The 96,092-nt window shown below is 64.1% G+C and carries 92 protein-coding genes and 5 pseudogenes (1 of these 97 cut by a window edge); 56 read left to right on the forward strand and 41 right to left on the reverse strand.

The window, feature by feature from the left end:
- The 3 genes and pseudogenes from IVB31_RS04560 to IVB31_RS04570 form a co-directional block, all read right to left on the reverse strand.
- Positions 1 to 660 carry the start of a TRAP transporter permease gene (locus tag IVB31_RS04560; RefSeq protein WP_247319029.1) on the reverse strand. The gene continues 1,416 nt to the left of window position 1, outside the view, so only the first 660 of its 2,076 coding nucleotides appear in the window; its start codon is at positions 658 to 660; its stop codon lies off the left edge, out of view.
- A gap of 145 nt (positions 661 to 805) precedes the next feature.
- Entirely contained in the window at positions 806 to 1,972 is a 1,167-nt protein-coding gene (locus IVB31_RS04565; RefSeq protein WP_247319032.1) for a TAXI family TRAP transporter solute-binding subunit, read from the reverse strand.
- A 171-nt stretch (positions 1,973 to 2,143) separates the two neighbouring features.
- Positions 2,144 to 2,366, reverse strand: a pseudogene (locus IVB31_RS04570) (acetyl-CoA carboxylase biotin carboxyl carrier protein subunit).
- Positions 2,367 to 2,459: 93 nt separating this feature from the next.
- Here IVB31_RS04570 and IVB31_RS04575 point away from each other — a divergent pair.
- From IVB31_RS04575 to IVB31_RS04600, 6 genes are all read left to right on the forward strand, one after another.
- Positions 2,460 to 3,434 carry a helix-turn-helix domain-containing protein gene (locus IVB31_RS04575; RefSeq protein WP_247319035.1) on the forward strand — a complete coding sequence of 325 codons (975 nt, stop codon included), beginning with the start codon at positions 2,460 to 2,462 and terminating at the stop codon, positions 3,432 to 3,434.
- A complete protein-coding gene (locus IVB31_RS04580; RefSeq protein ID WP_247319037.1) occupies positions 3,364 to 4,923 on the forward strand; it encodes a carboxyl transferase domain-containing protein in 1,560 nt (519 codons plus the stop codon). Before IVB31_RS04575 ends, IVB31_RS04580 begins: the two co-directional genes overlap by 71 nt.
- A 424-nt stretch (positions 4,924 to 5,347) precedes the next feature.
- Positions 5,348 to 7,045, forward strand: coding sequence for a GMC oxidoreductase (locus IVB31_RS04585; protein WP_247319040.1), 1,698 nt, complete (start codon positions 5,348 to 5,350; stop codon positions 7,043 to 7,045).
- Positions 7,046 to 7,284: 239 nt separating this feature from the next.
- Positions 7,285 to 8,799 (forward strand): ATPase domain-containing protein, encoded by a 1,515-nt coding sequence (locus IVB31_RS04590; RefSeq protein ID WP_247319042.1) that lies wholly within the window; start codon positions 7,285 to 7,287, stop codon positions 8,797 to 8,799.
- Positions 8,796 to 10,571, forward strand: a complete 1,776-nt coding sequence (locus tag IVB31_RS04595; protein WP_247319044.1) for a response regulator — start codon at positions 8,796 to 8,798, stop codon at positions 10,569 to 10,571. Before IVB31_RS04590 ends, IVB31_RS04595 begins: the two co-directional genes overlap by 4 nt.
- 133 nt (positions 10,572 to 10,704) lie before the next feature.
- On the forward strand, positions 10,705 to 11,802 hold the full coding sequence (locus IVB31_RS04600; protein WP_247319047.1) for an alpha/beta fold hydrolase: 1,098 nt from the start codon (positions 10,705 to 10,707) through the stop codon (positions 11,800 to 11,802).
- Positions 11,803 to 12,030: 228 nt separating this feature from the next.
- Here the strand turns inward: IVB31_RS04600 and IVB31_RS04605 are convergent, their stop codons facing one another.
- Positions 12,031 to 13,206 (reverse strand): patatin-like phospholipase family protein, encoded by a 1,176-nt coding sequence (locus tag IVB31_RS04605; protein ID WP_247319049.1) that lies wholly within the window; start codon positions 13,204 to 13,206, stop codon positions 12,031 to 12,033.
- Positions 13,207 to 13,452: 246 nt separating this feature from the next.
- Here IVB31_RS04605 and IVB31_RS04610 point away from each other — a divergent pair, with 246 nt between their 5' ends.
- The 3 genes from IVB31_RS04610 (at position 13,453) to IVB31_RS04620 (ending at position 16,791) form a co-directional block, all read left to right on the forward strand.
- Positions 13,453 to 14,235 carry an acetoacetate decarboxylase gene (locus tag IVB31_RS04610; RefSeq protein ID WP_247319053.1) on the forward strand — a complete coding sequence of 261 codons (783 nt, stop codon included), beginning with the start codon at positions 13,453 to 13,455 and terminating at the stop codon, positions 14,233 to 14,235.
- A 111-nt stretch (positions 14,236 to 14,346) separates the two neighbouring features.
- Positions 14,347 to 15,363: a transporter gene (locus IVB31_RS04615; RefSeq protein WP_247319058.1), complete on the forward strand. Its 1,017-nt coding sequence runs from the start codon at positions 14,347 to 14,349 to the stop codon at positions 15,361 to 15,363.
- 24 nt (positions 15,364 to 15,387) lie between these two features.
- A complete protein-coding gene (locus tag IVB31_RS04620) occupies positions 15,388 to 16,791 on the forward strand; it encodes a carbohydrate porin (protein WP_346730850.1) in 1,404 nt (467 codons plus the stop codon).
- On the opposite strand, the gene IVB31_RS04625 is transcribed toward IVB31_RS04620, so the two are convergent.
- The 3 genes from IVB31_RS04625 to IVB31_RS04635 form a co-directional block, all read right to left on the reverse strand.
- Entirely contained in the window at positions 16,788 to 18,083 is a 1,296-nt protein-coding gene (locus tag IVB31_RS04625; protein ID WP_247319064.1) for an MFS transporter, read from the reverse strand. The genes IVB31_RS04620 and IVB31_RS04625 overlap by 4 nt on opposite strands.
- 111 nt (positions 18,084 to 18,194) lie before the next feature.
- The gene (locus IVB31_RS04630; protein ID WP_247319067.1) at positions 18,195 to 19,391 is read right to left on the reverse strand and encodes an acetyl-CoA C-acyltransferase; all 1,197 of its coding nucleotides are present in this window, start codon (positions 19,389 to 19,391) and stop codon (positions 18,195 to 18,197) included.
- Positions 19,392 to 19,715: 324 nt separating this feature from the next.
- Positions 19,716 to 20,486 carry an enoyl-CoA hydratase gene (locus tag IVB31_RS04635; RefSeq protein ID WP_247319424.1) on the reverse strand — a complete coding sequence of 257 codons (771 nt, stop codon included), beginning with the start codon at positions 20,484 to 20,486 and terminating at the stop codon, positions 19,716 to 19,718.
- A 154-nt stretch (positions 20,487 to 20,640) separates the two neighbouring features.
- On the opposite strand from IVB31_RS04635, the gene IVB31_RS04640 reads away from it, so the two are divergent.
- Both IVB31_RS04640 and IVB31_RS04645 read left to right on the forward strand, forming a co-directional pair.
- A complete protein-coding gene (locus tag IVB31_RS04640) occupies positions 20,641 to 21,174 on the forward strand; it encodes a PaaI family thioesterase (protein WP_247319068.1) in 534 nt (177 codons plus the stop codon).
- Positions 21,175 to 21,238: 64 nt separating this feature from the next.
- Entirely contained in the window at positions 21,239 to 21,856 is a 618-nt protein-coding gene (locus IVB31_RS04645; protein ID WP_247319071.1) for a TetR/AcrR family transcriptional regulator, read from the forward strand.
- 95 nt (positions 21,857 to 21,951) lie between these two features.
- On the opposite strand, the gene IVB31_RS04650 is transcribed toward IVB31_RS04645, so the two are convergent.
- Positions 21,952 to 22,875 (reverse strand): LysR family transcriptional regulator, encoded by a 924-nt coding sequence (locus IVB31_RS04650; protein ID WP_247319073.1) that lies wholly within the window; start codon positions 22,873 to 22,875, stop codon positions 21,952 to 21,954.
- Between the two features lie 98 nt (positions 22,876 to 22,973).
- Here IVB31_RS04650 and IVB31_RS04655 point away from each other — a divergent pair, with 98 nt between their 5' ends.
- From IVB31_RS04655 to IVB31_RS04690, 8 genes and pseudogenes are all read left to right on the forward strand, one after another.
- Positions 22,974 to 24,470, forward strand: a complete 1,497-nt coding sequence (locus IVB31_RS04655) for a CoA-acylating methylmalonate-semialdehyde dehydrogenase (RefSeq protein ID WP_094896561.1) — start codon at positions 22,974 to 22,976, stop codon at positions 24,468 to 24,470.
- Between the two features lie 115 nt (positions 24,471 to 24,585).
- Positions 24,586 to 25,731: an isobutyryl-CoA dehydrogenase gene (locus IVB31_RS04660; RefSeq protein ID WP_247319076.1), complete on the forward strand. Its 1,146-nt coding sequence runs from the start codon at positions 24,586 to 24,588 to the stop codon at positions 25,729 to 25,731.
- Positions 25,728 to 26,795 carry an enoyl-CoA hydratase/isomerase family protein gene (locus IVB31_RS04665; protein ID WP_247319078.1) on the forward strand — a complete coding sequence of 356 codons (1,068 nt, stop codon included), beginning with the start codon at positions 25,728 to 25,730 and terminating at the stop codon, positions 26,793 to 26,795. The genes IVB31_RS04660 and IVB31_RS04665 overlap by 4 nt, the downstream gene beginning before the upstream one ends.
- 13 nt (positions 26,796 to 26,808) lie before the next feature.
- Positions 26,809 to 27,714, forward strand: a pseudogene (gene mmsB, locus IVB31_RS04670) (3-hydroxyisobutyrate dehydrogenase); the annotation flags it as partial.
- Entirely contained in the window at positions 27,714 to 29,444 is a 1,731-nt protein-coding gene (locus tag IVB31_RS04675; protein ID WP_247319081.1) for an AMP-binding protein, read from the forward strand. The pseudogene mmsB and the gene IVB31_RS04675, both read left to right, overlap by 1 nt.
- Positions 29,445 to 29,924, forward strand: a complete 480-nt coding sequence (locus IVB31_RS04680) for a MaoC family dehydratase (RefSeq protein ID WP_247319082.1) — start codon at positions 29,445 to 29,447, stop codon at positions 29,922 to 29,924.
- Between the two features lie 151 nt (positions 29,925 to 30,075).
- The gene (locus IVB31_RS04685) at positions 30,076 to 30,993 is read left to right on the forward strand and encodes an SDR family NAD(P)-dependent oxidoreductase (protein WP_247319085.1); all 918 of its coding nucleotides are present in this window, start codon (positions 30,076 to 30,078) and stop codon (positions 30,991 to 30,993) included.
- Complete coding sequence (locus IVB31_RS04690; protein ID WP_256464288.1) at positions 30,990 to 32,216, forward strand: TIGR03862 family flavoprotein; 1,227 nt, start codon at positions 30,990 to 30,992, stop codon at positions 32,214 to 32,216. The genes IVB31_RS04685 and IVB31_RS04690 overlap by 4 nt, the downstream gene beginning before the upstream one ends.
- Positions 32,217 to 32,224: 8 nt before the next feature.
- Here the strand turns inward: IVB31_RS04690 and IVB31_RS04695 are convergent, their stop codons facing one another.
- Positions 32,225 to 33,442, reverse strand: a complete 1,218-nt coding sequence (locus IVB31_RS04695; RefSeq protein WP_247319089.1) for an MFS transporter — start codon at positions 33,440 to 33,442, stop codon at positions 32,225 to 32,227.
- 91 nt (positions 33,443 to 33,533) lie between these two features.
- On the opposite strand from IVB31_RS04695, the gene IVB31_RS04700 reads away from it, so the two are divergent.
- Complete coding sequence (locus IVB31_RS04700; protein ID WP_247319091.1) at positions 33,534 to 34,436, forward strand: LysR family transcriptional regulator; 903 nt, start codon at positions 33,534 to 33,536, stop codon at positions 34,434 to 34,436.
- Here IVB31_RS04700 and IVB31_RS04705 read toward each other — a convergent pair whose 3' ends face one another.
- From IVB31_RS04705 to IVB31_RS04715, 3 genes are read right to left on the reverse strand one after another with little or no spacing between them, the layout of a single operon-like run.
- Positions 34,437 to 35,516, reverse strand: a complete 1,080-nt coding sequence (locus IVB31_RS04705) for a D-TA family PLP-dependent enzyme (RefSeq protein WP_247319093.1) — start codon at positions 35,514 to 35,516, stop codon at positions 34,437 to 34,439.
- A 2-nt stretch (positions 35,517 to 35,518) separates the two neighbouring features.
- On the reverse strand, positions 35,519 to 37,324 hold the full coding sequence (locus IVB31_RS04710; RefSeq protein ID WP_247319095.1) for an ATP-binding cassette domain-containing protein: 1,806 nt from the start codon (positions 37,322 to 37,324) through the stop codon (positions 35,519 to 35,521).
- Positions 37,325 to 37,333: 9 nt separating this feature from the next.
- Complete coding sequence (locus IVB31_RS04715; protein ID WP_247319097.1) at positions 37,334 to 37,825, reverse strand: YaiI/YqxD family protein; 492 nt, start codon at positions 37,823 to 37,825, stop codon at positions 37,334 to 37,336.
- A 105-nt stretch (positions 37,826 to 37,930) separates the two neighbouring features.
- On the opposite strand from IVB31_RS04715, the gene IVB31_RS04720 reads away from it, so the two are divergent.
- A complete protein-coding gene (locus IVB31_RS04720) occupies positions 37,931 to 38,731 on the forward strand; it encodes a hypothetical protein (protein WP_247319098.1) in 801 nt (266 codons plus the stop codon).
- A gap of 170 nt (positions 38,732 to 38,901) precedes the next feature.
- Here IVB31_RS04720 and IVB31_RS04725 read toward each other — a convergent pair whose 3' ends face one another.
- Positions 38,902 to 41,274 (reverse strand): xanthine dehydrogenase family protein molybdopterin-binding subunit, encoded by a 2,373-nt coding sequence (locus IVB31_RS04725; protein WP_247319100.1) that lies wholly within the window; start codon positions 41,272 to 41,274, stop codon positions 38,902 to 38,904.
- A gap of 209 nt (positions 41,275 to 41,483) precedes the next feature.
- On the opposite strand from IVB31_RS04725, the gene IVB31_RS04730 reads away from it, so the two are divergent.
- On the forward strand, positions 41,484 to 42,554 hold the full coding sequence (locus IVB31_RS04730; protein WP_247319102.1) for a Ppx/GppA phosphatase family protein: 1,071 nt from the start codon (positions 41,484 to 41,486) through the stop codon (positions 42,552 to 42,554).
- Position 42,555: 1 nt separating this feature from the next.
- Positions 42,556 to 43,254, forward strand: coding sequence for an RlmE family RNA methyltransferase (locus IVB31_RS04735; RefSeq protein WP_247319105.1), 699 nt, complete (start codon positions 42,556 to 42,558; stop codon positions 43,252 to 43,254).
- Between the two features lie 100 nt (positions 43,255 to 43,354).
- Here the strand turns inward: IVB31_RS04735 and IVB31_RS04740 are convergent, their stop codons facing one another.
- A complete protein-coding gene (locus IVB31_RS04740) occupies positions 43,355 to 44,845 on the reverse strand; it encodes an MFS transporter (protein WP_247319108.1) in 1,491 nt (496 codons plus the stop codon).
- A 460-nt stretch (positions 44,846 to 45,305) separates the two neighbouring features.
- On the opposite strand from IVB31_RS04740, the gene guaB reads away from it, so the two are divergent.
- Positions 45,306 to 46,799, forward strand: coding sequence for an IMP dehydrogenase (guaB, locus tag IVB31_RS04745; RefSeq protein WP_247319111.1), 1,494 nt, complete (start codon positions 45,306 to 45,308; stop codon positions 46,797 to 46,799).
- A 17-nt stretch (positions 46,800 to 46,816) separates the two neighbouring features.
- Here the strand turns inward: guaB and IVB31_RS04750 are convergent, their stop codons facing one another.
- Positions 46,817 to 47,353 (reverse strand): hypothetical protein, encoded by a 537-nt coding sequence (locus IVB31_RS04750; RefSeq protein ID WP_247319115.1) that lies wholly within the window; start codon positions 47,351 to 47,353, stop codon positions 46,817 to 46,819.
- A gap of 393 nt (positions 47,354 to 47,746) precedes the next feature.
- Between IVB31_RS04750 and IVB31_RS04755 the strand changes: the two genes are divergently transcribed.
- Entirely contained in the window at positions 47,747 to 48,769 is a 1,023-nt protein-coding gene (locus IVB31_RS04755) for an NADP-dependent oxidoreductase (protein ID WP_247319132.1), read from the forward strand.
- Between the two features lie 159 nt (positions 48,770 to 48,928).
- Positions 48,929 to 49,225, forward strand: coding sequence for a hypothetical protein (locus tag IVB31_RS04760; RefSeq protein ID WP_247319135.1), 297 nt, complete (start codon positions 48,929 to 48,931; stop codon positions 49,223 to 49,225).
- Between the two features lie 15 nt (positions 49,226 to 49,240).
- Here IVB31_RS04760 and IVB31_RS04765 read toward each other — a convergent pair whose 3' ends face one another.
- Positions 49,241 to 50,083 (reverse strand): metallophosphoesterase, encoded by an 843-nt coding sequence (locus tag IVB31_RS04765; RefSeq protein ID WP_247319137.1) that lies wholly within the window; start codon positions 50,081 to 50,083, stop codon positions 49,241 to 49,243.
- 70 nt (positions 50,084 to 50,153) lie between these two features.
- A complete protein-coding gene (locus IVB31_RS04770) occupies positions 50,154 to 50,789 on the reverse strand; it encodes an acriflavin resistance protein (RefSeq protein ID WP_247319142.1) in 636 nt (211 codons plus the stop codon).
- Positions 50,790 to 50,985: 196 nt separating this feature from the next.
- Here IVB31_RS04770 and IVB31_RS04775 point away from each other — a divergent pair, with 196 nt between their 5' ends.
- Together IVB31_RS04775 and IVB31_RS04780 are read left to right on the forward strand one after the other, a co-directional pair.
- A complete protein-coding gene (locus IVB31_RS04775) occupies positions 50,986 to 51,408 on the forward strand; it encodes an MAPEG family protein (protein WP_247319151.1) in 423 nt (140 codons plus the stop codon).
- Between the two features lie 46 nt (positions 51,409 to 51,454).
- Positions 51,455 to 52,756 carry an RsmB/NOP family class I SAM-dependent RNA methyltransferase gene (locus tag IVB31_RS04780; RefSeq protein WP_247319153.1) on the forward strand — a complete coding sequence of 434 codons (1,302 nt, stop codon included), beginning with the start codon at positions 51,455 to 51,457 and terminating at the stop codon, positions 52,754 to 52,756.
- Between the two features lie 214 nt (positions 52,757 to 52,970).
- On the opposite strand, the gene IVB31_RS04785 is transcribed toward IVB31_RS04780, so the two are convergent.
- The 3 genes from IVB31_RS04785 to IVB31_RS04795 form a co-directional block, all read right to left on the reverse strand.
- Positions 52,971 to 53,180: a cold-shock protein gene (locus IVB31_RS04785; protein WP_007592195.1), complete on the reverse strand. Its 210-nt coding sequence runs from the start codon at positions 53,178 to 53,180 to the stop codon at positions 52,971 to 52,973.
- A 257-nt stretch (positions 53,181 to 53,437) separates the two neighbouring features.
- Entirely contained in the window at positions 53,438 to 53,770 is a 333-nt protein-coding gene (locus IVB31_RS04790; protein WP_247319176.1) for a DHCW motif cupin fold protein, read from the reverse strand.
- A 320-nt stretch (positions 53,771 to 54,090) separates the two neighbouring features.
- Positions 54,091 to 54,462, reverse strand: coding sequence for a nuclear transport factor 2 family protein (locus IVB31_RS04795; protein WP_247319178.1), 372 nt, complete (start codon positions 54,460 to 54,462; stop codon positions 54,091 to 54,093).
- A gap of 148 nt (positions 54,463 to 54,610) precedes the next feature.
- Here IVB31_RS04795 and guaA point away from each other — a divergent pair, with 148 nt between their 5' ends.
- The 3 genes and pseudogenes from guaA to IVB31_RS33640 form a co-directional block, all read left to right on the forward strand.
- Positions 54,611 to 56,209, forward strand: a complete 1,599-nt coding sequence (guaA, locus tag IVB31_RS04800) for a glutamine-hydrolyzing GMP synthase (protein WP_247319180.1) — start codon at positions 54,611 to 54,613, stop codon at positions 56,207 to 56,209.
- A gap of 137 nt (positions 56,210 to 56,346) precedes the next feature.
- The gene (locus IVB31_RS04805) at positions 56,347 to 57,003 is read left to right on the forward strand and encodes a glutathione S-transferase family protein (RefSeq protein ID WP_247319183.1); all 657 of its coding nucleotides are present in this window, start codon (positions 56,347 to 56,349) and stop codon (positions 57,001 to 57,003) included.
- A 456-nt stretch (positions 57,004 to 57,459) separates the two neighbouring features.
- Positions 57,460 to 57,576, forward strand: a pseudogene (locus tag IVB31_RS33640) (integrase arm-type DNA-binding domain-containing protein); the annotation flags it as partial.
- Positions 57,577 to 57,694: 118 nt separating this feature from the next.
- On the opposite strand, the gene IVB31_RS04815 reads toward IVB31_RS33640, so the two are convergent.
- On the reverse strand, positions 57,695 to 58,588 hold the full coding sequence (locus IVB31_RS04815) for a LysR family transcriptional regulator (RefSeq protein WP_247319188.1): 894 nt from the start codon (positions 58,586 to 58,588) through the stop codon (positions 57,695 to 57,697).
- 104 nt (positions 58,589 to 58,692) lie between these two features.
- Here IVB31_RS04815 and IVB31_RS04820 point away from each other — a divergent pair, with 104 nt between their 5' ends.
- The 4 genes and pseudogenes from IVB31_RS04820 to IVB31_RS04835 all read left to right on the forward strand — a co-directional run bounded on the left by IVB31_RS04820 (position 58,693) and on the right by IVB31_RS04835 (position 61,013).
- Positions 58,693 to 59,331 (forward strand): NAD(P)-binding domain-containing protein, encoded by a 639-nt coding sequence (locus IVB31_RS04820; RefSeq protein WP_247319189.1) that lies wholly within the window; start codon positions 58,693 to 58,695, stop codon positions 59,329 to 59,331.
- Positions 59,332 to 59,461: 130 nt separating this feature from the next.
- On the forward strand, positions 59,462 to 60,235 hold the full coding sequence (locus IVB31_RS04825) for an SDR family oxidoreductase (RefSeq protein WP_247319190.1): 774 nt from the start codon (positions 59,462 to 59,464) through the stop codon (positions 60,233 to 60,235).
- A 242-nt stretch (positions 60,236 to 60,477) separates the two neighbouring features.
- A pseudogene (locus IVB31_RS04830) lies at positions 60,478 to 60,570 on the forward strand (integrase); the annotation flags it as partial.
- Positions 60,571 to 60,629: 59 nt separating this feature from the next.
- Positions 60,630 to 61,013 (forward strand): hypothetical protein, encoded by a 384-nt coding sequence (locus tag IVB31_RS04835; RefSeq protein ID WP_247319192.1) that lies wholly within the window; start codon positions 60,630 to 60,632, stop codon positions 61,011 to 61,013.
- A gap of 83 nt (positions 61,014 to 61,096) precedes the next feature.
- Here IVB31_RS04835 and IVB31_RS04840 read toward each other — a convergent pair whose 3' ends face one another.
- Both IVB31_RS04840 and IVB31_RS04845 read right to left on the reverse strand, forming a co-directional pair.
- Positions 61,097 to 61,795 (reverse strand): substrate binding domain-containing protein, encoded by a 699-nt coding sequence (locus tag IVB31_RS04840; RefSeq protein ID WP_346730852.1) that lies wholly within the window; start codon positions 61,793 to 61,795, stop codon positions 61,097 to 61,099.
- 24 nt (positions 61,796 to 61,819) lie between these two features.
- Positions 61,820 to 62,011, reverse strand: a complete 192-nt coding sequence (locus IVB31_RS04845) for a LysR family transcriptional regulator (protein ID WP_247319196.1) — start codon at positions 62,009 to 62,011, stop codon at positions 61,820 to 61,822.
- 154 nt (positions 62,012 to 62,165) lie between these two features.
- Between IVB31_RS04845 and IVB31_RS04850 the strand changes: the two genes are divergently transcribed.
- Positions 62,166 to 62,837, forward strand: coding sequence for a glutathione S-transferase family protein (locus IVB31_RS04850; protein ID WP_247319204.1), 672 nt, complete (start codon positions 62,166 to 62,168; stop codon positions 62,835 to 62,837).
- Between the two features lie 48 nt (positions 62,838 to 62,885).
- Here the strand turns inward: IVB31_RS04850 and IVB31_RS04855 are convergent, their stop codons facing one another.
- The 5 genes from IVB31_RS04855 to IVB31_RS04875 all read right to left on the reverse strand — a co-directional run bounded on the left by IVB31_RS04855 (position 62,886) and on the right by IVB31_RS04875 (position 66,389).
- Positions 62,886 to 63,518: a class I SAM-dependent methyltransferase gene (locus IVB31_RS04855; RefSeq protein WP_247319209.1), complete on the reverse strand. Its 633-nt coding sequence runs from the start codon at positions 63,516 to 63,518 to the stop codon at positions 62,886 to 62,888.
- An 11-nt stretch (positions 63,519 to 63,529) separates the two neighbouring features.
- Complete coding sequence (locus tag IVB31_RS04860) at positions 63,530 to 63,940, reverse strand: nuclear transport factor 2 family protein (protein WP_247319213.1); 411 nt, start codon at positions 63,938 to 63,940, stop codon at positions 63,530 to 63,532.
- Between the two features lie 274 nt (positions 63,941 to 64,214).
- Entirely contained in the window at positions 64,215 to 64,820 is a 606-nt protein-coding gene (locus IVB31_RS04865) for an NAD(P)-binding domain-containing protein (protein WP_247319216.1), read from the reverse strand.
- 30 nt (positions 64,821 to 64,850) lie between these two features.
- Entirely contained in the window at positions 64,851 to 65,603 is a 753-nt protein-coding gene (locus IVB31_RS04870) for a glucose 1-dehydrogenase (protein ID WP_247319219.1), read from the reverse strand.
- Between the two features lie 51 nt (positions 65,604 to 65,654).
- Entirely contained in the window at positions 65,655 to 66,389 is a 735-nt protein-coding gene (locus IVB31_RS04875) for an SDR family oxidoreductase (RefSeq protein ID WP_247319220.1), read from the reverse strand.
- A gap of 267 nt (positions 66,390 to 66,656) precedes the next feature.
- Here IVB31_RS04875 and IVB31_RS04880 point away from each other — a divergent pair, with 267 nt between their 5' ends.
- Together IVB31_RS04880 and IVB31_RS04885 are read left to right on the forward strand one after the other, a co-directional pair.
- Entirely contained in the window at positions 66,657 to 67,553 is an 897-nt protein-coding gene (locus IVB31_RS04880; RefSeq protein ID WP_247319222.1) for a LysR family transcriptional regulator, read from the forward strand.
- Between the two features lie 148 nt (positions 67,554 to 67,701).
- Positions 67,702 to 68,604 (forward strand): HNH endonuclease, encoded by a 903-nt coding sequence (locus IVB31_RS04885; protein ID WP_247319224.1) that lies wholly within the window; start codon positions 67,702 to 67,704, stop codon positions 68,602 to 68,604.
- 15 nt (positions 68,605 to 68,619) lie between these two features.
- Here the strand turns inward: IVB31_RS04885 and IVB31_RS04890 are convergent, their stop codons facing one another.
- On the reverse strand, positions 68,620 to 69,519 hold the full coding sequence (locus IVB31_RS04890) for a LysR family transcriptional regulator (protein ID WP_247319225.1): 900 nt from the start codon (positions 69,517 to 69,519) through the stop codon (positions 68,620 to 68,622).
- Between the two features lie 108 nt (positions 69,520 to 69,627).
- Here IVB31_RS04890 and IVB31_RS04895 point away from each other — a divergent pair, with 108 nt between their 5' ends.
- The 3 genes from IVB31_RS04895 (at position 69,628) to IVB31_RS04905 (ending at position 71,647) form a co-directional block, all read left to right on the forward strand.
- Positions 69,628 to 70,272 carry a DsbA family protein gene (locus tag IVB31_RS04895; RefSeq protein WP_247319226.1) on the forward strand — a complete coding sequence of 215 codons (645 nt, stop codon included), beginning with the start codon at positions 69,628 to 69,630 and terminating at the stop codon, positions 70,270 to 70,272.
- Positions 70,273 to 70,344: 72 nt separating this feature from the next.
- Positions 70,345 to 71,241 (forward strand): MBL fold metallo-hydrolase, encoded by an 897-nt coding sequence (locus tag IVB31_RS04900; protein ID WP_247319227.1) that lies wholly within the window; start codon positions 70,345 to 70,347, stop codon positions 71,239 to 71,241.
- A 1-nt stretch (position 71,242) separates the two neighbouring features.
- Complete coding sequence (locus tag IVB31_RS04905; RefSeq protein ID WP_247319228.1) at positions 71,243 to 71,647, forward strand: nuclear transport factor 2 family protein; 405 nt, start codon at positions 71,243 to 71,245, stop codon at positions 71,645 to 71,647.
- 76 nt (positions 71,648 to 71,723) lie between these two features.
- Here the strand turns inward: IVB31_RS04905 and IVB31_RS04910 are convergent, their stop codons facing one another.
- The gene (locus tag IVB31_RS04910; protein WP_247319229.1) at positions 71,724 to 72,368 is read right to left on the reverse strand and encodes an NADPH-dependent F420 reductase; all 645 of its coding nucleotides are present in this window, start codon (positions 72,366 to 72,368) and stop codon (positions 71,724 to 71,726) included.
- A 140-nt stretch (positions 72,369 to 72,508) separates the two neighbouring features.
- Positions 72,509 to 72,955 (reverse strand): Rrf2 family transcriptional regulator, encoded by a 447-nt coding sequence (locus IVB31_RS04915; RefSeq protein ID WP_247319230.1) that lies wholly within the window; start codon positions 72,953 to 72,955, stop codon positions 72,509 to 72,511.
- Between the two features lie 365 nt (positions 72,956 to 73,320).
- On the opposite strand from IVB31_RS04915, the gene IVB31_RS04920 reads away from it, so the two are divergent.
- The 3 genes from IVB31_RS04920 to IVB31_RS04930 all read left to right on the forward strand — a co-directional run bounded on the left by IVB31_RS04920 (position 73,321) and on the right by IVB31_RS04930 (position 77,063).
- Positions 73,321 to 73,617 carry a hypothetical protein gene (locus tag IVB31_RS04920; RefSeq protein WP_247319233.1) on the forward strand — a complete coding sequence of 99 codons (297 nt, stop codon included), beginning with the start codon at positions 73,321 to 73,323 and terminating at the stop codon, positions 73,615 to 73,617.
- Positions 73,618 to 73,718: 101 nt separating this feature from the next.
- Entirely contained in the window at positions 73,719 to 75,995 is a 2,277-nt protein-coding gene (locus tag IVB31_RS04925) for a hypothetical protein (protein WP_247319236.1), read from the forward strand.
- Positions 75,996 to 76,181: 186 nt separating this feature from the next.
- Positions 76,182 to 77,063: an AraC family transcriptional regulator gene (locus tag IVB31_RS04930; RefSeq protein WP_247319238.1), complete on the forward strand. Its 882-nt coding sequence runs from the start codon at positions 76,182 to 76,184 to the stop codon at positions 77,061 to 77,063.
- A gap of 127 nt (positions 77,064 to 77,190) precedes the next feature.
- Here the strand turns inward: IVB31_RS04930 and IVB31_RS04935 are convergent, their stop codons facing one another.
- Positions 77,191 to 78,735, reverse strand: a complete 1,545-nt coding sequence (locus tag IVB31_RS04935) for a carboxylesterase family protein (protein ID WP_247319240.1) — start codon at positions 78,733 to 78,735, stop codon at positions 77,191 to 77,193.
- A gap of 125 nt (positions 78,736 to 78,860) precedes the next feature.
- On the opposite strand from IVB31_RS04935, the gene IVB31_RS04940 reads away from it, so the two are divergent.
- From IVB31_RS04940 to IVB31_RS04950, 3 genes are all read left to right on the forward strand, one after another.
- A complete protein-coding gene (locus IVB31_RS04940; protein WP_247319245.1) occupies positions 78,861 to 79,652 on the forward strand; it encodes a helix-turn-helix transcriptional regulator in 792 nt (263 codons plus the stop codon).
- A 62-nt stretch (positions 79,653 to 79,714) separates the two neighbouring features.
- Positions 79,715 to 80,377, forward strand: coding sequence for an SRPBCC family protein (locus IVB31_RS04945; protein WP_247319248.1), 663 nt, complete (start codon positions 79,715 to 79,717; stop codon positions 80,375 to 80,377).
- Complete coding sequence (locus IVB31_RS04950) at positions 80,377 to 80,739, forward strand: metalloregulator ArsR/SmtB family transcription factor (RefSeq protein WP_247319249.1); 363 nt, start codon at positions 80,377 to 80,379, stop codon at positions 80,737 to 80,739. Before IVB31_RS04945 ends, IVB31_RS04950 begins: the two co-directional genes overlap by 1 nt.
- A 38-nt stretch (positions 80,740 to 80,777) precedes the next feature.
- Here the strand turns inward: IVB31_RS04950 and IVB31_RS04955 are convergent, their stop codons facing one another.
- The 3 genes from IVB31_RS04955 to IVB31_RS04965 all read right to left on the reverse strand — a co-directional run bounded on the left by IVB31_RS04955 (position 80,778) and on the right by IVB31_RS04965 (position 82,228).
- Positions 80,778 to 81,182, reverse strand: coding sequence for an MAPEG family protein (locus IVB31_RS04955; RefSeq protein ID WP_247319252.1), 405 nt, complete (start codon positions 81,180 to 81,182; stop codon positions 80,778 to 80,780).
- 24 nt (positions 81,183 to 81,206) lie between these two features.
- Positions 81,207 to 81,620 carry a GFA family protein gene (locus IVB31_RS04960; RefSeq protein ID WP_247319255.1) on the reverse strand — a complete coding sequence of 138 codons (414 nt, stop codon included), beginning with the start codon at positions 81,618 to 81,620 and terminating at the stop codon, positions 81,207 to 81,209.
- 110 nt (positions 81,621 to 81,730) lie between these two features.
- Complete coding sequence (locus IVB31_RS04965; RefSeq protein WP_247319258.1) at positions 81,731 to 82,228, reverse strand: peptide deformylase; 498 nt, start codon at positions 82,226 to 82,228, stop codon at positions 81,731 to 81,733.
- A 78-nt stretch (positions 82,229 to 82,306) separates the two neighbouring features.
- Between IVB31_RS04965 and IVB31_RS04970 the strand changes: the two genes are divergently transcribed.
- The 7 genes from IVB31_RS04970 (at position 82,307) to IVB31_RS05000 (ending at position 91,476) form a co-directional block, all read left to right on the forward strand.
- Complete coding sequence (locus IVB31_RS04970; protein WP_247319260.1) at positions 82,307 to 82,891, forward strand: TetR/AcrR family transcriptional regulator; 585 nt, start codon at positions 82,307 to 82,309, stop codon at positions 82,889 to 82,891.
- Positions 82,892 to 82,987: 96 nt separating this feature from the next.
- Positions 82,988 to 83,578: a DUF308 domain-containing protein gene (locus tag IVB31_RS04975; RefSeq protein ID WP_247319263.1), complete on the forward strand. Its 591-nt coding sequence runs from the start codon at positions 82,988 to 82,990 to the stop codon at positions 83,576 to 83,578.
- 116 nt (positions 83,579 to 83,694) lie between these two features.
- Complete coding sequence (locus tag IVB31_RS04980; protein ID WP_247319266.1) at positions 83,695 to 84,711, forward strand: esterase; 1,017 nt, start codon at positions 83,695 to 83,697, stop codon at positions 84,709 to 84,711.
- A gap of 78 nt (positions 84,712 to 84,789) precedes the next feature.
- Positions 84,790 to 85,041 carry a hypothetical protein gene (locus IVB31_RS04985; RefSeq protein WP_247319269.1) on the forward strand — a complete coding sequence of 84 codons (252 nt, stop codon included), beginning with the start codon at positions 84,790 to 84,792 and terminating at the stop codon, positions 85,039 to 85,041.
- 195 nt (positions 85,042 to 85,236) lie between these two features.
- Positions 85,237 to 86,457 (forward strand): MFS transporter, encoded by a 1,221-nt coding sequence (locus IVB31_RS04990; protein ID WP_247319272.1) that lies wholly within the window; start codon positions 85,237 to 85,239, stop codon positions 86,455 to 86,457.
- Positions 86,458 to 86,664: 207 nt separating this feature from the next.
- Positions 86,665 to 89,952: a CHAT domain-containing protein gene (locus tag IVB31_RS04995; RefSeq protein WP_247319274.1), complete on the forward strand. Its 3,288-nt coding sequence runs from the start codon at positions 86,665 to 86,667 to the stop codon at positions 89,950 to 89,952.
- Positions 89,953 to 89,991: 39 nt separating this feature from the next.
- Complete coding sequence (locus tag IVB31_RS05000) at positions 89,992 to 91,476, forward strand: alpha/beta hydrolase (protein ID WP_247319277.1); 1,485 nt, start codon at positions 89,992 to 89,994, stop codon at positions 91,474 to 91,476.
- Between the two features lie 42 nt (positions 91,477 to 91,518).
- Here IVB31_RS05000 and IVB31_RS05005 read toward each other — a convergent pair whose 3' ends face one another.
- The 3 genes and pseudogenes from IVB31_RS05005 to IVB31_RS05015 all read right to left on the reverse strand — a co-directional run.
- Complete coding sequence (locus tag IVB31_RS05005) at positions 91,519 to 91,905, reverse strand: ester cyclase (protein ID WP_247319280.1); 387 nt, start codon at positions 91,903 to 91,905, stop codon at positions 91,519 to 91,521.
- A 55-nt stretch (positions 91,906 to 91,960) separates the two neighbouring features.
- A complete protein-coding gene (locus tag IVB31_RS05010) occupies positions 91,961 to 92,833 on the reverse strand; it encodes a helix-turn-helix domain-containing GNAT family N-acetyltransferase (RefSeq protein WP_247319282.1) in 873 nt (290 codons plus the stop codon).
- Positions 92,834 to 92,884: 51 nt separating this feature from the next.
- Positions 92,885 to 93,007: pseudogene (locus IVB31_RS05015) on the reverse strand (cupin domain-containing protein); the annotation flags it as partial.
- Positions 93,008 to 93,017: 10 nt separating this feature from the next.
- Between IVB31_RS05015 and IVB31_RS05020 the strand changes: the two are divergent.
- Positions 93,018 to 93,482, forward strand: coding sequence for a MarR family transcriptional regulator (locus IVB31_RS05020; RefSeq protein WP_247319285.1), 465 nt, complete (start codon positions 93,018 to 93,020; stop codon positions 93,480 to 93,482).
- 21 nt (positions 93,483 to 93,503) lie between these two features.
- On the opposite strand, the gene IVB31_RS05025 is transcribed toward IVB31_RS05020, so the two are convergent.
- From IVB31_RS05025 to IVB31_RS05035, 3 genes are read right to left on the reverse strand one after another with little or no spacing between them, the layout of a single operon-like run.
- Entirely contained in the window at positions 93,504 to 93,857 is a 354-nt protein-coding gene (locus IVB31_RS05025) for an MmcQ/YjbR family DNA-binding protein (RefSeq protein WP_247319289.1), read from the reverse strand.
- A gap of 48 nt (positions 93,858 to 93,905) precedes the next feature.
- Positions 93,906 to 94,142 (reverse strand): 4-oxalocrotonate tautomerase family protein, encoded by a 237-nt coding sequence (locus IVB31_RS05030; RefSeq protein ID WP_247319292.1) that lies wholly within the window; start codon positions 94,140 to 94,142, stop codon positions 93,906 to 93,908.
- A gap of 33 nt (positions 94,143 to 94,175) precedes the next feature.
- Entirely contained in the window at positions 94,176 to 94,916 is a 741-nt protein-coding gene (locus IVB31_RS05035; RefSeq protein ID WP_247319296.1) for an SDR family oxidoreductase, read from the reverse strand.
- A gap of 102 nt (positions 94,917 to 95,018) precedes the next feature.
- Between IVB31_RS05035 and IVB31_RS05040 the strand changes: the two genes are divergently transcribed.
- The gene (locus IVB31_RS05040; protein ID WP_247319299.1) at positions 95,019 to 95,912 is read left to right on the forward strand and encodes a LysR family transcriptional regulator; all 894 of its coding nucleotides are present in this window, start codon (positions 95,019 to 95,021) and stop codon (positions 95,910 to 95,912) included.
- Positions 95,913 to 96,092: the final 180 nt, after the last annotated feature.

Raw genomic sequence — 96,092 nt, forward strand, 5'->3', positions numbered from 1 at the left:
GGCAAAGGCCTGGATGGGAATGCCGAGCAGGCTTTCGCCCGACAGCACGTGATAGGCGGTCGCCTGCTCCAGCGTCGATTGCGTGCCGCGGAACGGACCTAACCAGCCGGATTCCGCGAACAGCGGATAGACGGTGAAGGGGAAGACGCTGAGCAGCAGGCTCCAGCCCCCGGTGCGGCGCAGCGCCTCCATCAGCATCACCCACATCACGATGCCCGCGGCGATCACATTGTTGGGGGCGCCGCCGAATTCCCAGCCGGCCTCCGCGGCCTTGCGCACGTTCGACATCAACAGCAGCGCCGCTGCGAACGTTACGACGAAGAACGCGAGATCATACCAGGGAACGCGGTCGAGCGGCGCGCGCTGCGTGCCCGGAAAGATCAGGAACGTAAACGGCAGCATCAGCGCGATCAGAAGGTAGAAGTACTCCGTGTTGAGCTGGGTGTAACCGACGAAGAAGCGCAGCGAGAATTGCTGGTTGATGCAGAGCAGGATGGTGGCCGCAGTCGCGACCACCAGCGTCCAGCGCCAACCGCCGCGCAAGCTGCGGACGCGCGTGACCTCGGCTTCCTGCATATTGCCGGCGGCGCCGTGCGGATCGTCGAACACGATCCGCTTGGCCTCGACTTGCGGGGCAGTGGAGGTTGAAGCAGACGACATGATCGACCCCGCGCGTGGGCTGTAAAGTGTCAGCGAATATGGATGGCCGTTGTTTGAATCGATCGGGCCGCGGACTCTTCAACCTCTCCCGCTTGCGGGAGAGGGGGCGCACCTCATGCGTGGCGACGAACGAGCCCATTCCGTTCTAGTCCTCGAATCCGTTCGCCATGTCGGCCTTGGCGAGCGCCGCCGCGCGCGCCTTCATCCAGCCGTCGAGGAAGGCCTTGTCATCCGCAGGCGGATTGGATTTGCCGTAATCCGTCCACGCCGCGCCGAGCACCTCCTGCCGCTTGATCAGTCTGTTGTTGTGGGCATCCTGCGCGTCGCTCCATTGCCCGGCTTCCTTCAGCGCCTTGGCCGCGCCGGGATGGACCGGCACCACCCAGTTCTTGGTCTGCCGCTCCGCCGCAAGGCCGCCGGCGCCGGGCGCGGAATCCTTGTAGGCATCGTAGTTCACGATCATCGCCTTGGTGATCGCGTAGATCTGGTCGGCCGGTTGCGCGGCATAGGCGACGAAGATCGGGTAGGGGTAATTGCCGAGCTCGATTGGTTTCTCAGGCGAGATGCCCGCGCCGCAGGTCGCGACCTGCGGGAAGAAGAATGAGCCGACCTTCTGCATCCGCGCCCAGCCCTCCTTGTCCTTGGCGGGCAGCGGTGGCCAGATCAGGCCGCGCGGCGAGGTCTCGGCTTCCTTGGCGGGGCCGGTGATGGTGGTGCCGAAGGCGGCATCCGTGTCGTTGTTGATCAGGCCCTTCCACATCGCGCCGTAGCTTGCGAATTCGACGATCTTGACGTCCTTCTGCGTCAGGCCGGCGAAGGCGAGCACCGCGAGCGAGTTCTGGTTCAGTGCCGGCGAACCGACGACGAAGCCGACACGCTTGCCCTTGAGGTCCTTCAGTTCCTTCACGCCGGTGTCGGCGGCAACACCGAGCGTGCCGCAATTGCAGTCGACGGACGAGAGCAGGATCTGAAGCGGCTGCGGACCCCATTCCCTGGCGCCGAACTCGAACACGCCTTCCTGCGCGAAATAGGAGCCCGATCCCATCGCAGATGACGCCGCGCGCTTGGCGCGCAGCGGCGCGAGACGCGCGACGTCGTTACCTGCGGGGAGCACGCGCACATCGGTGCCGTATTTGTCCTTCATCATCTTGCCGACGCCGACCGCGATGTTGAAGCCGGCAGTGCCGGTGTCATAGGCGGTGAACGTCAATGTCGGCGGCAGCTTGATGTCTTCGGCAAATGCATAGCGTGTAGACGCAAAAGAAATGCTTGCCACCAAGGCAGGCGCAAGCATGATCAGCCCGCGAAACATGTTTTCCCTCCCATCGTCCCCGCGTTTGCCGCGAAGATTTTCTTTCTTTGTTTGAAACAGAATTTGTTTTGAAACGGATCATGTCACCGCGATCAAGCGATGGCAACGCCGTCTCGCCAGTGCAGGAATGAGTCTGACAGATTGTCGCGGAAACGGCGGACAATGCGGTCGTCAGTTCGCGACGATCGCGATAGCTTGTCGCTCGGCAACGACGTCGTCGAACTTCACCGGAAGCGACATGATCGTGCCGCTCGCGGGCGCCGGCACAGGTATCTCCATCCTCACCGCTTCGACCACCACAATCTCGTCGCCATCTGCAACGGTTCTTCCAACTTGCACGGGAGTTGCGGAAGATGCGTCCCGCGGCCTCGGCGACGATCTTAATTTCTGGCATGCCATCCGTTTCTGTTGTCGTTGCAAAACGCCTGAGGTAGCGTCATCTGCAAGTGGAATTTAATTCCGCACAGCGGAACAAGCGGTAGGGAACATGGGACGACGTTCAGAGCGGTTGAGTAGGCAAGGTGCGCTCGCTGGCGATGCCGGTGAGGGTGATGTCATCCAGGTGGTGTCGCGCGCGTTCGACGTGTTGCGATGCTTCGAGGGCCACGAGGCCAGGCTCGGCAATCTCGAGATTTCAAATCGCTGCGGCCTGCCGCGCTCGACGGTGTCGCGGCTCACGCACACGCTGACGCGCATGGGACAGCTCGTCTATCTGCCGCGCGACCAGAAGTATCGCATCGGGCCGAGCGCCGTGGCGATGAGTGCCTCGATGATGAAGGGCGCTCAGCTGCGCAGCATGATCCGCCAGCGGCTCCAGGAAGTGGCCGAGCAGCTTCCGGGCACGGTCGGCTTCGTGGTGCCCGATCGCTTCCATCTGGTCTATCTCCAGTTCGCGCGCTCGGCGACGGCGCTCGGCCTGCACGAGGGCACCGGCAGCCGCATCTCGATGGCCTCGACCGCCGCGGGCGCGGCCTACACCGCGGCGCTGGCGCCGGAGGTCGGCGATGCCTTCATTGCGGACATGGAGCGGGAAGCCCCCGAGGCTGTGAAAATCCTGAAGCCCCGCATCGAGGCCAACCGGCAGTCGCTGCGCGAGCGCGGCTATGTCGTGGCCTGCGGCCTGTGGAGCCCGCACATCAACGGGCTCGCGGTGCCGATCTGGTCGCCGCAATACCAGACCTTCGTCGTCATCACGATCGGGCTTCTGTCCGCGATGTATGACGAACAGCGTCTGCACGCCGAAGTCGCGCCGCTGATGGTCGCGCTCGGCCGCTCGCTCGGCAGCCTGATCGAAGGCGCGGACGGCGACGTCTTCAACAACCGCATCTCGCGCAAACCGGTCGCAATGGCCGTGCATAACAATAACAAGCCGATCAATTCGGAGGGAGTGGATGAACTGGAAGCCGGAACTCGACGAGCTCGCCCGGCGCGAAGCCTTCGCGCGGGAGATGGGCGGCGTTGACAAGGTCAAGCGTCAGCATGACCAGGGCCGACTGACTGTTCGGGAGCGTATCGACGGACTGACCGACAAGGGCAGCTTTCACGAGATCGGTGCCGTCTCCGGCATCGGCGAATACGATTCCAGCGGCGAGCTGCAGAAGCTGACGCCCGCGAACTGCGTGTTCGGCCGCGCGCGCATCGATGGCCGCACCGTCGTCGTGGTCGGCGACGATTTCACGGTGCGCGGCGGCTCGGCGGATGCATCCATCTCGGCAAAACCGTTGATGGCGGAGGAGATGGCGCATGATTTCCGTCTGCCCATCGTCCGCATCATCGAGGGATCCGGCGGCGGCGGCTCGGTCAAGACCATCGAGACCAAGGGCGCGGCGAATTTGCCCGGCGGGATCGGCGGCACGCGCTGGTATCGCTTCACGACGGAGAATTTGTCACGCGTGCCCGTGGTCGCGCTCGGCCTCGGCTCGGTCGCAGGGCTCGGCGCCGCGCGTCTTGCCGCCAGCCACTATTCCATCATGACCCGGAAGTCCGCGATGTTCGTCGCGGGGCCACCGGTGGTGAAGGCGCTGGGGCAGGACCTCTCGAAGGAAGAGCTCGGCGGCGCGGACATCCAGACCCGCGCGGGCGCGGTCGATCATGCGGTCGACACGGAACAAGAAGCATTCGCCTGCGCGCGGCGTTTTCTCTCTTACCTGCCGTCATCGGTTGACGGGCTGCCGCCGACCTTGCCCTGCACAGACAATCCGGAGCGCAGCGAAGAGGCGCTGATGAACGCGGTGCCGCGCAACCGCAAGCAGGTCTACAAGATACGGCCGATCATCGAACAGGTCGTCGACAAGGGCTCGTTCTTCGAGGTCGCCAGGAATTTCGGCAAGCCTGTGATCGTCGGCCTCGCGCGGCTCGAGGGCAGGGCGGTGCTGCTGCTTGCCAGCGACAGCTTTCACTATGGCGGCTCCTGGACCGCGGATGCCTGCCAGAAGGTGGTGCGCTGGGTCGACTTCGCGGAAACCTTCCATCTGCCGATCGTCTATCTCATGGACTGCCCCGGCTTCATGATCGGCCTCGATGCCGAGAAGGCGGGCACCATCCGCCACGGCGTCCGCGCCATGGCCGCGGTCAACCAGACAACGGTGCCCTGGTGCACCGTGATCCTGCGCAACGCCTTCGGCGTCGCCGGCGTGGTGCATCAGCCCGCCGACCGCTTCTCGATCCGCTACGCCTGGCCGTCGGCCTATTGGGGGTCGCTCCCGCTCGAAGGCGGCATCGAAGCCGCCTACCGCGCCGACATCGATGCGGCCGAGGACAAGGCGGAGAAGCTGAACGAGATCCAGGAGCGGCTGAACAAGCTGCGCTCGCCGTTTCGCTCGGCCGAAAAGTTCTGGGTCGAGGAGATCATCGATCCCCGCAAGACGAGGTCGCTGCTGTGCGAGTTCGCGCGACTGGCGGAGCCGCTGCGAAAGCCGGGGTCACCGGAAAATTTTTCGATCAGGCCGTAGCTTCAGCTGTCACTGCGGGCAGCTGTTGCCGACCTCAGCCCAATTGCGATTTGGCAAAATTGATCTATCGCAACGCCACGCCTCCCATTTTCTGCAAGCGTCTCGTTCGAAACGAGGGAGAGACGTCATGACAAATGCGGGTAACGCGCTGCTTTGGACAGCCATATTTTTCTGTCTGTCGTTCGCTGCAATTTTTGTCGTCTGGTTTGCCGAACGGTTGCGCGCGGGCCTCGTGAGGAAGCCGTAAAGCCTCCAGGGTTCGCTCCCTTTGTCACCTGCTGGCCAGGCGGCAGATGCCTGCCGCCAGGCGGTGCCTTCGGCGTCGCCGGCATCTGTGCTCGCGCTTTGCCGCAGCAGCGATGAGGTGACCTCAAAACAATAACGCGCTACGCTTCCCGGGCAAGAACAAGAGGAAGCGCCAATCGTGTATGACTTCATTATCGTGGGCGGCGGCTCGGCGGGGTCCGTGCTGGCCCACCGGCTCTCTGCCAGGAGCGCCAACAAGGTCCTGCTCTGCGAAGCCGGACAGGACACGCCGCCCGGCAACGAGCCGGCCGAGATCAGGGACAGTTATCCGGGCACGGCCTATTTCGATCCGCGCTTCCACTGGACCGAGCTCAAGGTCACGACCCAGATCGTCAGCCACAACAATCCGGACGTAGGGCGTCCGCCTTTGCGCAAATACGAGCAGGCGCGCGTGCTCGGCGGCGGCTCGTCCATCAACGGCCAGATGGCCAACCGCGGCGCGCCGACCGACTATGACGAATGGGACGCGCGCGGCGCTGCGGGGTGGAGCTGGAACGAGGTGCTGCCCTTCTTCAAGAAAGTCGAGCGCGACCTCGATTTCGACGGGCCGTACCACGGCAAGGACGGCAGGATCCCGGTCCGCCGCATTCCGCGGGAGCACTGGACACGGCATTCGGAGGCGTTCGCGCAAGGCTTCCAACAGGCCGGTCATCAATTCGTGGCCGACCAGAACGGCGAGTTCGTTGACGGGTTTTTCCCGGTGACGCACTCCAACCAGGCCGAGCAGCGCGTCTCGGCTGCCATGGGCTATCTCGATCGCGACACGCGCAAGCGCGCCAACCTCACCATCTCCACCAACACGCAGGTGAGGGAACTGCTGTTCGAAGGCACGCAATGCGTCGGCGTCAAGGCCGTGGTCGACGGACAGGAACAGCAATTCCTGGGACGCGAGATCATTCTCTCCAGCGGCGCCATCCATTCGCCGGCGCATCTGTTGCGCGCCGGCATCGGCCCGGTCGGGCACCTCAAGGATATGGGCATTCCGGTTCTGATGGGGCTGCAAGGCGTCGGTCAGCGCCTGATGGATCATCCCTCGATCTCGCTGTCGTCCTTTGTCCGCCGCGGCGCGCGCATGAACGAGCACACCAGGCGGCACATGCAGCTTGGCTTGCGTTATTCGTCCGGTCTCGAAGGCGTGCCGAAGGGCGACATGTTCGTCGTCCTGCTCAGCAAATCGGCCTGGCACGCCGTCGGCGAGCAGATCGGATCGCTGCTGACCTTCGTCAACAAGACCTATTCGGAGACCGGACAGGTCAAGCTCGCCTCGCGCGATCCGGCGGCCGAGCCGATCGTCGAGTTCAACCTGTTGTCCGACCGGCGCGACCTCGATCGCTTGATGAGCGGTTTCCGCAAGATGGCGGCCGTGCAGATGAGCGACGTCGTCAGGGCCGTGACGGACAAGCCGTTCCCGGCCTCCTATACCGACCGCGTGCGCAAGATCGGCGTGGTCAACACCAAAAACCGGATACTGACAAAAATCGCAGCCGCCCTGATGGACGGGCCGACGGCGCTGCGCCACTACATGATCGACAATTTCGTGGTCGAGGGTTTTACCTTCGACGACGTCATCAACGACGACGAGGCGCTGGAGGCCTTCGTGCGCAAGGCGACGATCGGCGTGTGGCACGCCTCCTGCTCATGCCGCATGGGCCGGGCCGACGATCCGATGGCGGTGGTCGATGAAGAGTGCCGCGTCAGGGGCGTGCAGGGACTGCGCGTGGTCGACGCCTCGATCTTCCCGGTGGTGCCCTGCGCCAACACCAATTTTCCGGTCCTGATGTCGGCGGAAAAGATCGCGGCCGCAATGATGCAGTGAGTCGGTGCCTCTATGCATTGGCCGCCGCGAATCAGGCCATTGAAGCGGACATCATGCAGCACAGATGTCAGAACTGTTCCCCAAAAGCAGGGTCTGGGGGTATGCGTCCTCCTGCGGAACCGGGAACCGGCCTTGGGCGTTTCCTTGCCGAATTCGCATTGGTTTGAACCAGGCCGCTAGCCTGCGCGCCTTGTGTCGAGACCGGAATGCGTCTTAGCAACGGAACTTCAGGGGGTTCAATGATTGGTTCTTCCAGCGGAGCCCAAACCAGCAACTCCGAAGATTTGCCGAGGATTTCGACCGGCAGTCAGGGTCTCGACGACATCCTCTATGGCGGGCTCGATCCCAATCGCATGTACCTCTACGAGGGGCGGCCCGGCTCGGGCAAGACCACGATGGCGCTTCAATTCCTCCTTGAGGGCGCCCGCTGCGGTGAACGCGTGCTCTATATCTCCTTGTCGGAAACCAAGCGTGAGCTGACGCTGGTCGCACAGCGGCACGGCTGGTCGCTGCAAAGCGTCGATATCTTCGAACTTGTACCGCCTGAGACGACGCTCGATCCGGAGCGCGAGCTCACCGTCTTCCACCCCGCCGAAATGGAGCTGAGCGAAACCACGGGTCTGATATTCAAGGAGGTCGAACGGATCAATCCCGCGCGCGTGGTGCTGGACAGCCTGTCCGAGCTGCGCCTCCTTGCGCAGAACCCGCTGCGGTACCGGCGCCAAGTTCTGGCCCTGAAGCACTTTTTCACCAACCGCAATTGCACGGTGATCCTTCTCGACGACCTCTCGTCCTCCCAGGACGATTTGCAACTGCATTCGATCGCGCATGGCGTTGTGATGCTCGAACAGCTCGCCATCGATTATGGAGCAGAGCGTCGGCGCCTTCGCGTGATCAAGATGCGCGGCATTCGATTTCGCGGCGGCTTCCACGATTTTACGATTGAATCGGGAGGTCTGCGGATATATCCCCGTCTTGTGGCAGCGGAACATCACGCCTCGTTTGTCGGCGAGGTCACGCCCAGCGGCAATGCAGAACTCGACCAGCTCCTGGGAGGCGGGCTCGAGCGCGGCACCAACGCGCTGCTCTTGGGCGCCGCCGGTGTCGGTAAATCCTCTCTCGCGCTGACCTATGCGATCGCGGCGGCAGGGCGCGGTGAGCATGCCGTGTTCTTTGCCTTCGATGAGGGGCGCGGTACTGTGGAAGCGCGGGCTCGAACGCTTGGACTCCCTCTTGAGAAACATCTTCAATCGGGGCTCATTCGGTTTCAACAGGTCGATCCTGCCGAGCTGTCTCCCGGCGAATTCGCCGCCAATGTGCGTAACAGCGTGGAAAAGGGTAACGCGAAGATCGTTATCATCGACAGTCTGAACGGTTACCTGAACGCGATGCCGGACGAGCGATTCCTCATCCTGCAGATGCACGAGCTTCTGACTTATCTCGGGCAACAAGGCGTGCTGACCGTCCTGATCCTCGCTCAGCATGGGCTAGTGGGTCCGATGGAAACGGCTCTCGATATCAGCTATTTGAGCGATGCCGTGCTCATGCTGCGCTATTTCGAGGTCGGGGGAACGGTGCGGCGTGCCTTGTCCGTCGTGAAAAAACGCAGCGGCGATCATGAACATTCCATTCGCGAGTTTCGTCTCGGTCGTGCCGGCATTAAGGTAGGTCCTCCGCTGACCGGGTTCAGCGGCATCTTTTCCGGGAATCCGCGTTACTCAGACACGGAAATGTCGGAAGGGCTGTCGGAATGAGCGCCGACCGCGATCATTGCGTCCTCGTGTTCGCTCCGATCGGCCGCGATGGACCGGCATCGGTCGAGCTTTTCCGCAATTCGAATCTCGTCGCAATCAATTGTCGAGGTCTACCTGAACTGGTCAGCGAGATGTCGGCGGGCGTGGGCGCGGTTCTTCTCGCCGAGGAGGGGTTGTTCGGGAAGGATATCAATCCGTTGGCACATTGGATCGAGCGGCAGCCGCCCTGGTCGGACCTGCCCTTCGTCATCCTCACCAGCCATCGCGAGCGGCCGACGGTGGTTGCCTGGCGCCGTAGCATCGTGGAAGCTCTCCGTAACGTCTCGCTGCTCGAGCGGCCGGTTCAGCCGATCACGCTGACCAGCGCCATTCAGTCGGCAATGCGGGCACGCCGGCGGCAATATGAAATTCGGACCCTGCTGCAGGCGCGCGAGCGGACGGCCCAGGAGCTAGAGAAGCTCGTGGTCGAGCGCACCCACGCGCTTGAGGAGGCCAACAAGCATCTGCGGGCCGAAATGGAAGAGCGCGCCCGCATCGAGGAAACCCTTCGCCAGGCCCAGAAGATCGAGGCCATCGGCCAGTTGACCGGCGGCGTGGCTCACGACTTCAACAATCTGCTGATGGTGATCTCCGGCGGTCTGGATATGCTCGACCGGCAGGCAGACCCTGATCGTCGTCGCCGTCTCATGGAAGGAATGGTCCAGGCGGCGCAGCGCGGTGCCGGCCTGACCAGGCAGCTCCTGGCATTCTCGCGACGGCAGAAGCTCCGGCCGGAGGCCGTGGACATCGCATCGCAATTCGGCGGCATGCGCGAATTGCTCGATCGGAGCCTGAGAGGCGACGTTCACGTGGAGTTTGATTTTCCCGATGGTCTTTGGCCGGTGGAAGTCGACGCGGGAGAACTCGAACTGGTCATTCTCAACCTGGCGGTCAACGCCCGGGATGCCATGCCGAACGGCGGCACGATCGTTGTCCGTGGCGAGAACCTGACGGGTCTGAACGAGGGGCAGATCGCCGGCGATTTCGTCCGTCTCTCCGTGGTCGATACCGGTGTTGGCATGAGCCCTGAGATCCTGTCGCGGGTCTTCGAGCCGTTCTTCACCACCAAGGATGTCGGGAAGGGCTCGGGGCTGGGGCTTGCTCAGGTCCACGGATTTGCAACGCAGTCACGCGGAATGGTTCGGATCAAATCGACGGTTGGCGAGGGGACCAGCATCGAGCTCTATTTGCCGCGATCCAGGAATATCCCTTCGGGTGAGCGGCATCTCATCGACCTGAACAGGGCTCGACCCAAGAAGGCCAATCATGGCCGTGTTCTCCTCGTCGAAGACGACGAGGAGGTCGCTGCGCTGGTTAGCGAAATGCTTGCGCAGCTCGGTTATCAGGTTACTCACGCGGCCAGCGCTTCGGCTGCCCTCGGCGCCTTGGCGGACGGCCGCTCTGTCGATCTCGTATTTTCCGACATCATGATGCCGGGCGGCATGAACGGTGTCGAACTCGCGCGTGAGATCAAGCGAAGGCGAAGCGACATCCCGGTCCTGCTGACGAGCGGATACGCCGAAGCCGCGGTTCGCGACGCCGAAAGGGCCGGCGTCCAGATCCTGCCGAAACCCTACCACATCGACGAGCTCGCCGCAGCGCTCGGCGCCGCCAAGTCGGACTTTCGGATTGACGCGGAAGCAAGCGCTCCGGAGCGTCGTGACCCGGCGGGAAAGATCGCCGAAGCCGGTCGAAACCTGCGAACGAGACGGCCGGTCGCCCCGGATCATTGATCTGGATCAATCGGTATTTTACCCAGCTTACTTTGGTGCTGCATGCACCCGCTGGCGCCCGAGCCAAGCCGGCAAGATCTAGTCCGATACCAGACTGCTCCGGACGGTGGGTGCGCGCCGGGGGGAGAACTGGATGCATCCACAGGGCCGTGCCACCGCTTCTCTGCACGTTGCAACTGCCGTGCTGACGGTCCTGGCTTGCGCGTCCTGCACGACGCGTCCTCTGCAAGGTGTGCTTGTTCCGAGCAGCGAGGCCGTTGAAGCCGTCTCGCGAGTCCCGATCCTCATCGGAACGACGCGCACGCGATCGAGCGGTGACCCCGGCGAGATGTTCAGCCGGGAGCCGTCCGGCGAGATGGCTTTCGCTCAGGTCACGGTCTCCATTCCGCCGGACGCTTCACGCACAGTCGGTGCAATCCAGTGGCCGGTGTCTCCGCCCGGCGACCCGCGCACGGATTTCGTCACGACGTCCGCGGACTATCTGGACCGCTCCGGATTTGGCGCTGCTATCACCACCGCGGCCAAGGCACAGCATCGCAACAAGGCGATGGTTTTCGTTCATGGATTCAACAACCGCTTCGACGACGCGGTGTACCGCTACGCGCAGTTCGTGCACGACGGCCGGCTTCCCGTCATTCCCGTGCTGTTTTCGTGGCCATCGCAGGGGGCGGGAAACCTTGGCTCATATCAGCACGATCGCAAGGTCGCGACGCAATCGGGCGCGGCGCTGGCCGAGTTCCTGGATGCCGTGAACGCCAATCCAGGCATCAAGGAGATCACGCTTGTCTGCCATTCCATGGGCTGCCTGGTCACGCTCGAAGCGCTGCGCGCGAGAGCGGTACGCGGCGGAACGGTGTCGAAGCTGAAGAACGTGGCGCTTGTCGCGCCCGACGTCGCGTTTGACGAGTTCATGGGCGAGGTCAGGGAGATGGGGCCCCGGCGCCCACGCATCGGTTTGTTTCTGTCCCAGGATGATGTCGCCCTCAAGATCTCGAAATCCCTTGCGGGAGGGACGAACCGCCTCGGCGACATCAATCCGGAGGAAGAGCCGTACAAGAGCGCGCTCGCGCAGCAGAAGATCCTGGTGTTTGACCTCACGCACGTGGGAGGGGATGACTCGCACTCCAGAGCCTTTGACTCGGTGAGCACTGTCATGGGGATGCTGGAGCGGAGGCTCGCACAGGGCCAGCAACTCAGCGAGGATGCGTCACGAACGGCCCCTGCGAGGTGAAGATTTTAGAGGAGCGTGACCGCCGATCATGCATGGGCCTCTCGGGCGCCAAGGCTGAGAGGCAAGGACGTTGTCGAAATTTGCAATGTTAACAGGATGCTCCTGTTTTGCCCGACGTGTCAAACCTCCTTGCCGACACGCTAAGTCATTGATCCGACTTGCCCCGGCTACTGTGCATGGGGTTGTTTTCGCGCTTTTATGGTTGAAGCACCTGGCGAGGCGCCGGCCTCACGCGCTCTCCGTCTCCCGGTGCACGTCGTGCACCACGAGACCCATGCCTTCGTCGGGCATCTTGATCCAGTCGCGGCGCTTCAGGGTGCGCTTGGTGTCTTCGTAGCCGCTTGTCCAGTGCTCGCGCATCGAGGTGCCCGAGAATTCGTGGTCCTTGGCGTCGCCCTCATAGGCCTTCTGCTGGTAGATCAGATGCAGGATCGCGATCTCCGGCATGTGGCGCAGGCTCGACTTGAGCTCGCGGTCCTCGTCGGACAATTGGTCGTCCGGGACCTTCGCCAGCGCCTTGTACAGCAGGACCTTGAGATTGTGCGTGCGGCGGTAGACGTCGGTGTTGTGGCGCGTGCGCGAGGAATACATGATGTCCTTCTGGCGGGCCAGCACGTCCTGCATCGAACGGGGCAACACGCCGCGGGCGCTGAACAGGTCGACCTGGAACACCAGCGAATTGAGCGCGTCCTCCTGGTCGAGCAGATGCTGAAGCGGGGTGTTGGAGACGATGCCGCCGTCCCAGAAATGATCGGTGCCGATCCGCACCATCGGCAATGCCGGGGGCAGGGCGCCGGAGGCCATGATGTGCTCCGGCTCGATCACGTCGTGGGAATTGTCGAAATAGATGAAATTGCCGGAAAGCACGTTCACCGCCCCGACCGCGAAGCGGACCTTCTTCTCGTTGATGAGATCGAAGTCGACGAGCTCCAGCAGGCTCTCCTTGAGCGGCATCGTGTCGTAATAGCTGGTGGCCGTGCGGGCGCCGACCGGGCTGAACCAGGGATTGACCTGATGCGGGCTGAAGAAGCCCGGCTGGCCCATCGCCGACGTCATCCACGCGCTGGTGAGATTGCGCCACTGGCGGAAGATGTCGCCGTCAGGCGTGTAGTGCCAGATCTTGCGGTTGGTGATGCGCTCCCAGAAGATGCGCAGCGCCTCCAGCCGCTTCTCCGGCTTGTTGCCGGCGATGATGGCAGAGTTGATGGCTCCGATGGAGACGCCGCAGACCCAGTCGGGCTCGATGCCGGCCTCGTGCAGCGCCTGGTAGACGCCGGCCTGGTAGGCGCCCAGCGCGCCGCCGCCTTGCAGCACCAGCGCGACCCGGTCGCAGCGCTCGGGCCGCCAGCCCGTGGAGGGAGGCTGATGGGTCTGATGAGCCGGTTGCGACGTTCGGGCGTCCATGGTGTGTCTCCCTGCGTGAAACAAAACGATTGCGTCCCGCGGTGACGGCGTGATGACAATTTTGGCGCCGGTGCATCGCTTGCATGCACAATGGCCGCGTTGGGAATGGCCGCGCCGGCTTGGGTATGGCTGCAGTCGTGCGCCTGACGGAAATCCTTCACATCGCAGTCAATGACGGCGGCTAGCAATTTGCATCTCATCAGATGCTGCCGGGCAGGCGTCACGGACATCACAAGGAGACCAGCGATGCGCAGGGAAGATTTGCTGAGGCTTCCGTCCATGCCGGCGGCCGGACCGAGCTATCCGGCCGGGCCCTATCGCTTCGTCAATCGCGAATTCCTCGTCATCACCTACGAGACTGATCCGGACCTGATCCGCACCGGCCTGCCCGAGCCGCTGGAGCCGATCGACCAGCCGATCGTGCATTACGAATGGATCAAGATGCCGGACTCGTCCGGCTTCGGAAGCTACACCGAATCCGGCCTCGTCATCCCCGCGCGCCTGCACGGCGAGGAGGTCAATTTCGTCTCGCAGATGTATCTGGACGACGATCCGCCGATCGCCGCCGGCCGCGAGATCTGGGGCTTCCCCAAGAAATACGCCCATCCCAAGCTCGAGATCGTCAAGGACACGCTGACGGGCACGCTGGAATATGCGGGCCAACTCGTCGCCATGGGCACGATGGGCTACAAGCACGAGAGCATGGCCGGCAACGGCGATCTGACCCGCGCGACGCTGTCGAAGACGCAGGTCAATCTGAAGATGATCCCCGGCGTCGACGGCCATCTCGAGATCTGCCAGCTCGTGGCGATCAACCTCATCGACATCGTGCCGAAGGGCTCCTGGATGGGGCCCGGCCGGCTGCATCTGGTGCCGCATGTCAACGCGCCCGTCGCCGATTTCCCGGTCCGCCGCTGCCTCGGCGCGCATCATTACATCGCCGATCTGACGCTGCCGTTCGGCCGCGTCGTGCACGACTACATCAGGGAAGCCGAGGCTGCGGTCGCGACCGGGCTGGCAGCGGAGTAGGACGCCATCATCAAACTGTAACAATGCCGTAATTGAGTACCCTGTGGATCCGGAAGATGCCGTCAGCCATCTTCCGGACCGGGGGCATTCGTTGACGGTTGGGGTTGGGTCATGGCTGAGCCGGCAAAGCTTGTCAGCGCGATAACGGAGTCCGTGTCTGCCATTCCCGGCCTGGTCTGGGCGTTCCGCCTCCACGGCGACGGCAGTGCCGAGCCGCTGCCGATCGACCAGCCGATCGAGTTCAGCCATGACGGCCGGCTCTGGCTGCATTTCAACCTCACGGACACGCGCGCACGGCCGTGGATCGCCGCGTCCCAGCTGCCGCCGCTCGCGCGCGAGCTGTTGCTGTCCAACGACACCTTCCAGCAGCTTCACGTCATCGACCACTGCGTCTACGGCGTGTTCTCCGACCTCGTGCGCGACATCGATAGCGCGACGGAGGACACCGCTTTCCTGCGCTTCGCCATGACCGAGCGGCTCCTGATCAGCGGCCGCCACCAGGCGCTGTGCTCGGCGGACGCGACGCGCCGGGTGCTCGAAGGCGGCTACCGGGTCGACAACGTCGCGCACCTCCTCGAGAAGATCGTCGACGAGGTCGCCGACACGCTTGACAGGATGGCAGACAAGCTCGGCCAGGAGATCGACGACATCGAGGAGCGGATTTTGGCCGACGACGTCAAGCCGGAGATGCGCCGCAATCTCGGCCGGCTGCGCCGGACCTGCGTCAGGCTGCACCGCCAGCTCACCGGGCTGCGCGCGCTGTTCCATCGCCTCGACCAGAAGAACACCGACCACTTGGCGCCGGGGCTGCGGATTCAGGCAGGCAAGCTGGCACAGCGGCTCGACGGGCTCGACCACGATATCGTCGAGCTGCGCGAACGCAGCCGCCTGCTCGAGGAAGAGCTGCGTTTCAAGAACGAGGAGGAGAGCAACCAGCACCTCCACACGCTGTCGATCGTGACGACGCTGCTCTTGCCGCCGACGCTGATCACCGGCATCTTCGGCATGAACACCAAGGGCCTGCCGCTGACCGATGTCGAGACTGGATTCCTCTGGGCCGCCGGCCTGATGGCCTCGTCGATCGGTGCGGCCTATCTCTTCATGCGGCGCACGGGCATATTCAAATAGAGTGTGCCATCAGGTTTATCAGCCGTGAGCGGGACTGCCCATAGATCTCCGTTGCGAAGCGCGGTCGCCATTGCGGCAGCGTGCACCTTGGCGAGCACCAGCGCCATCGCCGGTGCCAAGGACGAGAGCGCGGCCGAATGGCTGGCGCCGAAATGGTTCAATGAATGGCATGACGGGCTCGCCAACAAGGGCCTGAACTTTGGCGCCACCTATATCGCCGACAACATCGGCAATGTGTCGGGCGGCGTTAAGCGCGGCGCCATCCATTTCGGCCGCCTCGATCTGTCGGTCGATGCTGATCTCGACAAGCTGGTCGGCTGGACCGGCGGCCGCATCTACGCCAATGCCTTCATCATTTATGGTCGCGGCCTCTCCCGCAACAACGTCATGAACCTCGCCACCATCAGCGAGATCGAGGCGCTGCCGGACCAGCGGCTCTACAACGCCTATTTCGAGCAGAGCTTCTTCAACGACAGGCTGAACATCAGGGCGGGCCAGCAGGCCGCCGATGTCGAGTTCTTCGACAGCGAGACCGACGACCTCTTCATCAACGGCACGTTCGGCTGGCCGGCGATCAAGGCGTCCAACCTTCCGGCCGGCGGCCCGGCGCCGCCGATCGCGGTCCCCGGCATTCGCATCAAGGCCGCGCTGACGGACCAGATCACCGCCTTCGCCGCGGTGTTCAACGGCGATCCGTCAGGACCGGGCGATGCCGATCCGCAGCTGCGCGACCATCATGGTCTTGCCTTCCGCGTCAACGATCCGCCGTGGGTGATCGGGCAGGTCCGCTTCAACTACGACCTTGATATCGGCGGCCGTCCGCTCGCCGGCAATTTCACGCCGGGTGCCTGGAAGCATTATGGCTCGTTCGACAGCCAGCGCTTCACGATCGAGAGACAGTCGATCGCCGATCCAGGGGGAAGCGGCATTCCGGCAAAGCTCCGCGGCAATTACGGTATCTTTGCCGTCATCGAGCAGGTGCTCTACCGTCCGCCCGAGGTCAAGGACAACACCACGTCGGCCTCGATCCCCGGCGTCACCGCGTTCGGCCGCATCGCCTACAGCCCGCCCGACCGCAATCTGATCGATCTCTATCTGGACGGCGGCATCGGCTTCGTCGGCTTCGTACCCGGTCGACCGCTCGACCGCTTCGGCGTGGCGGCGGCCTACATGCGCATCTCGAACACCGCGCGTAACCTCGATGTCGACACCCAGTTCTACACCGGCGTCCAGAGCCCCGTGCGCAGCAACGAGAGCCTGATCGAGATGATTTACGAGGCGCATATCAAGCCGGGCTGGCTGATCGCGCCTTACTTCCAATACGTATTCCGCCCCTCCGGCGGCATCCCGAATCCCGCCGATCCGACCGGGATATCGCGGATCGGTGACGCCGCGGTGTTCGGCGTCACCACCACACTCAGGTATTAGGCCATCGCCGCTTGCGGCTTTGGCTTCGGTTGTCGCGACAACGTCAGCACGATCAGTGAGGCGAACACGCAGAGCGCGCCGGCGATGAAGAAGGCGGGCAGGTAGCTCTGATAGACCGTCCGTGAGAAACCGGCGCCGAAGGCGGCGGTGCCGGCGCCGAGCTGATGGCCGGCGAAGATCCAGCCGAACACCAGATTGGCGCGCTCGGGTCCGAATTTCTGCGCGGTGAGGCGCACCGTCGGCGGCACGGTGGCGATCCAGTCGAGCCCATAGAACATCGCGAAGATCGAGAGCCCATAGAACGAGAAATCGCTGAAGGGGAGGAAGATCAGCGAGAGCCCGCGCAGGCCGTAGTACCAGAACAGCAAAAAGCGGTTGTCGTAGCGGTCCGACAGCCAGCCCGACATGATGGTGCCGAAGAAGTCGAAGATGCCCATCGCAGCCAGCAGGCCCGCTGCCTGCACCTGCGGGATGCCGAAATCGAGACACATCGGGATCAGATGCACCTGCACGAGGCCATTGGTGGATGCGCCGCAGACGAAGAATGTCGCAAACAGGACCCAGAACGCGCTCGACTTCGAGGCGTCGCGCAGCGTGCCGAGCGCAACGCCGGTGATCGAGCCATGGCTGACGGGCGGCACGGGCAGGGATGTGGTGCCTTCGTCGCCGAACGGGCGCAGGCCGACATCGCTCGGACGGTCGCGCATCGCGAGCAGGACGGCGAGGGCGGAAACACAGAGCGCGATGCAGACGAAGCCGAGCGCAAGCCGCCAGCCGAAACGTTCGGTCAGGCTTGCGAGCAGCGGCAGGAACACGAGCTGGCCGGTGGCGACGCTCGCGGTCATGATGCCGATGACGAGGCCGCGTCTTGCCGCGAACCACCGTGTCGCGATGGTGGCGCCCAGCACCAGCGCGGTCATGCCGGTGCCGATCCCGATCACCACGCCCCACAGCGCGACGAGCTGCCAGACCTCGGTCATGCCGAGGGAGAGCACCAGCGCGGAGACGACGATGAGCTGCGCGGTGAGCGTGACGTTGCGCAGGCCGTAGCGGTTGAGCAGGGCGGCCGCGAACGGCGCCATCAGCCCGAACAGGATGAAGCGGATCGACAGCGCGGATGAGATCTCCGCCGTGCTCCAGCCGAACTCCTTCTGAAGCGGAATGATGAACACGCCGGGCGCGCCGACCGTGCCGGCGCTGATCAGCGCGGTGAGGAAGGTCACGCCGACCATCACCCAGCCGTAGTGGATATTGCGGCGGCCGAGTGTTGCCGCGAGCCAGTTCGAGATCATTGAGCCTCAATCTTGGTGGGCAGGTTTGAAAAACACCTGCGCGAGTTTGCAGAATGGCACGAAACCCGTTTGTCGGAAACGACAGAGTTCCCTCATTTCCGGACTTTTACCTCAGTGGGTCAAGCGCTCCACCGCAATCGCAGTGGCTTCGCCGCCGCCGATGCACAGCGCCGCAACGCCGCGCTTGAGGTTCTGCGCCTCCAACGCATGCAGCAGCGTCACGATCAGCCGTGCGCCGGTGGCGCCGATGGGGTGGCCGAGCGCGCAGGCGCCGCCGTTGATGTTGAGCTTCTCGCGGGGAATGCCGAGATCGCGCTGCGCCGCCATCGCCACCACGGCGAAGGCCTCGTTGATCTCGAACAGATCGACGTCGCCGGCACTCCAGCCGACCTTGTCCAGGAGCTTGCGGATCGCCGGGATCGGCGCAGTGGTGAACCATTGCGGCTCCTGGCTGTGGGTGGCGTGGCCCTTGATCTCGGCGATTGCAGGCAGACCGCCCCGATCTGCGAGCGAGCGCCTCGTCAGCACGAGCGCCGCGGCGCCGTCGGCGTTCGCAGAGGAGGCCGCCGGGGTGATCGTGCCGTTGGCGCGGAACGCGGGCTTCAGTCCGGGGATCTTTGCGGGGTCGACCTTCAGCGGATGTTCGTCATTGGCGATGATGCGCGGGCCTGCCTTCTCGGTGAGCGTGATCGGCGCGATCTCGGCCTTGAACGCACCGTCCTCGACCGCCTTGCGGGCGCGGCTCAGCGTTTCCATCGCATAGGCGTCCTGGTCCTTGCGGGTGAACTGGTAGGCTTCGGCGGTGGCCTCGCCGAAATCGCCCATGGAGCGGCCGGTCTCGTAGGCGTCCTCCAGTCCGTCCATCATCATGTGATCGATGATGCGGTCGTGGCCGGCGCGATAGCCGCCGCGCGCCTTAGCCAGCAGATAGGGGGCGTTGCTCATGCTCTCCATGCCGCCGGAGACGACGTACTCGGCCGAGCCGGCGCGAATGATGTCGTGCGCAAGCATGGTCGCTTTCATGCCGGAGCCGCAAACCTTGTTCACGGTGGTGGCGCCCGTGGCATCGGGGAGGCCGGCTGCACGCGCGGCCTGACGCGCCGGTGCCTGGCCCTGTCCCGCCGGCAGCACGCAGCCCATGAAGACCTCGTCGACCTTTTCGGGCGCAAGCTGCGCACGCTCGAGTGCGGCGCCGATCGCGTGGGATCCGAGCTTGTGTGCGGGGAGCGGCGACAACTCGCCCATGAAGCGACCGAGCGGGGTGCGGACGGCGGAGACGATGACGACGGGATTGGCGGCTGCGGCCATGATGGGACTCCCTGTGACGACAGTCAATAAGATTATACCCATCATATGATGCGGCGCAAAAAAATGCAACCGCGTCCGGCATGAGAAATTGTCGTGGTTCGGATGAGAATTGGTCGTTCGATCGGAGGAGGGTGTGATTGTCGCGGGCCTATGGCGTGGTGGCCGCTCCGCATGACGCTGTCATCGCCCGACTTGATCGGGCGATCCAGTACTCCGAGACGGCTGTGATGAATCGAGAATCTGCGGCGTACCGGATACCCCGGTCAAGCCGGGGCATGACACCTCCAGCTTGGAGAGAGCCTCTTCAGCACTGCGGTCGCGGCCCTACCGCTTCCTGTTCACGAACGCCTGCATCAGCCGCGTCGGCTCGTCCGTCAGGAACGACTCGCCGAACACCTTGATGCTCAGGTTTACCGACTCCGTCAGCGGCAATTCCTCCCACTGCCGCAACAGCGCCTTCTGCGACCGCAGCGCCTCGGGGCCGCATGCGAGCAGCGCGTTGACGAGATGTTCGACCTCGGCATCCAGCTCGCCCGCCAGTGCGACCTTGTCGACCAGCCCCCACGCCAGCGCCGTCGGCGCGTCGATGTTTTCCGCGGTCATTACCAGCCAGCGCGCGCGGGCCCAGCCGATCAGGCGCGGCAGCAGCGCGGCATGGATCACCGAGGGAATGCCGACGCGCACCTCCGGCATGCCGAAATGCGCATCATGCGCGGCGATCCGGAAATCACAGGCTGCCGCGACCTCGAGCCCGCCGCCGAGGCACCAGCCGGGCATGCGTGCGATCACGGGGGCCGGGAAGGTGCGCACGGCCTCGCAGAGATCGCGCAGGCGGCTGATGAAGGCTTCGGCCGATCTCTGGTCGAGCTTGGCCATCTCTTTTATATCGGCGCCACCGATCATGCTCTTCTCGCTCTGGCCGCGCAGCACCACGACGCGGATGCCGCGATCGGAGCTGAGCTGCTGGAGGCCTTCGCGGACCGCGTCGGTCACGGGCGAGCCCAAAATATTCAGCGAGCCGGCGTTGCAGATCGCGACATGAACGACGCCGCGCGCGTCGCGCGTCACGCCGCAATGGTGGTTGAGCATTTCCATGATGGGATCTCTGAGTTTCGTGGACTTGCGCAAGGATACGCCGGTCGGGATCACTTCCGAGCCGAAACGCATGTGTTGTCAAGCCGCGAGGAGGCGAGATTGCCAGCGCGAAGTCCGCGATATAGTATGATGGATGTCATACAAAGAGGTGGCCATGTCCTGTAACGATCAACTCGACCTGTTCTCCCCGGCGCAACGGCGCGAGCGCCTGGTGGATTGGCAGGTGCCGGCGCCGGTGGCGAAGGCGGCTATGGGACTTTCCGGCATGGACGCCATGCTGGGCATCCGCGACGGCCGCCTGCCGCCGCCGCCGTTCGCCAAACTGATTGGCTTCGTGATGGCCGTGGTCGAGCCGGGCCGGATTGTGATGGAACTGGAGCCGCGCGAGGACCTCGAAAATACCATCGGCCTCCTGCACGGGGCGACCGCCGCGGCGCTGATCGACACCGCCATGGGCTGTGCGATCTCGACCCGGCTGGAAGCGGGGCAGAGCTCGGTGACTCTCGACCTGAAAATGACCTTCCTGCGTCCGCTCTCGGTCCGTTCAGGGCCGATCTCGGCCGAAGGTAAAGTGATCAAGCTGGGACGCCAGAGCAGCTACACGGAGGGTTTCGTGCGCGACGGCAAGGGTGCGCTCGCGGTCCATGCAACTGCAACCTTTTCGATGATCGGCAATGCCTTACCATGAATTAATGCACCGCCTGGTCTGTTTCTGTGTTATGAGATGATCTCCGACATTCAATGAGACCCGCATGCGCTATTCCCGGGAACACAAGCAGGAAACTCACGACCGTATCGTGAAGAAGGCCTCGGTGCGGCTGCGCGAAAAGGGCGCCCACGGCATCGGCGTCGCCGACCTCATGAAGGAGGCGGGCCTGACCCATGGTGGCTTCTATGCCCATTTCGATTCCCGCGAGGCGCTGGTGATCGAGGCGTTTGGCTATGCGATGGACCGCGGGATGGAGCACTGGCGCAAGCGGTCCGATCAGGTTGCGCCCGAGAAACAGCTCAGCCAGATGGTCGAGACCTATCTCTCCGCGCTGCACCGCGACGATCCCGGCCATGGCTGCTCGATTCCAGCGCTCGGCGCCGAGATCGCCCGCGAGAGCCCGAAGACGCGCAAGGCCTTTGCCGGCAAGCTCGACGAGATGATCGAGATGATAACCGACTTCATCCCAAATCTGCCGCGCAAGGCCGCGCGCAAGCAGGCGATCGCGACGCTGGCGACCATGGCCGGCACCATGCTGCTGGCGCGCATTGCCGGCTCCAGCGAGCTGTCGGATGAGGTTCTGAAGTCCGGCAAGGACAGCGCGCTCGATGGCGCGCGCCGTGAGCCGAAGGCGGCGGCGAAGAAGCCTAAGCAGAATTAGGTGCCGTAGGGTGGACTAAGGCGCCGTCCTTATGCCGCGCCCACTATCTCTCCGGGCACTTGATTGGCACGGTGGGACGCGTCGCTTTGCCCTCCCTAGGAGAGCAGTGCCAGCCTTCCAGCAAACAGCGCCCGCTCGCGCTCCACGATCTCGCTGATGTAATCCGCCACAGCCCTGATCCGCGCGAGGTCCTTGCTGTCGGCGTGCATCAGCATCCAGAAGGTGCGGGTGATCGAGATCTCTTCCGCCAGCACCGACACGAGCTGCGGATAGTCGCTTGCCATGAAGTGCGGCAGGACCGCGATGCCGAAGCCGGCAAGCGTCGCATTGAGCTGCGCGATCAAATTGGCGCTGCGCAAGCGCGCGGAAATCTTCGGCGACACCTGCGGAAGATAGTCGAGCTCGGGCGTGAACAGTAGCTCCTCGATATAGCCGACGAAGCGGTGCTGCGGCAGCATTTCGGGCGAGGTGATCGCCGGGAAGCGGTCGAGATAGCCAGCCGAGGCGTAGAGCCCGAGGCGATAGTCGAGCAGCTTGCGGCCGACGATGCGGCCCTCCTTCGGCATGGTCAGGCTGATGGCGATGTCGGCCTCGCGCTTGGAGAGACTGAACAGCCGGGCGGTTGCCACAAGTTGCAGATCGAGATCGGGGTACCGGTCCGCGAATGGTGCGAGGCGGGGCGCGAGGAAAGCCGTGCCGAACCCGTCGGGTGCGCCGATCCGTACCGTGCCGGTCAGCCGCGCCACGGAGCCGCCGACCTGTTCCTGGTTGGCGACGATGGTCGATTCCATCGCTTCCGCGCTGTCGGCGACGCGCTGGCCAGCCTCGGTGAGCAGGTAGCCGGTCTTGCGGCGGTCAAACAGTTTCGCCGAAAGGTGCTTCTCCAGCCGGTCGACCCGCCGGATCACCGTGGCATGATCCACCCCGAGCTGCTTTGCCGCAGCCGAAACCGAGCCGCCTCGCACGATGGCCAGCACGAAGCGAAAGTCGTCCCAATCGATAGCGCCTTGATCCAGCATTCTCGCACATCTAAGGTGCATTATCTCAGACTTGAATCCTATAAAATGCAGGTCGATAGGATTTGTCAAAGCGGATCAGGCCTGAAGGAGATCATTCCATGCGTTCAGTCGGACATTTCATCGGTGGCAAGGAGGTGAAGGGCACCTCGGGCCGCACCGCCGACGTTTTCGAGCCGATGACGGGTGACGTCCAGGCCAAGGTGGCACTGGCGTCCAAGGCCGAGGTCCGCGCCGCCGTGGAGAACGCCCGCGCCGCGCAGCCGGAATGGGCCGCGACCAATCCGCAGCGCCGCGCCCGCGTGATGATGAAGTTCGTCGAGCTGGTGCAGCGCGATTACGACAAGCTCGCCGAGCTGCTCGCCCGCGAGCACGGCAAGACCGTTCCCGACGCCAAGGGCGACATCCAGCGCGGCCTCGAAGTCGCGGAATTCGCCTGCGGCATCCCGCATCTGATGAAGGGCGAGTACACCGAAGGCGCTGGCCCCGGCATCGACATCTACTCCATGCGGCAGGCGCTCGGCGTCGTCGCCGGCATCACACCGTTCAACTTCCCGGCGATGATCCCGATGTGGAAGTTCGCGCCAGCGATCGCCTGCGGCAACGCCTTCATCCTCAAGCCCTCGGAGCGCGATCCCGGCGTGCCGATGATGCTTGCCGAGCTGATGATCGAGGCGGGCCTGCCGGCCGGCATCCTCAATGTCGTCAACGGCGACAAGGAAGCGGTCGACGCCATCCTCGACGACCCCGATATCAAGGCCGTCGGCTTCGTCGGCTCCACCCCGATCGCGCAATACATCTACGAGCGCGCCGCCCAGACCGGCAAGCGCTGCCAGTGCTTTGGCGGTGCCAAGAACCACGCCATCATCATGCCTGATGCCGACATGGATCAGGCGGTCGACGCGCTGATCGGCGCGGGTTATGGCTCGGCCGGCGAACGCTGTATGGCCGTCTCGGTCGCCGTCCCCGTCGGCAAGTCCACCGCCGACCGGCTGATGGAAAAGCTGATCCCGCGCGTCGAGAGCCTCAAGATCGGTACCTCGATCGATCCGTCCGCCGATTACGGTCCGCTGGTGACGCGCGAGGCGGTCGAGAAGGTCAAGGGCTATATCGACATCGGCATCAAGGAAGGCGCGACCCTCGCCGTCGACGGCCGCGGCTTCAAGATGCAGGGCTACGAGAACGGCTTCTATCTCGGCGGCTCGCTGTTCGACAACGTCACCAAGGACATGCGGATCTACAAGGAAGAAATCTTCGGCCCCGTCCTCTCGGTCGTGCGCGCGCATGACTACAAGGAAGCACTCGCCCTGCCGTCCGAGCATGATTACGGCAACGGTGTCGCCATCTTCACCCGCGACGGTGACGCCGCGCGCGACTTCGCGGCCAAGGTCAATGTCGGCATGGTCGGCATCAACGTGCCGATCCCGGTGCCGATCGCCTATTACACCTTCGGCGGCTGGAAGAAGTCGGGCTTCGGCGATCTCAACCAGCACGGGCCGGACTCGGTCCGCTTCTACACCAAGACCAAGACGGTGACCTCGCGCTGGCCGTCCGGTGTCAAGGAAGGCGCGGAATTCTCGATCCCGCTGATGAAGTAATCCTCCCGCCGTCATTGCGAGGAGCGTAGCGACGAAGCAATCCAGGGTCTTTCCGCGGAGACAGTCTGGATTGCTTCGCTTCGCTCGCAATGACGAGAAAAATGAGCAGCCCGGCATGCAGTTCGCTCTGAACGAGGATCAGATCGCGGTTCGCGACATGGCGTTGGCGTTTGCGGCAGAGAAGATCGCGCCGCACGCGCTGCGCTGGGACGAGGAGAAGCAATTTCCCGTCGATGTGATGCGCGAGGCCGCAACACTCGGCATGGGCGGCATCTACATCCGCGAAGATGTCGGCGGCTCTGCGATGACGCGGTTCGACGCGGCGCTGATTTTCGAGGCGCTGGCGACGGGCTGTCCGACCACCTCTGCCTTCATCTCCATCCACAACATGGCGTCCTGGATGATCGATGCCTATGGCAGCGACACTCAGCGCCACACATGGCTGCCCAAGCTCTGCACCATGGAGCTGATCGCGAGCTACTGCCTGACCGAGCCCGGCGCAGGCTCGGACGCGGCAGCACTGCGCACCCGCGCCGTGCGCGACGGCGACACTTACGTCCTCAACGGCCAGAAGCAGTTCATCTCGGGCGCGGGCGGCACCGATCTGCTGGTCACGATGGTGCGCACCGGCAGTGATGGCCCCGGCGGCATTTCGACCCTCGTCATTGACGGCAAGACGCCGGGCGTCTCCTTCGGCGCCAACGAGCGCAAGATGGGCTGGAACGCGCAGCCGACCCGCGCCGTGATCTTCGAGAACGCGCGCGTGCCGGTGGCTAATCGCCTCGGTGAAGAGGGTATCGGCTTCAAGATCGCGATGGCCGGCCTCGATGGCGGACGTCTCAACATCACCGCGTGCTCGCTCGGCGGCGCGCAGACCGCGCTCGACAAGGCGCGCGCCTACATGAAGGAGCGCAAGGCTTTTGGAAAGCGCCTCGACGAATTCCAGGCGCTGCAGTTCCGCCTTGCCGACATGGCGATCGAGCTCGAGGCCGCGCGCACCTTCCTGTGGCGCGCAGCAGCAGCACTCGATCGCAAGGACCCCGACGCCACCATGCTCTGCGCCATGGCCAAACGGTTCGGCACCGATGCCGGTTTCGAGGTCGCCAACCAGGCGCTCCAGCTCCATGGCGGCTACGGCTACCTCAGCGAATACGGCATCGAGAAGATCGTGCGCGATTTGCGCGTGCACCAGATCCTCGAAGGCACCAATGAAATCATGCGGCTGATCGTGGCGCGCAAGCTGATCGAGGGCGCGCGATGAGTGCCATGGAAGAGGGTGATGTGGTCGCACGGGTCGAGGGCTCGGCCGGTGTTATCAGGCTCAACCGCCCGAAGGCCATCAACGCCGTGACGCTGGAGATGTTTCGCGACATCGACAAGGCGCTCGACCGCTTCGAGGCTGATCCCGCGGTCGCCGTCATCCTGCTGGAAGGTGCGGGCGAGCGCGGCCTGTGTGCCGGCGGCGACATCCGTACCCTCTGGGAAAGCTCGAAGGTCTATGGCGATCTCGGCAAGATCTTGTGGCGCGAAGAGTACATTCTCAACGCCCGCATCAAGAAATTCCCGAAGCCGTATGTCGCGTTCATGGACGGCATCGTGATGGGTGGCGGCGTCGGGCTCTCGGCACATGCGAGCCATCGCGTCGTCACGGACCGCACCAAGCTCGCGATGCCCGAAGTCGGGCTCGGATTCTTCCCGGATGTCGGCGGTACCTTTCTGTTGTCACGCTCGCCGGGCGAGATCGGCACCTACTTTGGTTTGACCGGCCAGACCATGAACGGCCCCGATGCGGTCCACGCGAAATTCGCCGATGCCGTGGTCCCGGCGGCCAAATGGCCGGAGCTGCGCGAGGCGCTGACCAAGGTTAGCCAAGGCACGACCGCAGCCGATGTCAGCAAGCTCATCAACGGTTTTGCAACCGGCGATGCCGCAGGACCGGTCGCCACGAAGCAGGCGATGATTGACGCGTTATTCGGCCACGACCGCATGGAGGACATCGTTGCGGCGCTGAAGCGCGATGGCTCCGAGTTCGCTCAAGCCACTCTGAAAACGCTGAGCGAGAAATCGCCGCGCGGCATGGTGGTGACACTGAAGCTGCTGCGGCTCGCGCGCACGGCGTCGAGCCTGGAGGAGTGCCTGGTGCGCGAATATCGCGCCGCGTGCGAAGTCTTCCGCAGCGACGATTTTCGCGAAGGCGTGCGCGCTGCCGTGATCGACAAGGATCGCAATCCGACCTGGTCGCCGCCACGGATCGAGGATGTGACGCCCGAGATGCTTGCGCCGTATCTCGCCGAGATCGGTGCCAACGAACTGAAGTTTAGCTAACAACAACGTTCAAGCGGAGGAAACGAAGATGGCCACGATCGCATTCATCGGTCTCGGCAACATGGGCGGCCCGATGGCCGCGAATCTGGTCAAGGCCGGCCACAAGGTCGTCGCGTACGACCTCGCTGAGGCGTCCCGCAATCAGGCCAAGGCCGACGGCGCCGGCATCGCCGAGAGCGCGGCGGGGGCGGTGAAAGGCGCCGATGTGGTCGTCACCATGCTGCCGGCCGGCAAGCATGTGCTCGGCGTCTGGACCGAAATCGTGCCCGCGATGGCCAAGGGCGCGCTGATCATCGACAGCTCCACCATCGACGTCGAAAGCGCGCGTCAGGCGCATGCACTGGCCGCCAGGAACGGCGTGCTCTCGGTCGACGCGCCGGTCTCCGGCGGCACCGGCGGCGCCAAGGGTGCGACGCTGACCTTCATGTGCGGCGGCGAGGAGAACGCGTTTGCCGCGGCAAAGCCCGTGCTGGAGAATATGGGCAAGAAGATCGTGCATTGCGGCGGCCCCGGCGCCGGCCAGGCGGCAAAGATCTGCAACAACATGATCCTCGGCATCTCCATGATCGCGGTGAGCGAAGCTTTTGCGCTGGCTGAGAAGCTCGGGCTCTCGCATCAGGCGCTGTTCGACGTCGCCTCGACCTCGTCGGGCCAGTGCTGGTCGCTCACGACCTATTGCCCGGTGCCTGGCCCGGTGCCGACCTCGCCCGCAAACAACGATTACAAGCCGGGGTTCGCCTCGGCGCTGATGGTGAAGGACCTGACGCTGGCGCAGGACGCCGCAAAGGCCGCGGGCGCGGCGACGCCGCTCGGGCAGCATGCGCAGGAGATTTACCAGGCCTTCGATAGAGGCGGCCAAGGCGGGGTGGATTTTTCCGGAATTATCAAGCACGTTAGGGGGCTGGCCGGGAAAGCTTGATGACGACATTTCAGGACGCGCGGGCGTTTCTTCTCGCTCACCGCACGGATTACGAAACGGCGGTCAAGGACTTCCGCTGGCCGGATCCTGTTCCCTTCAACTGGGCGCTCGACTGGTTCGACGAACTGGCGAAGGATGTGGAAGCCAAGGACCGGCCCGCGCTCTGGATTGTCGACGCCGCGCAGGACAAGCAGACAAAACTGTCCTTCGCGGCGCTCTCGAAGCGCTCCAGCCAGGTCGCCAACTTCCTGCGCGCGCAGGGCCTGAAGCGCGGCGATCATCTCCTGCTGCTGCTCGGCAATGTGGTGCCGCTGTGGGAGACGATGCTGGCTGCGATGAAGCTCGGAATCGTCGTGATTCCCGCGACCACGCTGCTCACCGCTGAGGAACTGCGCGACCGGCTCGATCGTGGCAGGGCGAAGGCGGTGGTAGCCGCCGAGGATCAGGTCGCGAAGTTCGCGAGCCTTGAATTCACAAGCCTTGGTGCGGAGAACATCGTCCGCATCGTGGTCGGCGCGGCCTCCGATGGCTGGCTTGCCTATGGCGAAGCGGCGAAAGCCTCGGACACGTTCACGCCCGATGGCCCGACCAACGCCGACGACCCGATGCTGCTCTATTTCACCTCGGGGACGACGGCAAAACCAAAGCTGGTCCTGCATAGCCAGCGCAGCTATCCCGTCGGCCATCTCTCGACCATGTACTGGATCGGGCTGAAGCCTGGCGACGTCCATCTCAACATCTCATCGCCCGGCTGGGCCAAGCACGCCTGGAGCTGTTTCTTCGCGCCGTGGAATGCGGGCGCGACCGTGTTCGTGGTCAACCAGCCGCGCTTCGATGCCAAGGGCCTGCTCGCCACCATCGGCCGCTGCGGCGTGACGACATTGTGCGCGCCGCCGACGGTGTGGCGGCTGTTCATCCAGGAGAACCTTGCTGCGTTCAAGGTGAGCTTGCGCGAGGTCTGCGGCGCGGGCGAGCCGCTCAATCCTGAAGTGATCGACCAGGTGCAGGCCGCCTGGGGCCTCACCATCCGCGACGGCTACGGCCAGACCGAAACGACGGCGCTCGCCGGCAATTCGCCGGGGCAAAAGATCAAGGTCGGCTCGATGGGCCGGCCGCTGCCGGGCTATCGCGTGCAGGTCAGCGACGCCGACGGCCATCGCTCGAAGGAAGGCGAAGTGACGCTGCTGCTGGGTCCAGATCGCCCCGCCGGCCTGATGCAGGGCTATCAGGCCGACGACGGCGGGTTGTCCGGCGCGGAGGGCGAGCTCTATCGCAGCGGCGACGTGGTGTTCGAGGACGACGATGGCTATCTCACCTTCGTGGGCCGGTCCGACGACGTCTTCAAATCCTCCGACTATCGCATCAGCCCGTTCGAGCTCGAGAGCGTGTTGCTCGAGCACGAACTCGTCGCGGAAGCCGCCGTGGTGCCGAGCCCGGATCCGATCCGGCTGGCGATCCCCAAGGCGTTTGTGCTGCTGACATCCGGCGCGGAACGCTCGCCGGAAACCGCGCTCTCGATCTTCAAGCATCTGCACACGCGCCTTGCGCCGTTCAAGCGCATCCGGCGCCTCGAGATCGTCACCGAGCTGCCGAAGACGATCTCGGGAAAAATCCGCCGCGTTCAGCTTCGACGGCTGGAGCGCGACGACGACCGCAACGATCCCCTGCGCGGCCGGGAATTCCGCGAAGAGGATTTCCCGGAGCTGCCGAAAACACGGAGTGAGACCTAAGTGAACGAAGTCTGGAAGAAGCCGCCGATTACGCTGGAGGCCTATCAGGCCCTGGTCGGCAAGGAGATCGGCGTATCCTCGTGGCACCTGGTCGACCAGCCCCGGATCGACACCTATGCCGACGTCATCGAGGATCACCAGTTCATCCACGTCGATCCGGAGCGTGCGAAGAAGGAGACGGCGTTCGGCACCACCATCGCCCACGGATTCCTGACGATGTCGCTGCTGTCGATCATGTCCTACGAGGTGATGCCCGTCATCGCGGGCACAACGATGGGCGTCAATTACGGTTTCGACAAGCTGCGCTTCATCTCGCCGGTGCGCTCGGGCAAGCGCGTGCGCGGCCGTTTCGTGCTGGCGGAAGCCAAGCTGCGCAAGCCGAATGAATTGCAGTCGCGCACCAACGTCACCGTGGAAATCGAAGGCGAGGACAAGCCGGCGCTGGTCGCGGAGTGGCTGGGGTTGATCTATTTCGCATAGGGCGGGCCGGGCTTGACCCGGCCATCCATCGCTGCTCAAAAAGCGAACCAATCTCGCGCGTAACGTTCCCACCCCGTCCCCCTGTGGGAGAGGGTGGCTTCGCGCCACCTTCTCCCACAGGGGAGAGGGGAAGAAGACAGGAGGCACACTCATGGCAATCAGGTTTGACGGACGCGTCGCCATCGTCACCGGCGCGGGTAATGGTCTGGGGCGCGCGCATGCGCTGGGATTGGCAAGCCGCGGCGCGAAAGTCGTGGTCAACGATTTCGGCGGCGCACGTGACGGCAGCGGCGGCTCGCTCTCGCCGGCCGAAACCGTGGTCGAGGAGATCCGCAAGGCCGGCGGCACCGCGATGGCCGACGGCGCCGACGTCTCGAATTTCGAGCAGGTCACCGCGATGGTCGAGCGCGCCACCAAGGAGTGGGGCAGCGTGGACCTATTGTGCGCCAATGCCGGCATTTTGCGGGACAAGTCGTTCGGCAAGATGGAAGCGGCCGATTTCCAGAAGGTGCTCGACGTGCACCTTGTCGGCACCTTCTATTGCTGCAAGGCGGCTTGGGCCGGCATGCGCGACCGCAATTACGGCCGCATCGTGCTGACGACGTCGTCCTCCGGCCTCTACGGCAATTTCGGCCAGGCCAATTATGGTGCGGCCAAGTCCGGCATGGTCGGCCTGATGAACGTGCTGGCCGAGGAAGGCCGCAAGACCGACATCCGCGTCAACATCATCTCGCCGACGGCCGCGACCCGCATGACGGAAGAGCTGCTGCCGCCGCAGGCGCTGCAATTGATGAAGCCGAATGCGATCACGCCGGCGGTCGAGTACATGCTGAGCGAGGACGCGCCGACGCGTACCATCATGGGCGCCGGCGCCGGCTCGTTCGCGGTGATCAAGATCGTCGAAAGCGAAGGCATCAATTTGCCGGAATCCGAGTGGACCCCAGACGCGATTGCGGCGCATTTCGCCGAGATCAGCGACATGTCAAAGGCGAGGGCGCTGACGGGGGCGTTCGAGCAGACGCAGAAATACGTGGCGCAGGCCGCTGCACGCGCCGGGGTAAAACTCTGACGGCGGTCGCCGTCATCGGCGCCGGCCCGGCCGGTCTGATGGCGGCCGAAGTGCTCGTGCAGGGTGGTGCTCGCGTCACCGTCTACGATTCGATGCCGTCCGCTGGCCGCAAATTCTTGATGGCCGGCCGCGGCGGACTCAATCTCACCCACAGCGAACCGCTGCCGCAGTTCATGGCGCGCTACCGCGAGGCCGCACAGAGGCTGCACACCGCGATCGACGCGTTTCCGCCTGATGCGCTACGCGCCTGGAGCGAGGCGCTGGGTGAGCCGACTTTTGTCGGCTCCAGCGGGCGGGTATTTCCAAAGGCGTTCAAGGCGTCGCCCTTGCTGCGCGCCTGGCTGCGACGCCTCGATGCCGCCGGCGTGCGCTTTGTTTTTCGTCATCGGTGGACGGGCTGGGACGGGGACGGACGACTGGTCTTTGATCCACCCGGCGGCGCAGATGCCGTCGCCGCAGACGCCACTGTGCTGGCACTCGGTGGCGCAAGCTGGCCGCGACTGGGCTCCGATGGCAGCTGGACTGCGATCCTGGCCGACAGGGGCGTCGCGATCGCGCCGCTGCGGCCGGCGAACTCCGGCTTCACTATCGACTGGTCCGACATTTTCCGCACGCGCTTCGAGGGCCAGCCGCTCAAGGGCATCACGCTGTCCTTCGGCCAACACCGCGCGCGCGGCGAGGCCATGATCACGAGCGGCGGGATTGAGGGCGGGGCGGTCTATGCGTTGTCGGCCGAGCTGCGCGAGGCGATCGCAGCGAACGGCGAAGCGGTCCTGCACGTCGCGTTGCGGCCGGATGTCCATCATGGCGAGCTCGTCAAGCGCCTGTCCGCCCCGCGCGGCAAGCAATCGGTCTCCAACTTCCTGCGCAAGGCCGCACAGCTGTCTCCGGTCGCGGTCGGGTTGTTGCAGGAAGCCACCATCGGTGCTGGCCTGTCGTTGTCGGCAATGTCGGCTGAACGGCTGGCGGAGCTCATCAACGCCGTGCCGGTCAAGCTCATGGGCGTCGCGCCGATCGCGCGCGCGATCTCCAGCGCCGGCGGGATTTTCTTCGATGAACTCGACCCGGACTTCATGATCCGCAAGCTGCCGGGCGTGTTTGCAGCCGGCGAGATGCTGGACTGGGAGGCACCGACGGGTGGCTATTTGCTGCAGGCCTCGTTCGCGACGGGGGCCGCGGCGGGACGGGGGGTGTTGCGACGGCTTGGACAATTGTCGTCCTGACCGTCCCATCATGACGTCCCGGTTCGGGTTGCGAGATCAGTGAGCAGGCCGAGCACGCCGAAGCTTGCCGCCACCGCGCAGACCATCGTCCAGCCGCCGTAGCTCCAGGCCAGGGATGCCGCCGCGGCGCCGACACCACCGCCAATGAAGAACAGCGCGACGAACAGGCCGTTCAGGCGACCGCGTGCCTCGGGGCGCAAGAGGTTGATCGCGCGGCGGCCCAGCGTCTGGTCGGTGGTGATGCCGACGTCGAGCAGGATCGTGCCGAGGCTCAATACCAGCAGACCGGCGATCTGGGATTCCAGCGCGCCGGCCCAGGCACAGAGGGCGAGTGAGCCGATGATAAGCAGATGGGCCGCAAGGAGCATCGGCCGCGCCCGGCCCTTGTCGCCCCAGCGGCCGGCCATCGGTGTCGCCGCGGCGCCTGCGACGCCAATCAGTGCGAAAGCCGCAACTCCCTTGGCGTCGAGGTCGAACGGCGCCTCCGGCAGCCGCAGCGCAACCGCCGACCAGAACGCCGTGAAGGAGGCCATGACAAGCGACGCGGTCCAGGCCCGCACACGCAGCACCGGCTCCTCGCGCAGCAGTCTTGGAAAGGACAGCAGTAATTCGGCGTAACTCGCGCGTCCCGTCGGTTGAAGGGTCGGAAGGTAACGGGCGAGCGCGCCGGCAAGCACGGCCATCAGAGCGGCCGAAACGACATAGTAGGCGCGCCAGCTCCAGAGGTCGGCGATCAGGCTCGCCGCAGGTCGTGACAACAGGATCCCGATCATCAATCCGCCCATCACCTCGCCGATGGCCTGGCCGCGGCGATCCGGCGCCACCATGGACGCGACCAGCGGAACCATCATCTGGATCGCCGCGCAGCAGATGCCGAGGATGAAAGTGGCGAGCAGCAGGAGCGCAGGCGTCGGCGCGAGCGCCGTCGCGAGGGCGGCGAGGATCGCGCAGCCGAGCGTGCGGAGGATGACAAGCCGGTTCTCAACCAGATCGACCAGAGGCACGAGCAGCAGCAGGCCGAGTGCGTAGCCGAGCAGGGTCAGCGTGCTGATCAGGCCCGCCTGCCACGCGGGCATCGACATTGACCGGCCGATCAGGCCGAGCAGGATCTGCGGCGCGAACAAATTGGTGACGACGACGCCGGCGGTGATCGCGCCGAGCCAAATCAGGGGCCGCTCGGCGAGCCGGTTCTGGGACGCGGGCTTGGCGGCTTCGGAGATAGTCATGGGACCTCGCAGCTGTGGCGCGAGCCCCTTTAAGCGGAGCGATCATTATGCTACAATTCAAATAAGCCTATAAAGAATATGCAGGTTTGTTATGAACACCCATGACCTTGTCGCTTTCGTCGCCGTGGTCGAGACCGGATCGATTGTTGCGGCTTCGGCGCGTCTCAATCTCACCCAGCCCGGCGTGACCCGGCGGATCCAGAATCTCGAGGAGATGCTGGGGGCGCAGCTTCTGGATCGGCTCTCGAAGCCGCTGAAGCCGACGGCAGCGGGCCATGAGGCCTATGAGCAGGGCAGGCGCCTGCTCAGGATGCTGGACGACCTCAAGTCGGGCGTCGCCAACGACGGAATGGTTCGCGGCGAGTTCAGGCTCGGTCTGACGCCGTTTCTCTCGGAGGCGGGCTTGATCGCGCCACTCGATGCGGTGCGCGCCGAATTTCCAGCGCTGGCCGTGCGGGTCGTCTCCGGTTGGTCGCCGAACCAGCTCGAGCGCGTCTGCCGCAACGAGCTCGATGCAGCCGCGATCTGTCTACCCGACGGCGCGGTGCCGCCGGCCGATCTCGCAGCCGACGATCTCGGCGCGCAGCCTGTCGTCTTCGTCGTCGCGCGCGACATGAAGATCCCGCGCACCGTCGACCTGGAACGGCTGTCCCAACTGTCGTGGGTGATCAACCAGGATGGCTGCGGATTTCGCGATACGCTGAAGCGAAAATTCGACGCCTCGCATCTGCCCTTCAACATCGCGGTCGAGGCGCTGGACAGTGAGCTTCGCCTGTCCCTGGTGTCGCGCGGCCTCGGCGTGGGGCTGGTCACCCCCATCGCCCTGAAGCGCAGCGCATTTCGCGACAAGCTCAAGCCGGTCGCTGCGCGCGACTTCAAACCCGCCGTGCGCGCATGGGTGGTGCATCGCGCCCCCGCCGGTCGGCTGGAGCGGCCGATCAAGCTCTTCCGCGATGGGCTGGTCCGGGAACTCCAGGCGCTGACCGGGGACTAACTACCGCAGCTTCCCCCGCGCTGCCACCGGCAGCGTGCCGATGATCTCCTCGCCGCGCACCATCACGACCTCGTCCATCATGTTGACGACGACGCAGACGTGGTTGGGCACGATACGGACGACGTCGCCGACATTCGGCCGCGTGTTGCTGCGGGAAAGGTCGAGGAAGCCGTGCTCCTCGGCGAAGCGCGCGATCTTCGCTTCGGGGTGCTCGAGGATCAGGCCGTGACCGTCGAGGCCGCCGGTGTCGGTCGTCAGCGTCTTTGACCCGGCGTCCAGAATGCCGCGCTCGGGCGCGGCGCGGCTCACGACCGTCGAATAGATGTGCAGCGCGCAGTCGTCCCAGGTGGCGGAGCCGGCGGCGACCTGCATGCGGTCGTTGTAGATATAGGTGCCGAAGCGATGCTCGGTGCCGCCCTTGAGCTTGCCGATATTCTTCAGGTTCGGGGTACCACCGGTCGAGACGATTTTTGCATCCAGCCCGTGCGCGCGCACGCCGGCCAGCGCTTCGTCATAGAATTTTTGCGCGTCGGCCCAGCCGGTCTCGGTCGGGTAGAGCATGAAGCCGGCGAATTGCAATCCGTTGGACGCCGCGATCTCGCGCGCCAGCGCAATCGCCTCGGCCGGCGTCTCGACGCCGGCACGCTTGCGGCCCGTGTCGCACTCGACCACGACGGAGAGGGGGCGGCCCGAGGCCGCGGCGGCCTTGGGCAGACCGGACACCACGGTCGAGTTGTCGGCGGCGACCGTCATGTTGGCCTTCGCCTGCAGCGCACCCAGCCGCGCCATCTTCTCTTCGCCGAGCAGATTGTAGCTGATCAGGATGTCGTCGATGCCTGCATTGGCCATGATCTCGGCTTCGCCGAGTTTTTGGCAGGTGATGCCCTTGGCACCGGCTGCGACCTGCATCTTCGCGATCGTCGGGTTCTTGTGCGTCTTGATGTGGGGACGGTTGGCGACCCCGGCGTCGTCGCAGGCCTTCTGGATGCGCGCGATGTTGCGCTCGACCTTGTCCATGTCGATGACGGCGCAGGGCGTGCCGTATTCGCGGGCGATTTTTGCGGCGAGGGGAGTGGTCATGGTCAAGCTTTCTCGATTTCTTCGCGCCGAACTTCCAGCTCCAGCCATTTGTCCTCGGCCTCGGCCAGTTCGTTTTGTGCTTTGGTCAATGCGTCGGAGGCTTGGTCGAAACGCTTGCGATCCTTGCGGTAGAGATCGGGGTCGTCAAGGAAGCGCTGCTGCTTGGCGATCTCGGCTTGCAGCTTGGCGATGGACTTGGGCAGCGTCTCCAGCGCGTGTTGCTCGTTGAAGGTCAACCGTCGCTTCGTGCCGCCGGAAGGCGCGACCGACCGCGTCTCCCTTTTTTCTTCGGCGGCCTTCGCCGTCGCGCGCTTCAGGTCGGCGCCACGCTGGGCCAGCATGTCGGTGTAGCCGCCGGCATATTCGACCCATTTGCCATTGCCCTCGGGCACGATCACCGATGTCACCACGCGGTCGAGAAAATCGCGATCATGGCTGATCAGGATCACGGTACCCTCGTAGTCGCCGAGCATTTCCTCGAGGACGTCGAGGGTCTCGAGGTCGAGGTCGTTGGTCGGCTCGTCCAGCACCAGGAGGTTGGAGGGCTTTGCCAGCGCGCGTGCCAGCATCAGCCGGCCGCGCTCGCCCCCGGACAGCACCTCCAGTGGCGTGCGCATCTGTTCCTGGCCGAACAGGAAGTCCTTCATGTAGCTGACGACATGCTTCGGCTTGCCGCCGACCATCACGTGGTCGCCGCGGCCGCCGGTCAGCGCCTCGGCCAGCGTCGATTTGGGATCGAGACTTTCGCGGTGCTGGTCGAGCGTCGCCATCTCGATGTTGGCGCCGAGCCGTAAGGTACCGCTGTCCGGTGCGCTGCCGCCGGTCAGCATCTCGATCAGCGTGGTCTTGCCGGCGCCGTTCGGGCCGACGATGCCGATGCGATCGCCGCGCTGGACGCGGATCGAGAAGCCGTCGACGATCTTTCGATCGCCATAGGAACGGCTGATGTTCTTGGCCTCGATGACGAGCTTGCCGGATTTGTCGGCTTCGGCAGCCGCGAGGGTGGCGTTGCCCGTAGCCCCGCGATGCGTGCGGCGCTGGTCGCGCAGCGCGTGCAAATTACCGAGCCGCTTGACGTTGCGCTTGCGGCGGCCCGAGACGCCGTAGCGCAACCAGTGCTCCTCGTTGACGATCTTGCGGTCGAGCTTGTGCTGGTCGCGCTCTTCCTCCGCGAGCACCTCGTCGCGCCAGGCCTCGAAGGCACTGAAGCCGCGGTCGATCTGGCGGATCTGGCCGCGGTCGAGCCAGGCGGTGCTGCGCGAGAGATTGCTGAGGAAGCGCCGATCGTGGCTGATAATCACCAGCGCGCAGCGCCGGCTCTCCAGTTCGCCCTCCAGCCATTCGATGGTCGTCAGATCCAGATGGTTGGTCGGCTCGTCCAGCAGCAGGATGTCGGGCGAGGGCGCCAGCACGCGCGCCAGCGCGGCGCGGCGCGCTTCGCCGCCGGAGACATGCGCCGGATCCTCTTCGCCGCTGAGACCAAGCTGCTCGACCAGATAGCGCGCCTGATAGTGATCGTCGCCGGCATTGAGGCCGGCCTCGACATAGGCCAGCGTGGTCGAGAAACCGGAAAAATCCGGCTCCTGCGGCAGATAGCGGATGGTGGCGCCGGGCTGCACGAAGCGGCTGCCGCCATCGGGTTCGACCAGGCCGGCGGCAATCTTGAGCAGGGTCGATTTGCCGGAGCCGTTGCGGCCGATCAGGCAGACGCGCTCGCCGGTCGAAACCGAGAGTTCGACATTCGCCAGGAGCGGCGTGCCGCCGAAGGTCAGCTTGATGTCGCGCAGTTGAATCAGCGGTGGCGCCATACGAATGTCTCAGTCCTGTCTTGATGCGGGCTCGGCGGCACGCTGGCGCTGGATGCGGCGGATTGTCTGGTCGAGGGTGGAGAGGAACGTCGAGCGGTCGCGCGGTGCGAACGAGCGCGGTCCGCCTGTGACTTCTCCCGCCGAGCGCAAATCCGTCATCAAATTGCGAACCGCGAGCGTCATCCCGATTGATTCCTCGGTGAACGGCTTGCCGTTCGGCGCGAGCACCTCGGCGCCGGCTTTGACGCAGCGGCTCGCCAGCGGGATGTCCGAAGTGATGACAATGTCGCCTTTGCCGGCGCGCTCCGCGATCCAGTCGTCGGCCGCGTCCATGCCGGCGCCGGCGGCGATGCGCTCGATCAGCGGGTCCTGCGGCACGCGGATGAAATTGCCGGCGACCACGCTCACGGGCAGGCCATGCCGGGTCGCGACGCGATAGATCTCCTCCTTCACGGGACAGGCGTCGGCGTCGACATAGATGCGGGTGGGGGTATCAGTCATTCGCCGCGTGGTACCTCATTCGGGGCCCAAAGGCGAGGGGATTGACCGGTGTTCCCTAGGGCCTACCATCGGCCCCGAAACAGCAGGAATTCAGGGAAAGCCTCCATGCCGAACCGGCTCGAAACCCACCGCGTCGAGGCCTACAACACCGCCAAACAATCCGAAAACAAGATGCATGACGACGCGGTGGCGCGCCGCTTCGGCTTTTCCGGTGGGCTTGTCCCCGGCGTCGATGTCTTCGCCTACATGATGCACGTGCCGGTCGCCCGCTGGGGCCGCGATTTCCTGTCACGCGGGCTGGTCGAGGCGCGCTTCATCAAGCCGGTCTATGACGGCGAGACCGCTGATGTCGATGCGACCGAACACAACGGCCTGCTCACGATCGAAGTGTTCAGTCGTACCGAGCTGTGCGCGACCGGGACGGCCTCACTGCCGACCGCGGCGCCTGCAGTCTCGCTGAACGACTATATTGCGGTGCCTGTGGTGGCCGAGCGCAAGCTGGTCAGCCCGGCAACGTTCGAGACAGGCAAATGGATGAGCACGGCGCCCCGCCGCTGGGCCGGGCAGGACGCCGCCGGCTATCTCGCGGACATCAGGGAGGCCGATCCGATCTTCGCGCGCGAGGGGCTCGGCCATCCCGGCCTGATCCAGCGCGTGATGAATCGCGTGCTGGTCGACAACACGATTTTGGGCCCGTGGATCCATGTCGGCAGCCGCATGCAGCTCTTGTCGGCCGCGCGCGTCGGTGACGAGATCACCGCGCGGGCAAAAGTCACCGCGAATTACGAGAAGAAGGGCCACCGCTTCGTCGAGCTCGACGCGCTCGTGGTCGCCAACGGCACCACGCCGCTCGCTTATTGCCAGCACACCGCGATCTACCAGCCGCGCGAGCAGACGGCGGCGTAAGTGTCTGCTGGGCTATAGGCTCTCGCCTCAAGCACGGTGTCATGCTCCGCGAAAGCGGGGCATCCAGTACGCCGCGGCCTCACGGTTCTAGCCGCGGCGTCTCTGGAATACTGGATCGCCCGCTTTCGCGGGCGATGACAGCGGAGTTTGTGGCGAGGACGGAACGAGCCTTACGCCGCCTTATTCTTCGCGTCCTGGATCGCCCGCCACACCCGCTCCGGGGTGAGCGGCATGTCGATGTGCTTGATGCCGTAGTCGGAGAGCGCATCGACCACCGCGTTCACCACCGTCGACAGGCTGCCGGCGCAGCCGGCTTCGCCGCAGCCTTTGCTGCCGAGCGGATTGGTCGTGGCGGGCACGGGGTGATCGCCGACGGTCATGAAGGGCACGTCCTCGGCGCGGGGCAGGGCGTAGTCCATCAGCGAGCCCGTGATTGGCTGGCCGCTCTCGTCGTAGCGGACATGCTCCATCAGCGCCTGGCCGATGCCCTGGACGACGCCGCCATGGAGCTGGCCCGCGACCAGCAGCGGGTTGATCACCGTGCCGAAATCGTTGACGGCGCTGTACTGGACGACCTGCACCACGCCGGTGTCAGGATCGATCTCGACCTCGGCGACGTGGCAGCCGTTCGGGAAGGCCGAGGGCACCGGCTCGCTGGTGTGGTCGACGTCGAGGCTGTCAGGCACGCCGTCCGGCACCTTGCCGTCATGTAGCTTCTTGGCCAGCTCCATGATGTCGATGCTGCGATCGGTGCCGGCGATCGTAAAGCTGCCGCCCTCGAATTCAATGTCGGCTTCGGATGCCTCCAGCATGTGCGCCGCGGCGCGTTTGCCCTTTTCGATCACGAGCTTAGCGGCGCCCACGATCGCCATGCCGGTCGCGGTGATCGAGCGCGAGCCGCCGGTGCCGTTGCCGGTGTGGACGATATCGCTGTCGCCCTGCACCAGCTTGACGCTCTCGAAGGGGACGCCGAGCTGCTCGCACAGCACCTGCGCGAACGGCGTGGCGTGGCCCTGGCCGTAGTCGAGCGTGCCGGTGATGAGCTGCACCGAGCCATCGGGATCGAAGACGATCTTGCCGAGCTCGACGCCGGGAGGTGCGGTCACCTCCAGATAGGAGCCGACGGCGATGCCGCGCAGCTTGCCGGACTTCTTGCTCTCCTTCTTGCGTTTGGCAAAGTTCTCGTGGTCGGAGATTTCGAGCGCCTTGTTGAAGACAGCCTGGAAGTCGCCGCTGTCATAAGTGACGCCGGAGGACGCGGCGAATGGCATCTGGTTCTGCTTGATGAAGTTGCGCTTGCGCAAGGTCAGCCGGTTGATGCCCATCTCGTCGGCGGCGCGGTCGATCAGTCGCTCCATGTAGTAGTTGGCCTCGGGCCGGCCGGCGCCGCGATAGGCGCCCATCAGCGTGGTGTTGGTCAGCACCGTCTTGATGTCGACCGCCATCAGCGGCGTACGGTAGACGCTGGAAAAATTCTTGCTGGTGTTGAGCGAGAGCGGGCTGGGCGCAACGCCGGTGATGTAGGCGCCGAGATTGCCGTAGCCGGAAAGTTTTGCCGCGAGGAAATGCCCCTCGGCATCGAGCGCCAGCTCGGCATGGATTTTTTGCGCGCGGCCATGGCTGTCGGAGAGGAAGCTGGTCGATCGTTCGTCGAGCCACTTCACCGGGCGACCGAGCACCTTGGCCGCATAGAGGATGCACATGTATTCGGGATAGTTGATGTTCTTCATGCCGAAGGAGCCACCGACATTGGCGGTGAGGATGCGCACCTTCTCGTTCGGCACTTTCAGGTTCTTGGCGAGGTTGGCGCGGTTGCCGGCGACGCCCTGCGTCGGCACCTGAATGGTGTAGCGCTCGGTCTTCTTGTCGTAGGAGGCAAGGCCGACGCGCGGCTCCATCGACACCACGGCGACGCGGGTGTTCTCGATGTCGAGCTTGGTCACGTGAGCGGCACTGGCGAAGGCGGCGTTGACCTTCTCCGTGTCGCCATAGTGGTAGTCGAGCGCGACATTGTTCGGGATGTGGTCATAGAGGAGCGGCGCGCCGGGTTTTGCGGCGTCTTCGGGATCGGTCACCGCGGCCAGCGGCTCGATATCGAGCTCGACCGCCTCGGCCGCGTCGCGCGCCTGCGCCAGCGTATCTGCGACCACGAAGGCGACGGGATCGCCGACGAAGCGGACCTTATCGGTCGCCAGCGGCTGCCGGTTGGTCTGGAGCAGGGGCGAGCCGTCACGGCTCTTTAGCGGCAGGCCGCAGGTGAAGGGGCCGTAGCCGGCGGCGTCGAGTTCCTTGCCGGTCCAGACCCCCAGCACGCCCGGCATCGCCCGGGCGGCGTCGATGTTGACGCCGCGAATGATGCCGTGGGCGTGGGTCGAGCGGACGATCACGGCATGGGCCTGGCCGGGCAGGTTGAAATCGTCGGTGTAGCGGCCCTTGCCGCGCACCAGCGTGTCGTCCTCCTTGCGGCGGACGGGCTGCCCGACGCCATATTTTTGCAGTGCAATAGCGTTTTCGAGCGCGGACGATTTGGTGTGTTCTTGCATGGAAATGACCTGAAAAGCCGGCATTTGCGCGCTTTGTGGCGCCTGGGAGGACCGGATCCCTTCAAATAACCCACCGGCCTGTTCACGACAACGCACGAATGGACATGGTCCCATGTGATGCGTTGTTGCGCAGGGCTGACGCGCTGCTAATGTTTCAGGCGAAAAAGCAATTCCAGCTCGGCCCAACCGGCCGCGGAAAGACAATTTGTATGAATGACCACACGCGGCTCCGCGACGGCCTTGCGCCGCACGGTGAGCTGGGGTCGATGGCGGCGGTGGCATTGGCCCCCGAACCGGCCGTCGGCGCGCAAGCGCCGGGAACCGGCGTCTATGCGGCGCTGGACCTCGGCACCAACAATTGCAGGCTCCTGATCGCCTGTCCGACCCACGACGGCTTTCGCGTCGTCGATTCCTTCTCGCGCATCATCCGGCTCGGCGAGGGCGTCTCGGCTACGGGGTGCATCAGCGAGGCCGCGATCGAGCGTGCGATCACCGCGCTCAGCATCTGCCGCGACAAGATCAATCTGCGCAAAGCGCGCCGGTTGCGGTTGATCGCGACCGAGGCCTGCCGCGCGGCCTCGAATGCGGAGGGTTTTCGCAGCCGCGTCGCGGCCGAGACCGGCATCGAGCTCGAGGTGATCGACCGCGAGACCGAGGCTGCGCTCGCCGTGCTCGGCTGCTCGCCGCTGGTCGATCCCGGGGGGCGCGGCGCGATCCTGTTCGATATCGGCGGCGGCTCGACCGAGCTGGTGCGGATCGAGCGGGATCCCCAGAATCCGGAGCCGCGCATCAAAGCCTGGATGTCGATCCCGTTCGGTGTGGTCACGCTTGCCGAGCAGTTCGGCGGGCGCGACGTGACGCCGGAGATCTACGCCGCGATGGAGCGCGAGGTCGCCCATCACATCGCGCCGTTCGCCGAACAGCATGGCGGCGATCTCGCCGATATGCATCTGCTCGGCACGTCAGGCACGGTGACGACGCTCGCCGGCATCCATCTCAACCTCGTGCGCTACGACCGCCGCCGCATCGACAGCATCTGGATGAACGATTCCGACCTTACCGCGACCATCACCAAGCTGCTCGGCATGAGCTATGAGGAGCGTGCCGGCAACAGCTGCATCAGCGTCGAGCGCGCCGATCTCGTGCTGGCCGGCTGCGCCATCCTCGATGCGATCCGCCGTGCCTTTCCGCTGCCGCGCCTGCGCGTCGCCGACCGGGGGCTGCGCGAGGGCATGCTGGTCGAGATGATGCGCGAAGACGGCGCGCTCGGGAGCTGGTGAGATGGCCAAGGACACCACCGGCCGCTTGCACGTCCAGGTCAAGACCAAGGTCAAGTCCGGCGGCAAGCGCAAACTCTCGTCGAAGCTCTGGCTGGAGCGGCAGCTCAACGATCCCTATGTCGTCAAGGCGAAGGCGCTGGGCTATCGCTCGCGCGCCGCGTTCAAGCTGCTCGAGATCGACGACAAATATCGCCTGCTGAAATCAGGCATGGCCGTGGTCGACCTTGGCGCTGCGCCAGGCGGCTGGAGCCAGATCGCTGCCAAGCGTGTCGGCTCCGTCGACGGCAAGGGCAAGGTGATCGCGATCGATCTGTTGGAAATCCCCGAGATTGCCGGCGTCGACTTCGCGCAGCTCGATTTCATGGACAATGACGCGCCGGACAAGCTCAAGGCCATGCTCGACGGCGGCGCGGACGTCGTGATGTCCGACATGGCCGCCAACACCACCGGCCACCGCAAGACCGACCAGCTCCGCATCGTCGGCCTGATCGAGACCGCCGCCGCCTTCGCCTGCGACGTGCTGAAGCCTGGCGGCACTTTTTTGGCAAAAGCGTTCCAGAGCGGCGCCGACGCCGATCTGCTCGCCCAGCTCAAGCGCGATTTTGCCACGGTGCGTCACGTCAAGCCGGCCGCGAGCCGTGCGGATTCCTCGGAGCGCTACGTGCTGGCGACGGGGTTTCGGGGCGGGGCGACGGAATAGCAACAAACTCCGTCATTGCGAGCGCGGCGAAGCAATCCCGAATAGGTCCGCGGCGACAGTCTGGATTGCTTCGCTGCGCTCGCGATGATGAAAAGAGAGACTACCCCAGCCGCTGATCCCGCACGTCCTGCGTATCCTCGGTCGCCGCCTTGACGGCCGCCTTGGCCGCGCCCTTGCCGGCACCCTTGCGGCTCGCGATCTCCACGGCGTTGCGGCCGGAGACTTCGTCCCCGGCATCAGGGGGCATCTGCCAGAAGAACCAGCTCGACGCCGCCGAGGTCAGGGCGATGATGACGAAGGCCGGCGCAAACACGGTGGCGTCGAGCTCGCTGACGTGGCTGAACCACATCGTCGTCTCCACACAAGCTGCGCCGACGGCGACGCCGGCGGAGACTGCAAGCTGCTGGTTGACGCTGACGAGCGTGGTGGCGCGGCTCATCTGCGCGTGCTCCACCTCGGCATAGGCTACCGTGTTGATCGCGGTGAACTCGAGCGAGCGGAAGAAGCCGCCGACCACCAGGATGATCATGATGATCAGCAGCGGCGTCGTCACGGTGAAGAGCGCACAGGCGGCGAGGAAAACTGCACTGATGATCGCGTTTGCCGTCATCAGGTTGCGGAAGCCGAAGGCGCGGATGATGCGTGCGGCCAGCGCCTTCATGCCCATGGCGCCGAGCGAGGAGCCAAACGTGACGAGGCCCGACTTGAACGGCGAGAGGCCGAAGCCGATCTGCATCAGCAGCGGCAGCAGGAACGGCAACGCGCCGATGCCGAGCCGGAACATGAATCCGCCGAGAATGGCCGCGCGCAGCGTCGGCAGCTTCAGCAGCGTAAAGTCCAGCACCGGCGACCCCGTTCGCCGCGCGTGAAGGACATACAGCGTCATCGAGATCGATCCGCCGACGACCAGGGCGGCAACCGTGCTCCACGGCAGCAGATTGAGTCCGGCAACCGACAGGCCGAACGCGATGCCGGCGAGCCCGAGGCCCGCAAGCACCATGCCGTAGAGGTCGAACGGCTCGCGTTCCTCGCTCTTGATGGGATCGATGAAGCGCAAGGCCATGAAGATGCCGAGCAACCCGATCGGGATGTTGATCAGGAAGATCCAGTGCCAGGACGCGTAAGTCGTAATGAAGCCGCCGAGCGGTGGCCCGATCACGGGGCCGATCAGGGCAGGGACCGTCACCCACGCCATGGCATTGACCAGCGCGCTCTTGTCGACCGAGCGCAGCAGCACGAGGCGCCCGACCGGCGTCATCATTGCCCCGCCCATGCCTTGCAGGATGCGCGCGAACACGAAGTCGGTGACCGATGTCGAGAGCGCGCAGCCGACCGAGCCGACCATGAAGACACCGACCGCGATCGCAAACACCATGCGCGCGCCAAAACGGTCGGCGGTCCAGCCGCTCGCCGGGATGAACACCGCAAGCGACAGCAGATAGGATGTGATCGCGAGCTTGAGCGTCAGTGGGCTCGTGCCAATGTCGGCCGCGATCGCCGGCAGCGAGGTGGCGATCACCGTCGAGTCCATGTTCTCCATGAAGAGAGCAGTGGCCACGATCAGCGGAATGATGCGTTGCTTGTCGACCATGGCGGATTGATAATGGAAATCGGAGGACGGATGAAGTTGCGGCTTATCACTGCGACTCGGCCGCGACCATTGCGGATCAACGCATAGCACCAAAATCCTGCGTAACGACGGTTTGACCCGCGCGTCCCGCAGTTCATCATTCCGGGGGTACCCACGGCGCGAGCCCGGAATCCATTGGGCTGCAGGGACTACTGCGGATGGATTCCGGGCTCGCGACTTGGTCGCGCCCCGGCATGACGGCGGAGATGCCCGCCGCCCGGCTATCAACGCTGAATTTACGTAAAATGCCTGTGCATGGCTGGCCAGCGGTCCGATTTGCTTTGATTCGTCACCCACCCGTGCTATCGACCCGCGTCAACCCCACCGATGGGCTCCGATTCTCCGGCGATGCCGCAAGGTACGCCGAGGCCGGCGCTCATCCATAGCTATTTGCGGCACGGCCGCAGGAAGGAGTTGGCAAATGGCCACGGTGCAACTTCAAGGCATTCGCGAAGCCCTTACGTTCGACGACGTGCTGTTGAAGCCGGGCCTGTCGGACGTCATGCCGGGCGAGGTCGACATCCGCTCCCGCGTCACGCGCGCCATTCCGCTCAACATCCCGATCATGGCCTCTGCCATGGACACGGTCACCGAAGCCCGCATGGCGATCGCCATGGCGCAGGCCGGCGGCATCGGCGTCATCCACCGCAATTTCGATCCGGAAGGGCAGGCCGCCCAGGTGCGGCAGGTCAAGCGCTACGAGTCGGGCATGGTGGTGAACCCGCTCACCATCAGCCCCGACGCCACGCTGGACGACGCGCTCAAGCTGATGAGCGATCACGGCATCTCCGGAATTCCCGTCGTCACAGGCGCCGGCAAGAACACGCCAGGCAAGCTGGTCGGCATCCTCACCAACCGCGACGTACGGTTTGCCACCAATCGCCAGCAAAAAATCTCCGAGCTGATGACGCACGAAAACCTCGTCACGGTGCGCGAGAATGTCAGCCAGGACGAGGCGCGGCGGATGCTGCACCAGCATCGCATCGAGAAGCTGCTCGTGGTCGACGAGCAATATCGCTGCGTCGGCCTGATCACCGTGAAGGACATGGAGAAGGCGGTCGCCCATCCGCTCGCCTGCAAGGACGCGCAGGGCCGCCTGCGCGTCGCCGCCGCCACCACGGTCGGCGATACCGGCTTCGAGCGCACCGAGCGGCTGATCGCTGCCGGCGTCGACCTCGTCGTCGTCGACACCGCGCACGGCCATTCCCGTCACGTGCTGCAAGCGGTCAACCGCATCAAGCGTCTCTCCAATTCCGTGCAGGTCGTTGCCGGCAACGTCGCGACCTCCGAGGGCGCACAGGCGCTGATCGACGCGGGCGCGGACTGCATCAAGGTCGGCATCGGCCCGGGCTCGATCTGCACCACGCGCATCGTCGCCGGCGTCGGCGTTCCACAGCTCACCGCGATCATGGATGCGGTGGAAGCTGCGAAGAAGTCCGACATCCCCGTCATCGCCGACGGCGGCATCAAGTTCTCCGGCGACCTTGCCAAGGCGCTCGCCGCCGGCGCCGACATCGCGATGGTCGGCTCGCTGCTCGCCGGGACCGACGAGACGCCCGGCGAAGTGTTCCTGTGGCAGGGCCGTTCCTACAAGGCCTATCGCGGCATGGGCTCGGTCGGCGCGATGGCGCGGGGATCTGCCGACCGCTACTTCCAGCAGGACATCAAGGACACGCTCAAGCTCGTCCCTGAGGGCATTGAGGGCCAGGTGCCCTACAAGGGCCCTGTCGGCAACGTCATGCACCAGCTCGCCGGCGGCTTGCGCGCCGCGATGGGCTATGTCGGTGCAGGCACCATCCAGGATTTGCACAAGAAGGCGCAGTTCGTCCGCATCACCGGCGCCGGCCTGCGCGAAAGCCACGTCCACGACGTGACCATCACGCGCGAGGCGCCGAACTATCCGGGCGGGGGTTAGTTAGGCCTGACGTAAGGTCATGTGTTGATCGTCGTCAGTGATGGGATCGGCGGAGCGGAGTGATCCAACTCCGCGGCGCCCGGTCTTTTGCTGTTGATAAACGACCAGATGAGCGCCACCTGCCAACCCAGGACTGCCAACCAAAATTCGCCGCCGAAGCCGACCCAACTGATGACGGATATCTCAGTCGCCCAAAAGAGAACGGCCATCGAGACGCAGAGGAGATTTGACAAGAATACATAGAGGACGTGGCGGTGATTGAGAAACAGTGCGATCCATGTTGGCAAGAAGTTGAGCACCAGGCCTGCAAAAAGGACTGCCGCCGTACGAAAGTCAGGGGAAGCGCCTGTGAGCCACGCAAAGAGCGTGGGGCCGATCACAAAGATGAGTATCGGCAAGCTCGCCATGGCGGCCGTTATTTTCCATGACATGCTCTTCGGGGCTGCGAGCCCCATTTGCCCGACCTGCTGCCTCAGCGATGTCATTCCCTGTCCAACTGTCATTTTGCTTGCCGCATTTGCAGCCGCTTCCTGCCCAACGGCCTCGTTCGGCATGGAGCTTATTGATCTTGTGAGGACGCCACGCATGGCAGAGTCGAGGCGATCTCCTTGATACAGCCTAGACTAGTGCGGATGGCTGATTGCGACTTTAATCTGGTACTTAAAATTTTCCGGAAAGACCACAAGGCCAGTCGCGCTCGCTCTCGTGCCCCCGGACGCAGCGCAGCACCACTTCGGTGATACGCTGCAGAGCCGGGGCCCACATCTCCGCATTTTGCCGTGTTGCTTTCTGGGTCCCGGCTCTGCGCAGCGTCACTGCGTGCCGCGGCGCGTCCGGAACACGAGAGCGTGGATGCCGATGCGACCATCCACGCCACCGCTTTTGTATTGACGCGCTTCGCTGCCTCCGCTTCCGTTCGCGCGAAGCATAATCAGGAGCAAGCCATCATGTCCCAAGGCAAACGCATCGTTCTCGCCGCGCGTCCCGTCGGCGAGCCAAAGCCGTCCGATTTCCGCATCGAGGAATTCGCCGTGCCGACGCCTGCGGCAGGTGAAGTCCTGCTGCGCACCATCTGGCTCTCGCTCGATCCCTATATGCGTGGGCGCATGAGCGACGGTCCGTCCTACGCGACGCCGGTACCCGTCGGCGGCGTGATGGAAGCCGGGACGGTCTGCGAGGTCGCAGCCTCCAACAATCCGAACTTCGCCAAGGGCGACATCGTGCTCTCGCGCGTGGGCTGGCAGACGCACGCGATCTCAGACGGCAAGGGACTGAACAGGATTGACCCGAAGCTCGCGCCGATCTCGACCGCAATCGGCGTGCTGGGCATGCCTGGCATGACCGCCTATACGGGCCTGCTCGATATCGGCAAGCCGCAGCAAGGCGAGACCGTTGTCGTGGCCGGCGCCTCCGGCGCGGTCGGTTCGGCAGTCGGCCAGATCGCCATGATCAAGGGCGCACGCGCGGTTGGAATCGCCGGCGGCAGGGACAAATGCGACTATGTCGTGAAGGAGCTCGGCTTCGATGCCTGCCTCGATCACCGCGATCCTGATCTGGCCGCGAAGCTGAAGGATGCCTGCCCGAAGGGCATCGACGTCTATTTCGAGAATGTCGGCGGCGCCGTGTTCGAGGCGGTGTTCCCACTGCTCAATGCGTTTGCGCGCGTACCGGTCTGCGGCCTCATCGCCCATTACAACGACACCGAAGCGAAGCCGCCGAAATGGGCCGCCAGCATGATGCGCGCGACCCTGACCAAGCGGCTGACCTTCCGCGGCTTCATCGTCTCCGACTTCGCCTCCCGCCATGGCGACTTCCTGCGCGACATGTCGGGCTGGGTCCGCGACGGCAAGGTCAAGTACAAGGAGTTCGTCACCGAGGGCCTGGAGAGCGCGCCTGAAGCCTTCATGGGGCTTCTGAAGGGGGCCAATTTCGGCAAGCAGCTGGTGCGGGTCGGGCCCGATAAGGCTTAGCTGCAAGCCTGGTCGCACCGGCGTTACGCTCCGGCCGGATATGGTTAACAAAGAGTGACCGATCGGCCACACCCGCCCGTAAAAGCCGCAGGTGTGACCGTCGGTTCATTGACGTCGATGCGAAGGCATTGAATCATTGCGCATATTTTAGGTGCTGCAATGTTAGAGATAGTTGTTTTCTGCGTAATCCTGCTGGCTGCCGGCTATTGGATGACCATGTTCGTCATGGGCCGCCGCGACGACGTCATCCATGGCAAATTCGTACACGCCGACGACGCGCGCGCTGCCGCGCAATCCGCGATGCCTGCACCCATGCCACCGTTCCCCAAGCGTCCGGTCAAAGCCGCACGGCCTGCCAATGTTCAGCCTGCCAATACCGGGGCCCAGCCGGTGAACAGCGAGGCGCTGCAGTCCTTGCTTGCCGCGATCCAGCAGGATCTCAAGAGCGTCGCTTGATCGGCGACGGGCTAGCTAGTGCTCGCCGCCCATCTGGACAAACAGCTCCTCGATGTCGATTTCGAGCTGGCCCGGCGCTCTGACGTGGCGGACCTCAAAACTGTCGGGCTGGAAGCGGTATTCGACGAGCCCGACCTCCTTGATGGCGATCCGGTCCTGGCGCGCATCGTTGATCTTGAAACCGGCCGACGGCGCCCAGACGTGGCGGGTGTGGCGCCAGGTGAAGTCGCGCCGCTGGTGCACGTGACCACTGGCGACCAGGCGCAGGTCGACATCCGCGAATATCTCGATCAGCCGCGCGCGAGCCGGCTGCGGCACGTAGCGGATTGAGGTCTCGGGCGTTTCGGGGTCGTCGGGCAGGTTGAGAAACACCGGCTTGTGGATGAACAGCGCGACCGGCTTGCCGTTGGTGCGCGAAACTTCCGAGGCCAGCCAGTCGAATTGCTCGGCTTCAAAGGCGAGGCCGGAATTCATCACCAGCGAATTGAGGCCGATGAAGCACCAGCCCGCGGCCTCGAACGCCCAATGGTCGTCGCCGATGATCTCGCGAAATTGCTGGCGGTGGGCTTCTTCCACCGGCGGCTTCGGTGCCGGCCCGATCGCGGTCGGATTATCGCCGATGTCGTGATTGCCGGGGATGTAGCGGCAGGCGACGGGCAGGGCGTCATGCAGCCCCTTCGCGAATTCGACATCGTCGCGGCTGGTCGGCCCGTCGAACGAGACATCGCCGGTGTTGACGACGAGATCGGGCCTGTCAGCGTCGATGTGCTCGCTGACGCGAGCGAAGTTGGCGATCAGGCCGGGAAAGCGCCGGCCAAGATGGGTGTCGGAAATCTGCGTCAGGCGAAATTCGGACATGGGTCGATCATAGGCCCGGCGAAACGTCGGAACGATGACGGCGCGCTCGCGATCAGCGATCGAACAATGTTTAAAGCACGCGGTAGCGGATGGTGTAGGCGTCCTGCGCGGCAACGCTCTCCGCCATTGGCGAGGCGATGCGGTCGGCGAGATGCCAGGGGCCGAACTGCTCGGAGCGGTGCGGCTCGGCGGCCAGGCGGAGGCGGAATTCGAAGGTGCCCTTGCCGGGCAGGTTCACGACCAGCACGCGATCCGCGGTGCGATGGTTGAGCGCAACCGCGCCGCGCAGCACCGAGCGGCCATCACCGAGCTCGCGCACGCCGTCGACCAGCGCCAGCGTCTGGTTGCGGTCGGTATGCAGCTCGATCTGGGTGTCGGACGCCGCTGCCAAGGTCTCCCTGGGCATGCGGATCTCGAACTCGACCGCGGGTTTCGACGGATTGAGGCCGAGATAGGCGAGCGCAGCATGGCGCATGTCGTAGGCGGCAAAGGCGAGCAAGGCCGTCGCGGCGAGCGCAGCGAGGCCATGCCTGACGACATCGCGCCAGGTCCGGTAGCCAAGTCGGAAATACACAATCATCGCCAGCGCCACCGCGAGCGCCGTCGCGATGCCCGCCAGCGCCGACATCAGGATGCCGAGCTGGCCGTCGGGGGATTCGGTCAAAACCCCGATCAGGCTGGCGATCTGGCTGAAGAGGGTGTTCATGATGATCTCTCGGCGGTCTCTCGCCTTGCGCCCCAAGGGGGCAAAATCCAAAGGGGGCAAAATCGCTTTAACTATCGATAGTGGGTCGCATCATCGGGAACGCCGGTTCAACTCGCTGATTGTCAGGACCAGCGGTGACGGCTAATGGACGCTAGCTGTGCCTTCCGCCGGATGGGACAAGCCCGGGAAAATTCCGATGTCCGTTCAAATGGTTCTGCTGCCGGTCTTCGTGCAGGTCGGTCTCACCTTCGCGCTCCTGATCGCCATGGCGCTGGGGCGCCGGCGCGCGCTCGTCTCCGGCGAAACCAAGAGCCGCGACATTGCCTTGGGCGAGCCCAACTGGCCCAAGGACGCCACACAATTCGCCAATTGCTACCGCAACCAGTTCGAGCTGCCGGTGCTGTTCTACACCCTGATCGCGCTCGCGCTTCCCTTGCGCCATGCCGATCTCTTCATCGTGCTGATGTCCTGGGTGTTCGTGGTGACGCGGTTCGTCCATGCCGGGATCTTCGTCTCCTCGAACCAGCTCGGCCCGCGCTCCACGATCTGGCTCGCCGGCGTGCTCGTGCTGCTCGCAATGTGGATCTATTTTGCGCTCAAGATGCTCTTGTTGATCTGACGGTTAGCCGTCGGATTTGATCTGCAAGATTCACTGAAAGATTCAAATGACTCCTGCTGCCCGGCTGTCCGCAGCCATCGAACTGATCGACACCATTGAAAAGGACCGCGTGCCCGCGGCCAAGGCACTGAAGGAGTGGGGCACCGCGCACCGCTTCGCCGGCTCCGGCGACCGCGCTGCCATCGCCGGCCTGGTCTGGGACGTGCTGCGCCGCTATGCCTCGAGCGCGTTCCTGATGGATGCCGACACCGCGCGGGCGCGGCTGATCGGCATGCTCCGCCTCGAGCGCAACATGGACGTGGCGACCATGGCCGCCTTGTTCGACGGCAGCCGCTTTGCCCCCGCGCCGCTGACCGAGGCCGAGCAGGCCGCGCTCGCCTCACGGTCCCTGAAGGATGCCCCGGCGGCGATCGCCGGCGACTACCCGGAATGGCTGGATCCATATTTTGCCAAAGTGTTCGGCGAGGACCGCGTCGCGGAGGCCACCGCGATGGCGAGCCGGGCGCCGCTCGACCTTCGGGTCAACACGCTAAAATCCAATCGCGACAAGGTGCTGGGGGCGCTTGCTCATCTTCATGCGAAACCGACGCCTTGGTCGGCAAATGGCCTGCGCATCGCGCTTTCGGCCGATGCGCGCAACCCCGGCATCCAGGCCGAAGAGGATTTCATCAAGGGCGCCGTTGAAGTGCAGGATGAGGGATCGCAGCTTGCGGCCAGTCTCACCGCGGCAAAACCGGGCGAGCAGGTAATCGATCTCTGTGCGGGGGCCGGCGGCAAGACACTGGCGCTCGCCGCGATGATGCAGGGCAAGGGCCGGCTGATCGCGACCGACAGCGACAAGCGCCAGCTCGTACCCATTCACGAACGCCTGTCGCGCGCCGGCGTCCACAATGCCGATGTCCGCACGCCCAAGGGCGAGGCCGATCCGCTGGCCGACATCAGCGCCACCGCCGATCTCGTCGTGATCGATGCGCCCTGCACGGGAACCGGAACCTGGCGCCGCAACCCCGACGCCAAATGGCGCATGCGCCCGGGTGCGCTGGAGATCCGCCTGAGGGACCAGACCGAAGTGCTCGATCGCGCGGTTCCGCTGGTCAAGCTGGGTGGCCGCATCGCCTACATCACCTGCTCGGTGCTGCCGGAGGAGAACGGCGAGCAGGTCCGCGCCTTCACCGGCCGGCATCCAGAATTCGCGGTGGTGCCGCCCGAGCAGACCGCGAGCGTGCTCTGGGACAGGGCGGAGGAGTTTGCGCAGGCCGCCCTGCAATCGCCGGAGGGATGGCTGATGACGCCGCGCCGGACCGGCACGGATGGGTTTTTCGTCTCGGTGCTGAAGAAGACCGGCTGATCATCCGCCGTCATTCCGGGGCGCCCGCAGGGCGAGCCCGGGATCCATTGCGCGACATTCTCTGCGGATCCATGGATTCCGGGTTCTCGCTTCGCGAGCCCCGGAATGACGATCACCCAAACAAAAACCCCGCGAACCGGAAGCCGGTCGCGGGGTCTGTTAGTTCCGGCGCTCTGCCGGTACGTCCGTGGTCAGGAGCGCCTTGCGAGGGCTATCAGCCGACGCGGAGATTGTCGGCCGAGGACTTGCCGCTGCGACGATCGGCGACGATGTCGAACGAGACCTTCTGGCCCTCGTTGAGGGTCGAGAGGCCGGCGCGCTCGACGGCGCTGATGTGCACGAACACGTCCTTGTCGCCGTCATCCGGCTGAATGAAACCAAAACCCTTTTGATTGTTGAACCACTTCACGGTGCCCATAGCCATGGGAATTTCCTTTGCTTGAGAAGTTAACACGCAGACCGGTACGCAACATTGCGCCCATAGTCCTGATCAGTCGATGTTGGAGAATTCATCTGAAGCGTGCGCGCCCGTCAGCAACGAAGCGAAGCGGCCCAGTCGTTCGGCCAAGTATCGATGATCACAATATAGCGAGATTTTGGGGCCAGTTCAAGGCACCACCCGTGACCCGGAACGTGCCGCGGCTTTGCTATTTTGCGGTGCAAATTGACCTCCGAGACGCCTCAATCGACGATGAAAAGCGTCGCCCCGGTCGCTGTGGAGGACCGATGCGCGGCGTCGCCGAAATCGGAGACCTGGTAGCTCATCCCCGCCGTGAGCTTGAACTTGCGCCCGTCGCGCAGCTCGCTCTCGAGCTCGCCCTGCAGCACGTAGAGCACGTGGCCGCGATCACACCAATGGTCGGCGAGATAGCCCGGCGAATACTCGACCATCCGCACCCGGAGCTCGCCGATGTTGAGCGTGCGCCACTGCGCTTGTCCGGTCTCGCCGGGATGCGTGGTCGGCTCGACCTTGCTCCAGTCGGTGACGGTGAAGGGGGAGGTGGGGAGCTTCATGGCGGTGTCCTGTGTCAGAGCCGGCAGCGCCGTTGTTAGCGCACGCTCGTCCAGCAGTCTCCGTCATTGCGAGCGCAGCGAAGCAATCCAGAAATGCATCTGCAGCCGCAGCCTGGATTGCTTCGTCGCTTTGCTCCTCGCAATGACGTGTGTGAGGCACACTCGCGCCTAACTCTCGCTGTCATCGCCCGCGAAGGCGGGCGATCCAGTATTCCAGAGGCCGCAGTGATTGAAGCGATAGGCTGCGGCGTACTGGATTCCCCGCCTTCGCGGGGAATGACAGCGGTGGGTGAGGGCGCATCGTCCAACCCAGCGAGCGCTTAATCCGCCAAATGATTCGCCGATCCCTGCACGATCTTTCCGGCCGCATTCACCCGCAGATATTCGCAGATCCGCTTTCCCCGCTCGTTCTCGTAGAACACAACCACGCTGTCAGGACTGACGAACAAGTCGATCGGTGAGAAATGCAGGTTCGGCAGCAGGGCGAGCGCCTTGCCCCAATAGGCGCGCAACGCATCCTTGCCGCGCACGGTGCCGCTTTGATCGAAGCCCATCGCCGGAATGCGGTCCGAGGTCATCACGACGTCCTCGTCATAGAGCGTGAGCACGCGTTCGAGATCGCGAGTATTCCAGGCCTCGATCCAGGTGCGACCGAGCGCGGCAAGCGTTAACGGCTGATGATGTTGTGGCATGACGTTCTCCCTGGTCGGCCCCTGGTGAGTGATGGGCCAAATTAGGTCAATAATACTTACCTATATCGATTTGTCCATGCCCAAAGAAGAATGTGGGCGCGCGGCCCGCGCGGTTGCGGGAAAAGCCCCCGTCGCGTATCTGCTTGCCATGACAGCAGCACAGACCGACCGCTCCGCGTCGACGCCCTCCGTGGCCTCGGCGCACGACAAGATTCTCATCGTCGACTTCGGCAGCCAGGTGACGCAGCTGATCGCGCGTCGCGTGCGCGAGGACGGCGTCTATTGCGAGATCGTCCCGTTCAACAAGGCCGAACAAGCCTTCAACGAGATGAAGCCGAAAGCGGTGATCCTCTCCGGTGGCCCTGAATCGGTGCATGAGGCGGGCTCGCCCCGCGCCCCGCAAGCGATCTTCGATTCCGGCGTGCCGGTGATGGGCATCTGCTACGGCCAGATGGCCATGGCGGAGCAGCTCGGCGGCACCGTCGAGGGCGGCCATCACCGCGAATTCGGCCGCGCCGATGTCGAGGTCAAGGCGCCGAGCAAGCTGTTCGAGGACGTCTGGTCATCAGGCAGCAAGAACCAGGTCTGGATGAGCCATGGCGACCGCATCACGAAAATGCCGCCCGGCTTTTCGGTGGCCGGCACGTCGCCGAACGCGCCGTTCGCGATCATCCAGGACGAGACGCGCAAATATTACGGCCTGATGTTCCACCCCGAAGTGGTGCACACGCCCGACGGCGCCAAACTGATCCGCAACTTCGTTCGCAAGATCGCAGGCCTGTCCGGCGACTGGACCATGCGCGCCTTCCGCGAGGAGGAGATCGCCAAAATTCGCGCCCAGGTCGGCAAGGGCAGGGTGCTCTGCGGCCTCTCCGGCGGAGTCGATTCCGCGGTCGCGGCGGTGCTGATCCACGAAGCGATCGGCGAGCAGCTCACCTGCGTGTTCGTCGATCACGGCATGCTGCGTCTCGATGAAGCCAAGACCGTGGTCGACCTGTTCCGCCACCACTACAACATCCCGCTCGTGCACGTCGACGCGTCGAAGCAATTCCTCGGCGAGCTCGAAGGCGTCACCGATCCCGAGACCAAGCGCAAGACCATCGGCCGTCTCTTCATCGAGGTGTTCGAGGCGGAGGCCAAGAAGATCGGCGGCGCCGACTTCCTGGCGCAGGGCACGCTCTATCCTGATGTGATCGAGAGCGTCTCCTTCACCGGCGGCCCCTCGGTGACGATCAAGTCGCACCACAATGTCGGCGGTCTGCCCGAGCGCATGAACATGAAGCTCGTCGAGCCCTTGCGCGAGCTGTTCAAGGACGAGGTGCGCAAGCTCGGCCGCGAGCTCGGCCTGCCCGAAATCTTCGTCGGCCGCCACCCGTTCCCGGGCCCCGGCCTCGCCATCCGCTGCCCCGGCGACATCACCCGCGACAAGCTCGACATCCTGCGCAAGGCCGACGCCGTCTACATCGACCAGATCCGCAAGCACGGCCTCTACGACGACATCTGGCAGGCCTTTGCCGTGCTGCTCCCGGTCAAGACCGTCGGCGTCATGGGCGACGGCCGCACCTACGACTTCGTCGTCGGCCTGCGCGCCGTCACCTCCACCGACGGCATGACCGCGGACTTCTACCAGTTCGACATGAAGTTTCTCGGCGAGACCGCGACGCGCATCATCAACGAGGTGAAGGGCGTGAACCGGGTGGTGTACGACGTGACCAGCAAGCCGCCTGGGACGATCGAGTGGGAGTGACCAGTCGTACAAGAGGGTAGGTCTAGGATAGCCAACGATAGGATCGCGAGGCGAGCTTGGTCGATCGTCTTCAATAGTCCTTGATAGGTTCGAGACCCAAGGGCGAATGAGCGCGATCACAATAAAGGACGCACACAATGATCACCGTCTGGGGCGAGGGCAGGGGTATCCGCGTCGTCTGGCTGCTGGAGGAGATGGGCCTCCCGTACCGGCTGCGCGGTGTCGACCTGCTCAAGGGCGTCCAGAACGATAGCGAGTTTCTCGCCATCAACCCGTGCGGCTTCATCCCGGCGCTCGTGGACGGCGACGTCACAATGGTCGAGTCGATTGCGATCATGGAATATCTAATCGCCCGCCACGGGCCCGAATCCAAAAGCGCGGCGCCGCTCGCGCCTGCGCCCACCGATCCCGCCTATAGCCTGTACCAGCAGTTCCTGCATCTCGGCGAAGCCGGTCTCGCGGGCATGCTGTACTTCCACGTCATCACCAGGAACATCGCGCCCGAGGCCGAGCGTGACAACTGGACCGCCCGCGAGTCGGTGGAGATCTTCAAGAACCGGCTCCAGCTCGTGACGCGCCAGCTCGCGCGTGCCCCCTACATGGCCGGCGACACCTTCACCGCCGCCGACATTTCGATCACCTACGCGCTGACCTTCGCCCAGGCCGCGGGCGGCCTGACGCTCGGCGAAGCAGAGATGGCCTATTGGCGCCGCACTACGACCCGCCCCGCCTACAAACGCGCCTTGGATGTCTGCAAGGGCACCAAAGCCTGGCTCGCCCGCGCGCTCGGCTGAAGACCTGCTGCTATCATTCGCGCCTCTAGACCGAGAGAGATCGTCTTCCCAGGCGCCGCCGTCCTTCGACGCTTTTTTGGCGACGGCTAATCCATTTCCCTCTCCGGAAATATGGCCGACGGCAATTGATTGACCGTCCCCCTTTTCTAAGCAGTGCTGACGGTTTTTCGCCGCTTGGTACTTGGCGGTTCTTAGCGGCGGACATTGAAAATCGACTGAACGACGCCGATAGTTGCTGAAACCGAGCAAAGCGCAGATCCTCGAAATTCGTGTTTGAAATCAAGAGCGAAAAGTTTTGACGGACCGCGGCGTCGGTTCTTCACCAAGGGCGGAAAATATTTGCGTTGGAAATTCAGTACGTTACGTTTTCTCAAAACAATCGAGTGGGAATGATTTTTACCCCTCCGGCAGTATCCGTTCATGCGCTGCGTTGCGGCCTAACGTGGTGCAGCCGTCGGAGCGATCGTGTTCCGGTTCGATTACCGACTCAACGGACGGCGCGAGACGCTGACGCTAGGTCGATACGGTCCTGACGGCCTCTCGCTTGCCAGGGCTCGCGAGAAGCTGATCGATGAACAACACCTCGCCAGCAGCGCCTGCGCTTCCGCCCGGAATCTCGCCGATGATGAGCCATTCTGCGTCGGCCGCCGCCGCAGACGCCGCCATCCGGCACGGCCCATCGCCTTTGCCGTCATTTCTCCTTCCGCCGAAACGCCGCGGCGAACCCGTCCATGACTGCAGCAAGCGCCGATCCTGCGGGGCCCGGCGCGCGCAACATCCACACGGCCCAGGGAGGTGGTGCGTAGGCTTCGAGCACCGTCACAAGACCGCCAGATGCCAGGAGCGCCGCCGTGCCCTCCGAGCCAGCCTGCGCGATCCCGGCTCCGAGCGCCGCCGCTGCGCGCATGGCGTTCGATCCGTCCACAACCAGCGCGAAGTCGGGTTGAAGACGGCGCGTACCGCCAGGCGCACGGAACAGCCATGGCATCATGCGCCCTGTCGCCGGAAACCGGACGCCGATTAGCCGATGCCTTGCGAGGTCGTCGGGCGTCTGTGGCACGCCATGCTTGGCGAGGTAGGCGGGCGCGGCGAGGGTGACGAGCGGCAACGGTGAAAGGCGCCGGGCGAGAAGACTCGCATCTGCGATGCGGGGCGCGATCCGCACAGCGAGATCCCACCGGCCGCCACCGAGGTCGGCAAAGTGGTCGTCGAGGGCGAGCTCCACGCGCAGCGCCGGATGCCGCTTCAAAAGCGTTGCCAGAGCCTGCAGCAAGATCGGGGCGAGCGAGGCGGCGGCGGTAACGCGCACCGTACCCTCGACACCGACCGGTGCGCCGAGACGGCTTGCAGCCGCCGTGAGAGCGAGGGCCGGACCTCGGACTTCGGCGAGGAAGCGCTCACCCTCGGGCGTGAGGGAGAGTGATCGGGTCGTGCGACGGAACAGGCGTGCGCCGTGCGCGGTCTCGAAGCGGCCGACGAGGCGGGCGACGGCGGCTGCAGTCACGCCAAGAAGGCGCGCCGCTCCAGCGAAGGAGCCGGCTTCGGCGACGCGCAGAACGACAATGGCGGCGCGCAGAGAGTCCATCGCTTATTCGATACATTATGTTCTTTCAGTTGCAACACCATTTGTGCTGCCCCCGGCGCTCCTGTGCCCCTACCTTCCACAGCATCAGAAACGGAGAGTGGTGAATGCGCATCGGGATCGTGGGTATCGGGCCAGTGGGACGAACGCTGGGCACCTATTGGGCGCGCGCGGGTCACGAGGTGTCTTTTGGCTCCCGAGATCCAGTCCGGGCTGCCGAGGCGGCCGCGGGTATCTCTCGCGCGCGCGCAGCGACGCAGGAAGATGCCGTGGCATTCGGTGATGTCGTGCTGTGGACGCCGCGCGGCGTCATGCCCGTCGACCCAGACGCGCTTGCGGGCAAGGTCGTGATCGACCCGAACAACCGTGGCCCCGGCCCAGACGGCGGCTACGCGTCGCTCCGCCCCACGGGGCCGAGCCTCGCCAAGCAGCTCCAGGAAGCGGCGCCTCGGGCGCGCGTGGTGAAAGCGTTCAACACCGTGGTGATGCGGTTGTTGCAGGAAAATCCCGAGCGGCTACGAGAGTCGGGAGCGCAGGTATTCCTCGCTGGCGACGATGCGGAGGCAAAGGTGGTGGCTTCCTCTCTCGCGGCAGACATCGGACTGGGCTCAGTGGATCTCGGAGGGCTGGAAGCGGCGTGGATGGCAGAGGCGATGGCTGACACATTCCGCCAAGCCATGGTGACAAGCCCAGCAGGATGGCGTCAGGCGCTGGTGTTCGCTGACCTGGCAGACAGGCCGGGTTGAGAGGGATCTCGTCGCACAGTCATCAACCAAAGCCGACGCTACATCCGCATCGGATCACTTGCATGCGGATCATCCGGTCAGATGGATCGGGCGCATGTGGCTCCAGCAATCGAACCAAAGGACACCAGTCATGAGCAATCCCGCATCCGAGCAAACACGTCCGCTGGCACCGTCATTCGACCTTACCGGCAAGCGCGTAGTGGTCGTCGGCGGCAAGAAGGGGATCGGCCTCGGAGTTGCACAAGCCGCGCACGCCATGGGCGCGGCTGTCTCCGTCGCCAGCCGCCGCAACGTCTTGGCCGAGGAGCATCCAGAATTGGCTGCGTTTGACCAGATCCTTTTGGACGTCCGAGACGAGACCGCCGTGCATGAGGCGTTCGAAGCCATCGGCTCCTTTGACCATCTTGTCGTCACCGCCGGACCGGAGCTTGGGTCTTGGGGGTCGTTCATGGACCCCGACATGAGCGGCGTCCGTAGCTATCTGGATGGCAAGTTCCTCGGCACTTGGGCCTGCGCCCGCCATGCCGCCCCGCACCTGATGGCTGGCGGCTCGATGACCTTCCTCACGGGCGGCACCGGCGCCCGGGCGAAGCTCGGTCTCGCCGCGGTTACGCCGACTTTCGCTGCTGTCGACTCCTTGTCGCAGTCGCTCGCTCTGGAACTGGCCCCGATCCGCGTCAATACAATCCGCCCCGGATTCATCGACACCGAGTTCTGGAACGTCCTGCCTGCAGCAACCGTGGAGGAAATTCGTACCAAGGTCCGCGCCAACTTCCCGGCCCGGCGGCTCGGGACGGCCGCCGACGTCGGACACGCGGCAGTCTTCCTCATGACAAATCCGTACGTCACCGGCACGGTTCTGGAGGTCTCCGGAGGAGAGTTGTTGGTCGACTGGATCTTCTAAGTTTCAATCGTTCTTCCGCGCCTGCTTCTCTGCGAGCCTTCGCCACCTGGCGGGATTTCCTGATCATCGAACAAAGGTGTGTCTACACCCGAGGTCGGGCATACCGTTGGACATTTAGGGCGCGCTTTGAAGCATTGTTCTTCTAGATCAACGAGGAAACGTTTTTAGGGGCTCCGTTTCGGTCATTCCTGTACCATCATGGCCCATGATGGTATCTGGCGGCGAACCGAACGGAGTATACCTTGTTGACCGATACGGGATTTCAGAAGCTCAAGCCTGGCGAGAAGCTTTACGAGCGCGGCGACCGCGACGGCATGTACGTTGCCGTCCTGCCCATCAACAGGCGCGAGCAGATCTGGCAAAGTGGCGACCGCACCATCAGGGTGGTGCAGTGATGCGCACCGCGCTGAAGGTGGTGCTGGCCGCAATATTTGCCATGCCGGCTGCGGTGGCTCTGGCGAAGTCTCCGGATTGCGCGAGTTGGCCCAGGAACATGGCCCTCGTCCACCTCAAGAACGCCGGCCTGATTGATATCCCATCGGTGATCGAGACGCAGACCAAGGCCGTTCGTCTCGCATCCGAAAAGATCGGCAAGGACCTCTACCAGCAGGTTTACGACATCACGTTTCACACCAAGGATGGCAAGAAGATCGAGGTCATCACGAACAGCCGAGCATCAAGCGAGGAATGCTCGATGAGCGCCGTCGACGTCTACGTGGTCGCGAACAAAATCGGCGGGTCGGCACAGCTGCCATCTGAGGGCACGACCAAAAAGTGATCCGGCTCGGTTATGGTGACAGTGCGCAAAACCGGACTCAACTTTAGTGCACTGTCCGGTCACGCCCGCCACTCCCTGCCGCTTTAGCCTTCGCCGACCCTCAATTCCGGCTCCTCGGCGCAAATCGCAGCGAGGAAATCAATGAATTGCCGCACGCGGGAGGGCATGCGCCGGCCGGCAGCGGTAACTGCGTTGATCGGGAAGGGCGGCGGCGCATGCTGGTCCAGAATGCGTACGACCTCGCCCGACGCCAGCACATCCGTGAACAACCAACTCGCGTGATGGGCAATGCCGAGGCCCGCGAGAACCGCGCCGCGGACATGCTCGGCGTCATTCGTGCGGAACGCTCCCCCACCATCGACCGTGACCTGCCGGCCGTCGACGTGGAAACCCCACCCAATGATATCGCCCTGGTAGACATAGCTGATGCGCTGGTGGTTGCGCAGTTCGCCTAGCGTTTGCGGCGCGCCGTGTTGGGCAAGATAGCTGGCAGAGGCCACGGTTATCATCCGCATGTCGCCGATGCGCCGGGCGACGAGTGCTGAATCCGAAAGCCGACCGATACGGATCGCGACGTCTATCCCTTCCTCGATGAGGTCAACGTGTCGCCCGGAGACTTCCATCTCAATCGCGACGTCGGGGAAACGGTTCCTGAAATCCGATAGCCGGGGAATAACGAACATCCTCCCGAAGGCTGGCGAGAGGGTCACGCGGACCAGCCCTGAAGGGGCGGACTGCCCCTCAAGGACTCTCTCTTCGAGCGAGTCGATATCCTGAAGGATACGGACGGTGGCCTCGTAATAGTCCTATCCTGCCGGCGTCACGGCAAGGGCACGGGAATTTCTCGCGAGGAGTTGCGTCCCGAGCCGCGCTTCGAGCGCAGCGAGCTGTTTGCTGACCGTCGGCTGGCTGACGTTGAGGTCACGCGCCGCCTGCGAAAAGCTTCCGCTTTCGACGACGCGCACGAACATCCGCATCGCGTCCAGCTTATCCGTCACTTGTTTTCCGGACACGCCGGGCCACGCATGCAATCCTCAATCCATTCCTCTCAAGAATAGATACCATTCTATAGGCGTCAATTTCATTTGCAAAACGAATATGCGACTCGGCGTTCGGCCGCCAGCTCAGGGGGCCGTGCTGAAAGGAAGAGTGATGGCAATCAAGATCTATGGTGATGCGGGCTCGGGCAGCTTGCGTCGCGTGACCACGGCTGCGAAGATCATGGGCATTGAACTCGATCGCGTGAACGTCGACCTTTTCAAAGGCGAGAGCCAAACCGACGCGTTCAAATCACGTCTCAATCCCAACGGTCTCACTCCGGTTCTGGAGGATGGGGACACCATCGTCTGGGAAGCGTCAGCGATCAATCTGTATCTCGCCAGCAAGGTGAACTCGCCGCTGGTCGGAACCACGCCGGAGGAGCAATTCCAGGTGCTTCAGTGGATGTTCTGGTCCGGCGAACAGTGGCGCACCTTCACGACCACTCTCTTCGACGAGCGCGTCGCCAAGACGATCATGGGCTTGCCGAAGGACGAGTCCCTTATCGCGTTCGCGGAGCGTAAGATCCGCGCCGCAGCGAAGGTCCTCGACCAGCATCTTGAAGGCCGCAAGTTCATGGTTGGCGATGCGTTGACCTTTGCCGATATCGATATTGCGGCGCCGTTCTCCCAGGTCGATCGTGCGAAGTTTCCGTTCAAGGACTATCCGAACCTGATCGCTTGGCACGACAATCTTCTTCAGTCGTTCCCGGCGTGGGCGGAGACGAAGGCCGAGGTTGACAACCGTATGGGAAGCTTTCTGACGAGCGTCGGTGTGAAGCTATAAAGTCTAGAGGCGTCCAGCTCCTCAGGAATAACTCCGAAATGGGACCTGTCAGGGCCTCACGAACCGATAGGCGAAGCGATCGGTCTTGCCCTTGATCGCGGGATCGAACACCTTGATCACGTGCGGATCGTCCTCGTTCGCGAGCAGGGTGCTTTCCGCATCCAGGACGAAGCCGGCCGCCTCCACCTCCTTGCGAACGGATGCAGGCTCGATCCGATGCAGCGACTGGGCGGCGCTGGTGCCCGTCCCGACGGCGGCGGCGTGGTCGACGACGACGTAGGACCCGCCGGGCTTCAGCCGCTCGTAGACGGCGCGATTGAAGCGAGCCGCCGTCGCGCCCCGGGCTTGCATCAGTGCGGTGTGGAGATCGTGATAGAACAGGTGCAGCCACAGGACGTCCGCAGGCTGCGTCGCCTCCGACATCGCCACGAGGTCCGCCGAAACGGCTTCGACGTTCTCTCGGCCCGTCTCCTTCGCAAGCGTCCGCATGAGGCCGACCGGATCGTTCTTGAAGTGGGCGACTTCGGCCGGCACGAAGCTGTCAACCCGTCCTTCGGGTCCCACGATGTCGGAGAAGAGACGGGTCCAATCGCCGTTGCCTGGGTAAACGTCGATGACGGTGGAGCCCGCGTTTACGCGTGCGAACCGGATCAACTCGGATAGTTTGGATTGGTCGTACATCGGGATCTCCTTTAGGCTCGGGCATTCGACGCGCGCGCGGCTCGCGCCAGTGCTTGCGTGTCGACGTACTCCCGGATGTTCGTCAGTTTGCCGTTGCGAACGGTGATGGCGAAGACCCAGTCGTCCTCGAAAATCTTGTTCGTGGCTTTGATCTTTCCCCTCGCGAAGCCGACGACCAGGACTCGGTCTCCTTGCGCGACGAACTCGCGGGGTTCCGTGGACGTTTCTACCGATGTGGATGCCGTCTCGAGCAAATCCGTCACCCCGCTGTGCCCGCGATGCGTTCCGGCCAGCGGCCAGTCCTCACCGGGGATGATCCACGCGATGTCCTCAGTGACCAGCGCCAGCACAGCCTCGCTGTCGCCGCGGCCGATCGCGGCGAAGAAATCCTTCACGGTCTGGATGTTCTTCTCGATGCTCATGGGATTTCTCCATTGCTCGGATCGGATCGCACGCGATCCGATCCCGTGCGTCATGTCCCCGCCGATGGCAGGGCTATCGCCTTTGACGTCTCGGCGACGCCTGAGCGAGCGCCTCGTCCTTCGAGACGACCGCTACGCGGCCTCCTCAGGATGAGGCTCAGCCCCATCCGTCTGCGTTGAAATGCTGCCGCTTTCTCATCCCTCATCCTGAGGGCCCGCCGCAGGCGGGCGTCTCGAAGGATGGCCGCAGCCGAGCTTCCAGCCATATGTTTCTTCATATGCGGTCGAACTTGACCAGATCCTTGAAGATCAGGTGGCCCCAGCTGTTTCCGCGCGCCTGCACCAGCAGTCCGCCTTCCGAAAGCCCGCCGAGTTTGATCGGCGCGAAGCCGAGACTTTCCGCGAGCGTGCCAATCTCCGCTGCGGCAGCGTCGTCGTCGCTCGCCAGGAACACGACTCTCCTGCCGCCATGGACGGCCGGATCCTGGCCAAGTACGGCAGCTCCCAAATGGTTGAAGCCCTTAACCAGTCGACCGCCGGTGAAGGCCTGCGCGACGGCCTTGGAGGAAGGTCGTCCTCCCAGTTTCTCAGGCGGCACGCCGTAGGCGTTGGTCACGTCGACGATGGTCTTGCCCTGCCAGGTGGGCAGCGCCTTCGCGACATCCAGGTGCGACTCGAAACGGACGGCCAAAAAGACGATGTCCGCCTTGACCGCGTCCGCCAGCTTTTGGGGAATGATCGAGGGTCCGATTGCGGCCGCGGCGGATGCAAAGCTTTCCGGGTCGCGCGTGGTTGCGACGGAGACTTCGATGCCGTTGCGAGCAAACGCCTTGGCGAGCGCCTGGCCGATATGGCCGAAGCCGATGATTGCGTAGCTCATGATGTTTCTCCGATCTTCTGTCGATGGCGGTCAGACCTGCGCCATGCCGCCATCGACGGCGAGATCCACGCCGGTGATGTAAGAACTTTCATCGGAGGCGAGGAACGTGACGGCAGCCGCGATTTCCTCTGGCTTGCCCCTGCGACCCATCGGGACCTGTGAAGCAAATCCGGCGGCGGCTTGCTTGGCTTGCTCGGCGGTCAAGCCCGTCGTCGTCTCCAAAGCGGGGGTCTCGGTTGGTCCGGGGCTCATCGTATTCACGCGGATCTTGCGGTCCTTCAGCTCGAGCGTCCAGGCGCGCGAGAAGCTGCGCACGGCCGCCTTGCTTGCGGCGTAGACGCTGAACCCTGGCAGCCCCTTCACGTTCGAGACCGAAGAGTTCAGGATGATCGAACCGCCGTCCCTGAAGAGGGGGAGGGCCTTCTGCACCGTAAAGAACAGCCCCTTCACGTTCACATCGAAGGTCTGGTCGAAATGCGCCTCGGTCGCTAACGCGAGCGGCGCGATCGTCCCCGCGCCCGCGTTCGCGAAGAGAATGTCGATGTGACCATGTTTCTCCTTCACGACGGCATAGAGCCGGTCGAGATCGTCCAGGCGCGACACGTCGCTCACGACCGTCGTCACGTTTCTCTCGATGAAGGCTGCGGCCTCCTTCAGCTCTTTCTCGCGTCGCCCGGTGATCACCACGTGCGCACCTTCGTCCACGAAGCGCTTGGCTGTGGCCAGCCCAATGCCGCTACTGCCGCCGGTGATGACTGCGATCTTGCCTTCTAGTTTTTTCATGATCTTTTCTCTTTCGTTGTGTGTGGGTCAGGCGCGGGACCGCGCCGGAAATCAGAGTTGTGCCAGGCCGCCGTCGACGGCGACTTCGCTGGCGGTCATGAAGCTGCTGTCCGACGAGGCGAGAAAGGCAGCCACGGCCCCGATCTCCGCGGGATCGGCCATGCGCTGGAGCGGGGTCATCGCGGCGAACACCTTCTGGCCTTCCTCGCCCAACGCTTCCTTCGCGAGTTCGGTCGCGGTCGCCCCGGGCGACAGCACGTTGACGCGGATGCCGCTCCCCTTCAGGTCCTCCGCCCAGGTCCGCGCGAGGTTGCGCACGGCCGCCTTGCTGGCGCTGTAGGCGCTCATGGCCGGGGCGCCCGTGGTGCCCGCGCTCGATCCGGTCAGGATGATCGAACCGCCCCGGCGCATCAGCGGCAGTGCCTTCTGCACGGTGAAGATCGTCCCCTTCACGTTGGTGTCGAAGGTTTCGTCGATGTGCGCGGCAGTGATCTTGCCGAGCGCAAGCTGGCTTCCCGCGCCGGCATTGGCGAAGACGATGTCGAGGGCTCCGCGCTCGGCCTTCACCGTTGCGTAGAGTCGGTCGAGGCCGGCCTCATCCGAGACCGAGCCCTTCACCGCGCGGGCATTGGGCCCAAGCGCAGCGACAGCCGCGTCGAGCGCTTGCTGCCGGCGGCCGAAGATGAAGACGAAGGCGCCGTCCTCGATGAAGCGCTTTGCCGCGGCGCGGCCGATGCCGGTCGCGCCACCCGTGATGACCGCAACCTTGCCGTCAAGCTTTCCCATGATTTCTCCTGTCGTGGTGTCGGGACAGCATCTGCCCCCGAGACCCGCGAGATAGGTCCGGCGGCGGCAGGCGTTGAGTGCGGAAACGCGCACATCGGTAGTGCGAAATCGATCCGGCCGGACAACTGACGCCAGCGGCGACGATCGACGTCGGGCCGTTGGGAAGGGGCTGCGCCTGCCGGAACGGGGCTATGATGACCGCCCATACTGCGGTACGAGGCGTTCGATTGGACTTGGAAGGCGCACCGCGCGGTGCGGGATTGCACCATGATCGACTGGGACGATGTTCGCTATTTTCTAGCCGTCGCGCGGGGAGGCTCGGTGCGGGCGGCCGCCGAGCAACTCGGTGTGAACCACGCGACCGTGCTGCGACGCATCGCCCAGCTCGAGGAACGCCTCGGGGTCCAGATGTTCGAAAAGCTGCCTTCGGGCTACCGCCTCACGGCGGCGGGCGAGGAGGTCCTCGAGTTCGCCGACCAGATGGAAGCGTCGTCGCACCAGCTGGAGACGCGCGTGTTCGGGCGCGACCAGAGCGTGCGCGGGCTTCTGCGGGTGACGCTGGCGCCGCCGATGGCGACACATTTGCTCATGCCTGATTTCGCCGATTTCGCGCGTCTGCATCCTGATATCGAGATGGACATCCTGTCGTTCGGCGAGCTAGCCAATCTGACCAACCGGGAAGCCGACGTCGCGATCCGCGTCGTCTACGACCGCAAAACCCTGCCGCAAAATCTTCACGGCATGAAGGGACCGGAGCTGTTCGGCGCCGTCTACATGTCCAGGGATCGACTGGCCGCGTGGCGTGCGGGCGCGCCTGATCCCGTCCGCTGGATCGTCATCAGCATGCACGGCATCCCGGACTGGGCCAGTGCCGGTGAGGTTCGCGCCACGGGCGTTCCATTCAGGGTCACGGACGCCGGGGCGCAGATCGTTGCTGTCCAGCAAGGGCTCGGCATCACGACACTGCCGTGTTTCGTCGGCGATGCCGACCCATTACTCGCGAGGGTGCCGGGCACCGACCTGCACCTGTATGGAACGGTCTGGCTTCTCACACAGGGCGAGACACGCAAGACCAAGCGCGTGCGGCTTTTCACCGAGTTCGTATCCCGCCGGCTCGCCGCGTACGTGCCGCTGCTGGCTGGGCTGTCGGTGTCGCGCGATTGACGCGGGGCTGGTAACCGGCGGAAAAGTTGGCCTCGACAGATCAATGCGTTATCGTGCTTCAGAAACAATCGAGGGGAGTAGGGTTGTGACTGCTATTGATCCAGCCTCACTGGGCGTTGTTTCCTGGAGAGGCAGCGGCGCTTAGGTCATGGGATTTGGGGTATTCATTCATCGATCGGACTCGATCTACGATGACAGCCCCGCTGAACAATATCAATTTCCCAGTCAATATCTCAGCCGCGTCGAAGCCTGCATCGGCGATTGGATCATCTATTACGAACCAAGCAAGGTCGCTGAGACGCGCGGCTATTTTGCGATTGGTCGTGTTCAGCAGGTTATTCCCGACCCTGGTATATCGGGAATGTATCTCGCTCTGATCGAGCCAGGAAGCTATCTCGATTTTGCCAATCCGGTCCCATTCAACGGACCGACAGGTCCAGTAGAGCGCGGAGTCCTTAACGAGCAGGGACGGATTTCAGGACGCGCTCAGTCCGCAGTCCGCCCAATCTCTGCCGACGATTTCAATAGGATATGCGAGCTTGGTTTCGCGGAGAACGCGCCGCTGCTGCCGCGGCGCGACGGCGACCTTCCATCGCTAGATCTAAACGACCAGCCGCAGGTGCCGTTCACAGTTGAGCAGCAGCGCGACCGTGTGAGCGTGACGGTATCGAGAATTCTGCGCGACCGAGTTTTTCGCCGTATCGTCCTCCGCGCCTACGATGAGCGTTGCGCCGTCACAGGCCTCAAGCTCATCAACGGGATGGGGCGCGCGGAGGTCGCGGCGGCTCACATACGCCCCGTCGAGGCAAACGGGCCGGACATCATCACCAACGGAGTTGCTCTTTCGGGCACCGCACATTGGATGTTTGATCGTGGCCTCATCAGCTTCGCGGATGATTTGGAGATATTGATCTCGCGCCAGACAAACGATCTGGATGGAGTGCGATCGATCATCAACAAGACGGGGCGCGCTCTTGCGCCAGGCCGGGCATTGGACCGTCCACATCCGCACTTCTTGAAGTGGCACCGCGAGCATTGTTTCAAACAATAAGCAAAGCCATGCGGCTCATCCGATCGAACCCGCCCGTCGCCGAGCCGCGATCAGCATCTCCACGAACGCGGTCACTTTCGGCGGACGGAAGCGGGCTGCGGGGTAGACGGTGTGGATGCCGCCGGATGGCAGTTGCCATTGCGGCAGGATTTGAATGAGGCGCCCGGCCGCCAGATCGTCGGCTACCAGGAAATCCGGCAGTACCGAAAGGCCGCCGCCGGCGAGCACGGCCGCGAGCACCCCCGGCGTCGTGTCGATGGCGATGCTGGCCTGCAGGCGCACGGCGCGGCGATCGAGATCGCCCCGCGAGAACTGCCACAGCAGCGGCTCGCGCAGCGCCATGTTGGCGATAAACGGGAGCGTCACGAGCTCGCCGGGATCGCGCGCGGCGGCGATCCGATCCGTGAATGCGGGAGCGCCGACCAGAATTTGCCGGAACGCGCCGATCTTGCGCGCCTGCAGGCTGGAATCGACCAGCCATCCGACGCGGATCGCCATGTCGATCTGGCCCGAGGCGAGATCGACCGTCTGATCTTCGAGCGTCAACTCCACCCGGCAATTGGGATAGCGTGCCGCGTAGGCGGTGACGACGGCGACCACGACGGCCGTGCCGTAGTCGTTGGGCGCCGTGATCCGCAATGTGCCGGTCGGCGCGGCGGCTGCCTGGGCGAGTTCGTCGAAGGCATCCTCGGCTTCGCGCAGGATCATGACGCAGCGCGCATGAAACATGCGGCCCGCGTCGGTCGGATGAACCCGGCGCGTCGTGCGCACGAGAAGGCTGGTGCCGAGATCGCGCTCCAGCTGTGCCACCTGCTGGCTGACCACGGCTTTGGTGATGCCGAGCCGCTCGGCGGCCCGCGTGAAGGATCCGCTGTCCACGACGGCTGCGAAATAGGCCAGTCGATTCAGGTTCATCGCCTCGTCCGGTCAGATTATTGTCAGCCAATAGCATACATTCTGTCTGTTTTGTTGATATTTATCAACCAATGTGCGCGTGCCACATTGCGGTTCAAGGAGATCGCCATGTCCGCGTCCATTCCCATCACCTACCTGTTCGATCCGCTCTGCGGCTGGTGCTACGGCGCCGCCACGCTGCTCGAACAGCTCGTGGCCCGACGGGATTTCGCTGTCGAACTTGCGCCGACAGGCCTGTTCGCCGGCGAGGGTGCCCGTCCGATGGACGATGGTTTTGCGGCCTACGCCTGGAGCAACGACCAGCGGATTTCGCGCTTGAGCGGCCTGCCTTTCAGCGAAGCCTATCGCCGCGATGTGCTGGGCGACCGCACGCGCCTGTTCGATTCCGGCCCGGCAACATTGGCGCTCACGGCTGTTTCGCTCACGGCGCCTGATCGGGAGTTCGCGGCGCTGAAGGCCTTCCAGGTGGTCCGCTATGTCGAAGGCCGCGACAGCACGGACATGTCCGTGCTGTCGGACGTTCTGCGCGCGATGAACTTGCCGGAGGTTGCTGCGCGCCTGGCGAGCCCCGACACCGCGTTGATCGCCGCGTATCGCGCGCGCCTCGAGGCTGCGCGTGCCGAGATGCACCGGTTCGGTGCCAACGGCGTCCCGGCTCTGATCGTCGGGACCGGCCATGATCGCCGCCTCGTGCAGGCAAGCGCGCTGTTCGGCAGCCTGGACGTCCTCGTCAACGGACTGAAGGCGGCCTGAGCGCAGCGATCAACGCAGTCGAGACCATCCCATTTGAATTTCGCGATCGCAGACCGGCACCAGGAGACCAACATGCCGACAAGGAGAACCATCATGAAAACCACTCTCGCCGCGGGCGCCGCGGCCATCTTCGCACCCGCAGGCCTGGGCCATGCCGCCGGCGGGCTCTCCTGGAAGCATTTTCCAGCTGGACAGAACGGCTTCTTCAGGGCTCCCGTTCTGGTGTCCGGCCCGAGCGAGGCCGTGCTGGTCGATGGCGGCTTCACGCTTTCAGATGGCAAGGCTGTCGCAGACGCCATAAAGGCAACCGGCAAGAAGCTCACCACGATCTATATTAGCCAGTCGGACCCGGATTATTATTTCAGCCTCGGCGCTATCAAGGCGGTCTTCCCCGAGGCCCGCGTGCTCGCGGCGCCCGCGACATTGGCGGCCATTAGCGCCAGCGTGGAAAAGAAGCTTGCCGTCTGGGGGCCGCAGCTCAAGGCGAACGGTCCGCAGGTGCTGGCCGATGTGGTCATCCCCGAAGCGTTCGACGGCAAGGCGCTCAGCGTGGACGGCGAGACCATCGAGATCGTCAGCGCGGAGGGGCTGGTCAACCGGCGCTACCTGTTCATTCCCTCGCTCAACGCGGTGTTCGGCGGCGTACTGATCTTCTCCGGCGTCCATGTCTGGACCGCCGACACGCCGACCAAGGAGCAGCGCGCCGCCTGGATCGCCAATCTCGAAAAGATCGCGGCGCGCAAGCCGGCGATCGTCGTGCCCGGCCATTTGTCGGTGGATGCAAAAACCGATCTGTCCGGTGTGGAGCACACCATCGCCTACCTCAAGGCGTTCGACGAGGAACTGGCGAAGGCCAAGGATTCCGCGGCGCTCAAGGCGGCGGTGGAAGCGCGCTTCCCCGGCCTCGGCATGGGCGTCGCGCTCGACATTGGTTCGAAGGTCGCCACCGGCGAGATGAAGTGGGGCTAAGATGGGTGGCAACCTCGACCTGATCCGCGCCACCTATGAGGGATCATCGTCGGAAGAGAACGGCCGCAACCTGTTGGCCGCTCTCGCTCCCGATGCCGCATGGACCGAAGCGGAAGGGTTTCCATACGCGGGCACCTATGTCGGACCCGACGCGATCATATCAGGCGTGTTCCGGCGTCTCGCCGCCGAATGGACCGGCTACCGCGCCGATGTTCACACCTATCTCGAAGACGGCGACCGCGTCGCAGCCTTCGGCGTCTACTCCGGGACCTACAAGGCGACGGGCAAATCCATGCGCGCGACGTTCGCGCATCTCTATCTGCTGAAGAACGGCAAGATCGCCAGCATGACGCAATATGTCGACACCGCGATGGTGCAAAAGGCGCTGCAACCCGCTGGCCACTAACGGTCGGCTGATGATGGAACACACGAGAGAGGGGAGCCCGCGACATGCGGGCTCCCCTTTTTCGTTCCGGCGCCTGCTAGATCTTGATGAAATTGTGCGCCGCCAGCGCGCCGAAGGGCAGTGTTGCCAATCGTCCGCCGACGTCGAGCGAGCCCAGATCTACCGGGAAGAAGCCGGTGCTTTCGATGAGCTTGCGAACCTCGACCTTTGCGGCAGCGTCATCACCCGAGTAGAACAGCACATGCCGGCCGCCCGCCACGTCCGGGTTCGACAGCGCCGCGGCGTCGTTATGGTTGAATGCCTTGACCACGCGGGCGCCCGGAACGAACTGGCTGAAGATCTCGCTCGAATGCTTGTCACCGAGATCGACGGCCTTGATGCCGTAGGCCGCGAGCGGATTGCTCGGGCCCTTCGCATCCGGCGAATTGGGATCGAGGAATTCCACCGGGTTGGTGGCGTCGACGACGATGCGACCGTTCCAGGCCGGCAAGCGGCTGAACACCTTCTCCACTTCGGTCCAGCGCACAGCGGCGATGACGATATCGGCGCTTGCTGCCGCTTCCACGGTGCCGGCCTTGATCGAAGGGCCGAGTTCCTGAACCAGCGAGGCCAACGATTCCGGTCCGCGGCTGTTCGAAATCGTGGCCGAGATTCCTTTTTTGGCCAAGGCGCGTGCGAGGTTCGAGCCGAGGGCGCCAGAACCGATGATACCAATACTCATAAGGAACTCCTGTGAGGTGAGGGGCTGGGAAAGCAGGACCGCCAGCGCCCCGAAGGCTGGTCGGCTATTGCGGCTAGATGCCGTTCGGCATCAAAGTGATTATGTGTCGATTACGTGATGACATTTATGGGCAAAACAAGTCACCAGGCGAGCGGAATGGAGAACTTGCCCAGCCGCGCCACTTCGGCCGCAACATCCGCCACCGTCGTTTTTGCGAGTTCGGCTTCGAGCGCTTTGCGCGCCCGATCGAGGGCGGGTTGTATCGCCTCGAGGATGTTGCCGCCGACTGCGCAACTGTCGCAGGGCGGAGTCCGGTGCAGCGAAAACAGCTCCGTGTCCTCGACCGCCGCATAGACATCGAGCAGCCGTATCTTTTTTGCCGGTTTCGCCAGCAAGGAGCCGCCCCCCGCTCCGAGCTGCGAACGCGTCAGCCCGGCATCGCTCAGACGCGACAACAGCCCGCGGATCACGACCGCGCCGGTGTTTGCCGACCAGGCGAGATCTTCGGACCGCAGCGGCTTTCCGTCACTTACGGCAAGTCCGGTGAGGATATGAACGGCGACGGCGAAGCGGGTGCTGGTCGGCATGATGATCTCGTTTGTGTGTAACCATCACTATGACACACTATCGGCGATGTCAACACTCGTGGGTTCGCAAACGCGGCCGATAACTATCGCTGCCCATCGTGCCGGGCTGATCTGCTCCAACGCCGCGATCTCATGTCGCCCTCGCGCCGGTGCCCAATTGTCGCACCCACGTTGTGAACCGCTTCACACACACGCTCACATGAATACTGCGATAGAGTACCTGTTGTGATTGTGCGTGGTGAATTGGGTTGGTTGACCTACCCGCCGCCACGTCGGCTTGAAATGAGCTGCACACGCTCGAGCGACATGTTGAAATAGCCATCGACCGGCCGATCGCGCCGGTTGGTGAAAGCTATGGAGACACTATGGCTGACAAACACGAACAGAGCCTGGTTGGTACGTGGACCAAAGCCACAGCTTCTGCGTGCGCGGACAAATATCCCGCCACCGTCATCTTCTCGACCGGCACCTACCGCGGCACACGCGGACCAGGGCAGGGCATGGTGTGGTGGGACGCGGGAATCTACCGTCTCGAAGATTCCAAGACACTCGTCGTCGGGACGGCGACTGATGAACTCGTGACGTATCAATTTTCACTGCAGGCCGACCAATTTGAGTTTACGGATTCAGAGAGCTGCCATGTGATTTATCGGCGCGCGTAGCATTGCGCACGCCCTGGCTGACCGAAATAACGCGGGTGTACCCGCGAACGAGCCCGCTGCTCACGTCGATCGCCTGCGTTTTCCAACGAGGAGAAGACGACATGTGCAATTGCTCAGAGCACGAAGCCAGTGGCAGCCTTTCAAAGATGACAGCGGCGTCGGTCGAACCGGCGATGAAGCCGCTGGTGCCGCTGTCGCGGCAGATCAGCTTCAGCGACGACGATTCCGGCGACCAGCCGGCATCAACCGATCTGCATCCCATTCCGCCGTTCAGGCTGTGCAAGCTCGATTTTCGCGAAGGCTGCTACCAGATCAACTTCAGGCCGACGGCGGGCTTCGTGTCGTTCGAAGGCACGCTGCGCGTCGATCGTTCGGCGCCCGACGGCGGTGCGGACCATCTGATCGTCAGCGGCGATCTCTACTCGAAGCGGCCGGTGATCGGTCCGATCCCGGGTCCAGTGCTGCCTGTGGGTGACGCGGACGAAGATGACGCGGCGGAGGCATCGGGACTGACGAGCCTCGCCGGTTCGCTCAGCGCGCTCGATAACCTCATCATTCCGTCTCCGATCCTCAGGCCGAGGATCCCGATCTTTCCCCGCGCGCGCTATCACTCCTATCTCAGGGTGACCAGCGTGTCCGCGCCGGTCGCGGTCCCGTTCCCCAGGAAGTGCGAGCTGACGATCACAGCCGAGCAGTTCAATTACACGCAGCCGCCGGCCGGCCAGTTCAAGGGTACGTTCCCGAATACGCCGTCGCGCACCGTGACGATGAAGCTGTCGAAAGTGCCGGCGCCGTTTCCGTTCTCCCTGACGGGCGGACCGTTCTATCAGGGCCGGCTGTTCGAGGGCGGCGTGGACAAGGGCAGCATCACGCTCGCCTGGGTGTCAAAGTTCTTCCGTCGCGCAACCCTGGAGATCGATACGCTGGTCGGCGCTGTCAGGCCTGCACCGGTGCCCGATGGCGCCGGCGGCACGGAGTTCTTCGACACGGTCTTCGCGAAGACCGGCTGGCAGCTGAGCGTCGTGCAGGATCAGCTCAACATCCCCGTGCCATCAGGCGTGGTCGCGACCAATTGCTGGAGCTCTGCGGATTTGCACGCGCTGATGACCAATGTGCGCAACCCCGCGACGAACCTCGACGCCGAGTGGCGCGTGCACATGATTGTCGTGCCCGCAAAACTCGGCTGCTCGCGCGGCATCATGTACGATCAGATCGGCGTTCCCCGCGAAGGCTGCGCCAGCTTCTCCGATGACGGTTATCCCGTCTCGGACTCCTCGAACTTCGGTCTGGCCGCCAACAAGAAGCAGCGCGACGTGCCGCGGGCGTTCCTGCGCAGTGCGACCCACGAGCTGACGCACACCCTGAACCAGATTCACCAGGAGCAGGAAACGGCGGCCGACAACTCGATCATGACCACGACGCCGAGTGTGGCGGACGTGCTCGGTGGTCCGGCAACCGGTGCACCCGGCGTATTCCCGGATCAGATCAAGCTCGCGCACAACACCAACGTCCGTCATCACCTCAACCACATGCCGGATCCGGTCATTCGCCCGGGCGGATGGCCGTTCGCAAGCTGGTTCCCGACCGGTGCGCCGCAAGCCGCCGATAGGCACGACTTCGATTCCTCGGAGCTGGCGCTGACGGTGACCGCCACAACCGACCGCGTCGCGCTCGGCCAGCCGCTGGATTTGTCGTGGACGATGACGAACAATAGCGGCGTGTCGCTGCGCGCGCCGAACGACGTCAGCACCGAGGCCTTGTTCGCATCGATCACCGTCACCGATGCCGAGGGCCGCGAGCGTCCGGTCAGGCCCTTTGTCATCCTGTGCGAACACGCGAAGCTGAGCGAACTCGAGGCAGGCCAAAGCGTCGAGGGTTCGGCAAAAGTGTTCTGGAGCACAGCGGGCTTTGCCTTCGAGCGACCGGGCCGCTATCGAGTCGATGTCGCGGTCTCGTGGTCGGCGCAAGGCGTGATGGTGGGCGTGCAGTCGGGCATCGACGTGTTTGTTGATTACCCGACCAGCAATACCGACAACCATTCGGCCAACCTCGTGCTGCATCCCGATGTCGGCAAATGGGTGGCGCTCGGCGGCGAGGCCTATCACCTCGGCGAAGCGTGCCGACGGCTGCAGGCTCTCAGTCAGACCGCCGCGCCAGCACACGCGCGCGCAATGGCCGCCCCTGGCGACGGCGCGGCCGCGCCGAGCGTGCTCGACGGTTTTGCCGATCTGCTGCCGGACCGCGCCAAGCTCGCCAGACTGCGCCCCGAACTGACCGCTGGCGCAGCCGGCGGTGCGGACCGCGGATCGGCACGAACCGCCGCGCCAGGACGTAAACGCGCGGCGAAGGCAAAGAAGCGCACGGGGCGAAAGGGGTAACGGGTTTCCCCCAAGCCCGGCGAACACCGTCAATGTCAAGGGCGACGGCCGCAGCCACAACGAAGTCGTGGACCTGCGCGCTGTCGCCTCGGCAACAGGATTGATGGAACCCACGCCAAACCGCAAGATCGGTCGAGCGTGTCATGGCCGTCAGCGACTAGATGGAGCCGCCACGGAGGAGGGACGATGACGGCGGCGCTGCGAAACTATCAGGACCGGATGCGACGGGTGCTGGACCATATCGACCGGCATCTCGACGGAGATCTGGACCTGGACGGCTTAAGCGCTGTTGCCGCCTTCTCGAAATTTCATTTCCACCGGCAATTTTCGGCAACCTTCGGGCTGTCCGTGCATCGCTATGTCCAACTGGTCCGCATGAAGCGCGCTTCGCATCAGCTGGCCTATCTGGGCGCCCACAGCGTCACGGACATCGCGATGGATGCCGGTTACGACGCACCGGACGCCTTCGCCCGCGCCTTTCGGCAACGGTTCGGGCAATCGCCGTCGTCGTTCCGGAAGTCTCCCGACTGGGAGCCGTGGCTTGCGGCCTTCGGGCCTCTCGACAACGCAAGGAGCAAGCTCATGCAAAAGACCTTTACGACTGACGACGTGACGATCCGCGATGTGCCGCCTACGCCGGTGGCGATCATGGAGCACCGGGGCGAGCCGGCGATGCTCGGCGCCACCATCCAGCGGTTCATCGCGTGGCGCAGGGCAGCTAACCTGCACCCCAGGACAAGTCCGACCTTCAATGTCTGGCGCTCCGAGCGGCGCCCTGCCTTGCCCGCCGATTACAGCGTCGATCTCTGCGTCGGGACCGACCAGCCGATCGAGGCGAACGGCGAAGAGATCAAGGCCGGCGAGATCCCCGGCGGACGCTGTGCGGTGCTGCGCGTCGTCGGCTACACCGACAATCTGGAGCCCGCAGCGCTCTACCTTTATCGCGACTGGCTTCCGGCCAGCGGCGAGGAAGCGCGCGACTTCCCGATCTATTGCCAGCGGCTGAGCTTCTTCCCGGAGGTGCCGGAGCATGAGGCGGTCGCGGATCTTTTTCTGCCGCTGAAATAGATGCGTAGTGGGTAGGGTGGATTAGCCAACGGCTGCGCGAAGCGCAGTCCGTGGGCGTAATCCACCCTCTTTCGTCGCGCGCGCTGATAGATGGCGGGTTACGCTCCGCTAACCCGCCCTACGACGCTTACGCCACCTCACGCCAACGCAACGGCAATACGCCGTCCTGCCTGAAACGGTCGAGGAAGCGGAAGCGGGCCGCTTGCGGATTGGGACGCGCTTCGATCGCTTTATCCAGGATCTGCACGACGTCTGTCTCGTCATAAGCGGGCCAGGGTGGCAGGCCTGATCCGTTCGGATCGCCATGCGCCGCGAAATTCACCCAATAGTCCATCAGCGTCCGCGCCAGGGCGCGGTCCTCGTCGGCCGGTAGCGTCGTGCTGCCGATCACCTGTTGTGGTGTCAATGTGCCGAACACGAACGGGATTTCGGTGACGTGCGAGGCGATTGGCGTGTAGGGCGAGGTATAGCTGAAGTGATAGCCGTAGACGGGCGCACGTCCCCCGCGTCGATGCAGCCTCAGCCACTGCCAGCACTGCTCGCCGACCACATAATCGCCCGTGAGTGCGGCCGCGGAAGCCTTGGCCTCCGCGTCGGTCGCTGCGGGGTAGACTTTCAGCAAGTCGGCCATGTGTTCCTTGCCGAACATCTCCTCGACTGCTGTGAGAAAGGCCCGCGCAGATTGATCGGGCAATGACTGTGAGGTGAAAGGGAATTCCTCGGCGGCATTCCAGCCCGCCAGCAAGGGGATGTGCATCTGCTCGCCGCGCAGGAAGCGCCGCGCGGGCACGTCAGGCACAACATGATGATCGATACTCGGTGAGAATGCGGTCACGACGGGGCTGGTTCTGAAACTCCATGGCGCGGCTGCATTCAACTGGTCGGCCGGCATGGCGCGCAAGGCCGCGATAGACCCGTTGCCCTGTTGCCGGGCGAACGCGAGACCACGCGCGCGGGCTTCTTCAAAGCTCTGCATTGGGCCGTGCTTGCCGTCCCAGAACGCGCCGCTCTGTCCAATGGCCTTGTGAAACAGTCCGTGCGCGAGCGGCGAGGCCATCAGGACGCCGACGGCCATGGCGCCGGCGGATTCGCCGAACAGGGTGACGTTGTCGGGGTCGCCGCCAAAGCCGGCGATATTGGCCTTCACCCAGCGCAGCGCCATCAATTGATCCTGCAGGCCGTAATTGCCTGAGGGTGCCTCCCGATCGAGATCGGGATGGGCGAGAAAGCCGAGGATGCCGAGGCGATAATTGAAGCTGACGACGACGGCACCTTTGGCGGCCAACGCGCCGCCGTCCGTCGCGGGGTTGGCCGAGGAGCCGAACTGAAAGCCGCCGCCGTGAATCCATACCATCACAGGCCGCTTCTCGTCCGCGTGTTTCGCCGCGGTCCAGACATTGAGATAGAGGCAATCCTCGTCGCGCGGTCCCGGCCGCTGGTCGTTTTCGAGCGCCGATAGACACCCCGCGCCGAATGTAAGCGCGTCGCGCACGCCGTCCCACGGCGCCGGCGGCTGCGGTGCGCACCAGCGCAAAGGCCCGACCGGGGGCGCTGCGTAGGGGATGCCTTTGAACGCCAGCACGCCACGTGCGTCGCACGAGCCGCCACGCACGCACCCGGCTTGTGTGTGGACCTCGCGTTCGGCTGCTGTCGCGGTCGTGAAGGCATCCATGGTCGTATCTCTTGATCGCGTGGGCGCGCCTGGTCGCAACCGGGCAGGTTCAGACGGCAGACTATCGACTTTCTTCTCCGCTCAATTTAGATATTCTGCCAATCAATTACTAGAAACCGGCAAGCATGCGGCAACCCCTCCACTTTCCATGGCTTGATCTCGATGTGGATGATCGCTCCGCGCCTGTCATCGCCGTGCGCGTTGACGTTGGCGGGAGCAAAGGGGAGGTGCCCGATCACAGCCACCGCAAAGGCCAACTGGTCTTCGCACTGGGAGGTGCCGTCACTTGTCGCGTTCCCACTGGCCTGTGGATGGTGCCGCCGCATTGCGCGGTGTGGATTCCCGGCGGCATGCAACACAGCAACCTCGCGACAGAAAATGCCCGGCTGTTTTTCGTCTACATCGAGCCTGAATTCGTCGCCTTGCCGGCTCGATGCTGTACGCTGTCGATCTCGCCGCTGCTGCGTGAAGTGATCGTCGAGCTGTCCGATCAGGTCGCCGATGACGAGGCGAGGGTGGACCTCTTGGCGAGCGTCCTGCTCCGCGAGCTGCCCCGCATGCCGGTTCAGCAGCTCCATCTGCCGCTCTCGCCCGAGCCGCGGTTGAAGAAAATTGCCGCAGCGCTGGCAAAAGACCCTTCCGACCGCAGGACGCTGGCCGAATGGGCCAAGCGCGTTGCGCTGAGCGAAAGCAGCCTCGCGCGTCTCATCGTCAAGGAAACGGGGCTGAGCTTCGGGCGCTGGCGCCAGCAATTGCACCTGATCGTCGCCTTGCGGGAACTCACCTCCGGCGCCAGCGTGCAGCAGGTATCCGCAGATCTCGGCTATGACTCCGTCGCGGCCTTCATCACCATGTTCAAGAAGGCGCTCGGGAAACCGCCGGGGAAATATCTGAGCGGCATCTCCCCCTTAATATAAGGTTTGACTTATATTAGTTTAGACCGATATTCATCCTTGCGAAACGACAGGGAGCAAGCGCCATGGAGATCGACGTCGCAAGAGTATTGGGGCTGGTTACGCGCTCGGTGAGGAATTTCGAGAAGGACGGGAAAGCGGCCAGTGCGGTGACGCTGACGCGGCTTTACGAGACCAGCATCGACGATCTCTGGGACGCAGTGACCAGCCAGCAACGCATTCCGCGCTGGTTATTGCCGGTCGAGGGAGACCTTCGGCTCGGCGGAAAGTACCAGCTCAAGGGGAATGCAGGGGGTACCATCACGGCGTGCACGCCGCCGACCCATTTTTCGGCGACGTGGGAATTCGGCGGCGCGATGAGCTGGATCGATGTCAAGCTGACGGCAGAACGAAGTCAGGCGCGCTTGACGCTTGAGCACACCGCGATCATCGAGGATCATTGGGAGCAGTTCGGTCCGGGGGCGGTCGGGATCGGTTGGGATCTCGCCATTGCGGGGCTGGAGCGATACGTTACGACCGGGGCATCGGTCGACCATGAGACGGCCGAGGCATGGATGGTCTCTCCCGCGGGCAAGGAATTCATGACGAGCAGCGGCGAGAATTGGCGCGTGGCGCACGTCGCAAGCGGCGTGGATCCTGCCTCCGCGAAGCAGCGGTCGGACCGCACCATCGCTTTTTATCGCGGCGAGACGCCGCCCGAGGTCGCGCATCCGGGCACAGGAAGCTGATGCAAATCTTCGAGGTCCTTGCCGATCCCGTGCGCCGTCGCATCCTCGAGCTGCTGTCGCCCGGGGAAATGGCGTCCGGTGAGGTCGTCGAGGCGATCGGGGCGGAGTTCGGGATCACGCAGGCCGCCGTGTCGCAGCACCTCAAGGTGCTGCGCGAGAGCGGCTTCGCGACGGTTCGGGCGGAGGCGCAACGACGGCTCTATTCGGTCGACGTCGCGGGGCTTCGCGCGGTCGACGCGTGGATCGGTCAGTTCAGGAATTTTTGGGAGCCGAAGCTGGATGCGCTGGCGACGGAGATCGCGCGCGGCAAACGCGAGCGTCGTAACGCGCCCATGAACAAGCGGAGCGGGAAGCGGGCGTGAAGGCATCCCGGCAAAGGCAAAGTCGCTATCGCGCCGCTTCAGTGAGGTACGAAAGCCGCTGCCAAGACTGCAAGCATGCCAAAGCTGGCGATATTCCAGAACAGCGAGCGGACGAGCGGTATGCCGGATAGGTAAAGCGCGGTGTAGGCGATGCGTCCGCCAAGATAGGCGATCGATCCCCAATAAGTCAGCTCATTGTGAACGCCTGCGGCGTGAGAGATGAGGATCGCGGCGGCAAAGAACGGAAACGTCTCCATGTAGTTGCGGAAATTTCGGTTGAGGCGGCCCGGGATGGGCTTGAGCGGCGGCATCTCGGTGTCGCGCGGGCTCGCAGCCCATCTGAGGCCGTACTGCAGGTTCGCGGCCTGCGCGGCGGTGACAAGCTGTACGAAGCCCCAGACGATTGCGGCGGCCAGCATCGATAGTTCGAAGCTCATCGCCATTGGCTGTCCCCAATCTGGAAGAAATCAGCGCGATCCCGGGTGCCATTCCGGGAGTTTGGGAAGCTCGGGATCGAGGTGATCCCAGGCGTATCCGCGCGAGCAGAACAGCGCGACCGATGGCTTGAACGTGCTGGCATCGTCAAGCGTGCCGACATAGATGCCGATGAACTCCGGCTTCTCGTCCGGCTTGTTGTAGATCGGCGAGCCGCAGTTCGGACAGAATCCCTTGCGCTTGACTGCGCCGCTGTCGGCAGTGCGCTCGATTTCGCGCACCTCGCCGGTCACCGAGACTGCGCTGCGCGCGAACACGAAGATTGAGCTGTGGCCGCTGCCGGTGTCGCGCTGACAGTCGCTGCACTGGCATTGGAAGCCGCGGATCGGCGCGGACCGGATGGTGTAACAAACTGCGCCGCAGGCGCAGCGACCTGAATGTGTCATTCGTCTCCCTCCCGACGGGGCCGACCGTTCCAATCATATCAGGCTGGTTTGATTTCTCCACATCGAACAGCCGACGCGATTTCACACAAGTCCGATCTTCGCCAGCACGCTCACCCGCGCGACAACTTCTCGAATTTCTTCACCAGCCGCTCCCGCTTCAGCCGCGACAGCCGCTGGATCCAGAACATCCCGTCGAGCTGGTCGATCTCGTGCTGGTGGCACACGGCGCGCAAGTCGCCCGACTCCTCGCTTTGCATGTTGCCATCGAGATCCCGATAGCTGATCCGCACGCGCGCGTGGCGCGGCACGTCGTCATTAACGCCGGGCATCGAGACGCTGCCTTCACGATGCAGGATCATCTCGGGTGAGGCCCATGCGATCTCCGGATTGACGTAGGTCCGCGGGCCGTCCTTGGCGTCGAGCTCGAGCACGACGACGCGCAAGGGCACGCCGACATGCGGCGCCGTGATGCCGATGCCGGGCGCGGCGCGCATGGTCTCCAACAGATCCGCTGCTAGCTCGCGCAAGGCGTCGTCGAATGCGGTGACGGGGCGGGCGGGGAGCGCGAGCCGGCGGTCGGGATAGCGGAGGATGGGGCGAATGGTCATTTAGGGCTCCTACCACTCACGGATCGTTGAAGCATCCCGTTCTTGACGCCCTACCAACTGGAAGGTAGCTAACCTTTCATGACCAACGTTTCCTCGACTGCCGACGACATCCTGGCCTGCGCGCGCAGTTTGATCATGGCGGGCGGCTATAACGGCTTCAGCTATGCCGACGTGGCCGAAATCGTCGGCATCCGCAAGCCGAGCATCCACCATCATTTCGCCAGCAAGGTCGATCTGGTCCGCACCCTCGTGTCGCGCTACCGCGCCGAAGCGGAGGCGGGACTGTCCGCGCTCGAGCGCAATGTCCCGGATACGCGCGAGCAGCTCACAAAATATGTCGCGTACTGGGAGGCGTGCATCAATGATGCGACGGCGCCCTTCTGCGTCTGCGCGCTGCTGGCCAGTGAGCTGCCGATCTTGCCGGAGGAAGTGGCGCTGGAGGTCCGTGCGCATTTCCGCGCGCTTGCGTCGTGGCTGACATCGGTGATGGAACGCGGCAAGCGGAAAGGGCGGCTACACCTGTCCAGCACGGCCCGGATCGAGGCAGAAGGATTCATGGCGACCATTCACGGCGCGATGCTGTCGGCGCGTGCCTATGGCGATCCAAAGATGTTCGGTGTGATCACCGGGCCGCTGCTGGATCGGTTGTCCTCCAAGCACTGAAGATCTCGACGAGACGATCGCGGCATCCCCGCAGGCGCTGGGGATGCAGGCATCGCACACGCGATCTACCAACTAGTAGGTAAAGGAACGAATGGAATGGCGCATTATCAACTGGATCTTGTTCGTGCCGATCGCGAGCGATGGCTGAAGCAATACTACTTTGTCCGGGCGGCGTTCTCGCTCGCCTGGGTGGGAGCTGCCTTTGCCGTCGCGCCGTCATCTCCGGTGATCGCCGGTGCCTTGCTCGTGCTCTATCCGGCATGGGATGCCGCGGCCAATGTCGCGGACGCGTTGCGCAGCGGCGGGCTCGCTCAAAACCGGACGCAGGCGCTCAACGTTGTGGTCAGTCTGGCGACCACCGTCGCGGTGCTTGTTGCCTTGCAGATGAGCATGAACCGGGTGCTCGGAATCTTCGGGGCCTGGGCAATTCTATCGGGGGTGCTCCAGCTCGGCACGGCGATCCGGCGCTGGAGGAGCTTTGGCGCGCAATGGGCGATGGTGCTCAGCGGGGCCCAGTCGGCGCTCGCAGGCGCGTTCTTCGTCTTTCAGGCCACGATGCCCGCAGTTCCGTCGATTGCGAATGTCGCAGGCTATGCTGCGGTCGGCGCGATCTACTTCCTGGTCTCGGCGGTATGGCTGACCGTCAGCGCGTGGCGGCAGCGCGCCAAGCAGGCTGAGTTGGGCTGATGCGATGGCGTTGGCGGGATTCCGCTGACGCCGGCTACCGTGCATGGGGTTGTTTTCGCGTTTGTTGTTGGCAACAATGCCGCCAACAACAAAAGTCGAGAGCGGAGGAAAACTTCATGCGCACAATCGCAATCGCACTGGCGGCGACCATTGCAGTGGCAACGCCGGCAGCGGCCGACTATCTGGTCAAGGAGGTCGGCAGCTTCCATGTCGGTGGACACACGGAGACGCTGAGCGGACTTCCTTCCAAGGAGATCGTGTTCTCTCCCGGTGCTCCGCCGATCAAGGTCGATCCGAACGGCGAGTTCGAGGTCGAGCAGATGTACGTCCAGTTCGTCAAGCTTGCGCAGCCGAAGTCGAAATTGCCGCTGCTGCTCTGGCACGGCGGCGGTCTGTCGGGCGTCACCTGGGAGACTAAGCCCGACGGCAAGCCCGGCTGGCAGCAATTCTTCCTCAATGCGGGTTACGACGTCTACGTCTCGGATGCGGTCGAACGCGGCCGCGCCTCCTGGGCGCGCTATCCCGAGATATTCAAGAGCGAGCCGTTCTTCCGGCCCAAGAAGGAGGCGTGGGAGCTGTTCCGGATCGGGCCGAGCTACGAGGTCGGCGGCAAGCGCGAGGCGTTCGAGGGCGAGCAGTTTCCAATCGAGGCGTTCGACCAGTTCGCCAAGCAGGGTATTCCGCGCTGGGCCACGAATGACGCCGCCACGCAAAAGGCCTATGACGCGCTGGTGCAGAAGGTATGCCCGTGCATCATCCTGGTCCACAGCCAGGGCGGCAATTTCGGCTTCACCGCCGCACTCAACGCACCGGACAAGGTGAAGGCGCTGATCACCGTCGAGCCATCAGGCGCGCCTGATCCGGCCAAGGCTGATGCCGCGAAGCTCAAGGGCGTGCCGCATCTGATCGTGTGGGGCGATTTCCTCGACAAGGTCCCGGTGTGGTCGAAGCTTGTGGTCAACCCGACCAGATGGGGACAGGCGGTCGCGGCTGCCGGCGGCCAGGTCGATACGTTCGAGCTGCCAAAAATGGGCATCAAGGGCAACACTCACATGCTGATGATGGACCGCAATTCCGACGATGTCGCAAGGCTGATCAGCGACTGGATCGAAAAGCAGGGACTGGCGAACTAGGTCCAGCCTGGGCGTACCGGCTTGATTGGCGATACGTCCGCCGCAAAGGCGTGAGCCGACATATTGAGGAGGGATGAGATGTTTGATCTCAACGGGTCTCCGACCGAGAAGAAGATCGCGTGCAAAGCTTTCGATGCCGCGTTGGAAAAAGCGTTGGCCAGCGTGATGGCCGAATTCAAGACAAGAGCGAGCGCTGCGACCACGCCTGTTCAGATGTGGGAGGTCGAAGATTTCCTGCACCTGCAGCGGCGGGAGATCGACGATACGTTCGACTATCGCTATTCGCAGCTTCCCTTCGTCTCGCCCGTCTCATTCGCCAAGGTTATCTGAATGAGAGGGCTATCTGGATGAGAACCTGCTTGCCGGTCTATCGGAGGAAAAGCGCGAGATCATCGGCTCGTTCCTGAGGCCCGCGGCAGAGTAGCGGGGGAGTTCCCGTCGGCACAGAAATGTGATGGAGGGATTGTCGGCCCGCGCTGTTCCCATTCGTCTTCCACCCAGACAGACCTGACGGGAGACAAAAAAATGTTCCGTTCCAACTATCGCTGGGTGATCGTCGCCGCCGGCGGCCTGCTCGGCTGCGTCGCGATCGGCGGCATGTTTTCGCTGCCGGTGTTTTTGCAGCCCATCGCCAAGGACACCGGCTGGTCGGTGACCGGCATCTCCAGCGCGATGACGATCGGCTTTCTGGCGATGGCCTGCACCAGCATGGTCTGGGGCACGCTGACCGACAGGTTCGGGCCGCGGCCGGTGGTGCTGACGGGATCGACCGTGCTGGCGCTGAGCCTGTTCGCGGCGAGCCATGCCACCTCGCTGCTGGCGTTCCAGTTCATGTTCGGCCTGCTCGTCGGGGCCTCCTGCGCCGCGATCTTCGCGCCGATGATGGCGACCGTCACCGGCTGGTTCGACACCCATCGCAGCCTCGCGGTCTCGCTGGTGTCGGCCGGCATGGGCATGGCGCCGATGACGATGGCGCCGCTCGCGGCCTGGCTCGTCTCCGGCCATGACTGGCGCACCTCGATGCAGATCGTGGCGCTGGTGGTCGGCGCCATCATGATCCCGGTGTCGTTCCTGGTGCGCCGCCCGCCCGCGCTGGCGCAGGCCGTGGCCGCGCCGTCCGGCGAGGGCGCGGCGAATGACGAGATGTCGATGGGTGAGGCGCTGCGCTCGCCGCAATTCCTGATCCTGCTCGCCACCAACTTCTTCTGCTGCGCCACCCATTCCGGTCCGATCATTCACACCGTCTCCTATGCCGTGAGCTGCGGCATACCGCTGATCGCGGCGGTGACGATTTACAGCATCGAGGGCTTTGCCGGCATGGGCGGGCGCATCGCCTTCGGCCTGATGGGCGACCGTTTCGGCACCAAGCGCGTGCTGGTCTCGGGGCTGCTGCTGCAGGCGTTCGGCGCACTCGGCTACGTCTTCGCGCACCAGCTCGCGACGTTCTACGCGGTGGGCGCCATCTTCGGCTTCATCTATGCCGGCACCATGCCGCTCTATGCGGTGCTGGTGCGTGAGAACTTTCCGCTCAAGATGATGGGGACGGTGATCGGCGGCACCGCGATGGCGGGCAGCCTCGGCATGGCCACGGGCCCGCTCGCCGGCGGCCTGATCTACGATGCGTTCTCCAGCTATGCCTGGCTCTATATCGCCTCCTGGGCGATGGGCTTGGGTGCGTTCCTGATGGCGATGAATTTCAGGCCGTTCGCGAAGCCGCAAGGCGAGGCGGCGCCGGTGCCGGCGTGAATCCGACAGCCGTCATCCCTGGCTTTACCTCCGTGATCGGCTGCCCGTCGAGGTTCGATGCTTGTTGCAACGTGTCGTTGTAAACGCTGGCGCTTCTGCCTGAAAATGTGATAGAGAGATCGATCGAAGCCGCACTTGAACGAAAATATGCACAGGCGTCGCCGCAGCATGACGTCACCTGCGTAATCGGCCTGGAGCGAATGGTCGATGTTGACGGTTTTTATCACTGACACGGAACGCGGGTTCCAGATCAGCCAGCGCCGATGCGACGGCGGCCGAGACTTGGTCGGCGATCCGCGCCGGCTGCCGCAACACCCCGACTTTGCTTCACTCCGATTCTACCTCGAGGACTATCTCCATCATCCGGTTGGCGCTTTTGCCGATCGCGCCCAGCATGTCGCCGGCACCGATATGCCGGCGTGGGGGCGGTGGTTTGTCGATGCAATTTTCGGGGACGAGGGGCTGCTTTCGGCCCTTCAGGAGATCATTATCGAGCAGTTGCGCCGCGGACTTTCGGCGAGCGTGGTCATCGAGTCCACCCGACATTCGGTTCAAGCGTTGCCCTGGGAGTTGATGGTTCCATGGGTGGTTCCCGAATTGCCGTCAAACAGGCTGTCGGTCATTCGATCATTCGGTGCTTTCGATCCGACCACGACCGAACAATTCGGCTCGCGCATGCTCATGGTGATCGCTCGCCCGTCCGGTGCGCGCGATATCGATCATCAAATCATCGCCCAGCAGGTCACGCGCTGGAACAGCGCACGGGCTGGTCCGCTTCACATCGATGTGCTGCGACCGCCTTCGTTTGGCCAATTCGAACGCGCGCTTGCCGATGCCTCGGCGGCCGGACAGCCCTACGATATCGTCCACTTCGATGGCCATGGCGATTTCAGCAATGATGCCGGATCCGAGGATGGTGGCGGATACCTGATGTTCGAGGGCGGCGATGCCGCCCCCGATGCCGTTCCGGCTGATGTCTTTGCCGCGGCCCTGCGCGCGGGGCACGTCAAATTCGTCCTGCTCAATGCGTGCCGGTCGGCGGCCATTGACGGACTTGACGGAACGGCTCCTGGCGTTGCAACGGCGATATTGGCCTCGGCCGGGGTGGCCGCCGTCGTCGCAATGACGCACAACATCCAGGTGCGGGCCGCCGAGCTTTTTGTCTCGGCATTCTACAACGGGATTCTCTCCGGAGCCCCGGTGACGAGTTGCTTTGTCGCTGGTCGAAATGCGCTGGTTGCGGATTTTGGCCGTCCGAGTCCGATCGGGCTCATTCCGCTTCAGGATTGGATGGTCCCGGTCTTGTATGCGGCACGCGATCTCGCATTCGCGGAAGCCAAGCGATCAGAAGGCGAGACCGTGGCCGGTGAGACCTCGGCTCCGGCTCTATACGGCAGGGATGATGCGTTTCTCCACCTGGAGCGCATGTTGCACGAAGGCATGGTGGTTCTGCTTCACGGTACCATCGGCATCGGGAAAACCGCGCTTGCAACGAGATTCGCGGAGTGGATCCGGCAAACCGGCGGTCTCGGCAAGGAGAAGTCCGGCGCGTCGGGCTGGCTAAGATTGAGCGGTTGGCCTCCCGATCGCTCCGTCGCCATGCCGGACGCACCTCTTGTCATCGTGGACGATATCGAACACATCTCCGTCTTGAGTACGGCGGAAGAGGCCAAAGCATTCGTTACACCGTTCATCGAGTTCCTCCGCGACGTAGCGCAGCGCAACGGGCGGGTCATCCTGATTACGCGCTCGGCCGTTCCGTGGTTGAAGCTGAGCGGCCTGCGCGTCCAACGCCTGGACGATGCCGAAGCGGGGGCTCTCTGTACTGCCCTTGTTCCGGGCGACGGCGGCAGCGAACTGCGCGAGGGCCGTCTTGCCCTGGTGCGCCGCCTGGCCGGTCATCCCGGAGCGATTGAGAGCATCTGGCCGCAACTCAAAACAAGAACTGTCTCGGACTTGGCCGATGCTCTCGATGGCGCACCTTCGCCTGCGCGGGATTCTATTGTTCCCGACACCAGGACGGTGGCCGCTCTCCGGCGCACCCTGGACTTTCTTGACGACGATCTTCGGCCCTATTTCATGGCCGTCGTCTTCCTGCTCGGCGTCGCCGATGCGCTGACACTCAAAATCTGCCTGGCAGGCTGCGGCCTGGTGGGCTCGATCCAGGATGCTCATAAACCGGCGCTGACGTTGCTGAAGGCGGCCTGGGCAGCTGGAGCCGGCGCACCCGCGACCGAATTTCCTCCCCCCAACGCGACCGACCTTGATCTGTTGCTTCGGCCCATGCGGCTTCATCCGCAACTGCCCCTCGCATTTGCGGACCAGCCCGGTCCCAAGGGAGAAAGCCCGATTGAGTGGCAGGCAAAAGTTTGCCGGGTGATCGCCGAAGCGCAGGCGGGCCTCGCGCGGATCGTCATGCGGGACATCGAGCAAAATCCACATCGAGCAACGGTTTTCCAAGCGCTTGAATTACAGCGCGACTGTCTCGTGCGTTCTCTCGGACTGCTGTTCAATGATCGAGCTTTCGATGATGCGGCAGCGTTGCTGGGCCTGATCGCCCGCGTGGAGAGCGAGACAACCGGCGACAAGCGGCTTGTAGGGGACTGGACCGGTAGAATCTTGCGCCAGCTCGGCGATGATCCAGGGGGCATGACATACGATGCGTTCTTCGCGTGGCTTCCAATCTACGCCAACCAAGCCATACGGATTCTGCAGGCGAAAGAGGTCGATGCCGCCGAGCAGATGTTCGAGACGGTCAGAACGTTGCTCGAAAGCGGATACGTTGAAGCGCCGGCCGTTCTTGCGCTTTGTTATCGAATGCTGGGCCAGGTGCACGGATCGAGGCCGAGCATCCGCGATGCCGATGTTGCGCTCGATTGGTTCGAAAAGGCGATCGCCTTGTCGCGTCCCCGTGACAACGCGCACGAGCTCGCGTGCGGACTCCACGATCGTGCAACGGTGCTGAACGGGCTGAACAGGTTCAAGGAGGCCGAACGGGATGCGCTCGAAGCGGCCAGACTTCGCGATGAAATCAAAGATCGTCGGCAGCTTGCGCACACCTACCGCCTTCTGTCGTCGATTTACCGCGGCTCGGGGCGTCTGAGCGAAGCTCAGCAATATTCCGACCTCGCCGGCATTGCCGCCATGGGTGCCCAAGATCTCGTCGCCGAAGGTCAGTCGCTGCTGGACCTCGTCAACGCCAGCCTCCTGATGGGGCCGGACGCGAAGCAGCAGCTCACCCGGGCGATTCAATGTTTCCTGGCCGCCAAGGCCGATCGCCAGCTCGTCTTGGCCTACCTTCAAATGGCGCAGATCGAGCAAATGGCGAGCGATTTTGACGAGGCTGAGAGATGGCTGCACCATGCCGGGGAAACCGCCACGCTGGCGGGTGACAAGGGCCTTCTGGCGCAGGTGTCGCAGGCCAAGCTGTTGCTTGAACGCATCGGACGGTCGGACAGGGCCGGAAAGGCCCCGCCTGATGCGGTCAAAAGATGAGGCGGCATTTTAGCGGCAAAGCCGGGAAAGACCTAGGACATGACGATAGACGATCTCGAATTGCAAAGACTTGCAATCGGCAATGCGCTCAACCAGCTGTTCTATCGGGCGGCCATCGCGGCGAACCTGGACAAGACGTCCAAATGGTCGCGGGTCTTCAATCTGACCCAAGCCAGGTTCGCGGACATCGTTCGCGATTTCACGCTCGAATTGCCAAGCGGTGTCGCGCACGACCGTATGGTCAACGGACTCACTGATGTCGAAACCAATGACCTGAAGGCGGCGGTTGCAATCGCGCTCACGCGCGGGAGCGCAGGTATCGCCGATCTCTTCGAGACGGCATTGTCATCGCTTGCGGGACTGCTCGATGAGATCGAGCCGCAGGTCATCTCTCCAGAATTGCGAATACAGATAGAGACTGCCATTGGCCTTGTTCGTAGCAGCGTCCGCGACGTGGCAGTTGCCCCAGTGGTACGGGGCGGCGGCCGAGCTACGGAATTCAATATTCGGCGTCCGAGGCCGGGCAAGGGCCTATCGAAGGATGGTGGGCTCTATGAGGTCTGGTTTGGGACCAATCGAAAGCCGGTCGTCGAGGATAACGTGCTCAAGGGCTTCTCAGGCGAACGGGATACGCAGCTCCATCTCGGTCGCTGCGCCGTGGAGATACCGGCCACCCATCGGATCGGATCGACCGGGTCATCGTGGTGGCGGCGGCTCCTGGATGGGGACGACAGGCTGAGCCTCGCGGAGACGGTGGAGCTGGGTGACGCGGCATTCTGGGACGAGGTCAAGCAGCGGATAGCGGCCGCCGAATTGGGGCCGGCCGACGCGATCGTCTTCCTTCACGGCTACAACGTTTCGTTCGAGGATGCCGCTGTCCGCGCCGCGCAAATCGGCGCCGATCTGTCGCTTCCGGGACTTATGGCTTTCTTCAGTTGGCCGTCGCGCGGAAAGCTCTTCAGTTACACCGTCGACGAGGCGACCATCGAAGCCAGCGAGAAGGATATCACTGACTTTCTAAATGATTTTTGTGCCCGTTCGGGAGCACGGGCCGTCCATCTCATCGCTCACAGCATGGGCAATCGTGGTCTATTGAGAGTGGTCCAGCGGATATCGGAACGGGTCGCCAATCAGACCAAACGCCCCTTCGGGCAAATTATCCTTGCCGCGGCGGATGTTGACGTGGGCTTGTTCCGAAATCTCGCAAGCGCCTACGCTTTGGTCGGCGATCGAACGACCCTTTACGTCTCTGCCGGGGATCGCGCGGTCCTCAGCTCGCGCTTGCTTCATGCCGCGAACAGGGTCGGGCTCGCGCCACCGGTCTGCGTGATTGAGGGGATCGACACCGTCAATGCGACAAACGTCGATTTGACTGAACTCGGCCATGGCTACGTCGCGTCTTCCCGCGAAGTGCTGACGGACATGTACACCCTGTTGGCAAGTGGCACTCCGCCCGATAAGCGCGCGACGCTGCGGCACGCGACGGAAGACGGTGTGGGAATCTATTGGGAGTTTGCCCGCTAGGACAAAACCCGGGTGAATGCATGCGTGGTTGCGAGCGCTCGGCTAGAGCTGCTCCTCGATCGCGGCCTTGTCGATGACGGACAATACCGTCCGAATTTTTCTGTCCTGGAATTCGTAGAAGACGTTCTCGTGGAAGGACACCCGCTTCCCGTTCACCTCGAGACCCAGGAACCTTCCGACCGGCGTGCAATCGAACTTGAGCCGGGCGGCCAAGCGCGGCGGATCGCACACCAGCAGCTCGACCTCGAAGCGCAGGTCTGGAATATCGCGAAAATCCTGCTCCAGCATGGCGCGATAGCCGGCCAGCCCCAGCGGGCGCGCGTTGTGCGTGACCTCATTATGAACGAACATGCCGAGCGTCAGCCAGTTCTGCCGGTTCAGGCATGCGATGTAGTTGCGATAGATGTCGGCGAGGTCGGTCTTGGTCATCACAACGCTCCTGCGGGCATGACCACCAACGCGGCAGGAACTGTTTCGGCCCCAATCAGAGGCGCTTTTCGTAAAACAGATCCGGATAGGGATCGTCGTTGAAGCGCGGGATCTCGGTCCAGCCGGTGCTGCGGTAGAGCTGGCCGGCCTCGGGCAGTGCGCTGTTGGTGTCGAGCCGCAGCAGCGTGATGCCGAGCCCGCGTGCCGCATCCTCGGCCGCGTCCATCAGACGGCGGCCAAGCCGCAATCCGCGCGCGGAGGGCGCGACCCACAGCCGCTTGATCTCGGCGTAGCCGTGATCCGTGCCCTTCAACCCGACGCAGCCGAGCGGCAGCGTGTCGGACATCGCGACGATGAACGTTCCGCGCGGGCGGCGCATGTCCTTGGCATCGGGATCGCGCGACAGCGAGACGTCAAAGCCCTGTTTGAAGCGGCGGCCGAGCTCGGCATAGTATTCGCCGAGGCAATAGCGCGCCTCGTCGCATTGCGGATCCGTCTCGTCGAGCGCGACGCGGTCGCGCGTCAGCGCCGAGGCAATCAAGTCCATCGCCGCCAGCAGCGCCTCGGCTTGCGTATGTTGCGCGAGCAAGCCCTCGGCTTGCGCATTCGACAGCGCCTCATAGGCCGCGAACTCGCGCCGGCCCGTCCGCGTGAGTTTTGCCACGCGCCGCCGCGCATCGTCCTGATGCGCCGTGGTCTCGACCAGCCCTTCCTCCTCGAGGCTGCGGAGCAACCGGCTCATCAACCCGGAATCGAGGCCGAGATAGTCGCGGATCTCCGCCACGTCCGAGCGGCCATGCCCGATGGCATTGAGCACGCGCGCCGCCCCCAGCGGCCGGCCGCGTCCGAGGAACGAAGTATCGAGCGCGCCGACGGCGGAGGTCACGGCACGGTTGAAGCGGCGGACGCGGGAGACAGGGTCGAGCATAATGTCTGACTTTAGTCAGATATATCCTCGGCGTCAATCGATGCGGCCGTCTCACTTCGCCAGCGTCAGCAGTGGCTTGTCCTTGGCGACGATATAGGTCGCAAGCTCGCTCGCGGTGTCCTGCCCGACGTTCCTGGCCGCATGCACCGTGCCGGCCGGAATGAACAGCACGTCGGAGGTATCAATGGCCCGTTCCCCCAAAGCCGCCCGCGAAGGCCGAAAACTGTCAAATTTCCTGTGCTTTGCGGTCTATTCGGCCAATCTCGCCTTCGGCCGCGCCTACAAGCCGCTGCTGGACAAGGTCGGGCTGACCTACACCCAGTACATCGCCATGGTGGCGCTGTCGGCCGAGGATGAGCTGACCGTCGGCGCGCTTGGCGAGAAGCTGTTCCTGGAATCGAACACGCTGACGCCGATCCTGAAGAAGCTGGAGCAGACGGGCTACATCAGGCGCCAGCGCGATCCCGCCGACGAGCGACAGGTGCGGGTCAGCCTGACGCCTGCGGGGCGCGAGCTGATCGAGCAGGGGCTCAGCGAATCCCTGATCGAGGCGACCGGGCTCGGCGACGAATTTCCGGTGGTGCAGAAGACGGTCAGCCGACTGCGCGACAATCTGCTGCGCCACACCAAGCCCGCAGAGAAGGCCTGAAGCGCGTCGCGCCGTCGCCCTTCAATCCAGGCCCAGCGCCTTGCGCGATGTCCGCGTGAGCCTTGCCACGATCAGCGCGTGCGCCTGCGCGAGATAGGCGGTGAGCTCGGCGTCCGAGAGTGCGTTGTTGCCGGCGAGCTGCACCCATTTGGCGCGCGCCAGGTACGGCGCCGGCCGCGCGATGCCGTGCTCGATCAGCATGGCGTAGGCCATGTTGGACACCTTGAACATGTAGCCGCCGGAGCGCGCGGCAAAGCCGCCGCCGAGTGCGAACATCTTGCCGCCGACCTTGAACACGGAGGTGCCCTCCCACTGCACCACCTTGGTAACGGCGGGCAGGCGCAGGCAGCGGGTTTCGAAGGTCTTGGGTGTCATGGCGCGAGCGATAGCACGGCGCGCGCGGCTTGCAACGTCGCGCGCGTGTCAGCCTGAAGTTGGCGTGACACCGGCGTCGCTGGCGCGATAAGCGTCGGGAACGACGAACACCTCGTCGGCGCGGCCATAGCCGCCGTCGGGGACTTCCTCGATCAGCACCATCGTGTGCGGCCGCGCCGCTTCGCCGAAATACTCGACGAACAACGCGGTGAGGCGGTGCACGATCTCGGCCTTCTGGGTCCGCGACAGCGCGGCTTGCGGGATCTTGATGTTGGCGAAAGGCATGGCGGTTCTCTCCGTGTGAAAAATGGTGTCGCGTCAGATCACGCCGCCATTGGCGCGGATGATCTGGCCGTTGACCCAGCCGCTGTCGCGACCGGTGAGGAAGGCGACGACGCCTGCGATGTCGTCGGGCTGGCCGAGGCGGCCGAACGGGTTCATCGCGGCAATCGCGCGCACCTGCTGCTCGCTCTTGCCCTCAAGGAAGAGCCGCGTCTCGACCGGCCCGGGCGCGATCGCATTGACGGTGATGCGCCGGCCGCCGAGCTCCTTGGCGAGGATGTGTGTCATGGCTTCGACCGCGGCCTTGGTCGCGGCGTAGACGCCATAGCCGGGCTGATGGAGGCCGACGACGCTGGACGAGAAGCTGACGATGCGGCCGTCCTCGCGGAGCCGCCGCGCCGCTTCGCGCATCGACCGGAACACGCTTTCCACATTGACCGTCATCTGACGCGCGAACGCTTCATCGGTGACCTCGGCGAGCGGCCCGAGCTCCATGACCGCCGCATTGTTGACGAGGATGTCGACGCCGCCGAAGCCGCGCTCGGCCGCATCGAACAGCCGCGCCGGCGTCGCCGGATCGGCAAGATCGGCCTGCACGGCGAGGGCGCGTCCGCCGGCGGCTTCGATCTCGGCAACGAGCGCGTCGGCGGCCTCGCGGCCGCTGGCATAGTTGATCGCAACCGCGATTCCTTCTCGCGCCAGCCGGCGGGCGATCGCCGCGCCGATGCCTCGGGAACCGCCGGTGACGATGGCGGCGCGTTGATGTTGATCGGTCATGGCGGGTCTCCTCGATGGTGTTGATCCGAGATAGCTGATCGCCGCGGCCGGATAATCGCCCAGGACTTGCCATCACTTGTCGGCTGTGGTGAACAATCGGCCATGGACCGTTTTGACGCCATGCGCCTGTTCGTCCGTCTCGTCGAACGGCAGAGTTTTACGGCCGCGGCTGCCGACCTCGGCATTCCCCGCTCGACGGCGAGCGAGGTGCTGCGCGGCCTCGAGGCGCGTCTGGGCGCGCGGCTGCTCGAACGGACGACGCGGCACGTCACGCCGACGCTCGATGGCGAGGACTATTACCGCCGCTGCGTCGCCATTCTGGCGGAGGTCGAGGAAGCGGAAGCCGCGATGCGCGATGCGCAGCCGCGCGGCCTGTTGCGGGTCGACGCGCATCCCCTGCTGACCCGCACCTTCATCCTGCCGCAACTGCCGGCCTTCCTGGCGCGCCATCCGCAGCTCGAATTGCAGATCGGGCAGGGCGATCGCCTGGTCGATCTCGTGCGCGAAGGCGTCGATTGTGTGATCCGGTCGGGCGAGCCCGAGGACAGCGGGATGATTTTGCGCCGCCTCGGCACGATCGCCGAGATCACGGTCGCGAGCCCGGCCTATCTTGCCAGCCATGGCACACCCGCGACGCTGGACGCGATCGAAGGGCATCAGATGGTGGCGTTCGTCTCCTCGCGCACCGGCGACGTGCTGCCGCTGGAATTTTCCATCGCGGGCTCGCTTCGTCACATCGTGCTGCCGAGCCGTGTGCGCGTCAACAATTCCGACACCATGGCCGATCTGGCGCGGCTCGGCTTCGGCCTCGCGCAGGCGCCGCGCTATCGCTTCGCAGACGATCTCGCCAGCGGCGCGCTGGTCGAGGTGCTCGCCGACTACCCGCCGTCGCCGACGCCGCTCTCCGCGCTGTATCCGCAAAACCGCCAGCTCGCCTTGCGCCTGCGTGTCTTCCTCGATTGGATCGCCGGCATTTTTGCCGAGGCGAAGCTGTAAGGGGGCTACAAGACCTTGTGGTGCCCGACGGGCAAAACATCCAAGCATCAGGTCAATCCACGCAATCAAAAATATTCCACTTTACCGAATTTCGGAAACGGCGTATCTGTCGCGGCAACCCGGCCCAAGGAAGAGGGGCGTATCGCGATCGTCACGAACGCGGGCCGGGCGGCGGCGGAC

This window comes from Bradyrhizobium sp. 21, assembly GCF_023073335.1.
In the GTDB taxonomy this organism is placed as follows: Bacteria; Pseudomonadota; Alphaproteobacteria; order Rhizobiales; family Xanthobacteraceae; genus Bradyrhizobium.

What these genes read in the sequence shown, in the direction of transcription:
- IVB31_RS04785 (WP_007592195.1), bottom strand. Translation starts at nt 53,180, where the DNA reads ATGGCTATGGGCACCGTGAAGTGGTTCAACAATCAAAAGGGTTTTGGT.
- IVB31_RS04945 (WP_247319248.1), top strand. Translation starts at nt 79,715, where the DNA reads ATGGAGATCGACGTCGCAAGAGTATTGGGGCTGGTTACGCGCTCGGTG.
- IVB31_RS05005 (WP_247319280.1), bottom strand. Translation starts at nt 91,905, where the DNA reads ATGACCAAGACCGACCTCGCCGACATCTATCGCAACTACATCGCATGC.
- IVB31_RS04890 (WP_247319225.1), bottom strand. Translation starts at nt 69,519, where the DNA reads ATGAACCTGAATCGACTGGCCTATTTCGCAGCCGTCGTGGACAGCGGA.
- IVB31_RS04790 (WP_247319176.1), bottom strand. Translation starts at nt 53,770, where the DNA reads ATGAAGCTCCCCACCTCCCCCTTCACCGTCACCGACTGGAGCAAGGTC.
- IVB31_RS04595 (WP_247319044.1), top strand. Translation starts at nt 8,796, where the DNA reads ATGAGCGCCGACCGCGATCATTGCGTCCTCGTGTTCGCTCCGATCGGC.
- guaA (WP_247319180.1), top strand. Translation starts at nt 54,611, where the DNA reads ATGACAGCAGCACAGACCGACCGCTCCGCGTCGACGCCCTCCGTGGCC.
- IVB31_RS04780 (WP_247319153.1), top strand. Translation starts at nt 51,455, where the DNA reads ATGACTCCTGCTGCCCGGCTGTCCGCAGCCATCGAACTGATCGACACC.
- IVB31_RS04915 (WP_247319230.1), bottom strand. Translation starts at nt 72,955, where the DNA reads ATGCCGACCAGCACCCGCTTCGCCGTCGCCGTTCATATCCTCACCGGA.
- IVB31_RS04600 (WP_247319047.1), top strand. Translation starts at nt 10,705, where the DNA reads ATGCATCCACAGGGCCGTGCCACCGCTTCTCTGCACGTTGCAACTGCC.
- IVB31_RS04825 (WP_247319190.1), top strand. Translation starts at nt 59,462, where the DNA reads ATGAGCAATCCCGCATCCGAGCAAACACGTCCGCTGGCACCGTCATTC.
- IVB31_RS04965 (WP_247319258.1), bottom strand. Translation starts at nt 82,228, where the DNA reads ATGACCATTCGCCCCATCCTCCGCTATCCCGACCGCCGGCTCGCGCTC.
- IVB31_RS04765 (WP_247319137.1), bottom strand. Translation starts at nt 50,083, where the DNA reads ATGTCCGAATTTCGCCTGACGCAGATTTCCGACACCCATCTTGGCCGG.
- IVB31_RS04940 (WP_247319245.1), top strand. Translation starts at nt 78,861, where the DNA reads ATGCGGCAACCCCTCCACTTTCCATGGCTTGATCTCGATGTGGATGAT.
- IVB31_RS04910 (WP_247319229.1), bottom strand. Translation starts at nt 72,368, where the DNA reads ATGAGTATTGGTATCATCGGTTCTGGCGCCCTCGGCTCGAACCTCGCA.
- IVB31_RS04635 (WP_247319424.1), bottom strand. Translation starts at nt 20,486, where the DNA reads ATGGAAATGCTCAACCACCATTGCGGCGTGACGCGCGACGCGCGCGGC.
- IVB31_RS04885 (WP_247319224.1), top strand. Translation starts at nt 67,702, where the DNA reads ATGGGATTTGGGGTATTCATTCATCGATCGGACTCGATCTACGATGAC.
- IVB31_RS05010 (WP_247319282.1), bottom strand. Translation starts at nt 92,833, where the DNA reads ATGCTCGACCCTGTCTCCCGCGTCCGCCGCTTCAACCGTGCCGTGACC.
- IVB31_RS04960 (WP_247319255.1), bottom strand. Translation starts at nt 81,620, where the DNA reads ATGACACATTCAGGTCGCTGCGCCTGCGGCGCAGTTTGTTACACCATC.
- IVB31_RS05000 (WP_247319277.1), top strand. Translation starts at nt 89,992, where the DNA reads ATGACGATAGACGATCTCGAATTGCAAAGACTTGCAATCGGCAATGCG.
- IVB31_RS04850 (WP_247319204.1), top strand. Translation starts at nt 62,166, where the DNA reads ATGGCAATCAAGATCTATGGTGATGCGGGCTCGGGCAGCTTGCGTCGC.
- IVB31_RS04665 (WP_247319078.1), top strand. Translation starts at nt 25,728, where the DNA reads ATGAGTGCCATGGAAGAGGGTGATGTGGTCGCACGGGTCGAGGGCTCG.
- IVB31_RS04970 (WP_247319260.1), top strand. Translation starts at nt 82,307, where the DNA reads ATGACCAACGTTTCCTCGACTGCCGACGACATCCTGGCCTGCGCGCGC.
- IVB31_RS04645 (WP_247319071.1), top strand. Translation starts at nt 21,239, where the DNA reads ATGCGCTATTCCCGGGAACACAAGCAGGAAACTCACGACCGTATCGTG.
- IVB31_RS04730 (WP_247319102.1), top strand. Translation starts at nt 41,484, where the DNA reads ATGAATGACCACACGCGGCTCCGCGACGGCCTTGCGCCGCACGGTGAG.
- IVB31_RS04860 (WP_247319213.1), bottom strand. Translation starts at nt 63,940, where the DNA reads ATGAGCATCGAGAAGAACATCCAGACCGTGAAGGATTTCTTCGCCGCG.
- IVB31_RS04920 (WP_247319233.1), top strand. Translation starts at nt 73,321, where the DNA reads ATGGCTGACAAACACGAACAGAGCCTGGTTGGTACGTGGACCAAAGCC.
- IVB31_RS04805 (WP_247319183.1), top strand. Translation starts at nt 56,347, where the DNA reads ATGATCACCGTCTGGGGCGAGGGCAGGGGTATCCGCGTCGTCTGGCTG.
- IVB31_RS04880 (WP_247319222.1), top strand. Translation starts at nt 66,657, where the DNA reads ATGATCGACTGGGACGATGTTCGCTATTTTCTAGCCGTCGCGCGGGGA.
- IVB31_RS04675 (WP_247319081.1), top strand. Translation starts at nt 27,714, where the DNA reads ATGACGACATTTCAGGACGCGCGGGCGTTTCTTCTCGCTCACCGCACG.
- IVB31_RS04725 (WP_247319100.1), bottom strand. Translation starts at nt 41,274, where the DNA reads ATGCAAGAACACACCAAATCGTCCGCGCTCGAAAACGCTATTGCACTG.
- IVB31_RS05025 (WP_247319289.1), bottom strand. Translation starts at nt 93,857, where the DNA reads ATGACACCCAAGACCTTCGAAACCCGCTGCCTGCGCCTGCCCGCCGTT.
- IVB31_RS04775 (WP_247319151.1), top strand. Translation starts at nt 50,986, where the DNA reads ATGTCCGTTCAAATGGTTCTGCTGCCGGTCTTCGTGCAGGTCGGTCTC.
- IVB31_RS04925 (WP_247319236.1), top strand. Translation starts at nt 73,719, where the DNA reads ATGTGCAATTGCTCAGAGCACGAAGCCAGTGGCAGCCTTTCAAAGATG.
- IVB31_RS04905 (WP_247319228.1), top strand. Translation starts at nt 71,243, where the DNA reads ATGGGTGGCAACCTCGACCTGATCCGCGCCACCTATGAGGGATCATCG.
- IVB31_RS04630 (WP_247319067.1), bottom strand. Translation starts at nt 19,391, where the DNA reads ATGGCCGCAGCCGCCAATCCCGTCGTCATCGTCTCCGCCGTCCGCACC.
- guaB (WP_247319111.1), top strand. Translation starts at nt 45,306, where the DNA reads ATGGCCACGGTGCAACTTCAAGGCATTCGCGAAGCCCTTACGTTCGAC.
- IVB31_RS04625 (WP_247319064.1), bottom strand. Translation starts at nt 18,083, where the DNA reads ATGATCTCGAACTGGCTCGCGGCAACACTCGGCCGCCGCAATATCCAC.
- IVB31_RS04750 (WP_247319115.1), bottom strand. Translation starts at nt 47,353, where the DNA reads ATGCCGAACGAGGCCGTTGGGCAGGAAGCGGCTGCAAATGCGGCAAGC.
- IVB31_RS04975 (WP_247319263.1), top strand. Translation starts at nt 82,988, where the DNA reads ATGGCGCATTATCAACTGGATCTTGTTCGTGCCGATCGCGAGCGATGG.
- IVB31_RS04740 (WP_247319108.1), bottom strand. Translation starts at nt 44,845, where the DNA reads ATGGTCGACAAGCAACGCATCATTCCGCTGATCGTGGCCACTGCTCTC.
- IVB31_RS04950 (WP_247319249.1), top strand. Translation starts at nt 80,377, where the DNA reads ATGCAAATCTTCGAGGTCCTTGCCGATCCCGTGCGCCGTCGCATCCTC.
- IVB31_RS04580 (WP_247319037.1), top strand. Translation starts at nt 3,364, where the DNA reads ATGAACTGGAAGCCGGAACTCGACGAGCTCGCCCGGCGCGAAGCCTTC.
- IVB31_RS04760 (WP_247319135.1), top strand. Translation starts at nt 48,929, where the DNA reads ATGTTAGAGATAGTTGTTTTCTGCGTAATCCTGCTGGCTGCCGGCTAT.
- IVB31_RS04995 (WP_247319274.1), top strand. Translation starts at nt 86,665, where the DNA reads ATGTTGACGGTTTTTATCACTGACACGGAACGCGGGTTCCAGATCAGC.
- IVB31_RS04605 (WP_247319049.1), bottom strand. Translation starts at nt 13,206, where the DNA reads ATGGACGCCCGAACGTCGCAACCGGCTCATCAGACCCATCAGCCTCCC.
- IVB31_RS04610 (WP_247319053.1), top strand. Translation starts at nt 13,453, where the DNA reads ATGCGCAGGGAAGATTTGCTGAGGCTTCCGTCCATGCCGGCGGCCGGA.
- IVB31_RS04720 (WP_247319098.1), top strand. Translation starts at nt 37,931, where the DNA reads ATGCCGAACCGGCTCGAAACCCACCGCGTCGAGGCCTACAACACCGCC.
- IVB31_RS04875 (WP_247319220.1), bottom strand. Translation starts at nt 66,389, where the DNA reads ATGGGAAAGCTTGACGGCAAGGTTGCGGTCATCACGGGTGGCGCGACC.
- IVB31_RS04985 (WP_247319269.1), top strand. Translation starts at nt 84,790, where the DNA reads ATGTTTGATCTCAACGGGTCTCCGACCGAGAAGAAGATCGCGTGCAAA.
- IVB31_RS04895 (WP_247319226.1), top strand. Translation starts at nt 69,628, where the DNA reads ATGTCCGCGTCCATTCCCATCACCTACCTGTTCGATCCGCTCTGCGGC.
- IVB31_RS04935 (WP_247319240.1), bottom strand. Translation starts at nt 78,735, where the DNA reads ATGGATGCCTTCACGACCGCGACAGCAGCCGAACGCGAGGTCCACACA.
- IVB31_RS04705 (WP_247319093.1), bottom strand. Translation starts at nt 35,516, where the DNA reads ATGACCACTCCCCTCGCCGCAAAAATCGCCCGCGAATACGGCACGCCC.
- IVB31_RS04660 (WP_247319076.1), top strand. Translation starts at nt 24,586, where the DNA reads ATGCAGTTCGCTCTGAACGAGGATCAGATCGCGGTTCGCGACATGGCG.
- IVB31_RS04795 (WP_247319178.1), bottom strand. Translation starts at nt 54,462, where the DNA reads ATGCCACAACATCATCAGCCGTTAACGCTTGCCGCGCTCGGTCGCACC.
- IVB31_RS04590 (WP_247319042.1), top strand. Translation starts at nt 7,285, where the DNA reads ATGATTGGTTCTTCCAGCGGAGCCCAAACCAGCAACTCCGAAGATTTG.
- IVB31_RS05030 (WP_247319292.1), bottom strand. Translation starts at nt 94,142, where the DNA reads ATGCCTTTCGCCAACATCAAGATCCCGCAAGCCGCGCTGTCGCGGACC.
- IVB31_RS04755 (WP_247319132.1), top strand. Translation starts at nt 47,747, where the DNA reads ATGTCCCAAGGCAAACGCATCGTTCTCGCCGCGCGTCCCGTCGGCGAG.
- IVB31_RS04865 (WP_247319216.1), bottom strand. Translation starts at nt 64,820, where the DNA reads ATGAGCTACGCAATCATCGGCTTCGGCCATATCGGCCAGGCGCTCGCC.
- IVB31_RS04650 (WP_247319073.1), bottom strand. Translation starts at nt 22,875, where the DNA reads ATGCTGGATCAAGGCGCTATCGATTGGGACGACTTTCGCTTCGTGCTG.
- IVB31_RS04615 (WP_247319058.1), top strand. Translation starts at nt 14,347, where the DNA reads ATGGCTGAGCCGGCAAAGCTTGTCAGCGCGATAACGGAGTCCGTGTCT.
- IVB31_RS04715 (WP_247319097.1), bottom strand. Translation starts at nt 37,825, where the DNA reads ATGACTGATACCCCCACCCGCATCTATGTCGACGCCGACGCCTGTCCC.
- IVB31_RS04820 (WP_247319189.1), top strand. Translation starts at nt 58,693, where the DNA reads ATGCGCATCGGGATCGTGGGTATCGGGCCAGTGGGACGAACGCTGGGC.
- IVB31_RS04900 (WP_247319227.1), top strand. Translation starts at nt 70,345, where the DNA reads ATGCCGACAAGGAGAACCATCATGAAAACCACTCTCGCCGCGGGCGCC.
- IVB31_RS04640 (WP_247319068.1), top strand. Translation starts at nt 20,641, where the DNA reads ATGTCCTGTAACGATCAACTCGACCTGTTCTCCCCGGCGCAACGGCGC.
- IVB31_RS04770 (WP_247319142.1), bottom strand. Translation starts at nt 50,789, where the DNA reads ATGAACACCCTCTTCAGCCAGATCGCCAGCCTGATCGGGGTTTTGACC.
- IVB31_RS05035 (WP_247319296.1), bottom strand. Translation starts at nt 94,916, where the DNA reads ATGACCGATCAACATCAACGCGCCGCCATCGTCACCGGCGGTTCCCGA.
- IVB31_RS04565 (WP_247319032.1), bottom strand. Translation starts at nt 1,972, where the DNA reads ATGTTTCGCGGGCTGATCATGCTTGCGCCTGCCTTGGTGGCAAGCATT.
- IVB31_RS05020 (WP_247319285.1), top strand. Translation starts at nt 93,018, where the DNA reads ATGGCCCGTTCCCCCAAAGCCGCCCGCGAAGGCCGAAAACTGTCAAAT.
- IVB31_RS04990 (WP_247319272.1), top strand. Translation starts at nt 85,237, where the DNA reads ATGTTCCGTTCCAACTATCGCTGGGTGATCGTCGCCGCCGGCGGCCTG.
- IVB31_RS05040 (WP_247319299.1), top strand. Translation starts at nt 95,019, where the DNA reads ATGGACCGTTTTGACGCCATGCGCCTGTTCGTCCGTCTCGTCGAACGG.
- IVB31_RS04930 (WP_247319238.1), top strand. Translation starts at nt 76,182, where the DNA reads ATGACGGCGGCGCTGCGAAACTATCAGGACCGGATGCGACGGGTGCTG.
- IVB31_RS04575 (WP_247319035.1), top strand. Translation starts at nt 2,460, where the DNA reads ATGGGACGACGTTCAGAGCGGTTGAGTAGGCAAGGTGCGCTCGCTGGC.
- IVB31_RS04655 (WP_094896561.1), top strand. Translation starts at nt 22,974, where the DNA reads ATGCGTTCAGTCGGACATTTCATCGGTGGCAAGGAGGTGAAGGGCACC.
- IVB31_RS04855 (WP_247319209.1), bottom strand. Translation starts at nt 63,518, where the DNA reads ATGTACGACCAATCCAAACTATCCGAGTTGATCCGGTTCGCACGCGTA.
- IVB31_RS04955 (WP_247319252.1), bottom strand. Translation starts at nt 81,182, where the DNA reads ATGGCGATGAGCTTCGAACTATCGATGCTGGCCGCCGCAATCGTCTGG.
- IVB31_RS04815 (WP_247319188.1), bottom strand. Translation starts at nt 58,588, where the DNA reads ATGGACTCTCTGCGCGCCGCCATTGTCGTTCTGCGCGTCGCCGAAGCC.
- IVB31_RS04735 (WP_247319105.1), top strand. Translation starts at nt 42,556, where the DNA reads ATGGCCAAGGACACCACCGGCCGCTTGCACGTCCAGGTCAAGACCAAG.
- IVB31_RS04835 (WP_247319192.1), top strand. Translation starts at nt 60,630, where the DNA reads ATGCGCACCGCGCTGAAGGTGGTGCTGGCCGCAATATTTGCCATGCCG.
- IVB31_RS04710 (WP_247319095.1), bottom strand. Translation starts at nt 37,324, where the DNA reads ATGGCGCCACCGCTGATTCAACTGCGCGACATCAAGCTGACCTTCGGC.
- IVB31_RS04870 (WP_247319219.1), bottom strand. Translation starts at nt 65,603, where the DNA reads ATGAAAAAACTAGAAGGCAAGATCGCAGTCATCACCGGCGGCAGTAGC.
- IVB31_RS04700 (WP_247319091.1), top strand. Translation starts at nt 33,534, where the DNA reads ATGAACACCCATGACCTTGTCGCTTTCGTCGCCGTGGTCGAGACCGGA.
- IVB31_RS04695 (WP_247319089.1), bottom strand. Translation starts at nt 33,442, where the DNA reads ATGACTATCTCCGAAGCCGCCAAGCCCGCGTCCCAGAACCGGCTCGCC.
- IVB31_RS04980 (WP_247319266.1), top strand. Translation starts at nt 83,695, where the DNA reads ATGCGCACAATCGCAATCGCACTGGCGGCGACCATTGCAGTGGCAACG.
- IVB31_RS04685 (WP_247319085.1), top strand. Translation starts at nt 30,076, where the DNA reads ATGGCAATCAGGTTTGACGGACGCGTCGCCATCGTCACCGGCGCGGGT.